This is a genomic window from Domibacillus epiphyticus, from assembly GCF_001975785.1.
GTDB classification, from domain to species: domain Bacteria; phylum Bacillota; class Bacilli; order Bacillales; family Domibacillaceae; genus Domibacillus; species Domibacillus epiphyticus.
Map to the genome: position 1 here is coordinate 57,672 of NZ_MSFI01000020.1, position 85,953 is coordinate 143,624.

An 85,953-nucleotide genomic window follows, 5' to 3' on the forward strand; every position below is an offset into this window, starting at 1 on the left:
TTTCCTGTCTTTAATTAATGAGCAAAGGCATTGAATGACAATGAAGAAATTGAAAGGCAATGATTGATAAAACAGATAAAAAAATTTACTTAAGGAATTGAGTAAATAATAGAATATCATTGGTAATAAAACACCGAACCTTTATCTATCTATGGATTGAAGGTTCTTTTTTTTGAAAGTTAGAAAGGCTGGGTGAACTGTACCATAAATAAATGAGGCTGGATATGAGGTGCGTAATCACTAAAAGAAAAAGTCGCTATGCTGATTTATCAGAAGCATAGCGACTTTTTTTGGATTATTCTTTGTTAATTTCGGATGAGATAATCGAATGCGCCTAAGGCTGCGGTTGCACCAGATCCCATTGAAATAATGATTTGTTTATAGGCACTATCTGTACAGTCACCTGCAGCAAATACACCAGGGATGTTTGTTGCGCCATGTTTATTGACGACGATTTCACCCATGCGGGTACGCTCAATCGATTCACCTAACCAGTCGGTATTCGGTACAAGGCCGATCTGAACGAATACACCTTCCAAGTCAACGTGGTGAACTTCTTCCGTCGCGCGGTCAATGTAAGAAATCCCGTTCACTTTGTCAGTACCGGTAATTTCTTTTGTTTGAACGTTCTTTAGAACCGTTACGTTAGGAAGACTGTAAAGACGCTCTTGGAGTACCGTGTCAGCTTTTAATTCTGGCATAAATTCAAGAACGGTTACATGCTTCACAATACCGGCCAGATCAATGGCTGCCTCAATACCTGAATTACCGCCGCCAATGACAGCTACGTGTTTTCCAGCAAATAATGGGCCATCACAGTGAGGGCAGTATGCTACACCTTTGTTCTTGAATTCTGCTTCGCCTGGTACACCAACATTGCGCCAGCGGGCACCTGTTGATAGGATGACCGTTTTACTCTTTAGAACTGCACCATTTTCGAGTTCAAGTTCGATTAGGTCTTTCTTTTCTAAACGAGTGGCACGCTGTAAATTCATGACATCAATGTCATACTCTTTTACATGCTCTTCAAGACTTGCAGCGAGCTTAGGACCTTCCGTATATTTCACACTGATAAAGTTCTCAATGCCCATCGTGTCCATAATCTGGCCGCCGAAGCGTTCAGCAACAAGACCTGTACGAATGCCTTTACGTGCTGCATAGACAGCTGCACTTGCACCTGATGGTCCCCCTCCGACAACAAGAACATCGAATGGCTCTTTGTCAGAAAACTCGGATGCATCCGGACCGCTGCCCATTTTGGCAAGGATCTCTTCAAGTGTCATACGGCCGCTGCCGAACGATTCCCCATTTAGGAACACGGTTGGCACTGCCATGATTTCTTTGCTTTCCACTTCTTCTTTGAATGCCGCACCGTCAATCATGGTATGTGTAATGCCAGGATTGAGAATGCTCATCAAGTTCAGTGCCTGCACAACATCAGGGCAGTTATGGCAGCTCAGGCTGATGTATGAGTCAAAATGATACTCGCCTTTAATGTTTTTCACTTGATCAATGACCTTCTGATCAACCTTTGGGGCTCTTCCGCTCACTTGCAAGAGAGCCAATACTAATGAAGTAAATTCGTGGCCCAGCGGGATACCGGCAAATGTTACGCCAGTGTCTTCACCGATACGATTTACGCTAAAGCTCGGCGTTCTCTGTAATTCTGTTTTCTCTACCTTAATGTGAGACGACATCGTAGCTAGTTCGTCAACTAATACCAGCATATCACGGGATACGTCATCGGATCCTGTGCTGACTTTAAGCAGCACATCGCCCTCCATCATTTGAAGATATTGGGCTAATTGTGCTTTTATATCTGCATCTAATAACATTGAGTAAGCTCCTTAAATCTTTCCTACAAGGTCAAGGCTTGGCTTAAGTGTTGCTGCACCTTCTTGCCATTTAGCCGGGCAAACTTCACCTGGATTGTTGCGAACATACTGAGCTGCTTTAATCTTGTTCACAATCGTGCTTGCATCACGGCCGATGCCGCCTGCATTGATTTCAACAGTTTGGATGACGCCGTCTGGATCGATGATGAACGTACCGCGGTCAGCTAAACCTTCTTCTTCGTTTAGTACATCAAAGATGCGGGAGATCTTCTGTGAAGGGTCACCGATCATAATATATTCAATTTTGCCGATCGCTTCTGAGTGATCATGCCATGCTTTATGTGTAAAATGTGTGTCAGTTGAAACAGAGTACACTTCAACACCAAGTTCTTTTAGCGTAGCGTATTCGTTTTGCAAATCTTCAAGCTCAGTAGGGCAAACGAATGTAAAGTCTGCAGGATAGAAGCAAACTACACTCCATTGACCTTTAAAGTTTTGATCTGAAACATCGATAAATTCACCGTTGTGAAAAGCTTTTGCTGAGAATTGTTGTACTTCTTTTCCAATTAGAGACATAAGTAAATTCCTCCTATGTAATTGTTGTGTGAATTATAAGCAGTTGCTTAGGTAGTATACCCCCAAATTACCTTAGTATACTCCCTCGAAACTAACTATAATAATTCTAAATGAACACTCATTATTATATAGAAGTTATTTTCTTTGGTCAAGTGAAAACATATAGCTGCAATGCGTTCATTTAATAGTAAGCACGAACAGATTTTGTTACTAGTTGTGACATGAAATGTTTGCTTATGTGAGCAAATCCAGCGAGGGGTGAAGGTGAATATTGATTTTCAATAAAAACTTACATTTCTCATTTGTGAATTTTTTGGAAATGAGAGGCAGGTTACTTCTGTTTTATCAGCTTTTATTAGGATAGACTGTCGTAACTGCACTTTCGTTACGTTCTTTTTTGTTTTAACATTAATACCCTTTTTTGTTCTTTTGTGGTGATAATATAAAAGCCGTGGTGATTTATTTTTAGAAGATCTTGAGATGCAAGCGAATAAAAGGGATGTGGAAGCATTGTCCTAGAAGAAGCAGGCCCATTTTTAAAGTTTGCAGCATGGAAAACGAAGATCTCACTAAACGAAGTACAAAGTTTATTTTAGACCTTGATGTTCCAGGCCAAAGAGCAATCGTTAATGATTTACTATTGCAAACAAGTGAATTAGTACGGAGAAAAGGAAAGAAAGTGAAAAGTCAAAATGAGCCGATTAAGAAAGGATAGTAATCTAATCGGTTCGAATGTAAGAGGAGCTTTGCTGATCGCTGCTGACCTAAGAAAATCCGGCTTGAGAATGAGTGACTTTATTGGTGCAGACTTGAGAGATGCTGATTTAAGCGGAGCTAATTAACTAGAAAGTATTTTTCTTACACAAGCACAAGGGTAATTCAGCGAATGGCGATCTGAATACTAAATTGCCGCCTTCTTTAACGAATCTTCAGCATTGGCGGGTTTAATTTATATACGCTTATAGGCATCCTTCCAGGTTGTCTTTTTCAGTTCTAACTGGGAAATAGCTAAAATTTAAAATTATTTGGTCTCAGCCGTTGTAAAGAAATATATTTCAATAATTAATATAGATTAAGAAAATTACAAATAATTTAAATTTGAAGAAAGTATAGTATAATAATACTCCTATTTTACTAATATTAAAATTCGTTTGTCGAAATATTAGTAAATCAAACAAAGAAAAGGAAGAGGAAGAGGTTTTTATGTCACAGATGTTAGCTTTGGTTATTCTTGTTCTTATTTTATTTATAGGAGATTTAGTAGCCGTACGGACAAAAGCGTGGGTACCGTCCATTTTCGTTTGCGCGGTCTTGTTCCTAATCGGATATTGGACATTTTTCCCTAAAGACATCGTCGCATTGGCTGGTGTACCGTCAACTGTTGCAGTCATGATGATGTATTTGTTAATTACGAATATGGGAACGTTGTTATCGATTCAGGAACTGAAAAATCAGTGGAAGACTATTGTCATTGCCCTCTCTGGTATTTTAGGAATTATCGCAATTTTATTAAGTGTTGGAACACTCATCTACGGCTTTAAGACAGTGGTTGTGGCGATTCCACCTTTAGTGGGTGGAATAGTATCTGCCTTAATCATGTCAGAAGGGGCAAAAGAAGCGGGTCTCGTTTCATTATCCGTGTTTGCTATCGTTATCTATGTCATGCAAGGCTTTGCAGGATATCCGATCACGTCTATCGTGTTGAAAAAAGAAGGGAAAAGACTTCTTGAACAATACCGCAGTGGACAATTAGCGGTAAATGAACAGAAACTGGCTGAAGAGGAAGCAGCTGCTTCATCAGGAACAGCACAAAAAGAACTTAAGTTATTTAAAAATATGCCAGAGAAATACAATACGGATTTCTTTAAATTTTTTAGACTGGCATTTGTCGCTTACCTAGCCTATCTTGTTTCTACTCTATTAGCGCCTGTTGCGAGCGTCAGCCCGTTTGTTCTTTGCTTGCTGTTTGGTGTAATCGCGAAAAGTATTGGGTTTCTCGAAAAGCAGGTTTTACAAAAAGCAAATGGTTTCGGGTTTGCCCTCATGGGTCTTATGCTCTTTATTTTTGACGGATTAAAACAAGCAACACCAAGCATGATGCTTGAGATTATCTTTCCACTTGTCGGAACAATTGTTTTAGCTGTTATTGGTATGTATATCTTCTCATTTATCGCAGGTAAAATTCTAAAGGTAAGCAAAAATATGGCGTTTGCTGTTTCGCTGACTGCATTATATGGATTCCCGGCTGATTACATCATCACAAACGAAGTCATTAAGTCTTTAACAGAAGATGAAAAAGAAAGAGAAATACTGACGAGCCACATGATGCCGCCTATGCTTGTCGGTGGTTTTATCACTGTCACGATTGTATCCGTCATATTAGCGGGTATCTTTGTAGGATTCTTGTAAGAAAGGGTGGAATGACAGGATGAGTAATGTTCAAGAAAGAATCGAAAGCCATATTGACACATTGAGTACATTCACCGCAACACCTGATAAAGGCACAACCCGGCTTTCGTATAGTAATGAGGATTTGCAGGCGCGGAATTATCTGAAAAGTAAAATGATTGAATATGGTTTATATGTCAAGGAAGATGGTTTTGGCAATATTTTTGGCAAACTTGAGGGCACGTTAAAAGAGGGGCCCAGCGTTCTCATCGGCTCCCATTTTGACTCAGTTCCAAACGGAGGGTCATACGATGGTCCTGCAGGCGTAGTGGCCGGGCTTGAAGTGGCTGCCCTCTTTAATGAAAATAATATAACGCCGAAATATCCTTTGGAAATTATTGCACTCGTGGAAGAAGAGGGAGCAAGATTTGGCAGCGGACTGATGGGTTCAAGAGGAATCACGGGGCTGCTAAGTGATGCTGATTTTAAAAAGCTAACAGATAAAGATGGAATCACTACAGAAGAAGCGATGAAAACGATCGGACTGGATTCGTCTTTGCCTAAAACAAGAGATCCCAAAACCATTAAGGCTTTTCTTGAATTGCATATTGAACAAGGACCAATCCTTGAAGAAAAAAATATTCCCATTGGCGTGGTGGAAGCAATCGTCGGCTTAACGCAATTGGAAGTAACAGTAAAAGGGCGGGCAGGTCATGCAGGGACAACCCCGATGGACCGCCGTTCGGATGCGTTAGTCGCGGCTGCAGGAATCATTGCTCAATTGCCTGAGCTGGCAGTTAGTGAAGGAGAAGGAACGGTTATTACAGCCGGCCGTCTCAATGTATTTCCAAACGGAGCTAATGTCATCCCCGACCAAACAGTATTCACTTTGGATATACGATCAGGCAAGGAAGAACATGTACGCAACGTTGTCGAGAAAGTGAAAAAAATAGTAGATTCATATAATGGAAATGGGATTGATACATCCGTTCAGGAGCTCTTATATATGAAGCCAAAAGCAATGAATCCTGAAATTCTTTCCCTTTTGAAGCAAAAGAGCAGTGAACTAGACATCCCGCACTGTCCAATTAACAGCGGGGCAGGTCACGATGCGATGGTCTTTTCCGATTTTACAGACGTAGGAATGCTTTTCATACCAAGTAAAGATGGACTGAGCCATTGTCCGGAAGAATGGTCAGATTCAAGCCATATAGCAAACGCTGTCCATATTCTATATGAAGCAGCTAAAAAGTTAACGGAGGCTGAGTAAAATGATTCATCCAGTAATTAAAGATGCGATTCAGAAAAATAGTGAAGAACTAACCGAATTACGGAGAAAGCTTCATAGCGAGCCTGAACTGCCTTTCGAGGAAGAAAAGACAACAGCTCTTATTTGTGAATATCTCGAAAATTTAGGAATTCCTTTCAGAAGAACCGAACCAACCGGGGTAATTGCGACGATCGAAGGCGGAAAGCCAGGGAAAACAGTAGCGTTAAGAGGTGACATGGACGCTTTACCGGTTGAAGAGCTAAACAAAGACCTGCCATACGTATCAAAAGAAGAAGGAAAAATGCATGCCTGCGGACACGATGCCCATACGGCGATGCTGATGATTGCTGCTAAAGCATTATTGGAAATAAAAGATGAATTGCCGGGAAAAGTCCGATTGATATTTCAGCCTGCTGAAGAAATTGCAGAAGGCGCTAAAGCAATGGTGAAACAAGGTGCAATGGACGGTGTAGATAATGTCTTCGGCATACACATATGGTCGCAGATGCCGACTCATAAAGTTTCCTGCACGCCAGGACCTTCTTTCGCTTCAGCCGATTTATTCAAGGTGACGTTTAAAGGAAAAGGCGGCCACGGTGCCATGCCGCATAATTGTATTGATGCGGCAATCGTTGCCTCTTCCTTCGTCATGAATGTGCAGACGGTCGTCTCTAGAACCATTGATGCAAAAAGCCCTGCTGTTCTCACTGTAGGAAAAATAGTGGCCGGCACAAGGTTCAATGTTATTGCAGAAAATGCGGTAATTGAAGGAACAGTTCGCTGTTTCGATACTGAAACAAGAGACCATGTTGAACAACAGCTCCAGCATTATGCTGAACATGTTGCTGCAGTATATGGCGCTACAGCAAAGGTAGAATATACCCGCGGCACTCAAGCAGTCATCAATGATGAATACAGTGCGAAGCTAGTCCAAAAGGTTGCGTCAGAAGCATTTGGCGATGTGATCTATAATGAAAAGCCGACAATGGGCGGTGAAGATTTCAGCGAATATATGGATCATGCACCTGGCAGCTTTGCACTTGTTGGAAGCGGCAATTCTGAAAAAGATACCGAATGGGCTCATCATCACGGCAAATTCAACATTGACGAAGACGCACTCGCAACCGGAGCTGAACTATACGCTCAATATGCTTGGGCATATTTAAATGAATAAATAAAAAAGGGTGTTCCATACTGCGTATGGGACACTCTTTTTTCGTTTTTCTGATAGGCGGGGTGATCTTTTTGTTGCTTTAAAACAAAATTTATTCAGCTTTGCTATGGGAGTCCCGAGAAGCCTGCCAATCACTCACGCCAGGATACCGCAAAGGTTGGGCACGATAGGTGTACAGTGCGAAACAAAAGGCGACGCAAGCGAAAAGACGCGGGTAAATAAAAATAACTCATGGTGCGGACTGCAAGAGCCGGGATCTATATCGCAGAGATAATAGTGAAGTGAGCAGAACGTCCCGCAAGTCAGGCATATCTAATTGCTCTTAGATTTGCAACTTTAGTTAATGATATCCGATTCCTGGCAGATGAACTGGAAACCCTTGCAGGTCAGTTTAAAACACGGTAATTGAATTATTTTCGGGATCGAAATATCCATAAAATTTAATATCGAACAACTCGTTATAAGGGGCTTTGGTCTTTGATTGTGAGTTATATATCGGAGGTTTTTCATGCAAGATACGCTTGTATTATTTAATGTAAAAAAGGGATCTTTTGGGTTGCCTATAAATCATGTTGTGTCCATTGAAAAGATATCGGAAATCTCAAGAATTCCCAATATGCCTGAGTATATGCTTGGGATTGTTAATATAAGGGGACAAATTATTCCTGTCATCGATATGTCTAACCTATTATTTAATCAAAAAAATGAAATAGTGGAAACACTCGCTATGTTCTTGTAGAAGCCAATAAAACGGTGACGGCATTTATGGTAGAAAGAACAAATGAAATCATAAACGTGGACAAATCCTTGGTGAAACCGGTTGATTCAATCTTGACAAGCACAGTGTCCTTTATTAAAGGGATATCACTACAGGAGGATCGCTTAATATCAATCATTGATATTGAAAAGCTGCTTTTATCCATTAAAGATATAGACTTTATTCGGAATCAAATGGATCAATTATTGAGCGTGTAAAACAAGGTACTCGTCAGATCAAATAAAGAAGAGGCTGTCTCATTTTGTTGAGACAGCCTCTTCTGAAATTTCCACATATATGTCTTTATAAGCGGCTTGCCCGGCGATGCCGCCACATCATGTATTGATAACGAATGAAGCAGCCGATACAAAATCCCATCAACGCAACACCTGCCGCCAGCACGACCATAATACTGAATGCGTACCCGGCTGCAGTCCAGTTAAAATAAAACGATAGAATTGCCAGTCCTAAGCAAATTGTCGCAATCCACTGGTTAAAAATCTGCTGATCTTTGTCTTCTTGAATATATTGATTTGCAGGCTTTGATAAAAATCTTTTGCTAATTAAAATGATTGGATTTTTCTTTGTAATCAGCGTAAATACCCCGATAATAAACGGCAGCAGGAGCCATGCGTAATGAAATGAAATTCCCACTGACACGGACACGACCATAAATAGTTGATTTATTTGAACGAGTGGTTTTGGAATACCCATAGTGGTCCCCCTTTCTTCATATTTCATATTATACATAGTATATTAATCAGGTTAAAGATTTTTGTATAAGATACAGGAGATAGAGCATTTAAATCTATGAGTTTTGATACAGGTAAATTCAACCATTAATATATAGACGTTATTTATAGTTATGTTCTACTATAATCGTCATATTTCGACATAAAATGTGCTATAATGAAAAAAATTATAGTAATAAGTGCCCGGTAAAGGAAGTTGTAATCCAGTTCTTGTCATCCGCTTAATGAGTGAAACATCATGGGTCAATAGTGTTGTCAGCAAAGGAGAAAGAAATGCGTTTAATCAACATAAATCGTTGTCAGTCAGGAATGAAATTAGGCAAGCCCATCTATAATGAAAAGGGGAAAGTTCTCTTAACGCAAGGAGCAGAACTGACTGATAAATTAATAAGTAAATTAAAAAAATATAATATTTCCACCATCTATATAGAGGATGAGGCGTCAGAAGGGATTGAAATTGTTGAATCTATCCCTGAGGAGTTGCGCAACGAAGCGGTGAATGTAATAACCGAAAATTTTCATACCATTGCCGAGCTGCATGCCAACAAGCCAACTCTGCAAGGAATGATGAAGTCGGATCGAGCGGTACGCAGTTTTCAGAAAACATTTAGGGATATTCTTAGTAGTTTAACGGATAATCCACATGCATTAAATTTATTGGCAACGACAAAAATTCAAGAGAATTATTTATATACCCACTCTCTGAACGTATCCATCTATGCATGTCAGCTTGCCATTGAGAATGGACTGCCGTTGAAAAATATCGAGGAAATAGGCTTAGGGGCCATGCTGCATGACTTGGGAAAAATGTTTATTCCGCCCGAAATCACAAATAAGAGCGAAATGTTAACAGCTGAAGAATATGAACAGGTAAATTCACACTGTGAATTAGGGTTCGATACTCTTCGAAAACTTGATGGAATTCCATTAACTGTCGCTCATTGTGCGCTCCAGCACCATGAAAGAATGGATGGCACAGGTTATCCGCGAGGGTTAAAAGAAGATGAAATTCATAAATACGCAAAAGTCATCAGTGTTGCAGATGTATTTGATGATGTTACAAGTTCGCGCAATTACCGTTCTTCTTTGCTGCCGCATAAAGGTCTTGAAATGCTTTATACGGGAAGCGGAACACAATTTGAAAGCAAACAGATCGAGTTGTTTAAAGGGTGTATTGCTATTTATCCTCAAGGATTGACAGTTGAATTAAACGATGGCAGAACCGGCATCGTATCCAAATATAATTTTCATTCAGCTGGACGTCCTGAGATTAGAATTATAAAGGATGAAGAGCAGAAAGAAGTGAAACCATACGAAATTGATTTAGCGGCAAATGAGCATTTAACGGTGGAAATCGTGGAAGCAGACGCTTTATTATAAAGAAAAGAACAAGCCTGGGGAAGGAATCCTCAGGCTCTTTAATGTACTTTGGAATCTTCATATCCCGGCTTTGTAGCCGTTAATCCTGTTTCTCTGGCAATGTAGGTTGATAGAAAATAAGACTCGACGCTGAACTAATTTCTGCTTTGGCAATGAGAACAATGACGGATGCGATTACACCAACAATAAACTTTCCTGCTTTATTCATTTTGTAAGCCCCCTGTTTAGAAATGTTTCTATGGTGTTTACAATCTTGTATGTATAAGGATGGATGCTGCCCATTTGAAATGAAAACCCCAAGATGGAAGCGAGAATGAGTACGCTTGAATAATTAGTCAAGAGCAAAATGTACATAAGAAAAGACCATGCGAGAATCATTAGAAAAGAATATTTTCGCAGCTTTTCCTTTTGTTTATCTGTACTTTTTTTATAAAAATGATTAGACGGTGCATAAATGTAAGCAAAGTAGAAGCCCATGGCAGCCGACCCGCATAACATACTTAACAGTACGTCGGATGGGATGAACTCAGCAGCATAACTTGCTATACAGGATGTGCCTGTCATGATCACGAGACCTGCTATTAAACAACGTCTATATGTAGAATAATGATGTCCCCCGGTTAAAGAGCGGAATAGGGCAAAGGTGAAAAATACCCAAACCATTGGCTGGAAAACTCCAAGTATGCCTGCTGTCAAAAATAATACAATGATTTTAATGAACCCGCCTAATAAAATTTCTATGCCGTAACGAAGAAAGTCAACTTCATCCTTTTTTTCGGAATACTCACTTAACAAAACGGCTGCCTTATAACTTATGATGGTGATCATGTGTTAATCCTTTTGGAAACTGGATGTCAAAGCAAACTAGCTCATTTTCAATCTTGATGTCCAGCTTTGCGTTATACTTTTTTGTGATTTCCTGTATGATGGATAATCCATAGCCTCTTACTTTATTTTTGTCTTTTGGCTTAGTGGAGTACCCAATTTCAAAAAACGCAGAGTCAAACTTTTTAATGGAGCTTGTGTTTTTTACTACAAGATGAATCACCCCTTTCGCTTCCCAAATGTCAAGAATAACTGCACGATTCCCTTTTGGCAGTTCAGCAGCCGCATCATATGCATTATCTAGCAGATTGCTCATTAAACGAATTAAATCAGTAGATGGGAGGATATGGACGATCTCCTCAGATAAAATATTGACCTTAAAGAAAACGCCTTCTTTTTGGTATTTATCCATTTTCGAATATAACATCGAGGCAAGGATGGGATTATATATGCTTAATGCCTGATTATTAATTCGGGTTTCACCGATCATCTCTTTTATATAGTTTTCTGCACTATCATAACTTTTGATTTTTAATAAACCGGATAAAACAGTTAAGTGATTATTGAGATCATGGCGCTCCGAACGAACAGAAGCAACTAAAGCTCGAAATTGTTCTTCATGTGTCGTCTCGGTAAATTTCACCCTTTGTTTTGATTCTCTTTGATACATTTTTCCCGGAACAAGAAGGGAGAGTATGTTTAATAAAACAACAAAAATCAGGTGAACGGGAATACCATAAATATAAAAGCCATCATGGAACACGAGTAATGATACGATAAAAAAGGAAATCATCACAATTTGAAGCAATACAATAAGAACGAGTACAAAAATATTCATATGATTTATTTAGCCAATAAAGGAAATTTTATTTTAATAGGTAGTTTATTTAAGACAACTCCTAATACCGCCATGGGAATAATCGCCGTACAATAACTTGCTAAAATTCGCTTCCATGGATGACTTAAGACGTCATCGTAGTTTAAGGAAAAGAGATGAATATATAGTACTGAAAAAGTAATTTCACAAAAACTAAGAAGTATAAATGAGACTAAACTTAAAATAAGACCGTTAACGAATGAATAACGAAAAATGATTGAGATTAATAATGAATAAATGATCAACAGAATGAAAGGCTTTAACGAGTTACTCATCCCTATATTTAAACTGAAAGCTGCCGCCCCGTATAAAATGGAAAAAGTGACAATGGACTTTACATTTTCTTTAATTGAAATCCCGAAAAGTATAAATGTCAGTCCAATCATTGCTAAAGTTTCCGGAACATTCAATAAAAAATAACTATACCATGCCATACTTTTTACCCCTTCATGTAAACTAATCAATTAGAGCATATCACATTTTAAAACAAAATAGGGATAAATTACACAATATTTGATGCTTTTAGAAGTCATTTCCCCCCAGTGTAAGGAAGCGCAACCAGGCCTTATATATGTTTTTATCTTAATGATTTGGACGATGGAAGGAAGAAACTCGTCATCAGCCAAAATAAGCTGAAAGAAATCATTTCATGAAATAAAGCGTATATAATAAAGAGAGGTAGAAAGGAGGAGAAGGGATGGATTTCTTCCTTAGTGGGGTCGGATTGTGGATCGTAATTGGATCCGTGCTGCTTTTATTGATATTGGGTTTGCGCAAAAAGTCGTGGCAGGCAATAATTTTGAGCGGGGCAGTCCTTTTACTGCCAACATTGTCCTTGGCCGTCGGTGCTTCAGATTGGTGGCATCGGCTGCCGATCATTTTGCCATTGGCCATCTTTGTTCTTGCTTATTTTATGAAAAAAAGAACGGAGCGGATTATATAAATATACTTCGCCAGTGGATGTATGCCAATTTCAGCATCGACACTGGCATCTTGCTTTTTGATGCGAAATTGACCGGCAATTCATATAAGTCAAACGTTACAAAATATGATAAAGTGAAAGCGATACAATAAAGAAAAGGTGGTTTAATAGATGACAAATCAAAATGAACAGGCAGCTTTGCCTCCTAAAACATGTACAATTGAACGCTTAGTCACGAAGGAAGAGGATGTTCAGAAAGTATTGAATGGTGAAAAGACAGCAACGCGCCGTAACGGCCGCTATGCAGACATTGGCGAAATTATGACGCTTGAAGGCCGTGATTTTGTGGTTGAACGCGTGTACTCACAGTCACTGGGTGAATTAACGGATGACCATGCAAAGCAGGAAGGATACGAGACTGTTGAGGAGTATAAAAATTCTATTTTATCGTACCATCCGGGTATGCCATGGCTGCCGCAAATGCGCGTTTGGGTTCATGAATTTCGCGCGGTGTAAAGTGTGAACACAATCTATCAACTTATTTTGTTTTTGCATATTTTTAGTTCAATTTTGTCAATTGGTCCATTTTTTGTTCTTGTGCCAATGACGAAAAAAATGCGAACAGCAGAGAGTATTGTGCTGCTGGAATATTTGTCTCTTTTTACATCGGCTGTTCGTCTTGTGAAACATGCCGGCCATGTGCTTGTCACGACGGGTGTCCTGCTTATATGGCAAAGTGCATGGCCGTGGACGGCATCGTGGGTGGTGATGACGATTGCGGTCATGATCAGTTCGGTGTTTTTTTTAGCGCGGGCGTTTTCACCGGTCATTCGCAAGTTTCATGAACAGAAGCTGAGTCGGGAGGAGTTAGTACAGAAGCTTCATCGTTCTGTATGGATTTACATAGCATTGTTAATGATGATGTTATGGTTTATGGTTGCAAAACCGGATATATGGTAAGACAAGGGAGGTTTTTTGATGGAATATGTACAAATTAAAAGCATTGAAGATCCAATGTTTGCGAAACTGCATAAAACAATGCAGGAGGTCTTTCCACCGGAAGAGGTACTTGAATACTCTTTGTGGGAAGAGCCGTTAAATGACCCGACTATCCGTGTTTTTTTAGCAGTACACGATGATGAAGTGGTTGGCATAACGGAATACCGTTATAACAGAGAGCTTAACGTAGCGATGACCGATTTTACGATTATCACGAAAGAAGGGCTTGGCGCTGGTCCTTTTCTGGCGAAAAAGCGGCATGAAGATTTAATGAATCTATCAAAAGACCATGATCTTAATTTGATCGGCATGTTTGCGGAAATTTACGATCCATACCGCGCGGCAGACCATTCATTTGGCGGCATAAAAGTAATGGATCCATTCGTCCGCCGAGAAGTGCTGTCGCATTTAGGGTATCAGCGTCTCGATTTCCCATATGTTCATCCGGCATGGACAAATGAAGGGGAAGCAGTAAAAGATTTGGATCTATGTTTCTTGCCATATAAGGACTCGATACAGTCACTTTCAGCAAACTTTGTCAGTACGTTTATTCAAACATACTACGATGTATTATCGAATAAGCCAAAGGAATGGCATGACATGATTGAGTATCTTGGAAAACAGACAGATATCCAGCTGAAGCCTTTATAAAAAAATCCCGTTGTTTCACGTGAAACAACGGGATTTTTTGAATAGATTTATTCTTCTTTCGTCATTTTCCATCTCTTCATTTTCTTCACAAGTGTTGAGTGATCAATCCCTAAATAATCCGCGGCCTTGCGAATCGTATTTTTTTTATGCAACGCATCGTGCACGATCCTTTTTTCAAATTGCTCCACCCGTTGTTTTAGGGTAGGAGAAGATTCCTGGCTGTGTTGAATGTTAAAGTGGGGCGGCAAATCAACAGGTTCTATTGTTAATGAAGGGACAGATACAAGCATTCCTTCTACCAGGTTTTTCAATTCCCGCACATTTCCAGGCCAGTGGTAGTTTTGCAAGATCCGTTTCGTTTCATGTGAAACGTGCTTTTCAATGTTATAAAGTTTGCAAAAGTAAGAAAAATAATGATCAATTAAAATTTCGATATCTTCAGGCCGTTCATTTAAAGGCGGAATTGATAACTCTACGACTTGCAGCCGATAGTATAAATCTTCTCTAAATAATCCACTCAAAACCTGTTCTTTTAAGTTTTTATTGGTGGCGGAAATGATTCGAATATCTAACTGCTTTGTTGTCGTACCGCCAATCCGTTGAATTTGCTTTTCCTGCAGTACACGAAGCAATTTTACTTGCAGTGCCAGCGGCAATTCGCCAATTTCATCAAGAAGAACCGTGCCTTTATCAGCTAATTCAAGCAAGCCGATTTTTCCGTCATGATTGGCGCCGGTAAAGGCGCCTTTTTCATAGCCAAAAAGCTCTGATTCCAGCAATTGCTCTGGAATGGCTCCACAGTTTACTTTAATAAAAGGCTGTTCTTTTCGATCACTCAATTGGTGAATTAAATTAGCTATTACTTCCTTGCCGGAACCGGAGGGCCCTGATAGTAAAACGCTAGTAGGAAATGGGGCGATTTGCCTTATTTTATGAATAATTTCTTTCATAAGCATACTTTGAAATATGACTTGTTCGTCGGAACCGTCTGTCGAAAATGTGTAACGGTTTTGGTTAAGATGCAAAAAGCTTTTTGCCTTCGTTAATTCTTTCGTCAATTCCTTTAATTGCGTAATATCTCTTACACTCGTCACAATCATTGATATATTGCCTGATTCGTCAAAAACGGGGTTGCCTGTCGCAATGACATCTTTTTTTTGCTGGCCTATCTGCTGTAAAATCGAAATCCGTTTTTTCGCCTCTAACACGAGTAATGATACGGATTGGTCAAAGTATCCTTTCTGAATTAAATCACCCATATGGTTGCCAATGAGTTCCTCCCGTTTAAACCCGGTAATGTCCTCGTACGCAGCATTCGCAAATAAAGTGAGGCCTTCATGATTCACAACATACAGTCCGTCAGCTGAAAATTCAATAATCTTTTCCATTTGTTTGAAGGTATCGATGCAAACGTTTTCAAATAAAGGCGTATAAACACAAATGTCTGTCATAATTCTCTCCTTTGATAAAAGAATAGAACTGGTGAAAATGATCACCATTGAAGGAAAAATATCACCACATTGTAACGATGATTAAATGGTATATGAAATGTTCTTTTGGTGAATTTTATCACCGTGGAAATTTTTTTACAACTTATAAACGGCGTTAAATCAATTTTTATATGTTGGCACGCATCTTGCAACAGTAAAAGGAAGAAAGGGAGGGCTGAAATGAATACAAAAAATTTGTTTATAAATGGAAAATTGAAAGCGGCGAAAAGAACATACACGCTGCGTTCTCCATACAATGATGAGGTGCTAGCTGACATCAGTATGGCGGATGAAGCCGACGTAAAGGAGGCCATTGAAGGTGCCCAGTCTGCTTATCAAACGATGAAAGAAATGCCATCATACCAACGCTCGGACATTTTAACGAATGTGGCACTCATTTTAAAAGAACGAAAAGAGGAAGCTGCGCGGCTGATTGCGCTCGAAGCAGGCAAGCCTATACGCACAGCGCGGGGAGAAATAGACAGAACCGTTGCCACATACCAATTTGCGGCGGAAGAAGCAAAGCGCATATATGGCGAAACGATTCCTATGGATGCGGCTCCTGGTGGTGAAAACAGGATTGGGTTTACGTGGAGGGAGCCATTAGGTGTAGTTGTGGCGATCAGCCCGTTTAACTTTCCATTTAACCTGGTTGCACACAAACTTGGTCCGGCTTTTGCTGCGGGGAATACGGTCGTTTTAAAACCAGCGGAACAAACACCGCTCAGCGCGTATTTCATCGCTGAAGTATTTCAGCAGGCAGGCCTTCCAGACGGAGCACTCCAGGTCATTACAGGCAGTGGAAAAGAGCTTAGTGATGTGCTTATTACAGATCCGCGTGTACAGAAAGTAACATTTACCGGAAGCGCCGCGGTGGGGAAAATTATTAAAGAAAAAGCCGGTTTGCGTAAAGTTACACTCGAATTAGGTTCGAACTCAGGCTTAATTGTAGAACCGGATATACCGATTGACAAAATCATCCCGAGATGTGTAGAAGGTGCATTCGCATTTGCAGGACAAGTTTGTATTTCATTGCAAAGAATATACGTGCATGAAGCGATATATGACGAATTTAGTAAGCGTTTTATTGAACAGGCGAAAACGTTAAAAACGGGCGACCCGTTAGATGAAACAACGGATATTAGTGCCATGATCAGCAGCCGTGAGATTGAGAGGATTGAGTCCTGGGTAAATGAAGCAGTACAGCAAGGGGCGAAAGTGGGTCTTGGCGGCTCCCGGAACGAATCGATTTTCGAACCGACCGTGTTACTGGATGTAAAAGAAGACATGTCGGTTTCTTGTCAGGAAACATTTGCCCCCGTTGTATCAATTGTTCCATATAAAGAACTTGATGATGCGATTGATATGGTGAACAATTCTGTTTACGGCCTGAATGTGGCGATCTATACGCAAAACATCATGAATGCGATGCATGCAGCTCGTAAGTTCCATTCAGGCGGCGTCATTATTAATGATATTCCGACATTTAGACTGGATCATATGCCGTATGGCGGAGTAAAAGAAAGCGGCTACGGACGTGAAGGAATTAAATATGCAGTAGAAGAAATGACGGAATTGAAATTCGTAACAATCAAAACGACATTTTAAGGGAGGAAAAGAATATGTGCAACATTATTAAACCAAACCCGAAACTGTATGTAATGGACAATGGGCGAATGAGAATGGATAAAAACTGGATGATTGCGATGCACAATCCGGCTACAGTTGATAACCCGAATGCGCAGACAGAATTTGTGGAGTTTCCTGTTTATACGGTACTGATCGATCATCCGGCCGGCAAAATTCTTTTTGACACGGCCTGCAACCCGAATTCGATGGGTCCGGAAGGGAGATGGGGGGCCGCAACCCAGAGTATGTTTCCGATCTCGATGAGTGAAGAATGCTACCTGCATAACCGTTTGGCAGAATTGAATGTAAGACCGGAAGACATAAAATACGTCGTGGCCTCTCACCTTCATCTTGATCACGCTGGCTGCTTAGAATTATTTACAAATGCAACGATTATTGTGCATGAAGATGAATTGAACGGTACATTGCAGACGTACGCTCGCAACCAAAAAGAAGGAGCGTATGTGTGGGGTGATATTGATGCGTGGATTAAAAATAATCTCCAATGGCGTACAGTGAAACGGAATGAGGACAATCTTGAGTTGGCAGAAGGAATTAAAATTTTGAATTTTGGAAGCGGGCATGCTTGGGGAATGATTGGTCTTCACATTGATATGCCGGAGACGGGCGGAATCATTCTGGCATCCGATGCCGTTTATACAGCGGAAAGCTTCGGTCCTCCAATTAAGCCGCCTGGTATTATTTATGATTCACTCGGCTATGCAAACAGCGTTGAAAAAATACGCAGAATTGCAAAGGAAACTAATTCTCAAGTATGGTTCGGCCATGATCCAGATCAATTTAAAACGTTCCGCAAATCGACGGAAGGCTATTACGAGTAAATGAGGGGGAAACATCATGAGTACAGCAAAATTAATTTTCACGCCGTTAAGCTATACAGGCTGGGGTTCTCTTTCGCAGTTAATACCGGAAGTGGAGAAACATTCGCCGAAGAAAATTTTAGTCGTTACAGACCCGATGCTGGAGAAGATCGGATTGACGAAGCGGGTCACAGACCCTCTTGAGAAAAGTGGATATGACGTAACGGTTTACACAGATGTTGTGCCGGAGCCGCCTTTAGCAATAGGTGAAAAACTCGTCTCGTTTACACGTGACGGCGGCTATGACATGGTTGTCGGGGTCGGGGGAGGAAGTGCTCTTGACTTAGCAAAATTGGCAGCGGTTTTATGTGTACACGAAGGCGCTGCTGCTGATTATTTAAACTTATCCGGCACCAAACAGGTTACTCAAAAAGGATTGCCGAAAATACTCATTCCAACTACAGCGGGAACGGGTTCAGAAGTGACCAATATTTCCGTTCTTTCTCTTGAAACAACGAAGGACGTGGTCACGCATGATTACTTGCTTGCAGACGCAGCGATTGTGGATCCAGAGCTAACCGTTTCCGTTCCAGCAAAAGTGACGGCGGCAACCGGAATTGATGCATTGACACATGCGGTGGAAGCGTACATATCAGTTAATGCGAGTCCTGTAACAGATGGATTAGCCCTGCAGGCGATTCGGTTAATTGGCCGTTCAATTCGAAAAGCAGTCGAAGATGGAAGTAATCAGCAAGCACGTATTGATATGAGCAATGGAAGCTACATCGCAGGCCTTGCCTTTTTCAATGCAGGTGTAGCAGGAGTCCATGCACTTGCCTATCCGCTGGGTGGTCAATTTCATATTTCACACGGCGAATCCAATGCAGTACTGCTGCCATATGTCATGGGCTATATTCGAAAAAGCTGCCAGACGAAAATGGCCGATATTTTAAATGCGCTTGGAGGAAACTCAAACTATTTATCAGACGAAGAAGCTTCATATAAATGCGTAGAAGAATTGGAACGAATCGTAAAAGATGTGGGAATCCCATCGACTCTGGCCGGATTTAATATCCCTGAATCAGCACTGGAAAGCTTAACAAAAGATGGTGTTCAGCAAAAACGCATACTGGCAAGAAGTCCGCTTCCATTAGGCGAAGTGGATATACGAAACATTTACCGGTCTGCATTTGAAGGAGTCATTGTGGAACCGTCATAAGAAAAAGAATGCCTTCTCAAAAGACGAGAAGGCATTCTTTTTTGTTCTAAACGGTTTGAAAATAGTCTATTTTTGCTATGAAAAAACAACGGTAGTTACCATGTGTGCAGCAAGAATAAAATGGAAATTAACCCAGCGTTTCACGTGAAACACTGCATAATCATCCTTCTTATTGGACATCATGTTCAAAAAGGGGGTGGGTTTTTATGCAAAAAAAAGTTGTGTATGTGCTGCTCTTTATTCTGCTTAGCGGTTGTCGCCCGGATGAACAACCGGAAAATATGTCAGCGCCGATTAACGAACCGCGTGATGCTGCTCAAAATCCGAGTGCACCATTAAAAGTGATGGAAAGAGAAGAAACCGGTCAGTATTTAGCCGATTCAGCTGGAATGACACTGTATTATTACTTACATGATAAGCGGAATGTATCCACCTGCGCGAATCATTGCCTGGATGAATGGCCGCCTTTTTATATTGGATCAAGCGAAATCCCTGAAGGCTTCAATGAAGCGGACTTTGGAGTAATTACTCGTCCAGATACAGGTGAAAAACAAACGACTTACAAAGGATACCCTCTATATTATTTCTCACGGGATCAAGTGGCAGGACAGGTGAATGGCTACAGTTTGGATGATCAATGGTATACCGTGAATAATTCAATTGAAAGAATAGCGTTATATAAAAAATGACGGACACAATTACTCTGGTCTGTCATTTTTTATGATGCTTTTTTGTGCTTTTTTTGATATTACGGGTATAAGAAACATAAGAAGAAATAGAGGTGAAAATAAATAAAAATCGGAGGGATTAAAATGGGCTGGAAATATTGGAGGGTGGTCTTAAAATATGGTCATGTAGGAAAGCGAAATGAAATTAGTGTTGCCCGTTTTCTCGTCACAGAATCAATTTACACGCCGGTTATGGTAATGGAGCAGGCAGCCAATATGCCAGGGGTTAAACATAACGGTGTATCATCCGTTAAAGAAGTAAGCCTTGATGAATTTATTACAGGGAAACGAACAGAACAGGAAAATTTTTATTTAAGGAAAATGAAAGCGTTTCATAAAGATAAACCGGCCTAGATAGACGAACCAAATAAGGAATCAATTATTGGCATTAAAACCTACTTTTCTTTATGTTGAAAACAATAAGCGGTCTTTTTTCGCTGCGAGTGGAAACAAGATTGTTGTGTATATTTGAGATAACACCGATAACAGTCGGCAAAGTACTTTTAACAGCTTTTTCATGTTTGCATGGTGAGTAACGAACCAGAAGCTGTCAGGTAACTGTAACTCTTTTGACAACCATTTGATAAATAAGTGTTAATGCATAGTTATGATTTTGAAAAGGAAAAGAAAAATGATACGATTTGAGGAGAGAACATGGGGAATGTTATTGTCATCGGCAGTTACGTTGTTGACTTGATGAGCCGGGCACCTCGTTTACCAAAACCGGGCGAAACAGTGCTTGGCGGTCCATTCCAAATAGGACCTGGTGGAAAAGGCGGCAATCAGGCAACAGCAGCTGCCCGCAGCGGATCAAACGTAACGTTTGTAACGAAAATAGGCCGTGATTTATTTGGACAAGATGCAGTAGAACACTTTAAAAAGGAACAATTTAACACGCATTTTGTACAGATAGCGGATGAGGAAGCTACCGGAGCTGCGTTAATTGCAGTCGATATCAATGGAGAAAATCAAATTGTCATTGCACCGGGTGCTTGCGGTACGATGACAAAACAGAACGTTTTAGAAGCGGATGCGGCAATAAAAGAAGGCGATATCGTCGTACTTCAGCTGGAAATCAGTATGGGAGCAGTAGAAGCAGCGGTGGAGAGAGCTGTTTTGCATAATGTTCCGGTATTGTTAAATCCGGCACCGTATCAGGCGTTTCCACGTGAAATTTTAAAGCATGTTACCTATGCGACACCCAATGAAACAGAAGCTAGTAATTTAACAGGTGTTGAAGTGAAAAACGAGGCGTCAGCTCAAAAGGCAGCGGATATTTTGCATCAGCTCGGTGTGAAGACAGTCATGATCACACTTGGTCATAAAGGGGTCTTTTTGTCGGAAAGAGCGTTTTCTGGAAGAGTCCTTCCGGGATTTAACGTGGAAGCAGTTGACACAACAGGTGCAGGAGATGCGTTTAATGGCGGCTTTGCACATGCGATCACCAGCGGACAGTCTCTTGAAGAAGCTGTTCGGTTCGGACAGGCGGCGGCTGCGTTGTCTGTTACGAAAAATGGAACAGCCGATTCAATGCCATATGCAGGTGAAATAATGGCGTTTTTAAGTGAACGGTAAGGAACAGAATGAAAAAGGAGCAGATTTGTCATGTTTAAAAAACTTTTTGGTAAAGAAAAAAAAGAAGAAGTATCGGAAGTAGTGCTCATGTCGCCGATGACCGGTAATGTGGTAGACCTTGGTGATGTACCAGATCCTGTTTTTTCACAAAAAATGATGGGAGATGGCGTAGCGATTTCTCCGTCTGAAGGAAAAGTTGTTGCACCGGCAGATGCGAAAATACTGAATGTATTCCCGACAAAGCATGCGATTGGATTAGAAACAGCAGGCGGTCTGGAAATATTAATTCACGTTGGTCTTGATACTGTCAACATGAAAGGCGAGGGCTTCAATGCTCATGTGGCGGAAGGCGATCGAGTGAAAAAAGGAGATTTACTTTTAACATACAACCTGGAACTTGTTCAGGAAAAAGCTGCGAGCACAATAACGCCGATGATCATTTCCAACGGCGATATTGTAAAGCAACTCGACAAACATGAAAACGTGCAGGCAACCGCAGGTGAAACACCGGTGATGACTGTGAAGTTATAATAAAAAGAAGCTGCCTTCAATGAAACAAGGCAGCTTCTTTTTTTATTTAGAGTGATAAAAGGATATCCATTACTGTCGAATAGTTATTGTTTTTGTTGCAAGACGTGACCCGCAAGAGCGTACAAAATAATCGTTGAAGAAAAATGAGCTGAAAATTGTGCAGGGTCCTGCTGCGGGTATACTTCCACAAAGTCCATGCCAATGACGCCCTGCTTGCAAATTTCATGAACGAGCGTTAACAATTCGAACGAGGTGAGACCGTTGCCGTCAACCGGGCCTCCAGGATTAAACGCGTAATCAAGGACATCACTGCAAATGCTCAAATAAACACAATCAACCTCTTTAGAAGCCATCTCGTGCAATTCACGGCCAAGTGCCTGTAAATCATGATGCTTGCGAATGTCGTTAATGGTTATAGTTACAGCGCCGGCATTACGCGCATTACGCCCACTTTCAGGCTTATTGCGGGGGCCGTGTATGCCAGTATGAATAATGCTTTCATTTCGGACACCATCCTGTTCATATAAACGGATAAAAGGGCTGCATCGAGCATACGGATCGCCTTCATGTGACGGCAAATTATCGTAGTGAGCGTCAAGATGAATAATGCCGACTTTCTTGCCTTGATTTGTCAATGATTTCACAATCGGAAATGTAATGCCATGGTCGCCGCCGAGCCCGATTAAAAACTTGCCGCTTTTCCATAAGGGATCGGTAAACTGCACTATTCGTTCCATCGTTTCCTCCACATCAGCCGGCACCACATCAACATCCCCGACATCACCAAGTTTTACATGTTCAAATACATCGATATGATCGAGCTCCGGCAAGTAGCCGCTGTATCGTCCTGAACTAATTCTCATTACTTTCGGACCTAATTCACACCCTGTGTAGTCGCCCCACGTCACTGCGCCTTCCCAAGGCACCCCATATACAATTGCGTCTACGCCGTTCAAGTTCGTTTCGTTTACCATATTTACTGCCCCTAAAAAACAAGGTGTATTTCCATAAATGGTTTCACTCATCCTAACAATCCCTTCTCCTATAAAAAGTACTATTCTTATTCCCTTACAGAATGCAAGAAAACCGGGAATTTCAAATGGACGGGGGTGTTAAAATTACAACAGTAAATTTGAAAAGCCAGCCGAAGACATCAGCTGGTTTTTTCATGTCTGCCCGCAATGTAATTTGCCAGCCACGCACCGATCGATAGGTTCATAATAATATTGATAATCGGTGGAATACTGCCAATTCCTCCGATGTATTCGTGGGCAAGAATAGCAGCGAGAGCGGTGTTGCAGAGAGAGACTTGAAAGACGGCGGCAAGTAAATCTTCCCTATTGAATTTGCACCACTTTCCGATTGCGCAGGCGGCGGCCATCGGGAATACTACCTGTACAAAAATAACGGCAACGAGGAGCGGCAAGATATCGAGCTGTTCGGCAATATATTTTTTACCACTCCCTGTTAGTGTGTGAATGATTAAGAGCAGCGTCACGGATGATGCCAGTTTGATAATGACGGTTGCGTTGGCAGCAACTGCAGGCATGAATCGCTGGACAAGCAAACCCGCTGCGAGCGGAATAATAACGATTGTTAAAAATGAATATAATAACGACAAAAAAGATAGAGATATTTCCTGACCGGAAAAGCCAATCATGACGAGCGGGGTAATAATGGGGCTGATTGCCGTGTCAAGCAGTGAAGCAGCAACAACCAGAGATGTGTTTCCTCCGGCGAGAAACGAATATAGTGCAGCTGCAGTAGCGCTCGGTACCGCTCCGGACAAAATAAGACCAGCCGTTATTTCGTGATGATCCTTGAAAAAAAGAAGGGCTAGTCCAACGGATAAAAAGACGGTCACTGTCCATTTCATTAATGTGATTACAAGCAGCTCTTTCTTTTTGCGCGACACCCCTTTTATTGCATTTACATTCATCGACAAACCAGTGAAAAAGATAACCAGCCCAAGTAAAAAAGCCGGTACCCAGGAAGCTGACTGCCAATGAACGGGTGAAAAATAAGTCGTGATCCCGACGATAATCATAAAAAGAGCCAGGTATTTAGAGAAGAAATTAGCTATTACATTCACGGTTGAACTCCTTTTAAGTAGTTTGTCTAATTATGGTATCATATCAAGCAAACGTTTTTTAAGAAAACTTCGCTGCCTGCAAACTGGTACGTATCCAACGCTGCCTTTGTTTTGTTGTTGATTGTTCTTTATGTTGTATATAATAAAAGAGACGAATATAGATAATCGGGAGGCACCAGGATGACGGTATACACTGGATTTGTAGGAACATATACGAAAAAAGAAGGAAAAGGGATACATTCTTTTCAGCTTGATACAGAGAAAGAGGAGCTTCTCAATGCAGCCGTTGCAGCAGAAGTAAACAACTCGACATATGTAACAATCAGTGAAAACGAGCAATTCTTATATGCGGTTGCAAAAGGCGGGAAAGGCGGCGGCCTCGCTGCGTTTAAAATCCAGGATGCACAGCTTGAAAAGTTGAACGATGTGCTGGAAAGTGAAGGCGTTCCTTGCTACGTTTCATTGAACACAAACGGTACGCGTGCATTTTCGGCGCAATACCATACGGGTACAGCGGAAATGTACAGCATTAATCAAGAAACGGGTCAATTGATTGATTTACTCGATGTGGCGACGCATGAAGGGACAGGCCCGAATGCGGATCGTCAAGAAAAAGCACACACGCATTTTTTCGGCCTTACAGGTGATGAACGTTTTGTCGTGGCGGTTGACCTTGGCACAGATGAGATCATCACATATGAAATTGCCGGCGAAGATTTACTGAAAAAAGCGGTGTTCAATACCGAACCGGGATCAGGGCCGCGTCATCTTGTGTTCCATCCATCCGGTCAAACAGCGTATGTTATGACAGAACTCAGTAATGAAGTACTTGTATTAGCATTTAATGAAAATGATGGAACGTTTAACTTGCTCGCAGCTCATAAAGCAATACCGGCTGATTTTACCGAAAACAGCCAGGGAAGCGCGATCCGTATAGCACAAAATGGACGTTTTTTGTATGCGGGGAACCGCGGCCACAACAGTATCGCAGTGTTTGAAGTGATCGAAGAGGGCCGGGATGTAAAATTAGTGGAAATTGTATCAACAAAAGGCGACTGGCCTCGTGACTTTGATTTAGATCCGACAGAGCAATTCCTTGTTGTCGCTCATGAGAAAACGAATAATGTTGTGTTATTTAAACGAAATTCAGATACAGGCCGGTTAACGCCCGCAAATTCGGAAGTAACGATCCCAGAAGGGGTATGTGTGACGTTTTTAAGGGGAAAATAAATAACGTAAAAGATGTCCCGCCATTTTATGGCGGGACTTTTTTGTGTTGAATGAATGATCCTTGCTAGCATTTACCTTTTTTTTTATTCATGATAAAGTTGGGTTACCCAGTCATCCTACAAATTAGAAAAAGGAGAATGACGCATGGATGTAAAGAAAGCAAAGCGTTCTTCACTCGTTGAACAAGTCGTACTTCAAATAGAGACATTCATTGAATCGAAAACCTGGCCTGTTGGAATGCGCATCCCACCTGAAATGGAGCTGATGGAGCAGTTCGGCGTAAGCCGCAATACACTCCGTGAAGCAATACAGGCACTTGTTCATGCAGGACTCTTGCAGACGAAACAGGGAAGCGGAACGTATATAAGGTCCACAACAGCACTTGGCGCTTCGTTTCAGCAGAGGCTTGAGACGTCAACACTTTTTGAAACACTGGAAGTCAGGCATGCGTTGGAGCGTGAAGCGGCATGGCTTGCGGCGGAACGGCATACAGAAGAAGAAATGGTCCTTATACAAACGCGTCTGAATGAGTGTAAGGAAGCTATTGACCTGCATGCATTTGCCGAAGCGGATATTGCGCTTCATCATGCAATTGTAAGGGCGTCACATAACCGAATTTTGATTGATCTATATGCGCGGCTTGCGGATTCGCTTCATGCGTCTGTTCATGATTTAACCGACATGAATGGATATCCAAACGTCGATCCTGGCGCACATGAAAAGCTTGTTCAGGCGATATCGGAACGGCAGCCGCAAAAAGCGGCGGCTATTGTCAGTGAGGACATTGCCCGGTTAAAAGAGTTAGCCGGCATAAATGGGAAGGCGGAAGAGATATGAGTATAGAGGCACTTATAGAAAGAGAGCGGTCAAAATCAGGCCGGCTGCTTTTATTGTTCAGCATTATTTTACTGTCATTAAATATGCGGTCGCCAATTACGGCGGTTGGTCCACTTACTGTTATGATTCGAGATAATCTTGGTATTTCAAGCACCGCTGCAGGTGCTCTGACAACCATTCCTTTGCTTGGGTTTGCGGTTCTATCACCGTTTGCTTCGAAATTGGCAAGAATGTATGGAATGGAAGTTGTGATGTTCAGCGCACTTCTTATTTTAACAGTGGGTCTGGCACTTCGACCTATCGGCGGTGCGGGTCTGTTATTTATTGGTACCATTTTAATCGGCATTGCCATAGCCCTTTGTAATGTGCTCATGCCTGCTTTTGTAAAAATGAACTTTGCTCACCAAATGGGTTTAATGACCGGTTTTTATGCGATGTCCATGAATTTTGCAGGTGCCCTTGCTTCCGGTTTCAGCATTCCGATTGCTTCGTCAAGTGATCTTGGCTGGCGGGCTGCGGTCGGCTTCTGGATCATTCCTGCGGTGATTGCCATTGTCGTCTGGCTTTCGCAGATGACACACATCCGCAATCCTGTAAAAACAGAAGGAGGTACATACAAGAAAACCCCGCTTATGTCTTCACCGTTAGCATGGAAAGTAACGGCATTTATGGGAGTTCAGTCGCTGCTGTTTTATTCGCTGGTGGCCTGGCTGCCGGAAATTTTGCAGGAGCAGGGAATGAGTGCGGGAGCTTCGGGGTGGATGCTGTCGATTGTTATGTTTTCTCAGCTGCCGTTTACGTTCATTGTGCCGGTTATTGCAGACAAAATGAACAATCAACGTCCGCTTGTGATGATAGCGGCAGTATTAATGACAGGCGGTCTTACCGGTATTTTATTTGGACGAATTGATTTCGTTCTTTTATGGGTGATTATGATCGGAATTGCCGGTGGTTTTGCGTTCAGCCTGTCGATGATGTTTTTCAGTTTACGGACACGAAATTCATTTGAAGCGGCTGATTTATCAGGGATGGCACAATCCGGCGGCTATTTATTTGCCGCATTAGGACCTGCGTTATTTGGGGCGCTGCACGACGCAATGAATGGATGGACGGTGCCAATTTTACTGTTAATCGGTACGGCCATTTGCTTGTTTCTCGTCGGAATGGGTGCAGCAAAAGAAGGATATGTGACAGAAAAATCTGTTTAAAAATCCAAAAAAGCGGCTCCGTTAAGGAGTCGCTTTAATCATTCATCGGCTCATACATATCCCACGTGTGCTTCAAAGAATCAACAATAAAGTCGGCTACCTCTTCGGCTGACCGGTTACTGATCGTCAATGTTGAATGGTTAATGGAATAGGCGTCCTGACGCTTATAAAATAGTTCTTCAATTTCAGTAATGTCACGAGTTTGCAAAACAGGCCGGCTGTCGATCAACATATCGAGTCGTTCTTTCCATTCTTCCCATGCCATATCAAGATAAAAGACAACACAATTATCAAGACATGCTTGGCGAATCTCAGGCTGTACAAAGGCGCCTCCGCCAATGGACAATACTTTTAACTTTTCTTCAGCAAGCGCACATGTTTTTTTCTTCTCATAATCACGGAAAAAAGGCTCCCCATGTTTCTCGAAAATTTCAGGAATGGTCATCCCGAAATCTTTTTCTATTTCCTTATCGACATCGATAAAGGTTCTATATAATTTTTTTGCGACGAGTTCGCCGATTGTTGTTTTGCCAACGCCCATAAATCCGATCAGGACGATGTTTTTTTGTCTCACAGACATACGCACATTGAACACTCTTTCCTCTTTGTGAATTACCTTTTAGTATAGTACAGCCATGCAGTCCAGTAAATATTTTTTCAATTATTGAAAAAATAAAAGCGCTATTTAGAATGTTGATTGTTTTGTAATGATAAAATGAATGAAAAAGTGCAGGACGAGAGTAAAGCAAAAATGGTTCCTTCTGGGTGTGTAAAAAAAGATGAAAAAGGGAAGGATGGTCAAGGTGAAGCCAAAAGTAGTGGTATACAAACGAATGAACGAACAAGTATTAAATAAGATTCGTGAAATGTGTGATGTAAGTTATTTCCCGGCTTATAAGGAAGACTATCCTGCTTTTTTGGCCGCATTAAAAGAAGCGGAAGGTGTTCTTGGAGCGGGTTTAAAGTTTGACACAGCGCTGCTTGATCAGGCGCCAAAACTAAAGATCATCTGCAATACATCAGTCGGCTATGACAATCTCGATATTCCATTATTAAAAGAACGAGGGATATTGGCAACGAATACGCCGGGTGTTTTAAATGATACAGTCGCGGATGCGATTGTCGCACTTATGCTGTCAGCGGCCCGGAGAGTAACAGAGCTTGATCAATTTGTGAAAACCGGAGGCTGGTCAGAGCAAGGGTTTTTACAACAACAATTCGGCGTCGATGTCCACCATAAAACGCTTGGCATTATTGGTATGGGCGGCATCGGTACCACGCTTGCAAAGAGGGCTTATTTTGGCTTCGATATGCACGTTTTATATCACAACCGTTCGAGAAATGAACAAGCGGAACATACATACAATGCTGTTTACTGCACGATGGATGAGCTTCTTGAACAATCAGACTTTGTTTGTGTGATGACACCGCTGACGGCACAGACAGAAAAATTGATCAGCAAACGGGAATTCGCAAAAATGAAAAAGACTGCCATATTTGTCAATGCAGCGCGCGGGAAGGTCGTTGATGAAGCAGCTTTAATAGAAGCGCTTCAATCAAACGTAATTCTGGCAGCTGGACTTGATGTGTTTGAAAAAGAGCCGACGGGCCAAAACAATCCATTACTCTGTATGCCGAATGTCGTCACACTTCCGCATATCGGTTCTGCAACGGCCGAAACGAGAATGAAAATGGCACAGCTTGGAGCGGATAATTTGGTTGCCGGTGTACATGGCAAGAGACCGTTAACGCCTATCTACTAATTTAAAAGAAGGAAAGTTTGTTATGTTAAGATTTTCAGCATTCTCATGTTGTTCTCTCCTTTCCTTTCTTCAGATTAGAATGATCGCCATAGCTTTTTTAACTATTTGAATAGAGGGGATGGGAATGTTTCCTTTTCGGAGCAGGAAAATAAGCAAGAGAGATGAAAAAAAATTATATTCTATTCAATCGAACGAAAAAGTAGCGGAAGAAGTTGAAGGAATCGTATACAAGATGACAGAAATCTTCCGAAAACATGAATCAAACGATATCATCATTTTGTGCATCGGATCGGATCTTTCTATTGGAGATTCTCTTGGACCTTTAGTCGGAACAATGCTGAAAGACAGCCAGGTTCCCTATCAGGTGTATGGTACATTAAAAGATCCTGTCCATGCTCAGAATTTAGAACTGGTCTTAAAAGAAATTAATAAAAAGTTCAAGGAGCCATTTATTTTTGGAATTGATGCTTCACTAGGAGATAAAAGTAAGATTGGGTGTATCATTTTAGAAGAGGGACCGCTCCTCCCTGGCAGGGCATTAAAGAAAACATTGCCGGAAATAGGAGAATACCATATAAAAGCCATTGTGAATGATCTCAACTATTCCTCGCCAACAAAGTTTTTAGAAAATACAAGATTGTATACAGTGATGAACATGGCAACGATTATTGCCACGATTATCCTTCAGACAGCGGTACTTAGAAATTCGCCTCTAAAGTGAAAATCACAATAAAAAGAACAAGCCCTATTTCAAAATAGGGCTTGTTCTTTTATTAATTTAAGGAAGCTTCTGATTTCCCCGCTTGAGAATGTAGCGATGCGCTTGCTATTTCTGAACTTCTTTGGATATGTATACACATTTTTTTTGTGGCTTTTTCTGGATCTCTGTCCTTGAGTCCTAAATATATTTGTTCATGATCATTAACCAAATCCTCAAAGCTTTCGGGACGATCCTTCAAAATACAGTTACGGATGTAAAGGGTTTTCGCATTTATCACTTCAAATAATTGAATAAGCTGCTTGTTTTGGGATGCTAGCGAAATAATATCATGGAATTGTTGATTATAATAAATGAGCTCTTTTGTATTCCCCGTCTTTAATGCTTCTTTGGAGTTTTCGATAATCAGATTTAATTGGTTTAATTGTTCCTCTGTAATGTTGTTCGCTGCAAGTGTTGCTGCAAGAGACTCAAGGCTTTTTCGGCATTCATATATGTCTAATATATCTTGAGCGCCGGGGTTATAGACAAATAAATTACCATCAATTTGAACAAGCAAATCATCTTTTGTCAGCATGCGAAATGCTTCTCGAACAGTTCCTCTGCTCACTTTCAGTTTTTCTGCCACTTTCGTTTCAATCAAGCGTTCACCAGGATGAAATTCTCCCTCCATTATCATGGATTTGACAATACTGTAAACTTGACTGTGCAGCGGTTCATTTTTCTTTATTTCATTCATTGAAGTCCTCCTGCAATATACAAAAAAATATAATCATACACTTGTTTTCTTTGTATTTGGATAGTTTAAATGTGGTTTTACGTCTATGTATTTCGGGGGCAGAAAGGTTCTTTTATGGATCCAGTATACCACTTTTTTGTCTTCTTCATTCTTGTCCAAAAGGGCTTAAACCTTCATGATCTTCCGTATAAGGTAAGTTTACATGAATTTAAATGCGAGTCCAAGTAATAAAGAAACAAGAAAATGTTTTGTTGTCGACGGTTGACAGTTAACTGATGAAGTTGTATGATATAAAAAATGAAAGCGATTACTTATTTTAAAATTCTAAAACCAATTAACTTAAAATATGATGTTTATCAATTCGAAACAGGAGATGGTTGAAGTGGGGAAAAAAGCCCTTGAAGGATTACGCGTATTAGAAATGGGACAATTGATTGCAGGTCCTTCTGCTTCCAGGCTGCTGGCGGAATTTGGTGCAGAGGTGATAAAAGTGGAGTCTCCAGAAACAGGAGATTCGATCCGTACATGGCGAGTGGTTGAGAATGGAACCAGTCTTTGGTGGTATGTGCAGTCACGAAACAAAAAATCAATCACGATTAACCTAAGGGAGTCGGAAGGACAAGAACTGATCCGTAAGCTTGTAAAAGAAGTGGATATTTTAATTGAAAACTTCCGTCCAGGAACAATGGAAAAGTGGGGGCTTGGATACGAAGACTTAAAGGCAATTAATCCACGTCTTATTATGATCCGCGTATCGGGTTACGGACAAGATGGACCATACCGTGACAAAGCGGGGTTTGGTTCGATTGGAGAGGCAATGGGCGGACTTCGCTATATAACCGGTTATCCAGACCGCCCTCCTACACGAGTAGGGATTAGTATTGGGGATTCTTTGTCTGCCCTTTATGCTGTTATCGGGGCATTAATGGCAGTGTATCATCGCGATACGAAAGGCACGGGTGAAGGACAGGTCATCGATGTGGCACTTTACGAATCTGTCTTTAGCTTGATGGAGAGTACGCTTCCTGAATATGACCGTGCAGGAATGATACGTGAAAGAACGGGAAGCACATTGCCAGGTATTACGCCTTCTAATACATATTTATGTGCGGATGAAAAGTATGTTGTAATCGGGGCAAATGGAGACGCGATCTTTAAACGCCTCATGAATGCGATGGGCCACCCGGAGGCAGCAGAAGATCCTCGTTTTGAAAATAACGCAAAACGGTCCGAGCATGCGGACTACTTAGATGGGCTGATAGAAGAATGGACGAAGAGCATGCCTTTTGCAGAAGTGATGAATTACTTAGATGAAGCAAAAGTACCTGCAGGCCCCATTTATTCAATTGAAGATATCGTAAATGATGCACATTATCAAGCCCGTGAAATGATTCGCGAGGTGGAAGTAGATGGATTGGGAACATTGAAAATGCCTGGAATCGTCCCGAAAATGAGTGAAACACCTGGTGAAATTGAATGGGCGGGACCTGAGCTGGGTCAGCACACATCGGAGATATTAACAGAAAAAATCGGTCTATCAGAACAACAAATTAAAGCATTGAGGGAGCACGGGATTATTTAAATAGGGGGATAAATGAATATGGGCATGACCATGTCAGAGAAGATTCTCGCAAAAGCCGCCAGACAGTCCGAAGTAAAAGCAGGTGAAATCGTATGGGTCAAGGCTGATATTGCCATGATGCATGATTTATTGGGGCCATGGTTAATAGATGGCGGGTTTCGCCGTTTAGGCGGGCGATTATTCGATAAAGAAAAGGTGGTTGTGGTGTCTGATCACTGTACCCCGCCCGCAACGGTGCAGCAAGCCGATATTTTGAAATTTACTCGCGATTGGGCAAGAAATCAAGATCTTCCTTATTACTATGAATTCGAAGGTCCCTGTCACCAGGTGATTGTAGAACATGGGCATGTCCGTCCGGGACGTCTAATTCTCGGAACGGACTCTCACACGTGCATGGCGGGAGGATTAGGGGCTTTTGCGACTGGAATAGGCTCCACAGAAATGATTGGAGTTCTATTAACTGGTGAGACATGGATGAAAGTGCCTGAAACGATCAAAGTGGTTTGGGATGGAGAATTGCCGCACGGTGTGTATGCAAAGGACATCGTGCTGAAAACGATTAAAGATATTGGACATGCCGGAGCGACTTATCAAACTCTCGAGTTTTCCGGAAGTGCTATAAGAGGTTTGTCAATGGATGAACGGTTAGTTTTATCGAATATGGCAGTTGAAGCGGGCGCGAAAACAGGGTTAATTGAACCTGATGAAAAGGTCATTAAGTTTTTACGATCCAAAGGGGTAACGGATGAAATAGATGATTTATTCAGTGACAAGGATGCTGTCTACACGCGTACGCTGCATTACAATGCATCTGACTTAGAGCCGCAGGTGGCTTGTCCGCACGAAATCGATAATGTACATCCTGTCAATGCAGTGGAAGGAAAAACAGTTGACCAGGTATATTTAGGGTCGTGTACAAATGGGCGCCTAAGTGATTTGAGAATTGCGGCTGACATTCTAAAAGGGAAAAAGATTGCCAATCATATTCGTTGTCTCGTTGTGCCGGCTTCACAGCATATTTGGATGGAAGCGAATAAAGAAGGAATTTTAGATATATTGACGGAAGCTGGATGTATCGTCAATATGCCTTCGTGCGGCGCATGCGGCGGGTTTACCAGCGGTGTGATCGGTGCCGGAGAAGTGGTTATGTCGTCATCAAATCGCAATTTCAGAGGACGCATGGGAAGTCCGGACGGGGAAGTCTATTTAGGATCTCCTGCAACAGTAGCTGCAACTGCCATTGAGGGGAAAATTGCCGATCCACGGAAATATCTTCTGCAGGGGGTCAGGTAAATGTCATCAACTATTCGGGGACGTGTATGGAAGTACGGAGACAATATAAACACGGATATCATTTCTCCAGGTCAATATATGAGTCAGCCTGTGGAGAAACAGGCTGAGCATGCAATGGAAGCAATTGATCCAGACTTTTCAAAGAAAGTGAAGCCTGGGGATATACTGGTCGCTGGTCATAATTTTGGTTCGGGTTCGAGCCGTGAAACAGCCCAAATGGTGTTAAAGCACCATCAAATTGGAGCGATTGTGGCCGCTTCCTTTGCCCGTATTTTTTATCGGAATTCCATTAATGTAGGTCTTCCAGTTGTCGAGATGAAAGACCCTTCTGTCATCCGTGAGGGGGATGAAGTGGAAATTGATTTGTTAGAAGGGAAAATAATTAACCACACTCAAGGAACAGAGTATCTAGGTACGAAACTGCCGGAACATTTAATTGAGATGGTGCAGCTCGGCGGCTTGGAACCTTATCTTGCGAAAAAACTGGGAATTAAATAAGTAAGGAAGGAGGATGTGCCTTATGAATTTGCCAAAAAAAGTGGAGATCATCGAAGTTGGACCGAGGGACGGTCTTCAAAATGAAGCGAACTTTATACCAACGGAACAAAAAATCGCACTGATTAATGGATTAAACAAAACAGGGATCAAAAGAATGGAAGCAACGTCCTTTGTTCATCCCGTATATGTCCCTCAAATGAAGGACGCGAAAGAGGTGCTGGAAGGAATTGAGCAAGACCCTTCTATTCAATATATGGCACTGATTCCAAACGAAAAAGGGTATGAACGAGCGATTGAGAATGGTGTGCGCGCTTTATCATTAGTCGTGGGTGCAAGTGACAGTTTCAATCTGAAAAATGTAAAAATGACGAGAGAAGAGTCGATCAAAAATTTCGAAACGGTGATCGCGAAGGCAAAGGATAATGGAGTTTTTATTCGTTATAATATTGCCACTGCTTTCTGGTGCCCGTATGAAGGAAAAGTGGATTCCGGCCTTGTTTTAGAGATGGTCAAGCGAATCGATGCATCGGAAGTAGATGAAATCGTCATATGCGATACGATCGGCCGTGCGAATCCGCAGCAAGTGTTTGAGCTGCTGCAATCAATTGCTGCGTTAAAGCCAAAAGCAATCATTACGACACATTTTCATGATACGTATGGCTTAGCACAGGCGAATGTTACAGCGGCTCTTCAAGCAGGCGTTACTCGGTTTGATACGTCAATTGGCGGACTGGGCGGATGCCCATTTGCTCCAGGAGCAGCAGGAAATGTCGCGACAGAAGATGTGGTCTTCATGCTGCACGAAATGGGGATTGATACAGGGATTGACCTTCAATTGCTCCGCTCATGCGTCGAGATGGTCAAACCGTTAACTAACCGTGAATTAACAGGCCATTTTCACAAAGTGAAATGACAATAAAACAAACATTACAGGAGGAACAACAAATGACTCAAAATTATCGAGTAGGATTAATCGTACCAAGTTCAAATACAACGATGGAGACAGAAATTCCGGCGATGCTTCATTCCAGAATTCAGATCAATCCGGAAGAAACATTCACCTTCCATTCAGCACGTATGCGCATGATGCACGTAAATGCGGAAGAATTGAAAAAAATGGACGTAGATAGTGATCGATGTGCAGTTGAACTTTCAGACGCCCGCTGCGATGTGTTAGCGTATGCATGCCTTGTGGCCATCATGTGCCAAGGACCGGGATATCATGAAATTTCTGAAGAACGTTTAGGAAAGGCAACAGAGGCAAATGGCGGTGCAGCACCAATTGTCAGCAGTGCAGGAGCATTAATTGAAGGCCTTGAAGCAATTGGCGCTAAAAAGGTTTCCATTATCACGCCATATATGAAACCATTGACAAAAACGGTTATAGAATACTTAAATGCGGCCGGTATTGAAGTAATTGACTCTATCAGCCTTGAAGTTGCAGACAACTTGGAAGTCGGCCGTTTAAACCCTCTTAATCTCATTGAGCATGCAGACAAGCTGAATATCGAAGGAGCAGATGCAGTTGTCTTATCAGCATGCGTTCAAATGCCTTCTTTGCCAGCAATTCAAGCGGTGCAAGATCGTCTTGGCATTCCAGTTTTATCCGCTGGCGTTGCAACTGTATATAAAATTCTTAAGCAATTGAACCTTAAAACAGAGGTTCCAAATGCGGGCCATTTGTTATCAGGAAAATTCTAAAAAACAGCAATGCGCACAGATATAAAAATAGAGGATGGCGTAAACATCGCCATCCTTTTTCGTTGGAAAACTAATTCGAAAGCTTATGAGTTGAAGAGATTCCTCTTTCTGTTTGTTAGTTAAATAGAAAAACATTTTCGTCAACTGTTGACAGTAAACACAAAATGATTATATATTAGCAATAGATAGAATATTTTAAAAATCCAGAATAAAGAAGGGGGTATAATGTTGCAGGTTATACGTCTGGAGCCGCTTCATGAACAAGTCTATCAAAGCTTCCTCACTTCACTTTTAGAAGGGCAATATCAGCCAGGGGAACGTTTAATAGAAACAAAAATGGCGGAAACATTTGGAGTAAGCAGGGGAACAATTCGAGAAGCGATTCGAATGTTAATAAAAGACGGACTTTTAATTCAAAATGAAAGCGTTATCCATATTTTTAAACCGACATTGCAAGATGTGATCGACCTTTACCAATGTCGTGAGAGGCTGGAATCACTCGCTGCAAAATTTGCCGCAAAAAATATGAACCAGTCTCTTGAAACACAAATCAAAGAAGTTTTAACGGAGTCAAAGAAAGCGCTTTTAGATAAAAACCCTTCTACGGTAGTAGAGTTAAACACACAATTTCACGAACTCATCATTAACGCGTCCCAAAATAACCAGCTGATCGGCCTTTTAGAGACAATTAGAACGAAAAGTCTGTATATGAGAAATAATATTCTTCGAGATTATTATATTTCTTCCAATCGCAAGAGTTATATTGATGAACACGAAAGAATCTTTAACGCAATTGTAGAAGAAGATCCGTATAAAGCAGAAAAAGAAATGAGCAATCATATTAAAAATGATTTACATGCTTTTTATAAATTATTTGAAAAACAGACAAAAGAAAAATTGAATGTTTAAGCAACATCCATTTAGGAGGGAATTATATGGGTTTGGAACTTATTACGATTATTGTACTTTTAGCCATGTTTATCGTCGGCTCAATCATTTCGGTCAACATGGGTATTTTGGGGATCGTTGCCGCTTTTGTTATCGGTACCTATGTCAGCGGACTAAGTGTAGAGGACATTTATGCTGCTTTTCCAATAGATATGTTTATTCTTCTTGCGGGAGTAACTTACTTGTTTGCCATTGCGTTAAACAATGGAACTCTTGACTTGATTATTTCCGGAGGTCTCCGGCTGGTTCGAGGAAATGTTGGATTGCTTCCGTGGGTAATGTTTGCACTTAGTGCCTTGCTCGCTGCTGTTGGAGCCTCTTCCGTTGCAATTGGTCCAATCCTTTTTCCGATCGCGTTGCGACTGGCATTTCAACACAACATTAACCCGATCTTAATGGGTACTTTGATTTCTACGGGAATGTACGCGGGAGCATTTTCCCCGCTAAATATCTTTGGATTAGTTGTAAACGGTATCATGGAATCCGAAGCCATTTCTCATTCACCAGTTATGCTATTTATCAACACGTTTATATTTTATGTATTAATTTCAGCTGTTGTATTCTTTGCATTCGGCGGACTCCGCTTGCTAAAGAACAGTACAAACGCTCAAATGGCTGCTGCAGCTACAGTTGATGGCAGTGCTGTCAGTGTAAAAGAACCAGAAGAAAACGGAGTGTTATGGTATCAAATTGCGACACTTTTTGGTATTGGATTTCTTATCACAATGGCTCTTGTATTCGAAATGAACATGGGCTTTGGCGCGTTTATGGTTGGGCTGGTGCTCGCATTGATGGCTCCTAAAAAACAAGGCGAGATCATCAAGCAAATGCCTTGGCCAGTTATGATTATGGTGACAGGCATCATGACATATGTGGGTGTTATGGAACAAGTAGGTACGATGGATTACATGACGGAACTCATTGCGAGCGTTGGAAATCCTGTACTCGCGTCGTTAATGGCATCATATGTAGGAGGGGTTATTTCGGCCTTTGCTTCTACAACTGGTTTCCTGGCTGCTGTTATTCCGCTTTCCGCTCCAATCTTACAGGATCCGAGCATGTCATCCATCGGAGTCGTTTCAGCGCTCGCGGTTGCGGCCAGTGTCGTTGATATCAGTCCATTTTCGACAAATGGAGCACTTATCCTTGCGAATGTTCAAGGTGTCAACGAGCGGCTCTTTTTCAGAAAACTCTTGATTATTGCCGGCCTTTTTATCGCTCTTGGACCGGGTCTTGCCTGGCTGCTATTTGTACTAATCGGTACACCTTGGTAAAAAATGATAAGAAAAACTGCTTTGTTTCAAAAAGCAGTTTTTCTTTCTTTAATATCATTTCTTTTTTTAACATTATTCATAGGACGGGAGTGATCTTTAATGAAAGCAGTTGTTGTTCGGGAATTTGGCGGACCTGAAGTATTAACCTATATGGATATTGATAAACCTTCAATAAATTCAAAACAAGTGTTAATTCGTGTTGCAGCTACTGGTGTCAACTTTGCAGATATTAAGTCAAGGTACGGTAACTACCATGGAGCCGGACAGCCTCCCTTTATACCAGGATTGGATGCTGCAGGTATTATTGAGGAAACAGGCTCGGAAGTTCAACATTTAAAAGCAGGGCAGCGAGTCATTGCTTTTCCGAAAAACGGGTCTTATGCGGAATATGTCGCTGCGGATGAAAATCTTACGTTTGTTCTTCCTGACAATATAGACTTTAATATCGCAGCCGCTTGTCCGACTGTTTCGTTCACTTCGTATAAGCTTCTCGCCGATGTAGCAAGACTGGAGCCCGGTGAAACGGTTCTTATTCACTCGGCTGCCGGTGGGATTGGAACAACGGCAATTCAACTTGCCAAAATTTTAGGTGCAGGCCATGTGATTGGAACAGTAGGGAATATAAATAAGGCGGCCATCGCACTTGAAGCAGGAGCCGACCAGGTTATATGCTATGAGCAGGATGACTTTTCAGTAAAAGTAAATGAATTAACGGATGGTCAAGGTGTAGATGTCATTTTAGATTCTATCTCTGGTCAAGTGTCAGAAAAAAGCCTTGCTTGTCTGGCGAAGTATGGAAGATTAGTTAATTTCGGTATTTCAAGTGGAAAGGCAGGACAAATTAAGACGACAGATTTACATTCGAGCTGTCGTTCTGTTCTCGGGTTTAGTTTAGGGACGACTAGATCCCATCGGCCGCACCTATTAAAAGATACAGCCAATAAGGTGCTTCCTTATCTGGCAGACGGCCGTTTAGAGATGAAAATTGGAAAGAGATTTTCTTTGGGTGAATCTGCTAAAGCGCATCAGTGGGTGGAAAGCAGAAAGAGCACAGGAAAAGTGTTATTGGATGTAACAAAATAACATGAAAATCTGTGCAACCTACTGATCTAAATGAATTGAACGATATGAGAATAAGGTTGATGGTAGAACTGAATAAAATTTGTTAGTACTGAAAACCGCCGCCGGCAATGAACTCGGGTGGCGGTTTTTTGATCCATTCAAGTGTGTAATTCATACACCGTCAGGAAATACTACGAGCGTGCAAGTGCACAAATTTTTATTTCTGACGGAGGGATAAAATGGGGATTTTAAGTGGAAATCCGAAAGATGAACCATTGCACTACGGAGAAGCTATGGCCGTATGGACATCTTCACTGACGGCTAAAAGCATGATTGCTGGCTATAGCACGCTGATCAATCATGCGGGAGACCAGGATTTGAAAAAGCTGATTGAAGAAGCAATAAAGATGGGAAAGTCGGAAATGACAGAGCTGGATCAAGTATTGAAAGAAAATGGGATTGCTCTCCCTCCTGCGCCTCCTGAACGTCCTGAGGCAAAGTTAGATGATATTCCGGCCGGCGCACGATTTCAAGATCCGGAAATAGCCGCCAATCTTTCCCGGGATGTCGCTACGGGATTGAGTGCCTGCAGCATGGCAATGGGCCAGTCGATTCGTGAAGATATTGGCGCGATGTTTGCAAAGTTTCATGCCGAGAAAGCAAGACTTGGCGGTGAATGTTTGAGATTAAACAAAGAAAAAGGATGGCTTGTACCACCGCCGCTTCTTCACGATCCGGTCGAAAAGAAGTAACATAAAATGCCCCGAAAACAGAGATGCATTCTCGTTTTTGGGGTCTTTTTTGTCGTTTTCATTCATTATTCCAAAGTATAGTGGGCAGCTAACTGTTTTTAAGGGCGTGCAGGGTTATAAGTAGTATTTGTTTATGCTTTACTTTATAATGAGTGCTGTTGAAATATTTTTAACAATAAAGGAGTTTTTAAAATGGCTGAAAAAACATTTACAATTATTGACGAAACAGGCATCCATGCACGTCCCGCAACAGTTCTTGTGCAGGCGGCTTCTAAATTTAGCTCAGATGTAACAATGGAATACAATGGGAAAACCGTGAATTTAAAATCCATCATGGGCGTTATGTCTCTTGGCATTCCAAAGGGCGCATCTGTAAAAATTGCAGCAAACGGTTCAGACGCTGAAGAAGCAATTGAGTCTCTTACAGAAACAATGAAATCATCAGGTCTTGGCGAATAATTAGCCTTTTAAACCACCGAACTTGTTCGGTGGTTTTTTGTTTATTCAATGATGACAACATTGACTTTGCCAAAACAGTGTTTTCTATTGATTGTTTATAATCTGAAACCGCTTTATTATAAACATACAGACAGAGATAGCAAGACATACTGAAATAACGAGAAAGGGGTTTTACAGATGAACAATCAAACGCAGCCAAAAGCGGATGTGCGTGTAAAAATACAGCGTTTCGGCAGTCATTTAAGCGGTATGATTATGCCGAATATAGGCGCATTCATTGCCTGGGGTCTTATTACTGCTTTATTTATTCCAACAGGATGGTTTCCGAACGAGGATTTAGCAAAACTTGTTGGACCAATGATTACATTCTTGCTGCCAATCTTAATTGGTTTTACAGGTGGACGTATAGTATATGATCTTCGAGGCGGTGTCGTTGGTGCGACAGCAACAATGGGGGTAATTGTCGGTTCAGACATTCCGATGTTCCTCGGCGCTATGATCATGGGTCCTCTCGGTGGTTATGCGATTAAAAAGTTTGACCAGATGATAGACGGAAAAGTGAAATCCGGCTTTGAAATGCTTGTCAACAACTTTTCAGCCGGCATCATCGGTGGTATTTTAACGCTGATTGCGTATAAAGCAATCGGACCGGTTGTTCTCACGCTCAACAAAACATTGGCAGCAGGTGTTCAAGTTATTGTCGATGCGAATTTGCTTCCACTGGCAAGCATTTTTATTGAGCCGGCGAAAGTGCTGTTCTTGAACAACGCGATTAACCACGGAATTTTAAGCCCGATTGGAATTGAAGAGGCAGCAAGTGCGGGAAAATCTATTCTTTTCCTTCTTGAGTCAAACCCGGGACCGGGTCTTGGTATCTTGCTTGCGTACATGTTCTTTGGAAAAGGAATGGCGAAACAGTCCGCACCTGGTGCAGTGATCATTCACTTCCTCGGCGGAATTCACGAAATTTACTTCCCTTACATTTTAATGAAGCCACTGCTTTTAATTGCAGCAATTGCGGGCGGTGCAACAGGCATATTCACATTCTTGTTGTTTAATGCAGGACTTTCAGCGGCGCCATCACCAGGCAGTATCTTTGCCTTGATGATCATGTCTCCGCCAGGAAATCACATTGGCGTCCTTGCGGGTGTACTTGCAGCAGCAATTGTATCATTCTTGATCTCAGCTGTGATTTTGAAAGGTTCAAAAGATACAGATGAGCAGGATCTAGCAAAAGCGGCAGAACAAACATCTGCTCTTAAAGGAAAAGAAAGCCACGCTTCTTCTCTTGTGAAAAAAGAAGATCAGCCAGCAGAAAACACAGCTGCACTTGGAAATGTTCAAAAAATCATTTTTGCCTGTGATGCAGGAATGGGCTCAAGTGCAATGGGCGCATCCATTTTGAAAAACAAAGTGAAAAAAGCGGAGATTGATGTTCATGTATCCAATACATCCATCAGCAATCTGCCTGATGATGCCGATGTGGTCATTACCCATAAAGATCTAACCGATCGTGCGAAAGAAAAACTGCCAAACGCACATCATATTTCGGTTGAAAACTTCTTAAACAGCCCAAGGTATGATGAATTAATGGAGCAGTTAAAGAAATAATAATATGGACGATCCCGCCGTTTCGTAACGGCGGGATCATTTTATTAATATGGTGATCAAATGAAAAGTCATGCCAAAGTGTTTTTCTCACTTTAATTATGGCAACAAGTTATTTGACGAAATGATTTTTTTCTTTAGTTGAAGCGGTAGTTTGACAGGTTTATGATGTAGAAGAAGAGACGTATTGTAAAAAGTTGTCACAGTTTATTCCTGGAAAAGGGGGTTCTGGGCATGTATGTTTCTGCACGTGAAAGGCTGATTCTCGATCTCTTGCTTGATCGAAATGAAGAAATGACGGTGAAGGAGCTTGCAGATGACATTGATGTCAGCGTTCGAACGGTTCACCGCGATTTAAAAGGAATTGAAAAGACGCTTGAAACGAATGGTTTGCAATTGGTTAAGAAATCAGGTGTCGGCATCCAAATTGTGGGGAAGAAAGAAAAAATGGATGAGCTGAAGCTCGCCATTTCACATCTTTCCTACAGTGAATACACGCCGGACGAGCGCCAAACAATGATTCTATGCGCATTGCTTGAGTCAGTTGAGCCTGTAAAACTGATAGGACTTGCTAATGATTTACATGTAACAATTGCCACAGTCAGCAGCGACTTAACGAAACTCGAAAGCCGAATTGAGCCATTTCAGCTGAAGTTAGTTCGGAAACGTGGATATGGCGTTGAACTGAAAGGCACTGAAACCGCAAAACGAAGGGCTATGAGCAGCATTATTGCCGAACATGTCAATGAAGTGGATTTTTTAGCAATTGTGAAAGAAAGCATTCAAAAAAAATCTATTCATGCGACAGAGTCCATTTCAGAGCGGCTGCTTGGTCTCGTTGAAAAGAAAAAATTACTTGTTGTTGAGCAAGTGGTGAAGGATATTAATGCCGGTTTGCCATACGCGATCGCGGATAGCGCTCATATTGGACTAGTTGTCCATTTAGCCCTTGCGATCGAGCGAATTGAACGGGGCGGAAATATTCAAATGGAACATGCCTACTTGCAGCACCTGCAGGCAGCTCCTGAATATGAAATTGCTTCTGAAATGACCGAGAAGCTGAAGGCTTTTTTTCAAATGGACATTCCAGAAGCGGAAATTGGTTATATTACGATGCATTTACAAGGGGCAAAACTGCGTCACGATAAAGAATACGTACTCGAAGAATCAAGTTTTCAAGTGGCGGTAAAAGCAAAAAGCCTCATCCAGTTTATTGAAAAAAAGCTGTCGGCCGATTTGATAAATAATCAGTCACTTTTTGAAGGACTTGTAGTTCATTTGAAACCAGCGATGTACCGTATTCATCAGAAAATGGGAATCTCAAATCCCCTTATTGGACGCATTAAAGAAGATTACAGTTATTTGTTTAATGTCGTGAAAGAAGGTGTGCAGCACGTCTTTCCAAACGTAACAGTCCCGGATGAGGAAATTGGCTATCTCGTCATGCATTTCGGGTCGGCTTTGCCCGGTGCGCAGGTATCTGGACCTTTAAAAGCGTATATTATCTGTTCAACCGGAATTGGTACATCAAAAATGCTTGCTTCAAGGCTGAAGCAGGAAATTCCGGAATTGACCGGGTTGAAAAATATTTCGTTATTTGAATTAAACAATACAGAGATTGATGAAGATGACTTAGTGATTTCAACGATTCACCTTCCGGATTTTCCTTATGAGCATATCGTGGTCAGTCCGATGCTGACGAAAGATGAACTGACAAAAGTCCGTTCCTTCATAAAAAGACGTGCTGCGATTTTATCAAAAAAGAAGCCGGAAAAGATAATCACCAAGACCCGATCCGCTTCGCAAATTGAGCAATCCGTCAAAAGTATTCATCATTATACAGGCGGGATCATGGATCTGCTCTCTCAGTTTTCAGTAACAGCAGCTGGAAAACATCAGGCAGAACAAGTTCTCAAAAAGGCTTGCGGACAACTCACTACACTTCGGTCAGTTGACGCGGTTGTGGATGCACTGCTTGAACGGGAAAAACTTGGGGGCATTGGGATTCCTGGAACAAAAATCGCATTTTTTCATACGCGCCATTCCGATGTTTTGAAGCCATCTGTGACGATTCATAGGATGGATGAACCGGTTGTCTTGAGTGGTATGGATGAGGCCGACATGAAAGTGGACGTTATATTGATGTTGCTGTCGCCTGATCCTTATCATACAGAAGGGCTTGAGGTGTTAAGTTACGTAAGTGCGATGACGATTGAAAGTGACGACAGCATAGCCTTGTTTCAATCAGGACAGGAAAAGGAAATAAAAGAATGGATGGCATCAAAATTTGAACTGTTTTTGAATGAAAAAATAAATGAATTGAGGAGTGTTGAATAATGTCAATTTTATCAGCTGAAAATATCGTGTTAAATAAAGTGGCGGCAACGAAAGAAGAAGCGATCCGAGCAACGGGCCAGGTGCTTGTAGATAGAGGATACGTGGAGCCATCGTACATTGAAAAAATGCTTGAGCGTGAAGAACTAACAACTACTTATATGGGGAATTATGTGGCTATTCCGCATGGGACAGAAGACGGGAAATCAGCGGTGAAAGAGTCGGGTCTATCGATTATTCAAGTGCCGGATGGTGTTGATTTTGATGGAAACGTTGTAAAACTATTGATCGGGATTGCGGGTAAAGGTGATGAACACCTTGAGATTTTGTCACAAATTGCGATTGTTTGCTCTGAGGAAGAGAATGTGATGAAAATTGTGAATGCGTCTTCGAAAGAGGAAATTTTAGCGATGTTTGACGAGGTGAACTAATATGTTGGCTGTTCATTTTGGAGCCGGAAATATTGGCCGCGGATTTATCGGAAGTCTTCTGTATCAGTCCGGTTTTGAAACGTGCTTTGTGGATGTGAACAATGAGCTTGTTGATTTGATCAATGAAAAAGGTGAGTACCGGGTCGTGCTGGCGGATCAATCGCATGAAGAACTTCTCGTGAAAAATGTGCGGGCAATTAACAGCGCGGCTGATGCTGACAAAGTGATTGACGCAATTGCGAAGGCTGATCTTGTAACGGCAGCAGTTGGACCAAATATCTTGCCGCTTATTTCAGGGCTTATTGCAGAAGGGTTAAAAAAACGCACATCGCCAGTGAATGTGATTGCCTGTGAAAACATGGTCGGCGGCAGCACACTTTTGAAAGAAAAGGTTTATGAAAAAGTGACGGAAGAAGAACAGAAGGCATTTGACGAACGCGTTGGTTTTCCCGACGCGGCAGTCGATCGGATCGTACCGAATCAATCAAATGAAGATAAATTGATGGTCACTGTAGAACCATTTTATGAGTGGGCAGTTGACGAAACAAAAATTGCCGGTGAAAAGCCGCCTGTTGAAGGAATTACATGGGTGAGCGACTTAACGCCGTATATTGAACGGAAACTATTTACAGTAAATACGGGTCATGCGGTCGCAGCGTACTTTGGCAAGCAGTCGGGTGCTGAAACAATCAATGAAGCTCTTGAATCAGACAAAATTCAACACCTGTTATCTGAAACGCTGAAAGAAACAGGCCAGTTTTTAGTGAAGAAATATGGTTTTGATTCAGCAGCTCATGACGCGTATATTAAGAAAATTATCGGCCGGTTTGCCAATCCTTTTATATCAGATGAAGTAACACGTGTCGGTCGTTCTCCAATCCGAAAACTTGGAGCAAAAGACCGTCTCGTCAGCCCTGCCGTTCAATACGCAGAACTGCTTGGCAAGACACCAGTTTATTTAGCAAAAAGCATCGCAGCAGCACTTCTGTACGATTACCCACAGGATCCGGAATCAGTGGAAGTACAGGAGACAATCCATCAAAAGGGTCTTTCGGCTGCAATCACGATATTTACACAGCTTCAAGAAGACCAGCCATTGTTTAAAGAAATCGTCAAACAGTACGAAGACATCGAGAAAAACGGAATATAATGACGAAACTGCTCAGGTATCTGCCGGGCAGTTTTTTTATCCTCAAAATTTCCGTCTTTTAATAGCGAGTGCTAAAAAGATGACTTGCTTTATAGATAAGGAAATAACTACCTTGATAATTTGTATCAAATTATGGTGAAAATAAGCTGTAAAACATGTTGATAAATGTGGGGGATACTATGCTGAAAGAAGCGATCTATCACCGGGCCAAACATAATTTTGCTTATGCTTATGATGAAGAAACTGTTCACATTTTAATGAAATCGAAAAAAAATGATCTTGAACAAGTTGATTTATTATATGGGGATCCCTACATAGTAAAAGACGGTTCCTGGCAGTTTGAACGGAAAGAAATGAAACGTTCCGGCTCCGATGAACTGTTTGATTATTGGTTTGCGGCTGTAAAACCTTTCTTTCGCCGCCTCCGATACGGTTTTAAATGTACGGATGGAAAGGAATCTGTTTTCTATACAGAAAGAGGGTTTTATCGGGAAGCTCCAGAATACAGCGGTGTTTATTTCGCCTTTCCATTTTTACATGCGGTTGATGTATTTAAAGCACCAGACTGGGTGAAAGACACCGTCTGGTATCAAATTTTTCCGGAACGGTTTGAAGACGGGGAAACAAGTTTAAATCCAAAAGGGTCAAAACCTTGGGGGGATCCTCCAGAAAGAAACAGCTACTTTGGCGGTGACTTTGAAGGAGTTTTAAAACGGTTGGATTATCTTCAGGAATTAGGCGTGAATGGGATTTATTTCACACCAATTTTTCAGGCGGAAAGCAATCATAAATACGATACAACCAATTATTTGGCCATTGACCCACAGTTTGGAGACAAACCATTACTAAAAAAGCTCATTCGCGAATGTCACAGAAGAGGGATAAAAGTGATGCTGGATGCGGTCTTTAACCATTGCGGCCGCTGTTTTGCACCTTTTCAGGATGTGTTGAAAAACAAGGAAAAATCGCCGTATAAAGACTGGTTTCATATTCATCGGTTTCCCCTGCAAGAAGGATCTGTTATACATTACGATGCATTTGGATTTGAAGAAACGATGCCCAAGCTTAATACGGAAAATCCGGAAGTGAGAAAGTACCTGCTTCAAACCGCTGTGTATTGGATAAAAGAATTCGATATTGATGCATGGCGTCTTGACGTTGCGAACGAAGTAAGCCATGATTTCTGGCGTGAGTTCCGGCGCACGGTAAAATCAGTAAAGCCTGATGTGTTTATCCTGGGTGAAATATGGCACGACTCAATGGCGTGGCTTCAGGGGGACCAATTTGATTCGGTCATGAATTACCGGTTGGCTGATAGTGTGGTAGATTTTTTCGCCAAGGGAACATTAACCGTGGGTCAATTTATGAATGACGTTGTACACCATCTGCACTCGTACCATTTATCGGTCAACGAGGCTGCTTTTAACTTGCTGGGCAGCCATGATACGCCGAGAATTTTGACCGTTGCAAATGAGGATAAGGACCGCTTGAAGTTGCTATTTGTGTTCCATCTCTCTTTCATAGGAACGCCATGCATCTATTATGGCGATGAAATCGGCATGACAGGAGGAGCAGATCCGGACTGCCGGAAGTGTATGGTATGGAACGAGGACGAGCAGGACAGAGAGTTGTTTCACTTTGTAAAAAAGTTAATTGCCATGCGGAAGAAAATTCGTGCTTTTCGCAATGAAGGGGATTTCGCTTTTCTTCCTCTTCATCCTGAAGTCTTGAGCTACACAAGGAAAAATAAAACGGAAAAGCTGCTTATTATTCTCAATCCAGCAGAACAAGCAGTTGAAGTGGAATTGCCGCCAAATTTCAGGAGCATGAAAGATCTTTGGACGGGTCATGTATTGGAATCTTCTGCAGCTCTTATTCAAAGAAAAGGGTTTTTGATTCTTTATCAACAACAAAAAAGATAGAAAAATACAGAATGAAAGGGATGCCTCAAAATTATTTTGAGGCATCCTTTTTTAAAACATTATCCTTTTCTTTCTGCTTTTCGTGCCCAGTACGTGGCGAGCAGCGGACCTGAGATGTTGTGCCAGAAGCTGAAAATAGCACTTGGCACCGCGGCGAGCGGGCTGAAGTGAGCAGCAGCAAGAGCCGCACCGAGTCCAGAGTTTTGCATGCCGACTTCAATCGCCAGCGCTTTCTTATCTTCATACGGCATTTTGAACAATTTCCCTGCTAAATAGCCAAACAAATACCCGAGACCATTATGTAAAATAACAACGCCGAAAATAAGAAGACCTGATTCAACAATTTTGTCTTTGCTGCCGGATACAACAGCCGCCACGATCGCTACAATTGCAATAACAGAAATAAGCGGCATGACTTCTGTGCTCTTTTTCACCTGTTCTCTAAAGAACATTTGAACAATGAGACCAAGAATAATTGGCAAAAGAACGATTTTGACGACAGACATGAACATCGCTGAAGCAGAAACTTCAAGCCACTCGCTAGCCAGTAAATAAATAAGTGCTGGTGTTAAAACGGGTGCAAGCAATGTGGAAACCGACGTAATTGCGACAGACAATGCGGTATTTCCTTTTGCTAAAAACGTCATGACGTTAGAAGCTGTTCCACCGGGACAGCAGCCGACTAATATAACACCGATTGCAATTTCGGGCTCTAAACGCAATCCTTTTGCGAGAGCAAAAGCAAGAGACGGCATAACAATAAACTGCGCAAGTACACCAATTAACACTTTTTTCGGATGCCGGCCAACCTCTTTGAAATCTTCAACCGACAGCGTCATCCCCATTCCGAACATAATAATGCCAAGTAATATTGAAATGTATGGCGCAATCCAAGTAAATTGTGCGGGGAAGAAAAACGCGAAAGCGGCGAAAACAAGAACCCATATGGCAAATGTTTTGCCGGCAAACCGACTTATGCTAATAAGTAAATTCAATTAGTTTCACCTCCATTCCGATATGATAACACAAATTTATAGTGAATTTTGAATTTTTGCACACTATACTCTGAAATTTTTGAACGAAACAGGTATAATCGTTGTACGAAGATTTTTGAAAGGGGTTACCTCGTATGATTGAACGGCTAAATCATAAAGAAGAAGTGGTGGCAGCGGAAATTTTGGCGCTGCAAATCCCGGGTTATCAAGTGGAAGCGTCATGGATTGGATTTGATGGCATCCCTCATTTACATGATACAGTCCAAACGATTATGGAAAGCGGTGAAACGTTCTTCGGTTTTTTATCAGACGGCGAACTAGCCGGTTTTTTATCGTATAAAGAAGAAGATGGCGCGGCGTTTATACACCGGCTTGTCGTGCATCCCGGCCAATTTCACGAAGGCATTGCCTCTGAAATGATCGCATATTTTTTGGAAGAGGAAGCACAGGGGAGGATCGTAAAAGTAACGACAGGTGCCCAAAATCAAGCAGCGCGTAAACTGTACACGAAATTCGGCTTTCATGAAGTGGAAGAATATTCAACGGAGGCCGGCTTAGAAATAGTTTTAATGGAGAAAGATCAAAAAGCAGAACAATAAAAAGCATGTTCCTCGTATTTTTCCGGTCAAATCATGTAAAATAGGCATGAACAAATTAATGATAAGCAGAAAGGCTGGAAGATAGATGTCATTAACAAACCATGGAACAATTCCGGTGGCCGTTTCAGCGCGCCATGTACATTTGTCACAGGAACATCTTGAAACTTTATTCGGAAAAGGCCACCAATTGACGAAGCGGGCCGACTTGTCACAGCCAGGGCAGTTTGCGGCTGAAGAAACCGTTACGATTGCCGGAAAGAAAAGCGAGATTGCACGCGTGCGCGTACTTGGCCCGTGCCGTCCTGCAACACAAGTAGAAGTTAGCTGGACAGACGCAATGAAAATCGGTGCAAAACCGCCGCTCCGTGAATCAGGTGATATTAAAGGTTCGGAAGCTGTAACAATTACAGGCCCAGCCGGTTCCGTTGAATTGTCAGAAGGGCTGATCATTGCAAAAGCTCATGTCCACATGACGACAGAAGACGCGAAAAAATACAATGTTGAAAACGGTCAAATCGTTACGGTTGAAATGGGCGGCGAACGTCCAGTGTCATTCCGCAATGTCGTCATCCGCGTATCTGATAGCTATGCACTCGAAATGCACATCGACACAGATGAAGCAAATGCAGGGTTTATTTCACAAGGTGCAACAGGTGATATTTGGGCATAATAACTAGAAAGGCTGCCGTGGGCTTACGGCAGCCTTTTCTTTTATGGGAAAAAATTCTGCCTGAACGTCAGTATATTCTTATATAAATTTGGTTAATAAAAGATAAATGAGGTGAAGACAATGATTGTTATGAAGCGAATTCTCAGCCGCTTTTTCGGTGAGCGCTTTTATGATCAGGCTGCCCAGACTGCATATTATATGCTTTTATCCGCGATCCCTTTTATCATATTTATGCTGTCATTCATAAGCTTTTTCCCGATTGATCAGAAAGCTGTACTTTCATTCATGAAACCGTATGCGCCTGGCGAATCGTTCACAATCATTGAAGAGAATGTAACCACAGTACTGTCTACAGGGAAAGGACAGTTGCTGTCACTTAGCTTCATCTTGACTTTCTGGCTGTCATCTATGGCAGTGCAGTCGCTCGGACGATCACTTAATGATGCTAGTGGAATCAAACGGAACTTGTCTTTCTGGAAAGGGCTGCTCCGTGACTTTGGAGTGACGATTATTTTTATGATTTTGGTACCTTTATCAATTGTCATTCCTCTCGCTGAACGTGTTTTACATAGGCTTGCCGCACATTCTAATAAGATGGAAGGATGGTCCGGCTGGTTGTCCATCTGGCCTATTGCCAAATGGGGGATCGGCACATTATTTTTAATCGTATTTTTCATAGCTTTTTACAAGATCGTCCCGAACGAGCGGCACACATTTCGCTATGTTATGCCCGGAGCCATTTTCGTCGCATTCGGCTGGCAAATTGCCTCGCTTTTGTTCGGCAACTATGCAGCCACCTTTAGTTATACGAAATTATATGGTCAGCTGTCAGGCATTATCGTGCTCGTTCTCTGGTTTTACTTAACGGCTGTTGTCATTTTACTGGGAGGGCTTTTAAACGCAGAACAGCAGTCTAGGAAGTAAGCGCTAATTACTGAGATGTGCCAGGCATGTTAAATAGGAGTGCTTTAAGAACAGTTCCCTTGTCGGATGAGGGCTGTTCTCATAATCATCCGCGAGTATATTGAAAAAGTCGTCCGTCGCTTCAAAATAATGCTGAAGAACTGCTTGAGTTTTATCAGGAAAAGGCAGCGCGATGCCGATAAAGTGATCCGTTGCAGCATTCAAAAGGGTCCATCTACGGTCATCGGACCAATTTTTATATGTGCCGTCAACCTGTTTTTTGCCGGCAAAAATAATTGGCTGTTTCCATGCTTCAAGTGTGTTAATGACAGTTGGGCGTGTTGATTTCACCTGTGTTTCTTCCATGTAAAGGGACCATATATTCGAGTGTTCGATAAGCGCGTACCAATCATCAATCGCCGTTTCAATTGAGTCGTGCGTCACATATGTGCTGAGAAGCGGAATCCACTTGTGATACAGGCGATCAAGTTCCGTTTCATCCGAATGCTCTTCGAAATAATCGGAAAACTGATGGCGAATGGAATCCAGCTCCCGAGTGTGGATCGAGGTTATATTGTTCATGTAAAACTCCTTTTTGATTGATTATATCAGAGGAAAGATGGACTGGAATGTGTTATTGAACAAAGTAAGACGGAATTTGTCCATTCATTACAGGTACGAGCTGTTCTAGGAGGAAGCATGTCTTTCAGAAACTGATCCGGGCAGATGAGTTGCACTTCATGTATTTGTGCCCTACTCTAAGGAAAAGGAGTGGACAAAAATGAAAGTGGAAATTTGGTCGGATTTTGCATGTCCGTTTTGCTATATTGGAAAGCGTCGGTTTGAAAAGGCCGTTCGTTTGTTTGACGGGAAGGTGGATATCGAGTTTCGTAGTTTTGAACTTGATGCAAATGCGCCGAAAAAAGCGGATCAAGACATTCATGACTTGCTGGCTGAGAAGTATGGAATGACGCGAGAACAGGCGAAAGCGATGAACAATAAAATGACGGCTCAAGCGAAAGAAACCGGACTTGATTATCAAATGGATACACTAATCCCGGCGAATACGCATGATGCGCATCGCCTGTCTCATTTTGCGAAAGAGCAGGGGAAGATGGCGGAGTTCACGGAACGTGTGTTGAAAGCATACTTCACAGAGTCAAAACATATAGCGGACGTTGAAACATTAGCTCAATTAGCTGAAGAAGCTGGACTTCAGAAAGAAGAGGCGCTGAACGTTCTAAAAAGCGGCCGCTATCGTGATCGAGTGCGAGAGGATCAGGCGGAAGCAGCAGCGGTTGGTGTGCAGGGTGTACCGTTTTTCGTGTTTAATGAGAAGTATGCAGTATCGGGGGCTCAGTCTGAAGAGTCATTCCTGCAGGTGCTCCAGAAAGTGGAAGCGGAGGAGCAGGTGACAGCTGAGAAAACGGAATGGTGTGTTGACGATGATTGTACAGGTCATGAAAGCGGCGATTAAGTATGGTGAAAAACTCATAATCCGGCGACATTCTGTTCTCCGTGTAAAATTACGTCAAAAAACCGCCCAGAATATAGGCGGTTTTTTGACGACCATAAAAGAAAATACATTACAATTACGAATGCGCCCATCGATAAAAAAATTATTTTAATCCATATTCAGTTTTACTGCTGACGGTGCCATTAGAGAAGATAAGACTGGCATACGAGTGTGGGGCAACCCCATCGTAAATAATACTCAAATAATGATTTTCATGGCTATTAAAGCCACTTTCACTGCCCACGCTGCCAGTTCCGCCAACAAGTCTTTGTACTTCCTTATATGTCATGCCGACTTGAATTTTTTCAAATTTTGCAGCTGTTATCGTCACGGAAGAAGAACCGTTACGTGCGTAGTAAATGGATTTGTTATCAAGGGAGCCGTTTATAAATGTTAATGAGAGACGTGTGCTAGAATCGGCCGTTTCCTGAAATGAGTATGCTTCGTATGTATAGCCGTTCGAAGGACTATTCGTTTCTGTGTCGAGTATTCCTTCTGTGCCGATAATCGTTTTTGCTTCGTTGTAGCTTATTCCTTTTTTAATCCGGTTAAAAAGGGCGCCTGTTAGTGTACCTTCTGGAAGATTGGGTGCATTCCCAGCTGTTTCCTTTGTCTTTTGTTCCGCCGCAGTTTCTGGAACGGGCAGATCCGGAAGCGGCGTATGCCGCGTTTCGTTGGGAAACGATAGGAACAGCAAAATGACCGTAACACCGATCATGACAGCAGTTAATACGAGAATGCCCGTTATTCCGAACACTCCAACTTTCTGCCATTTGAGCATGTTTTCACGTTCCTTTTTATGTTATTTTTTCATTATAATCGATATTGAATAAATTTTGTGAATTAAATCAATTTTAAGGAAAAGGGCCTATTAATGGAAAGGGGAACAAATAATATTTTATGCATTTGATTTCCTGTTAAGTGGGTATTTGGGTGAATGTACTGTGGGAAAGAAAGCTGCAACGATATTAAAAACGGTAGTGAGAACCGCTGTTTAAAGAGTGTAGTCACAGCTCGTTTCCGTCACTACTGGCAATATGCCATATTGAAGCTATGTATTTTATAAAAATTATGCTAAAACGCAGAAGCGTCTATATCCTAGTGGGGTCCCCGTTGCTACACGCCTAGAAAAAAGAGAACAAGAGGAAGAGTAATAATACTCAGCAAGGTTGTAAGGAGCGTCGTAAACGAAACAAGGTCCGGTTCCGTGCCGAATTGGATTGCGAACATGGTCGTGTTCGCAGCCGCCGGCATTGCCGCCAGCAAAATCATGACCTCTTTCAGCAAGTCATTAATCGGCATAAATGACACAATGACGACTGCAAGAAGCGGGGATACGACCATCCGGATAACGGTGACCGAATTAACAAATCGGTATGCCACACGCTTCGTTGCAATGACAGCAAGCTGCATGCCTAGCACTAGCATGACGGTCGGTATAGAGGCATCAGCAACAAGGCTGATTGCATCCATGATTGTTGAAGGAATATGTACATTGATAAGCTGCAAGGCTACTCCAAGAATAGCTCCATGAATAACGGGCATCCGCACAACGCGGTGAAGGGACTGCTTCAATGTCGTTTCTTCTTCTCCTCCAAACGAAGCAGCAAATAAACCAATTGTGTTCATTAAAAATGCCTGAAAGACCATAATAATAACCGCATAATCAAACCCGACGGCACCGAACGCGAATAATACAACCGGTGCTCCGTAGTTTCCGCTATTCATAAACACACCGCCCAGAATCATAGCAGCCATTTTTTGCCGAGTCGCTCTCATTAGAAAACCTGTAAGTAGCACGACAATAATTAATAAAAGAGATAAAATAAGGCAAAAAACAATGATATAAACATATTCCATCGTTAAAGCATTTACATAAAAGGTACGAAATGCAAGGAAGGGCGACATTAAATAGAGTGCGGCCATTGAAATAGATTTAATGTCAAATCCGATGCACTTTTGTCCCACGTAGCCGGTCAGAAAAATTAAAAAAGCCGGCAATACAATCATTAATAAGTCCAAAACAGATTCATCTCCGTCCAGTTGATGCTTTTCTTTATCATAACAGAATATTCCTGATCTCAACAATGACCGCAAGAACAAGTTTGTGCACTTTGTTCCTATGGAAAAATGGTGCAGTTTAGGTTACAATATGAAAGGGTATTATGTGGAGAAAATGTGAAACTATTTGAAGACAACATGTATATTGAACCTTTATTTCAAAAGAACCGACTAGTCGGTAAAAATAAGGGATGCATACAAAAGGGGATGTATGCGGTTTCAAATATAGATGTGAATTTCACAACTACTCGCATGATACAAAACGAACAGCAAGGGATGGGAGACAAAATGAACGGGACGAGAGAGGTTAAAATTGTAACGGCTGATCCTTCAGCCATCGGATTATTTGGACTGGCGATTGTTACACTGGTAGCATCCTCGCAAAAACTCGGGTGGACTGAAGGGCTGTCATTTGTTATACCGTGGGCCATTTTTCTTGGCGGTATAGCGCAGATTTATGCATCCATTCTAGATACGAAACTGAATAACACGTTCGGTGCAACAGCGTTTGGCGCGTATGGTCTATTCTGGCTTGCCGTCAGTACATCCTGGTTAATGCAAATGGGTGTATTCGGTGAAATTCTACGTGACAGCGTCGATACAAAACAGTTAGGAATGGTCTTTTTAGGATATTTGATTTTCACTCTTTTTATGACCATTGGGTCTATGGAAACAAATAAGGTGCTATTCATTGACTTCGTTTTAATTGATCTTCTATTTATCGGGTTAACATTAAGCTCGTTTGGCATTATGGAGGATGCGATGCATACGCTAGCAGCCTACTCAGAATTATTAATCGCATTTGTATCTTTGTACGGTGCCGGTGCATCCGTGTTAAACAAGCACTTTGGCCGTGAGTTTTTGCCGGTTGGAAAACCATTTTACTTCTTTAAAAGTAAACAATATAGAAACGCCGCATGATAGAGGGCAGCCGCAAAAGATGTACAATGCGGCTGCTCTTTTTTTTACGCTTATTCCAAGGGATGTGCATGACGGTGCCGGCGGGATAAGCTATAATGAGGGCAATTGACAAAGATTGGAGTGATTTAATGGATGCCAATCTCGAGGAAAAGTATGACATAATGGATGTCAGTTTGCTGGCGGGGAAAATCATGCTGGAGAATGGAGCGGAGACATATCGTGTAGAAGATACAATGGTGCGGATCGCGCTATCCTATGGCATTTTGGAGTCGCATAGCTTTGTAACGCCGACAGGCATTATGTTTTCAATTGAAACGGAGGAGCCGACGAAAACCAAACTGATACGAATTTCGCGCCGGACGACAGATTTATATAAAGTTAGTGCAGTTAACGCGATTTCCCGGCGGATCAGTGCAGGCGAGTTGACAACTGTACAGGCCTATCGTGAATTAAAGGCGATTCAAAAAGCACCCATGTTTTTTTCTTTTTTAATGCAAATCGCAGCGGCAGCGTCGACGAGCGGCTCCTTTGTCATTCTGTTAAAGGGGAGCTGGGATAACGTGATTCCGGCTATGCTGGCAGGCGGACTTGCCTATTTTATCGCATTAAAAGTGTCGGACGTTGTGCCGACAATGTTTTTCTCGGAATTTCTTGCAGCACTGGCAGGTGGAACGCTGTCGTACCTTTGCTATCGAATCGGATTAGGCGGAGATCTTGACCGGATTATTGTCGGATCGCTTATTCCTCTTGTGCCAGGGCTTCTTATTACAAACGCGGTGCGTGATTTAATGGCAGGTCATTTTATTTCGGGTCTTGCTAAAGGGGCGGAGGCATTGTTGACGGCACTGGCAATTGGAAGCGGAATTGCTGTCGTCATGACGTTTATATAAAGGAGGCAAGGCGGTGACGATTTTATATAATATGCTGTTCAGCTTTGTTGCAGCGGCCAGCTTCGGCATCATGTTTAATGTTCCAAAAAATTTGCTCGTGAAATGCGGAACCGTCGGAATGGCAGGGTGGATGGTGTACTTTTTCTTATCTGAAAATGCCGTGGATTCATTGCCTTCTACAGTAGCTGCAGCCTTTACAGTGGCAGTAATTGGTCATCTATATGCCCGAATGTATAAAACGCCGGTCATCATCTTCACCGTTGCCGGAATCATTCCGCTTGTTCCCGGAGGCACTGCTTACCGGGCAATGCGTGCATTTGTGCAAAATGACTACGGCAGCGCCGTCAGTCTGGCCGCCAAAGCATTTATGATCTCCGGTTCTATTGCACTTGGTCTTGTTTTATCCGATGTATTTTATCAGGTGATTTTACGAAAAAAAGTGCCGGCCGGAAAGTGAAATGAAGCTGTGCGAGGGCTTTACTGTTTACAAAAGAAAGAAGGGACACTTTGCAAAATTTTCGACCGTATATCATACTTGTCTTCACTATGATGATTTGGGGATTTAATGTTCCCCTTATCAAAATTCTTGTTAGTACTTTTGAACCGGTGACGATTACGTCGCTTCGGATTTTTACCGCCTCGCTTGTTATTTTTTTGATTCTGGGCTTCATGGGCAAAGTTCATCTTCCTAAAAAAACGCACTGGAAATATATACTCGGCGGGGGCCTGTTTAACGTCTTCTTTCATCATTTATTTCTCGGTCTTGGCGCCGCGGGAACAAGCGCGGTTCACACCGGAATCATTCTCGGCCTCGGTCCGATTTTAACGGCTATTATGTCGATTCTATTCCTTAAAAGCGGAATTTCTTTCTTGCGCATTTTTGGATTTTTCATTGGAACGGCTGGTGTTCTTGTCACGGTACTCGGTGGCGGGAGTGGACTCAGCGGAATGGCACTTGGTGATTTATATATTTTTATTTCTATTGCCACGCAAGCGTTCAGCTTTATTATCGTCAGCCGTGCTGCACGCGAAATGGACCCGCTGCTCTTAACAGGGTATATGCAGCTGTTCGGCTCTCTTGGTATTTTCCTGGCAAGTTTAATGATGGAGCCGGACGGACTCGCTTCTCTGCAAAATGGCAGCCTCACCGCACTTGGCGTATTTTTGCTTTCTGCATGCGGTGCAACGGCAATCGGACACTTAGTCTACAATAACACGATTACGAAAATTGGCCCATCTGAATCAGCCATCTTTCTGAATTTAAACACGTTCTTCTCGATTGTCGGTTCCGCTGTATTATTAAATGAACCGATTTATTACTACCACTGGCTCGGCCTTTTTCTCATCGTACCGGGTGTTCTAATGGGATCGGGCGCGCTCGAAGACATCATCCGGAAGCGTGCCCGTGCGAGAAAAGTGTAATCAGTGCTGTATAAAAAACAGGGCTAGTTCCTCAGCATTTCCCGGGAAATAACTACACTTATATCTTCATACGAAAGACTGGCTGCGTGAATCAGCCAGTCTTTAACTTTATTTATTTTCTAGAAGGTTTAAGACTTTGTTCAAGAGCATAGCCAAATTGGTATAGTTCAGATTCATTTCCATGCTTTGAAATTAACTGTACACCGATGGGAAGATTGCTTTTCGACCAGCCGCAAGGAATTGACAATGAAGGGTTTCCGGTATAATTTGTCGGAGATGTTAATCTTAACAGCGCATGCCGGACACCTTCTTTTTCATTGTTTATTAGGACTTCTCTCTGACCAATATCGGTTGGAAGCATCGGCAGTGTCGGAGCCAGTAAAATATCCACATCGTGAAACGATTGATTATATTCATCAATTAACCGACTTCGCTTCATTTGTGATTCAACATATTCATACCCTTTTACTTCGCGGCTGGCAGCTAACCTTTCGTATACTTCTGTGTCAATATCATCCTTATATTTTTGCATGGTCTTTACATGTACGGCAGCAGCCTCAGACTGAATGGTTATCGCTTGAGCCCAAGCAATCTCGTCCATACAGTTTAGATCAATTTTCTTAATCTCTACTTGCAGCCTTTCGAATAAGGCAATACATTTTGAAATAGCCGCCTGTATTTCTTCATCAACCTGCTGGAAGTAAAACGATGGAATACCAATGACTTTTCCTTTTATGTCCTGTCCAATCAAAGCACTATAATCTTTTCTTTCCGAACGTATAGAATAAGGGTCTTCTGGATCGAAACCGGCAAGAATGTTTAATAGTAATGCATTATCTTTTATGTTCGTTGTGATTGGACCGATATGATCCAGCGTATACGCTAAATCAAATACGCCTTTTTTGCTGACTAACCCAAAAGTTGGCTTCATCCCGACGACACCACAGGCGGATGAAGGAACTCGAATGGAACCGCCAGTATCCGTTCCTAATGTTCCGCTCACCATTCCTGCGGCGACTGCTGCGGCAGAACCGCTGCTTGAACCACCTGAAATCTTATCCGGGTTATGTGGATTGCGGCATGCGCCAAAATAGGAGCGGTCACCTATTGGGCCGTATGCAAATTCGTGGGTGTTCGCTTTCCCAATGATGATAGCTCCAGCATCTTCCAGTTTTTTAACGACAGTTGCGTCAATGTCAGGAAGATAGTTCTCATACACTTTTGAACCCATCGTTGTTCTCATTTTTTTCGTAAAGATTAAGTCTTTTACGGCGATTGGAATTCCGTGAAGAGCACCCCTGTTGTTTCCTGACATTAATTCGCTTTCCAGTTCTTTTGCAGACTGTATTGCTTTATCTGATACGGTAATAAGTGCATTAATTTTAGGGTTTTCCTCAGCGATCACATCCAGCGATTTTTTAACTAAATCAACAGGGGACAGCTCCCTTTTTTTTATTAATGTTGAAGCGGTTAATATATCCATCAGCTATTCATCTCCTGTTCAGACAGCAATTTTTTTCTGTTTTCTCTGACCTGGTTTAACAAACAGCATGGCTGTCATCCCGATAACCGAAGCAACTGCGGCTGCGACAAACATGGAAGGATAACCATAACTTACGACCAGGAAGCCCGTTAGTGTAGGAGCAATAATGGTTGCCGTATTTGTAATGAAGTGAGTAATACCGCCATACGTACCTGCACGGCTCGGTTCTGTATCAATAATGACGGACCAATAAACGGAGTTTGGCAATGAGTTAAAAGCGTTTCCAATACACATTAAGACCATGACGCCCACAATTGTGTCCGCCGTCGGTATCATAATAAAGCAGATTGCGGTACATAGTAAGGAAACAACCGCAAGACCAGATCTTGCGATGCGTAAACTGCCAGTCTTCATCCGCAGATAATCTGAAATCTTTCCGCCCAATAATACCGTAAAGCAGGCGCCAATCCATGGAATCATTCCTAAATACCAGAGAGCCGATAATTGAAATCCAAATTCGTCCTGCAAATATTTCGGAGTCCATGTCAGCAATAAAAAGTTAATATACTGGAAAGCAAAATAGCCTAAAGCATTAAATACGAGCGTCGGATTACGGAAGAAATGAAACCATTTAATATTGTCATCATGTTCTCCAACCAATTTCTCATCAGGCAGTAAATCTTTCGTTGAACGAATTTTTTCAAGCTCTTCTTTTGACACTTTAGGGTGTTCTTCAGGTAAGTTTGTAAACATTTTTGACCAGGCAATGACCCAAATAATCCCCAGACTTCCGAGCAGAATAAACATCACTTTCCAGCTTGTAATAGATAAGAGACCTACTGCTACCGGCGCTGTCAATAATGCTCCGAGCGGCGTTCCTAAAAGACCTAACGAAACAGCAAAGCCACGTTCTTTTGGTGTTGCCCAGTTTGCATTTGTTTTGTTGATCGTTGAAAACGTAGGACCTTCCGCAAATCCAAATAATATGCGAATAAAGGCGAAACCTGTTAAAGCAGATCCTCCGAATAAAGCCATTCCAATTTCCCCGGCAAAGGCTGTGGCTATAACGAAGACGGACCATCCAATACCGATAATAATCCAAACGAATTTTGGCCCCTTTTTGTCAGCGAGTATGCCGCCAAATAGTGCGCCAAATAAATAACCGTAGCCGAAATAACCGAGTACTGCACCCCACGCAATCGCATCGAATCCAAACTCTTCGATAATGTCTTTTTGAGCGTATGAAATGGCCCCGCGGTCGATATAGTTGATAATAACCATAAGAACCATCATGAGCATAATTTTGTAACGATAGTTATGCTGCATCATCTTCAACTCCTCCTTGTTTTGTTTTCGTAACACTCATAAAACATATTGCAAAAAGTGTGCCAAGTTTAAAGATGATGGTGATAAAAGGGTAAAACATATGATTTATGAAAAAATTTGAACTTTTTACTCTTTTTATAGTAGACTACTTATGCAGCATTGCATAGAGTTTATGCAAAAACGCAAACAAGAAAAGAGGAGATCACTTGGCTAAAGATTTAAATGTATCATTGGAATTTGCCCTCCATTCGCTGTCATCAGGGTTTTTAATGATTGATCTTCAGGGCATGATTCAATTCGTGAATAAAAAGGGAGCCGCTCTTCTTAATTTGGAAGCGGACCAGCAGCATATATCGATTTTTAAGTTAGTGCCCGGAATGGAATCGCTCTTGTTTTTTGAAGAAAAAGAATCGATCAGTGAGGTGCATATTGGTGATCGAAAGGTAATCTTCAATCATTCTCCCCTCTACTCAAAAGGTGAACTTTGCGGCATTTCCGCTTTATTTGAAGAAGAGAAATATTATGAAGGCCTTTTAAAGGAACTCGATTCTTATAAAAATTTAAACCTTGATTTAAAAGCGATTTTCGATACATCTTATGACGTCATTTATGTTTCCGACCATCAAGGTGTGACGCTGCGTGTCAGTTCAGCGTGTAAAGAACTGTGGGGGAAGGAAGAAAAGGAATTAGTCGGCAAGAGCGTATATGAACTTGAAGAAGCCGGTATTTACAAACCGTCTGTCACGAGGCTTGTATTAGAGAAAAAAGAAACCGTTTCCTTGATTCAAACAACGAAAACAGGCAGAAGGTTAAAGGTTGTTGGGACGCCGATTAAAGACGAAAATGGCGAGATTATTAGAGTCGTTAATGCATCGCGTGATATTACGGAAGTGAGCCGGCTCCAATCGGAATTAAATGAGATGAAGCAATTAATAGAAGGGTATAAAAAAGAACTGAATGACCTGCGGAGCCGCACGGAAACGGAAACACAGCTCGTCTACCGGAGCAAAGAAATGAATCAAGTGATTTCCCTTGCTCAGCGGGTAGCGGATGTTGATTCAACCGTTTTAATTTTAGGAGAAACCGGTGTTGGTAAGGAAGTCATTGCGAATTACATTCATAAATCCAGCCCTCGATCTGAAAAACCGTTTATTACCATCAATTGTGGCGCGATTCCGGAGAACCTGCTTGAATCTGAACTGTTTGGTTATGAAAAAGGAGCGTTTACTGGAGCGGTAAAACAAAAGCTTGGATTATTTGAACTGGCAAGTGAAGGAACGTTATTTCTGGATGAAATCGGCGAAATGCCTCTCCCGCTCCAAACAAAACTGCTTCGTGTCATTCAAGAACAGCAGCTTGTCCGTGTAGGCGGAACAAAGCCCATTGCCATCAATATTCGGCTCATCACGGCGACAAATCGCAACTTGCTGGAGGAGGTAAAGAAAGGAGCATTTCGTGAAGATCTTTATTATCGGCTAAATGTGATTCCGATCAAAATTCCTGCACTTCGATATCGAAAAGACGATGTTTTGCCACTCATCTTGCATTTCGTCGAGGTGTTTAATCAAAAGTATATGCGTACAGCCAAAATATCAAATTCAGCCCTGGATGTTCTTCAAGAATACGAATGGCCAGGGAATGTTCGGGAACTTCAAAATATTATCGAGCGGCTCGTCGTCTTAACTGAAAAAGAGATGATCAGTCAATCTGAATTGGAAGGCTTATTTTATCCTTCGGGACGCCGGGAATCTAAAAGTGTTGTTGTAAACAACATTATCCCGCTGAAAGAATGTGTGGAAGAAGCCGAAAACCAGCTGTTGCAATTAGCGAAACGAAAGTACGCATCCACTTCGGAAATCGCATCCGTACTTGGAGTAAACCAGTCGACCATCAGCAGGAAGATGCAGCGCTTAAAAAAATAAATATCAACTAGGCCGTTTTGCTTCTGTTGAAAGGTTTATAAAGGCATTTGATTACAACGTGGAGAATAAGCTAGGACGATCGATACGGAAACAAATGTCTTGCATGAATGTTGTATGGAAATATGGGGAAAACAATAATTATCAACTATCAGGTGGCAATCCATGATAGTCAACGCAAAAGGTAAACACGTTAAGGGGGGAAAGAGAATGTACCAAAAGATTTTACTCGCTGCAGATGGATCTGAAAACTCAGTGAGGGCCGCGAAAGAAGCAGTAAAAATCGCTTCCTTATCTGAAAACAGTGAGGTAAACATTGTATTCGTCGCTGATTTTTCGAAAGCAAAAAGAGAAATCCTCCATTCACAAGGAATAGAGGAATTGCAGTTAGCGCGGCGTAAAAAGCTTATGCCGGTGGAAGAAGAACTGAAATCGAACGGCCTCACGTATAACGTAAATATTTTACACGGCGAACCGGGACCGGCCATTGTTGAATACGCAAACGAGCACAAATTTGATCTCGTCATTGTCGGCAGCCGCGGCCTGAATGCCTTGCAGGAAATGGTGCTTGGCAGCGTCAGTCATAAAGTGGTGAAGCGGGTGAATGGCCCCGTCATGATTGTGAAATAACAACGCTGTTTAAAAAATTAACCGTACCCAGGGCGGGTACGGTTATACATTCTCAATTGATTTTCACTTCGCCTAGAAGATCCTCGCATGCTTTTTCCTTTACCATTGGACAATAGGGGCACTTGTCACACCCAGGGACCTCTTTGTATAAACAGCAAGTCATCCGGGTGTAACTTTGCATGGCTTCCGCCGGTCCTTTCTTCTGCAAAAAACGTTCATACTCCCTAAGAAGCCGCAAATCACCTGCATCCTCCAGTACATTCACGTACATCCAAAGCGCGTAACCAAAGATATTTTCCCGGGAAATAACCGGTGGCAGCTTCGCATTTTTCGCGAGCAATTCAATGACAGGGTTCACCAGGCGATCGAGAATCAGCCTCGCCCCATCATCATCACATTGATCCCATTTTTCATGATTCAACTGAAAGAACAGCGGCCACGATTCACCGGATCTTATCACAATTCCAACTTGAGCAGGAGTCCCGTTCCAAACACGTCTGTATTTACTGAACATATAGAGATGTCCAGTAATAAAAAGTCCGTAGCGGCGCATCCACATCGAAGCTGCTGCCGGAATAGAAGCAAGCTTCAGGTGGGCTTCCGCTGAAGCTGTTAACGTATCTATATGATGAACCCAGTCATGCACAGTTCCTGACACCGGTTCATTTTCCGTAAAGTGAAAAGGCAAAAGCTCCTCCAGCATGTCCTCACCTCGTTTTTATCTATTTTAATTGATAATGATTTTCAAAATCAAGTTATGTGGAGAAATTTGAGTAATAATTAATATATGAGAGTAAGGATCATTATAAGAACAATGCCTAGGATAAAAAAGTTGATTGATATGAGACCCGAGTACATTTCGCTAATTCTTTTAAAAATATGCTACAGTTAAGAAAAAGGAGTTGATCCCTATGAAAAAATCAGTACGTGTGGTAGGCGCAGTAATCGAAAATGAGGAGCGACATATCCTTTGCGCCCTTCGCTCACCTAATATGACACTTCCTAATCTATGGGAATTCCCTGGGGGGAAAATCGAACAAAATGAAACACCGGAACAAAGCTTGAAAAGAGAAATCGCAGAGGAACTATCCTGCATAGTAGAGGTGGGAGAAAAGATTAAAGAGGTTGTTCATGAATATGAAGCGATCATTGTGAATTTGCTGACATACAAATGCTGTATTACAGAAGGTACACCAACTGCCGAAGAACATGCCGAACTACGTTGGGTGCCTTTAGCTGAACTGAACAAGCTTGAATGGGCACCCGCGGATATTCCGACGATTGATAAGCTATTATTAGCGGATGAAGTCCATAAATAAATCTTCTGGAAGAGGATTGTGGAGAGACCAAACAATGCTCATTGGTTTGTCACCATTACTGGAGACAAAATTAGCTTCGCCTAAATACATAAATGGTAAAGTTACACCGTGTAGTTGATCAAATTTTCGAATGAATAAATGAATATGAATATCCTGTTCTTGATGAAGTTGAAAATCCTGTCCGCGTTTTGATTCATGTGATGTTTGGTTTTGACTTTGCCAATGGAAGGTTGACGGGTCAATAAAATAATCTTTATAAAGTAAATGATCTTCAACGGATTCTGCTTTGTTTAGGTTAACGAATAACAAGTAATGATTGTTGACCCGTTGTACACCTTCACGCCATGATCCTTCTGGTTGGGTGGCTTCAAACAACACTATTAAGTCATTTCTTGTATAGTTTTCATATAAAACAAGCTTATTTTCATTATCAAAAAACGAGGAGGATTGGAAAGTGCGACGGAATTCAATTAATCCGTAATCGATTCTTTCCAGGGCATAATTATATTTTTCTTCGTCAGTAAATAGAGAGCGAATCTCATCATTTAAAATAAATGTATCACCTTCAACAATTCCGCATTTTATTCTTTCCATCGAGCGTAATACTAAGCTTTTATGCGCAGACGAAATAGATTTGGAAAAACTTTTTTCAGCTAAAGAAAATACATTTTGAACAGAGGCTGTCCCTTGTTCAAAAGCAACTTTTAGTATTAAAAATTCATAAGGCCATTTGAGAGGTAGCTTTTGTTCTAGGTCTTTCATTAATTGCATTAATGGAAGATCTTCCAGCCAGGTTGCTTCTAACACAGACAGGTCATTCATTTTCTTTTTCGTTTCCAGCCAAGTCTTATATTTATTCAAAAAGAATTTCAAACTTGGTGCGTTTTCTGAATATAAAAAGTCCATTAATTCTGGGGAGCGGCCAAGTTCATTTTTGAATTGTTGATAAAGTGCTTTTAACATTGCCAATGTGTCCATTCGAATTGACTCAATTTTATCAAGTAGCTCTTTTTGAGAAACAGGATCAAGATCAATGTACGATCCGCCCGGGAAATCGCTGAATTCGTGCCGTACTTCTAAACGTAATGCATCCCGATCGAATGCTTGGTGATTCGTTTGACCAGCGAGGGCAAGTGGAATCATAAAAGATTTTTGATAGTTACCAATAAAGTCTAATATGGTGACAAATTCTTTTCCTTTATATTTACGTAAACCACGACCAATCTGCTGAATAAAAACAGTTGATGATTCGGTCGGGCGTAAAAATAACATCATATTTACTTTTGGGATATCGATCCCTTCGTTAAAAATATTTACTGTAAAAATGATTTGTAATTCATCGGCTGGGTTTTCGAGTCGAGCAATCATTTTCTGTCTTTCCTCAACTGAATCTTTTCCCGTTAAATAAACAGTGTGTAATCCTTTTCTATTAAATGATTCACTCATAAACTTTGCGTGTTTTACATTCGCGCAGAAACCGAGACAAACTAATTGGGTACCATGATAGCCGTACATATCCATCATGTTGATAATAAAGTCGACGCGTTCCTCATTATTTAGTGCCTCTGCAAGCGAATCTTCTACAAAAAATCCGTTACTTGTTTTAATTGTCGAATAATCGATGGTTTCATCAGCTATGCCAAAATAATGAAATGGAACGAGTAGCTGCTGTTCTAGTGCTTGACGCAGCCGAACTTCATAGACAATATTATGGTCACATAGTGAGAGAACATTACGACCATCCATTCTTTCTGGCGTTGCCGTTAATCCTAGTAAAAACTTAGGCTCAAAATAGTCGAGTACTTTTTTATACGTGGTTGCTTCTGCGTGATGAAATTCATCGATAATGATGTAATCAAAATCAGCCGGAGAGAACTGTTGTAATGTTGAATCTTTTGATAGTGTTTGAATCGTACTGAAAACGAATTGTGAATTCCATTCTTTTTTTGTTCCGGTCAACTTGCCGCACAAGTCAGTTGAATTAAAGACAAATTCAAAGGTTTGAATCGCATTATCAAGCAACTCTTCACGGTGTGCAATGAATAAAAGTCTTTTTGGTTGAACTTGATGAACATCAAATGCAGCTAAATATGTTTTACCGGTTCCTGTTGCAGCAATGATCACTCCTTTATTATTTCCTAGATTCCGTGTGTTTTTTAGGTTCTTTAAAGCTTCTTGTTGCATAGCATTGGGTTGAAATTCTGTTTTTTCTTCTGTTGCTATAGTAGGTTCAGCAACCATACCCTTTTGTTTTTGATCCTTGAACCATGAACTGTATGTATCGATAAAATCTTCTGTCAGTTGGATTGCTTCATCACTTTCCCAAATAGATTGGAATAATGCCGTGGTTTTCTCATAAGCTGGTATGTGATTTGTATCCGGTAATCGAATGTTTAGTTCGCGACCATTAATAAGGGCTGAATGTGATAAATTTGATGATCCGATTAGAACAGAATTTAAACCTGAATCCCGACCAAATAAGTAAGCTTTTGTATGGAATGATTCTTTTTGTGTATGAATTATCTTAACTTCAACGTTAGAAAATTGAAGCAAATGCTGCAGGGCTTTCGGTTCTGTGATTCCTAAATAAGTCGATGTAATAATACGAACAGGAACACCACGTTTTTGCAATTCTTGAAGTGGTTTTGTGAGTAGCTGAACGCCAGACATTCTTGTAAAGCTCACCATAAATTCGACACGATCCGCCGTGCGCATCTCAAACTTGAGTGTTTTAAAAAAGTTTTTAACGGACTTTTTCTCATTTGTTAACACGTCTGCACGACTTAAAAACAGTTCCTGTTCCAGGAGAGGTACCGTATCTTCACTGTTGTACGTAATATAAGAAAGTGGTAATTTAAAAGTGGAAAATTCCTTTGAGATAACAGATTCTACCTCTTTGTTTAATAAAATCATTTCATCATATTTTTCGGATTCTGCAAGTTCTTTAAATCTTCCTTCTAAGGAACGAATTGTTTTTAAGATGAGTGCTTCACTATATTCTTTCGGTGTCAAACGCTGTATAAGCTGATTTTTTGGATATAATTTATCTTGTTGGTAAAGTTCCTCTTTCCATCCTTTCTCCAAAATAACCCCCCCTTTATTTTTTCTAATATTAATAAAAATTTTACCATGATTTTTTGAATTAACATACATATACAGGACTTATCTGCTATGTGTTTGTTGTACTTTGGGTAAAGTGAAATAATCATTAACAGAGCAGTTTTTTAGTTTGAAATATTAGAGTAAGATGAAATAGAGAGGGGGGGATCCAATTGTATCCAATCAAACAGGCTTCCAATCAGGATGCAGAAGAGATTCTAGCATTGACAAAACTCGCTTACATGTCGGAAGCGGAGATATACAATGACTACACGATCCATCCGTTAACGCAGACGCTTGAAAAAAAGGAGTCTTTTGAAAGCATCTTGTGCTGAGTGGAAGAGGGAAGATCATCGGGTCGGTCAGAGCATATGAGAAAGAGGGAATCTGCTATATCGGAAAGTTGATGGTGCAGCCCGCTTATCAAAACAAAGGATTGGGAGACGATTAATGCAAGAAATCGAGAGCCGCTTTCCGGGTGTATCCTATAGCTTTTTACGGGAAGTAAAAGTGAGAAAAACATTTCATTGTATGAAAAGTTAGGGTATAAGGGATATAAGCAAGAGAAGCTGCCTGTTGAATACACGGCATTTTTATATATGAGAAAAGGATAGCATTTTTGTGGAAATACTATTTAATTAAAGAATACAGGAAAATGATGCCCAATGTTTTAACCAATTTGTATTAAACATGGCGTGAGGAGAAAAACAATGAATGACTACGAGTATGATCAATTAATGTCGATTCAAACAACGGGCGATCAGTACGGTTTCCCTTCTCTATCTCATTATCACCGCTATGAGCCAACACCGTATAAGGGGCTGGAGCAGTTATTTTCCCGCTGTGAATTGGCGGCGGAAGATGGATTTGTCGATGTCGGATGCGGGAAGGGCCGGGTTGCTTTTTATGTGCACTGCCGTTTTCAGGCGTCTGTTGTGGGAATTGAAATGAATCCTGCTTTTTATGAAGACTCGCTCCAAAACAAAGCGGGTTATTTAAGAAAAATGAAACGGAAAAGAGGAACGGTCGATTTTCAGCGTGTGCTGGCGCAGGACTACGAGGTGCAGCCGCATGACAATGTTTTTTACTTTTTCAATCCTTTTTCAGTGCAGATCTTCATGAGTGTTATTCAGCGGATTCTTTTATCTGTTGAGCAATCATCACGGCAAGTAACGCTTATTTTATATTATCCGTCAGAGGAGTATATGTATTTTTTGCAGAATCAGACTGTGTTTGAATTAGTGGACGAAATCCGGATCGAAGGGCTGTATGAACGGAATGAAAATGAACGATTCCTGATTTTTCAGCTATAATAAACGAATAAACTAAAAGAAAAGGGGAAGATGTACATGAGTGAATGCAAACTCGATCATTCAAATGAAGATGTTGTGAAAAAGCTTGAAAGCCAGCAGGCGTTTCTGCCGGCAGATTTATACGAAAAACTCCAGCAATATCTGCAGCAGGACCATACGCAGGATATGTTAAACGAGCTGTTTCATTTACTGAAAAAATATGATCTTTCTTCAGCAGAAGAGCAGGAAGCACGAAAGAAGCGGCTAATGCTTATCTTGAACAACTGATAAAAGTCTGGAACAGGGCAGCACCCGTTACAAAAAATGATAAGCAGCGGCCTTCTCTTGACATTGGATCGGGGAAAGGCCGTTACGTTTCTCTTGAAAGTGATCATAGCACTGATAAAGGGAGAGATCATGATGAGGACGGAAAAAGAAAAAATGGTGAATGGTGAACTCTATCATGCAGCAGATCCTGAGTTGATGAATGACCGTGTAAATGCACGAAAACTCACCAGGCTATATAATCAAACGTTAGAAACAGAAAACACGAAACGGACTGTTCTTTTAAAAGAACTTTTCGGCTCAACTGGCGAAAATATATATATTGAACCGACTTTCCGCTGTGATTATGGTTACAATATTCATGCTGGAGAAAATTTTTATGCGAACTTTGACTGTATTATTCTAGATGTATGTGAAGTGCGAATCGGGGACAACTGCTTCATGGCACCGGGTGTACATATATATACTGCCGCACACTCTCTCGATCCATATGAACGAATTTCGGGGGCGGAATACGGAAAACCAGTCACGATCGGTAACAATGTATGGATCGGTGGAGGGGCTATTATTAACCCGGGTATTCAAATTGGTGATAATGTCGTCATAGCATCTGGTGCTGTTGTCACAAAAGATGTACCTGATCATGTCGTTGTTGGAGGTAATCCAGCTAAAATAATAAAACAGCTGGAATTATAATTAATTTTTTTCTTCCGTCGCCAAAAAACAAAAAAACGGCCCACTAACTGAGTGGCCGTTCTTTTTTTGTTTAGTCGAGCAGTCCGACCATTTTTAGACCGTTTAAGATACCGTCTTCATCTACGTTGGTCGTAATGTGTTTTGCGGCATTTTTTGCGTCCTCATGGCCGTCTCCCATTGCGACACTGTTGACGACTGTTTTCAGCATTTCAACGTCATTCAAGCCGTCGCCAAATGCGTAAATATCTTCAGGAGCAATCCCGAGCTGGCCGATGATTTTTTGGATGCCTTTGGCTTTGGTGCCTCCAGCTGGAACGATATCACAGGAAACCGGATGCCAGCGGACGAAATCAAATTCGGGGAATTGCTCTTCGTACAATTTATCTTCAGGATCTTTACAGAATAACAGCGATTGATACAGTTCCCGTCCTTCATGATAATTCGGATCGTGAGCAGGGAAATGATTAATTTTTAAAGAATCGATACCGGCCGTCACGTCTTCGTGATCTGGCGTGTTCACTTTCATGTCTTCATGATCCATGTACACAATTGGGTGATTGCGTCCCACTGCAACCTCGGTCAACTTCAATAAGGCTTCCTTGTTGAGCGGGTTTTTGTAAAGAGGTTTTCCTTTAAAAACAACGTATTGTCCGTTGTAGCTGACAAATGTCTCAATATCAAGTTCTTTGCGCAAGTCTGCAAACATGAACGGCGCGCGGCCTGTTGCAATTGCAACTTCATGGCCAATTTCCTGAAGGTCGCGGATGGCTTGTTTTGTAGAAGCCGGCAGTTTTTTATCGTGATCATAAAGGGTACCGTCTATATCGAAAAAAATGATTTTCTGTGCCATGTAAATCTCCTTTTCATCTATTGTGAAATGCTGCTTTTCTCTATGTTATCAAACAACGGGCAGATTAAACAAATAGGCGGTTCTTTATCGCCGGGAAATACAAAACGGCTCGCTGACTAGCGGCCGTTCGGTTCAATATGAATATGGGTGGCGCGTATGTTGTGTTCCTGCAATAGAGCTTCTTCAACATATTCTGTAATATCATGACTTTCGACGACGTTGAGATCCGGATCGACTAAAATAACGACATCGACGAATGTGACATTGCCGTGCGATCGCGCTTTAATACTGGGCACGCCGCGAACACCGGGTACTTTTTCAACAGAGTACTGTATATCTCGGATTTTATTCAAGTCAAACGCATCTGTCAGTGAGAGTGACGCTTCCGAGAAAATCCCCCAGGCTGTTTTGAAAATGATCAGTCCGACAGCAAAAGCGGTTAAGGTGTCAAGCCACTCAACGCCCAGTCTTGAACCGATAATACCGATAAATGCCCCGATACTTACGAGCGCATCCGCACGGTTGTCCTGCGCTGCCGCCATGATGGACTGGCTGTTGATTTTTTTTGCCAGCCTTGAATTGTACATATACACACCGTACATAATCGCTGCAGAGAAAATGGCCGTCCACGCGGTGATCATATCCGGCGTTTCATGATTGGCTTGAAAAAATGACGTTCCGGCTGAAATGAGGACCTGGATGGCAACGGATGCCATGATGAAAGCGGCAATGAGCGACGCGACGGTTTCAGCACGAAAATGACCGTAACGGTGATTTTCGTCCGGCGGCTTACGGGCAATTTTTAAACCGATTAATATTGCGATGGAAGCGATAATGTCGGTTGAATTGTTTAGCCCGTCTGCTTTTAATGCTGCCGAAGCCCCGATCCAGCCGACGGTTAGTTTAATTGTAGAGAGAAACAGGTAGGCGATGATGCTGATCCAGGCGCCCCGTTCTCCTTTTTTAATATCATCATAAGCATTTTCCACGTGATGGTTTCCTCCAGTAAAAAATATTATAACCATCATAACAGCAGCTATTCGGGTGGGTCTACGGCAACAAGATTGCAGCAGGCATAACAAGTTGCCCATGCGCTACAAATCGACTTCAATCGGGTGTAATATCACCTAGTTTGATGGGGGTGTTTTTGCATTTGATATGAAACAAAAAATCCCGCCATTAACCGGCGGGATTTCGAATTATTTATAGTAGCTCCATGCATGTTCATAGTCAAGTGTTAGATTTTGCAGAGCAGGACGCTGCTTCACTTCGGTCCGTGCAAAGTACACTGTAACTGTTTTTTGCTGGTTTGGATTGATGACAACACCTTGCATTAACCGTGGAGAAGGCATGTCAGCAACAACGGTGTTGCCCGCATATAGCGTATACTCGCCTTTAATGTTAAACACTTTATTTTGTGAATTATTGTAGACGGTCAGCGTCATTTTAATACGGCCGTCTGACTCGTATGAGGCACCTTTAATGTCTACTTGAACGCCGGTCCGGAATTTTGCTTCGAGTGCACGTGCAACAAAGACGGAAAACTCAGTACGGTTTATTACGCTGTTTGGCTTAAAGTAGCCGTTGCTGCCGCCTGCAATGCCTGCGCTGCCAAGAGTAGATACATAGTCATAAAACCAGTCAGTCCGTTTCACATCTTTAAATGTAACGATGTACGTAGGCTCAAGTCCAAAACTTTCTGCTATAATTTTTGCCATTTGCGAGCGCTTCAATTTAGCGGATGGATTAAAGTACTTTGCTTTACTGAAAACACCGTATTTTGTTAAAACGGCTATGGACTTATAAGCAGGATGAGACGTCGGAATGTCGCGGAATCCTGGATTCGGTGCCGATTCATTTTGAATGTCGAGCGCTTTTGCTAAAATAATTGCGGCATGTTCGCGCTTTACAGCGTCTTTAACGCCAAAATGTCCATTTTTATATCCACTGATAATACCACTTTGCACCAAGTAATCAATTTCTTCTTTTGCCCAGAAGTTCGATGGTACATCACGAAACTTTTTGGCGGCGGCACTTATTGTTGCATCAGTGGCTTGAACCGCTGTTCCTGAAGATGTGCCCTGAAGCTCTGATGCTGAAGCCTGGTCAGCAATGGGGATCAAGAGGATAGCGGATAAAAGTATTGCAAATAAGCCTTTCCATTTCTTCTCCATTCTTGCACCTCTTTTTTTTAAAATTTATTCCTACTGATACATATATTAACAATATAGAAATAAATTGCATATAGTCAAGATTAAAATAAGAAAAAAACACTAGATTCATATGTGAATATTATACTGCTTCTTCTGCTGCTTCGCTCTGCTTATCTGCAAGACGCCAGTAGAGATGACGGTATTTTTCTTCAAGCGTGACAGTGATTCGGAACTCGTTTTTGTCGAGCCTGACTTTGTGGTCCCGCGCCCATTGCAAAATGGTCCGAAAAGCGAACGGTATTTCCTGTTCGCTGCCGAAAAACTCAAGAAGTACATATGATCCGGCTGGAACAGTCAAACTTGTCATGCCTGTGGGAATGATATCAATTTGAGTGACTTCCATTCCGATACAATGTGTGTAAAGCTGGCCGGCCCGTTTTAAACAAATATCAAGCAGATGACTATCTGTCTGACCAGGAATCTGGCTTGCTTTCTCCAAAAAACGCGCCGTCCATTCCGGCCGCATCTCGGCTATTTCTTCCTGAGTCCCGCTCAATTCAAAACCAACGACCGTTACATTGCGCACATTAATAATTTTCGGCATCACGTTCAATCAGCTCCTTTTACTTATTTCTTTTCCCGGTTGTTTGTGTTTTCACACCGGTCTGTTCGGGAATATGGTTATAAAAATCGTGATCAACATACATAGAAATACGTAAGAGGATGAATGGTCTGAGGAGGAAAATAAGTGATTGCTGAATACCGGAAAATGTGGGAAGCCCGAAACTGGATGAAACGAAACGAACCCTTTTTGCCAACTTGGCATGCGTATGTCGGCTATCGGCTTGATTTATTTGAAAAACTGTCCAGGGGCATGAGTATAGATCAGGTCATCTCTGAATATGGATATGAAGACAATTTACTGCGGTCATGGGCGGATACTGGTGTTGTTTTAGATCATTTGAAAAAAAATGGTGAACAACTCATCCCATCAAAGCAAATGATGCGTTTTTTTACGCAAAAAAGTGAGGATGCGATCGGTGAATTATTGAAAGAAATGTTTGAGATGCACATGCCCGTTCTTATGAATTATCCAGACATGATCAAAACAAAAAGGAAAAGCAGCTTTAATGGTGATCATTTTGGGAAAACGGTGGCGGCCACATCCGCGCTTATTGAAAAAAGGGCGTTTCCTCATGTTGTAAAAGAATTGCAGCTGCGAAAACCGGAATGGGTACTTGATATTGGATGCGGCACAGGCGGTTATTTGATGAAATTGGCCCGAAAGATGAATCGCGGAACATATGCAGGAGTCGATATTAGCAAAGATGTTATTGATATTGCACGAGAAAAGGCAAAAAAGTATGGGCTTGATCAGAAAGTGAGATTTTATTACGCGGATATTAACAAATGGGATGTTCCAGACGGTTTATTTGATATCGTTATGATGAATAACCTTCTACATTATTACTCGCCGGATACCCGTGCTGATTTATTTGCACGTGTGGCTCAGCTGCTCAGTCCAAAAGGCACGGCTGTTGTGATTACACCGCTTTACTTGGAAAAAGGCGGCCGCCGTTTTTCTGCGGCATTTAATTCCTTTATGGAAGCACACGATAATTTATATCCTCTTCCGAAACGTAAGGAGCTCGTTCAAGATGCCAAAGCAGCAGGATTGAAACTGAAGGCGGTAAAGACGGTTGTACGTGAAGGAAGCTGGTACTGTATGAGTTTTTCGAAAAAGAAAGTATAATGGAAAAAACAAATGAAAAGAGGCTTCTGAGCATGGCAATTGCATATTTGAATGGGAAAATTATCAGTTCAAACGATCCGGTGCTGCCAATTGATGAACGCGGCCACCAGTTTGGCGACGGTGTTTACGAGGTGATCCGCGTTTATAATGGGCGGGTGTTTATGATGCCTGAACATATGGAACGATTTTTTAAAAGTGCTGAAGCAATAAAGCTGAATGTCGGAAAAAGCAGCGAAGAAATTATGGCGATTGTCGATGATTTAATTGAGCGGAGCGGATTGCAGGACTGTGACGTTTATATGCAGGCAACACGCGGTATCGCGCCGCGCAATCATTTATTTCCGAATGTACCGGCATCTATTTCAATGACCGTAAAACCTTCTAAGCATGTAAATGAAGAAGTACGCGAGAGCGGGGCGAAAATAAAATTGCTGCCGGATGAACGCTGGCAAAACTGCTGGATTAAGTCGCTGAATTTGCTGCCGAATATTTTAGCGAAACAGGAAGCGTTTGAATCGGGCGCTCTTGAAGCAGTCCTGATCCGCGATGGGTATATTACGGAAGGCTCAAGTTCGAACTTTTTCATTGTAAAAAATGGAGAAATTTTAACCGCTCCGGCAACTAATCACATTTTGCACGGGATCACTCGCATTGCAGTGAAAGAAATGGCGCTAGAGCTGGATATCCCTTTTCGTGAGCAGGCTTTTACTTCGGATGAATTGCTAGCGGCCGATGAGGCTTTTCTAACAAGCACGACACAGGAGATTTTGCCGGTTGTCGAAGTGGACGGACAAAAAATAGGAAATGGCAAGCCGGGTGAGGTTGTAAAGAAACTATATGAATTGTTTTTAGAAAAAATGTAAGGGTGGAAGTCCGGATTCTGTCCTTTTTTGGCCGAATTATTTCAATCAGGGCCGGAATATACAACCTTTAGGCCGAATTCACGGGAATCCGGCCTAAAGGGTAAGAAATCCGGCTTAAAATCAGAAAATCCGGCCATCAAAATAAAGAGAGGGGTGTCTAAAAGACAGCCCCTTTTTATTTTGCCCATAAGTAATTTTATAGATAAAGATAACCCAGCTTAGAAGACAGCTCTTCTGCCGTTTTCAAAAGTTGTGTTGTGGCGATTGAATTTTTTGAGCTATCTAAAACGCCGGATAATCCAATAATACTAAGAGCTGCAACAAGGTCTTTCTTTTGATCAAAAACGGGAGCAGAAATGGCGGTGATGCCTGGCAAGTGAGATTCCGTGTAAGCATATTGATCCTTTTTAACTGTAGAAAGCAGCGAATCCAATGCTGATCGCTCCATATGATTATTCCGGAGTTCACGATCAATTAACTCTTTTGTTTTTTCAGGAGGATAAAAAGCGGCAAACACATTTCCTGTTGCACTCGTTGCCAAAGGGACAACAGAGCCGATGCGGACGTTTATGTTGATCGGTTTTCGGCTCTCTTCCCAGGTGATAAAAATTGGTCCCTCTTTTTCAATCCAGATCGCAAGTGCAACAGTTTCGTCTAATAATTCATTCAGCTTTTTTATATAGGGAAGAGCTTTTACTCGAATATCTACTTTTTTCATTGCATGCAATCCAATAGAAGTTAATTCATTGCCTAACGAATAACGCAAATCTGGCCCCTTTTCAAGAAACCCGATCCGGCACAAGCTGATTAAATAGCGATATATTTGACTTTTTGGCATATCGCATAATTTAGATAGTTCAGTAATCGTTAAAGGTTCATCCGCTAACGAAACAGCCTTTACAATCGAAAAACCGGATTCGATTGATTGAATTCCTTTTTTTTCTTCATCTTTTACACCCATACACGAACCCTCATTTCATCCTGTAATGCTTGGTTACCATTTTAACACAAGGGAATTGACAGAAAACTCAAAAAAGCAGTTGACATTTATTTTACCCGTCAATTATACTCTGATTAACAACTTATGGTTAACAAGGTTAATCATAGTTTAACAAAAGGGGGAAGTAAAGATGAAATTTGGCTATTTTACATTGACGGACAATCCAAGCATTTATGGGGATGAGCGGAAAGATTCTAATCAAATGATTAAAGACCTTGTTGAGCAGTGTGTGTATGCGGAAGAATTAGGCTTTAATTCTGTATGGGTACCAGAACATCATTTCAGCGCACTTGGAGTATTACCATCTCCTTCTGTTTTTTTGGCCCATGTTGCAGCGAGAACGAGTAAAGTCCAGCTGGCTCCAGCGACCGTGTTACTTCCAGCCAGTCATCCAATCCGCATGGCAGAGGAATACGCATTGCTTGATTTATTAAGTGACGGAAGAGCCATTTTCTCAGCGGGAAGAGGGTACGACAAACGGGAGTACGATGTGTTCCAGGTAGATTTCAACAATAGCAGAGAAATCTTTTTTGAACAGTTAGACATTATTAAGAAAGCATGGACACAGCCTTCAATTTCTTATGATGGACAATTCTATAAATTCCCTGAAATCGAGTTGACACCGACCCCTGTCCAGAACCCTCACCCGCCAATTTATGTAGCCGCTTTCAGTGAGCCATCTGTTTTAAAAGCTGCGGAAATGGGTGAACATGTTATTTTTGCACCTTTTGCTGCATCGATGGTTTTTGGAAGCGTTACCAATGCCGTTGCTAAATTTAAAGAAGAATCGGAAAAGCACGGTTTTAAAGAGAAACAAGCAAAATGTTCATTTTTCTTGAATGTAACGGATTCGGAAGAAGAGGTTCAAAGAACGAAAGAGCGGATGCTTAAATATTTTAGAGGCCTTGTTCCTGCATTTCCTGGAGATCCCAAAACAGCTCCACCGCATATTCGTTATTTTGTTGATATCGTTGAAAAGCTTAAAAAGATGCAAATAGAGGATTTGAGCGAAAACAGCATTATTGTTGGAGATGCTGACTATGTTACGGCAAAATTGAAAGAAATTGAAGAAACAGGGATTGAAGAAGTCATCATTTATTTTGATTTTGGCGGACTGTCTCATTCAGAAACAATGGCAGCGATGGAACGTTTTTCTAAACAAGTTTTGCCTCGCTTTGAAGAAAAAAATATCAAAGTTGAAACACGAGTTTAACATGTAATCCGCAGGGAGTATGACGGCCATTCGCAGTCATCTCCCTGCAATGCTCTCCGGTACTAAAAGTAAGAGGTGACGATAATGAACATTGAACATGTGATTCTTGACTATTTAAGAAAACATCCAGGTGCCAGTGCTAAAAAGATTTTAACGTTTTTTGATTTATTTGATTCTCAGTTTATAGAAAAAAATACGCTGCAAGCGGCGGTTTGTAAAAAACTTCGAACGTTAAAGAAGGAACGAAAAGTGCATAACAACGGAAATTCGTGGTACGTAATGGTGCGTAAAGGATGATTCATAGCGGCATGTGCGGGAAAGGAGACCATAAAATGTCTTCAAATAAAATAGGATTCTCCCATAAAACGATTGGGTTTTCCGGTACCGTTGTTTCTGGAAGAAAAATTGGCAAAACATTAGGTTTTCCCACGGCAAATATTTTGACCGATCAAAAAGTCTCTCTTTTAAATGGTGTGTATGGTGTCAGGATACATGTCAAGGGACAGATACACTATGGCGTAATGAATATCGGCCGCCGTCCATCATTTCAGCTTGATAATCATGAAGTATCCTGCGAAGTTCATATCTTTCACTTTAGTCAATCGATTTACAAAGAAGATGTTGAAGTGACGGTGTGCTTTTTTGTTAGGGAAGAAAAGACGTTTCCCTCCATTGAAGATTTAATACTACAAATAAAAAACGATATTAAAGACGTAAAAGAACAGTTTGTACAATCGGGCTATTCAAAAAATAGACTTTTGAAAATTGGTTCATGAAGCTTCATTTGGTTTAGAACAGGGTTGGATGGGACAAATATGGCGATTATTGAAAACGCTATCAATATTCGATTTTCTTTTTAGTATCCATTTCAAGGGGGTATTGTATGCGATCCATTAATATGATCAAAACGATCGATGATTCAAAGTTTAATTCCTTTCAGGCCTCTATATTATTTTGGTGCGGCTTTATCATAGCTTTTGACGGTTATGATCTTGTTATATATGGTTCTGTCGTTCCGGCTTTAATTGAGGAATGGTCGTTAACGCCTACACAAGCGGGAACATTAGGAAGCTATGCTTTAGTTGGGATGATGATGGGGGCCTTAATTTTTGGGCCGTTAGCAGACAAAATAGGAAGAAAAAAAGTGATTTTATTTTGTGTAGCGATGTTTAGTATTTTCACTGGAATCGCTGGCTTTGCTTCAGGACCTGCGGAATTTGGTATTTACCGGTTTATTGCTGGATTGGGGTTGGGCGGGGTGATGCCGAATACTGTGGCTTTAATGACGGAATACTCACCCAAATCGCTTAAAAATACACTAGTAACGATTATGTTTAGTGGATATTCTGTCGGGGGAATGTTATCCGCCGGACTTGCTATTTATTTAATTCCTGACTTTGGCTGGCAATCGATCTTTTTTGTAGGTGCTATCCCGTTATTATTTTTGCCTATTATGTACAAAACACTGCCGGAGTCACCAAATTTTCTATTAATGAAAAAAGATGAGAAACAAGTAAGAAAAGTATTATCAAAAATTGATCCGATGTATCAATACAAACAAGGCGATCACTTTGAGGGAGCCAACCAAAAACAAGAGGGTATTCCGATCGTTTCTCTATTTAAAGAGAGGCGTGCGTTAAGCACAGTGATGATTTGGATCGCTTTTTTTATGTGCTTACTGATGATTTACGGTTTAAACACCTGGCTGCCAAAATTGATGGTTGAAGCAGGCTATCCGATCAGCTCAAGCTTAATATTTTTATTATTGCTAAATTTTGGCGCAATATTTGGCGCTGTTTTCGGCGGGTGGATGGCCGACCGCTGGGGTGCGAAACGCATTCTTATTTTGTTTTTTATCACTGGCGCACTTTCGCTCAGTATGCTGGGGTTTAAAGCGCCAATTCTTATTTTGTATACGTTAGTTGCTATAGCGGGGGCTTCAACCATCGGAACGCAAATTATTGCCAATGCTTACGTATCTCAATATTATCCAACTGAAATGCGTTCTAGCGGGGTTGGCTGGGCCCTTGGGGTTGGACGTACTGGGGCAATCATTGGTCCCATAATGGGGGGAGTATTGTTAACGATGAGCCTTCCAACATTCCAAAACTTTTTGGTGTTTGCAATACCGGGAGTCATCGGAGCCATTTGTATTATGGTTGTTCAAGAAAAGTATTCATCATCCGCTAAATCTGCTCGGGCAGCGGAAAATGCAGAAATTCCAGCTCTTCAAAGAGAAACGAAGATTTAAAAAACATGATTAGTATAAAAGGAGAGAAGAACCATGTTAAAAGAAGAAGCACAAACATTATTTAAAGAAGTAATGGGAAATTATCCTACGGGCGTGACAATTGTGACCGCAGCAGATCATAATGGGGAACCCGTAGGCTTGACTGTTAATTCATTTGCCTCGGTTTCTCTTGATCCCCTTATGATACTCTGGTCAATTGATCATAAAGTATCGACAATTAACGCGTTTACAGAAGGAAAGAAATTTGCTGTTCATATTTTAGCCGGGGATCAGCAGGAGCTGTGTAAAACATTTGCCAGTAAAAACGTAGATCGATTTAGTACATGTGATTGGAGATTCTCTGAAAACAGCCTTCCTATTATTGAAGGTGCTTTTGCGGTATTGCAATGTAAGACATTTAAACAAGTAGAAGCGGGAGATCATACCGTTTTAATTGGAGAAGTGATCGACATTCAAATCGAAAAGCGGGATCCAATGCTTTATCACAGAAGAAATTTTGGTTCTATCCCTGCAGAGTTTTATACGTTAACATAAAAACGAAATGAGGGGATTTTATGATTTTGTTTGAATTATTCATTCAAATAGAAACCATTAAATATACTAAAATTAAAAAAATGGATAATGAGTATCGCGATAATGTCCTTTAACATGAAATCTCAAATAAATCCTGATACAAAACACCTGTCTTCAGCGGCAGGTGTTTCTTTTATGAAAAGGGAAATTTCTCAGGAAATATTACAGGGGTAAGACGGCTGTTTAATTGACACAATAACTAGAACAATGTTGGAGGAGTGGACAGGATGTTGAAACGAATCGTTTTTTTATTTTTACTTATAACCCTTTTTTGTATGCCAAATGTGCAGGCATCAGGACTGAATTATGTGGCAATCGGGGATTCGGTCGCGGCTGGACAAACACCCAGCCGGGAAATTGGAGCAGGATATACCGACATGATTGCCATGAGCCTCTATCGTGCTGGAGTCATCGATTCCTACTCAAAACAGTTGTCCATTCCGGGATATACGGTAAAACAGGTGACAAAAAAGGTGGGAAGTGCCGCTGGACAACGTGTCATTCAAAATTCGGACATTATGACGATTTCAGCAGGCGCAAATGACCTATTGCCGCTTTTCCAATATAATTCGGGGAGCGGTACAGTCATGTTTAATGCGATTACAACGGCGCTTGCACTGGATGGAGTGCGTGAAAATTATAAGGAGCTGCTGAATAAAATTTATGAAGTAAATCCTAACATAGACGTGTATGCAATGGGCTATTATTTTCCTTATCCTCATGTTAATGCCCATTATAAAGGCGCCGTAGGAGAGCAGCTTGCGTTGCTGAATGAGATTATTAAACAGGAAGCCGAACGTGCAGGAGCAGCATTCGTACCGGTGGCGCATTATTTTGGAACAGATGCAGTTGATTACTTGCCAAATCCGTACGACACTCATCCGGCACCTGCAGGCTATTTAGCCATGGCTAATGCCTTTTTAGACGTATATAATCCTGAGCTTCCAGACATTCCCGACTCAGTGCTGGGTCAACTGCCTGAACCAGTGCCGTTTGCTGAATAAGAGGAAATAGAGAAGGGCTGGTCTGTTGAAGGAACGTGCGTCAATCCAGAAAGAAGTATTAAAGGTGACATAACGGCGTCTTGCAAAAAGGCGTCGTTTTTGTATGAAATTGATATAAAAAAAACACTCCGGACAAATCCGGAGTGTTGGAAAATCTGTATTAAACGACGCCTTGAGCGATCATCGCGTCAGCAACTTTGATGAAGCCAGCAATGTTGGCACCGACAACAAGGTTGTCTTCATGGCCAAACTCAGCAGCTGCTTCTTTGCTGTTTTTGAAAATGTTTTTCATGATATTGTGAAGTTTTGCATCCACTTCTTCAAATGTCCATGGTTGACGAGCGCTGTTTTGAGCCATTTCAAGGGCAGAAACCGCTACGCCTCCTGCGTTGGCAGCTTTTGCAGGGCCGAATAGAACGCCGTTGTTTAAGAATACTTCGATTGCTTCAAGAGTTGAAGGCATGTTCGCACCTTCACCGATTGCTTTTACCCCGTTGTTAACAAGAAGCTGTGCTGAAGCTGCATCGATTTCGTTTTGTGTTGCACATGGAAGAGCGATGTCGCAAGGGATGCTCCAGATGCCAGAGCAGCCTTCTACATATTTCGCTTCCGGATGGTAAAGAACGTATTCGCTGATGCGTTTGCGTTCTACTTCTTTCAATTGTTTTACAGTCGCAAGGTTGATGCCGTTTTCGTCGTAAATATAGCCGTTTGAATCCGAGCATGCAACAACTTTCGCGCCAAGTTGTGTAGCTTTGTCAATTGCATAGATTGAAACGTTGCCTGAACCAGATACAACTACTTTTTGCCCTTTAAATGACTGTCCTTTATCTTGCAGCATTTCGTCTACGAAATACACTGTACCAAAGCCTGTGGCTTCAGTACGTGTCAAGCTGCCGCCGTATTGAAGACCTTTGCCAGTTAATACGCCAGCTTCGTAACCGCCGCGAAGACGTTTGTACTGTCCAAACATAAAGCCGATTTCGCGTCCGCCAACACCGATGTCGCCAGCTGGCACGTCAATGTCCGGGCCAATATGACGGTACAATTCAGTCATAAAGCTTTGTGTAAAACGCATTACTTCGTTGTCTGATTTACCTTTTGGATCGAAGTCTGAACCACCTTTACCGCCGCCGATTGGCTGGCCAGTAAGCGAGTTTTTGAAAATTTGTTCGAAACCAAGGAATTTAATAATGCTTGCATTAACAGACGGATGGAAACGAAGACCGCCTTTGTAAGGTCCGATTGCGCTGCTGAACTGGACACGGAAACCGCGGTTTACTTGTACGTTGCCGTTGTCATCAACCCAAGGTACACGGAAAGAAATCACGCGTTCAGGTTCTACCATGCGCTCAAGGATGTTTTGCTTCATATATTTAGGATATTTTGCGAAAACAGGTGTCAATGATTCGAAAATCTCTTTAACCGCCTGGTGGAATTCGCTTTCTCCTGGATTGCGTTTGATTACGATCTCATATACATCATCAACATATTTTTTTGCTGCTTGATATTCGCCTTGTGTCACTTCATTCGTGATTGCCATATATGTTCAGCCCCTAACTTCAATAATGAATTCTGATAAAAACATCATAATGTTGTTTATTCATCTCTTCAATGCTTTGTTGGAATGATATTGATGACATTTTGAGATGGTTTTATTGTGGGAAGAGAAAAAATTTCTTTGTATCGCTTGAAATGCCTGATTTATATCATTTTGGTCTGAAAATCAATTTAATAACCATTCATATATCTCAATAAGAGAATGATTAAAAAAATGTTTGCGAAATGTTCACTATTTTGAAACATCTATGATTGGTTAAATTGGCTGATCGTATACACAAATACGCCGGCAATCGTAATTGGGACGAGCCATCTCATTAACAAAAACCAGCTTGAAAACGTCTTGCCAAGACCAGAGTCGCTCAATTGATACTGTTCTTTTACAAGCAACCGATCCATCCGCCATGCAATAAACAAGGCAATCAGCAAGTTGCCGAGAGGAAGAAGAATGTTGCTGACGAGAAAATCAGTCACGTCGAATACGGTTTTGCCGAAAAGGGTCACGTCAGAAAGAGTGCTGAATGACAACGCCGCCGGAATCCCAGCGAAAAACACAACAATGCCCGAGATCCATGAGATCTTCTTTCGGGATTTGTTTTCATCTTTTGCAAACGCAGCTGTAATTATTTCAAGCAGGCTAAATGAAGAGGTAAGTGTCGCAAACAAAAATAAAAGGAGAAACATAAACAAAAACAGTTCGCCAAACGGGAGCTGTGAAAAGACGGACGGAAGGACAACAAAAAGCAGTCCAGGTCCTTCTGCAGGTTCGAATCCAAAGGCAAAGACGACCGGGAAAATGGCGAGACCGGCAAGTACAGAAACGAATATGTTCATCAGCGCAATAGACCCGGCTGATGCCGGGATACTAACGTTTTTGTTTAAATATGAGCTGTACGTTACCATGCATGAAAACCCAACCGCAAGTGAGAAAAAAGAATGCCCAAGCGCGTATAATACAGCTTCCCCGGTAATCTTTGAAAAATCCGGCTGCAGGAAGAATTTCACGCCTTCCATTGCTCCATCAAGTGTTAAAGACCGTACGACGAGTGCGATAAAGAAAATGAATAAAAGGGGCATCATATATTTACTGCTCCGCTCAATGCCGTTTTGCACACCTGCAGCAATGACAAGAATATTCAGCAGCATAAAGACTGCATGACCACCAATTGTCAGCCATGGATTTCCTGTGACCGCTCCGAATAATGCACCTGCATCGCCGCCCCCAATCACGCTGCCAAACAGTGCCATGATCGTGTAAGTAAGCACCCATCCCCCAATGACGCTGTAGAAAGATAAAAGCAAAAAGCTGCCGGTGACGCCCAATTTGCCAATGACCGTCCAGAATGAATCTGGAGCCAGTTTTTTGTAGGCGCTGACCGCTTCACGTCCGGAACCGCGTCCAATAATGAATTCTGCGATGAGCATCGGCAGGCCGATCAAAAGCGTAAAAATTATAAATAACAGCAGAAATGCGCCGCCGCCGCTCTGTCCAGTTACATAAGGGAACTTCCAAATCGCTCCAAGACCAATTGCAGCGCCAGCTGATGATAAAATAAATCCAATTTTCGACGACCATTGTTCCTTTTTTTCCATTTTTTGCTCCTCCATTTCGAGTCTTTTTATTATTTCACTGTTGTGCAAAAAGATGAGTCAGGCTGAATATTATTTTCAAAGTTATATTTATCCGCTATAATAAGATATTAAAACAACAACTGGAGTGTACTGAAATGACTGTAAATATAAATGCGCTTGAAAAAAAGTCGAATAGTAGCGACGGTTTCCTAAATCGCGGCCGGCTGCTTGTGAAATGTCCGGATGGACCTGGAATTGTGTCAGCACTGTCGAAGTTTTTGTTTGATCACGGTGCCAACATTATTGAATCAAGTCAGTATTCAAGTGATCCTGAAGGCGGAACATTTTTCATCCGAATTGAATTTGACTCCGAGTCGCTTGCAGAAAAGCGTGCAGAGATGGAGAAAGATTTTGAATCGTTAGCGGGAAAATTTGCGATGGATTACCGATTTGCCTATGGAAGTGAGCGGAAAAAAACGGCGATCTTTGTTTCAAAAGAACCGCATTGTCTCCTTGAGCTGTTATGGGAATGGCAGAGCGACGACTTGCAGACCGATATTGCGTTTGTGGCGGGAAATCACGAGGATGCACGTGGAATGGTCGAGTCACTTGGGATACCATTTCATTATATTCCAGCGAATAAAGACATTCGCAAACAGGTAGAAGAGGAGCAGGTTCGGCTTATAGAGGAGTACAATATCGACGTGATTGTGCTTGCCCGCTACATGCAAATTTTGACACCGGAGTTTGTGGAGCGTTACCCGAATAAGATTATTAACATTCATCATTCGTTTTTACCGGCATTTATTGGCGCGCGTCCATATGAGAGAGCGTATAACCGCGGCGTGAAACTGATCGGAGCAACGTCTCATTATGTAACGAATGACCTTGATGAAGGACCGATTATCGAGCAGGATATTGAACGTGTTGATCACCGCGACCATGTGGCAGATTTGAAAAAAATCGGGCGCTCCATCGAACGGCGTGTGCTCGCGCGTGCAGTAAAATGGCATTTGGAAGACCGCATTATCGTACACGGAAATAAAACGATTGTTTTTCAATAAGAAGAGGTGAAAACCCGAAGTTAATGAATGGAGTGACCCCTAAAAGTTAGACACGGTTATTTCATTAGGCA

92 protein-coding genes (1 of these 92 cut by a window edge) are annotated in these 85,953 nt (G+C 41.7%); 65 read left to right on the plus strand and 27 right to left on the minus strand.

From position 1 onward, the window contains the following. Positions 1 to 18, plus strand: partial view of a malate:quinone oxidoreductase gene (locus BTO28_RS12055; RefSeq protein ID WP_076766591.1) — the 3' portion only. Its footprint begins 1,488 nt before the window's first position; only the last 18 of its 1,506 coding nucleotides appear in the window; the start codon falls outside the window, past its left edge; it ends in the stop codon at positions 16 to 18. 287 nt (positions 19 to 305) lie between these two features. On the opposite strand, the gene ahpF is transcribed toward BTO28_RS12055, so the two are convergent. Then, entirely contained in the window at positions 306 to 1,835 is a 1,530-nt protein-coding gene (ahpF, locus tag BTO28_RS12060) for an alkyl hydroperoxide reductase subunit F (RefSeq protein ID WP_076766593.1), read from the minus strand. Between the two features lie 12 nt (positions 1,836 to 1,847). Then, on the minus strand, positions 1,848 to 2,411 hold the full coding sequence (gene ahpC / locus BTO28_RS12065) for an alkyl hydroperoxide reductase subunit C (protein WP_076766595.1): 564 nt from the start codon (positions 2,409 to 2,411) through the stop codon (positions 1,848 to 1,850). Positions 2,412 to 2,961: 550 nt separating this feature from the next. Between ahpC and BTO28_RS17905 the strand changes: the two genes are divergently transcribed. The 7 genes from BTO28_RS17905 to BTO28_RS17700 all read left to right on the plus strand — a co-directional run bounded on the left by BTO28_RS17905 (position 2,962) and on the right by BTO28_RS17700 (position 8,218). Beyond that, a complete protein-coding gene (locus BTO28_RS17905; protein ID WP_408606671.1) occupies positions 2,962 to 3,126 on the plus strand; it encodes a hypothetical protein in 165 nt (54 codons plus the stop codon). Then, complete coding sequence (locus BTO28_RS17910) at positions 3,104 to 3,253, plus strand: pentapeptide repeat-containing protein (RefSeq protein WP_408606668.1); 150 nt, start codon at positions 3,104 to 3,106, stop codon at positions 3,251 to 3,253. Before BTO28_RS17905 ends, BTO28_RS17910 begins: the two co-directional genes overlap by 23 nt. A 361-nt stretch (positions 3,254 to 3,614) precedes the next feature. Continuing rightward, entirely contained in the window at positions 3,615 to 4,820 is a 1,206-nt protein-coding gene (locus BTO28_RS12075) for a hypothetical protein (protein ID WP_076766597.1), read from the plus strand. 19 nt (positions 4,821 to 4,839) lie between these two features. Next, positions 4,840 to 6,069, plus strand: coding sequence for a Zn-dependent hydrolase (locus BTO28_RS12080; protein WP_076766599.1), 1,230 nt, complete (start codon positions 4,840 to 4,842; stop codon positions 6,067 to 6,069). 1 nt (position 6,070) lies between these two features. Further along, positions 6,071 to 7,243 (plus strand): M20 family metallopeptidase, encoded by a 1,173-nt coding sequence (locus BTO28_RS12085; RefSeq protein WP_076766601.1) that lies wholly within the window; start codon positions 6,071 to 6,073, stop codon positions 7,241 to 7,243. A 508-nt stretch (positions 7,244 to 7,751) separates the two neighbouring features. Continuing rightward, positions 7,752 to 7,982, plus strand: coding sequence for a chemotaxis protein CheW (locus BTO28_RS17695; RefSeq protein WP_076766602.1), 231 nt, complete (start codon positions 7,752 to 7,754; stop codon positions 7,980 to 7,982). A gap of 26 nt (positions 7,983 to 8,008) precedes the next feature. Further along, entirely contained in the window at positions 8,009 to 8,218 is a 210-nt protein-coding gene (locus tag BTO28_RS17700) for a hypothetical protein (RefSeq protein ID WP_269843871.1), read from the plus strand. An 85-nt stretch (positions 8,219 to 8,303) separates the two neighbouring features. Here BTO28_RS17700 and BTO28_RS12100 read toward each other — a convergent pair whose 3' ends face one another. Beyond that, positions 8,304 to 8,714, minus strand: a complete 411-nt coding sequence (locus BTO28_RS12100; protein ID WP_076766606.1) for a DUF4395 domain-containing protein — start codon at positions 8,712 to 8,714, stop codon at positions 8,304 to 8,306. Between the two features lie 311 nt (positions 8,715 to 9,025). Between BTO28_RS12100 and BTO28_RS12105 the strand changes: the two genes are divergently transcribed. After that, positions 9,026 to 10,132 (plus strand): HD-GYP domain-containing protein, encoded by a 1,107-nt coding sequence (locus BTO28_RS12105; RefSeq protein ID WP_076766608.1) that lies wholly within the window; start codon positions 9,026 to 9,028, stop codon positions 10,130 to 10,132. Positions 10,133 to 10,211: 79 nt separating this feature from the next. On the opposite strand, the gene BTO28_RS12110 is transcribed toward BTO28_RS12105, so the two are convergent. Genes BTO28_RS12110 through BTO28_RS12125 form a run of 4 tightly spaced genes read right to left on the minus strand, consistent with a single transcriptional unit; the run spans position 10,212 to position 12,268 of the window. Next, on the minus strand, positions 10,212 to 10,340 hold the full coding sequence (locus BTO28_RS12110) for a cyclic lactone autoinducer peptide (protein ID WP_083711547.1): 129 nt from the start codon (positions 10,338 to 10,340) through the stop codon (positions 10,212 to 10,214). Continuing rightward, positions 10,337 to 10,960 carry an accessory gene regulator B family protein gene (locus BTO28_RS12115; protein WP_076766610.1) on the minus strand — a complete coding sequence of 208 codons (624 nt, stop codon included), beginning with the start codon at positions 10,958 to 10,960 and terminating at the stop codon, positions 10,337 to 10,339. Before BTO28_RS12115 ends, BTO28_RS12110 begins: the two co-directional genes overlap by 4 nt. Beyond that, positions 10,938 to 11,795 (minus strand): sensor histidine kinase, encoded by an 858-nt coding sequence (locus BTO28_RS12120; protein WP_076766612.1) that lies wholly within the window; start codon positions 11,793 to 11,795, stop codon positions 10,938 to 10,940. Before BTO28_RS12120 ends, BTO28_RS12115 begins: the two co-directional genes overlap by 23 nt. A 5-nt stretch (positions 11,796 to 11,800) precedes the next feature. Beyond that, a complete protein-coding gene (locus BTO28_RS12125) occupies positions 11,801 to 12,268 on the minus strand; it encodes a hypothetical protein (protein WP_076766614.1) in 468 nt (155 codons plus the stop codon). A 292-nt stretch (positions 12,269 to 12,560) separates the two neighbouring features. On the opposite strand from BTO28_RS12125, the gene BTO28_RS17170 reads away from it, so the two are divergent. The 4 genes from BTO28_RS17170 to BTO28_RS12145 are packed head-to-tail and all read left to right on the plus strand — an operon-like array spanning position 12,561 to position 14,406. Then, positions 12,561 to 12,908, plus strand: a complete 348-nt coding sequence (locus tag BTO28_RS17170; RefSeq protein WP_158068822.1) for a hypothetical protein — start codon at positions 12,561 to 12,563, stop codon at positions 12,906 to 12,908. A 19-nt stretch (positions 12,909 to 12,927) separates the two neighbouring features. Further along, positions 12,928 to 13,272 carry an ASCH domain-containing protein gene (locus tag BTO28_RS12135; protein WP_076766619.1) on the plus strand — a complete coding sequence of 115 codons (345 nt, stop codon included), beginning with the start codon at positions 12,928 to 12,930 and terminating at the stop codon, positions 13,270 to 13,272. 12 nt (positions 13,273 to 13,284) lie between these two features. Further along, entirely contained in the window at positions 13,285 to 13,716 is a 432-nt protein-coding gene (locus BTO28_RS12140; protein WP_198936770.1) for a hypothetical protein, read from the plus strand. An 18-nt stretch (positions 13,717 to 13,734) separates the two neighbouring features. Further along, a complete protein-coding gene (locus BTO28_RS12145; RefSeq protein ID WP_076766623.1) occupies positions 13,735 to 14,406 on the plus strand; it encodes a GNAT family acetyltransferase in 672 nt (223 codons plus the stop codon). Positions 14,407 to 14,453: 47 nt separating this feature from the next. Here BTO28_RS12145 and BTO28_RS12150 read toward each other — a convergent pair whose 3' ends face one another. Beyond that, the gene (locus tag BTO28_RS12150) at positions 14,454 to 15,857 is read right to left on the minus strand and encodes a sigma-54 interaction domain-containing protein (RefSeq protein WP_233129875.1); all 1,404 of its coding nucleotides are present in this window, start codon (positions 15,855 to 15,857) and stop codon (positions 14,454 to 14,456) included. Positions 15,858 to 16,076: 219 nt separating this feature from the next. Here BTO28_RS12150 and BTO28_RS12155 point away from each other — a divergent pair, with 219 nt between their 5' ends. The 7 genes from BTO28_RS12155 to BTO28_RS12185 all read left to right on the plus strand — a co-directional run bounded on the left by BTO28_RS12155 (position 16,077) and on the right by BTO28_RS12185 (position 22,399). Beyond that, a complete protein-coding gene (locus BTO28_RS12155; protein WP_076766625.1) occupies positions 16,077 to 17,504 on the plus strand; it encodes an aldehyde dehydrogenase family protein in 1,428 nt (475 codons plus the stop codon). Between the two features lie 14 nt (positions 17,505 to 17,518). Continuing rightward, a complete protein-coding gene (gene ahlS / locus BTO28_RS12160; protein ID WP_076766627.1) occupies positions 17,519 to 18,367 on the plus strand; it encodes an AhlS family quorum-quenching N-acyl homoserine lactonase in 849 nt (282 codons plus the stop codon). A 16-nt stretch (positions 18,368 to 18,383) separates the two neighbouring features. Continuing rightward, positions 18,384 to 19,565, plus strand: a complete 1,182-nt coding sequence (locus BTO28_RS12165) for an iron-containing alcohol dehydrogenase (RefSeq protein WP_076766630.1) — start codon at positions 18,384 to 18,386, stop codon at positions 19,563 to 19,565. A gap of 206 nt (positions 19,566 to 19,771) precedes the next feature. Beyond that, the gene (locus BTO28_RS12170) at positions 19,772 to 20,254 is read left to right on the plus strand and encodes a COG4315 family predicted lipoprotein (protein ID WP_076766632.1); all 483 of its coding nucleotides are present in this window, start codon (positions 19,772 to 19,774) and stop codon (positions 20,252 to 20,254) included. Between the two features lie 123 nt (positions 20,255 to 20,377). Next, positions 20,378 to 20,647, plus strand: a complete 270-nt coding sequence (locus BTO28_RS12175) for a hypothetical protein (protein WP_076766634.1) — start codon at positions 20,378 to 20,380, stop codon at positions 20,645 to 20,647. A 300-nt stretch (positions 20,648 to 20,947) separates the two neighbouring features. Then, entirely contained in the window at positions 20,948 to 21,868 is a 921-nt protein-coding gene (gene rbsK / locus BTO28_RS12180) for a ribokinase (protein WP_076766636.1), read from the plus strand. 30 nt (positions 21,869 to 21,898) lie between these two features. Continuing rightward, the gene (locus tag BTO28_RS12185) at positions 21,899 to 22,399 is read left to right on the plus strand and encodes a PTS sugar transporter subunit IIA (RefSeq protein WP_076766638.1); all 501 of its coding nucleotides are present in this window, start codon (positions 21,899 to 21,901) and stop codon (positions 22,397 to 22,399) included. Between the two features lie 83 nt (positions 22,400 to 22,482). On the opposite strand, the gene BTO28_RS12190 is transcribed toward BTO28_RS12185, so the two are convergent. Together BTO28_RS12190 and BTO28_RS12195 are read right to left on the minus strand one after the other, a co-directional pair. Further along, positions 22,483 to 23,424 (minus strand): agmatinase family protein, encoded by a 942-nt coding sequence (locus tag BTO28_RS12190; RefSeq protein WP_076766640.1) that lies wholly within the window; start codon positions 23,422 to 23,424, stop codon positions 22,483 to 22,485. Positions 23,425 to 23,552: 128 nt separating this feature from the next. Beyond that, on the minus strand, positions 23,553 to 24,491 hold the full coding sequence (locus BTO28_RS12195) for a bile acid:sodium symporter family protein (protein ID WP_076766642.1): 939 nt from the start codon (positions 24,489 to 24,491) through the stop codon (positions 23,553 to 23,555). A gap of 180 nt (positions 24,492 to 24,671) precedes the next feature. Here BTO28_RS12195 and BTO28_RS12200 point away from each other — a divergent pair, with 180 nt between their 5' ends. From BTO28_RS12200 to BTO28_RS12210, 3 genes are all read left to right on the plus strand, one after another. Further along, positions 24,672 to 25,721 carry a lactonase family protein gene (locus tag BTO28_RS12200; protein WP_076766644.1) on the plus strand — a complete coding sequence of 350 codons (1,050 nt, stop codon included), beginning with the start codon at positions 24,672 to 24,674 and terminating at the stop codon, positions 25,719 to 25,721. A gap of 144 nt (positions 25,722 to 25,865) precedes the next feature. After that, positions 25,866 to 26,558 carry a FadR/GntR family transcriptional regulator gene (locus BTO28_RS12205; RefSeq protein ID WP_076766646.1) on the plus strand — a complete coding sequence of 231 codons (693 nt, stop codon included), beginning with the start codon at positions 25,866 to 25,868 and terminating at the stop codon, positions 26,556 to 26,558. Further along, positions 26,555 to 27,766, plus strand: a complete 1,212-nt coding sequence (locus tag BTO28_RS12210) for a CynX/NimT family MFS transporter (RefSeq protein ID WP_076766648.1) — start codon at positions 26,555 to 26,557, stop codon at positions 27,764 to 27,766. Before BTO28_RS12205 ends, BTO28_RS12210 begins: the two co-directional genes overlap by 4 nt. Before the next feature lie 34 nt (positions 27,767 to 27,800). On the opposite strand, the gene BTO28_RS12215 is transcribed toward BTO28_RS12210, so the two are convergent. Further along, positions 27,801 to 28,346 carry a shikimate kinase gene (locus BTO28_RS12215; RefSeq protein WP_076766761.1) on the minus strand — a complete coding sequence of 182 codons (546 nt, stop codon included), beginning with the start codon at positions 28,344 to 28,346 and terminating at the stop codon, positions 27,801 to 27,803. 223 nt (positions 28,347 to 28,569) lie between these two features. On the opposite strand from BTO28_RS12215, the gene BTO28_RS12220 reads away from it, so the two are divergent. Next, a complete protein-coding gene (locus BTO28_RS12220; RefSeq protein WP_095532683.1) occupies positions 28,570 to 29,529 on the plus strand; it encodes a 2-hydroxyacid dehydrogenase in 960 nt (319 codons plus the stop codon). Positions 29,530 to 29,653: 124 nt separating this feature from the next. Further along, positions 29,654 to 30,250, plus strand: a complete 597-nt coding sequence (gene yyaC / locus BTO28_RS12225; RefSeq protein WP_076766650.1) for a spore protease YyaC — start codon at positions 29,654 to 29,656, stop codon at positions 30,248 to 30,250. A 52-nt stretch (positions 30,251 to 30,302) separates the two neighbouring features. Here yyaC and BTO28_RS12230 read toward each other — a convergent pair whose 3' ends face one another. Beyond that, entirely contained in the window at positions 30,303 to 30,986 is a 684-nt protein-coding gene (locus tag BTO28_RS12230; RefSeq protein WP_076766653.1) for a GntR family transcriptional regulator, read from the minus strand. Positions 30,987 to 31,368: 382 nt separating this feature from the next. Here BTO28_RS12230 and BTO28_RS12235 point away from each other — a divergent pair, with 382 nt between their 5' ends. From BTO28_RS12235 to BTO28_RS12305, 15 genes are all read left to right on the plus strand, one after another. Next, the gene (locus tag BTO28_RS12235) at positions 31,369 to 32,568 is read left to right on the plus strand and encodes a CaiB/BaiF CoA transferase family protein (protein ID WP_408606669.1); all 1,200 of its coding nucleotides are present in this window, start codon (positions 31,369 to 31,371) and stop codon (positions 32,566 to 32,568) included. An 18-nt stretch (positions 32,569 to 32,586) separates the two neighbouring features. Next, positions 32,587 to 33,861 carry a 3-isopropylmalate dehydratase large subunit gene (locus BTO28_RS12240; RefSeq protein WP_076766657.1) on the plus strand — a complete coding sequence of 425 codons (1,275 nt, stop codon included), beginning with the start codon at positions 32,587 to 32,589 and terminating at the stop codon, positions 33,859 to 33,861. After that, positions 33,862 to 34,359, plus strand: coding sequence for a LeuD/DmdB family oxidoreductase small subunit (locus tag BTO28_RS12245; RefSeq protein WP_076766659.1), 498 nt, complete (start codon positions 33,862 to 33,864; stop codon positions 34,357 to 34,359). Positions 34,360 to 34,381: 22 nt separating this feature from the next. Continuing rightward, positions 34,382 to 35,272, plus strand: coding sequence for a hydroxymethylglutaryl-CoA lyase (locus BTO28_RS12250; protein ID WP_076766661.1), 891 nt, complete (start codon positions 34,382 to 34,384; stop codon positions 35,270 to 35,272). Positions 35,273 to 35,304: 32 nt separating this feature from the next. Beyond that, positions 35,305 to 36,060: a maleate cis-trans isomerase family protein gene (locus BTO28_RS12255; RefSeq protein WP_076766663.1), complete on the plus strand. Its 756-nt coding sequence runs from the start codon at positions 35,305 to 35,307 to the stop codon at positions 36,058 to 36,060. 225 nt (positions 36,061 to 36,285) lie between these two features. After that, on the plus strand, positions 36,286 to 36,969 hold the full coding sequence (locus BTO28_RS12260; RefSeq protein WP_083711551.1) for a GntR family transcriptional regulator: 684 nt from the start codon (positions 36,286 to 36,288) through the stop codon (positions 36,967 to 36,969). A gap of 26 nt (positions 36,970 to 36,995) precedes the next feature. Further along, positions 36,996 to 38,282: an SLC13 family permease gene (locus BTO28_RS12265; protein WP_076766667.1), complete on the plus strand. Its 1,287-nt coding sequence runs from the start codon at positions 36,996 to 36,998 to the stop codon at positions 38,280 to 38,282. A 99-nt stretch (positions 38,283 to 38,381) separates the two neighbouring features. Then, positions 38,382 to 39,365: a quinone oxidoreductase family protein gene (locus BTO28_RS12270; RefSeq protein WP_076766669.1), complete on the plus strand. Its 984-nt coding sequence runs from the start codon at positions 38,382 to 38,384 to the stop codon at positions 39,363 to 39,365. 218 nt (positions 39,366 to 39,583) lie between these two features. Beyond that, positions 39,584 to 40,096: a DUF3231 family protein gene (locus BTO28_RS12275; RefSeq protein ID WP_076766671.1), complete on the plus strand. Its 513-nt coding sequence runs from the start codon at positions 39,584 to 39,586 to the stop codon at positions 40,094 to 40,096. Positions 40,097 to 40,288: 192 nt separating this feature from the next. Beyond that, positions 40,289 to 40,555 (plus strand): phosphocarrier protein HPr, encoded by a 267-nt coding sequence (locus BTO28_RS12280; protein WP_076766673.1) that lies wholly within the window; start codon positions 40,289 to 40,291, stop codon positions 40,553 to 40,555. 177 nt (positions 40,556 to 40,732) lie between these two features. Then, the gene (locus tag BTO28_RS12285) at positions 40,733 to 42,166 is read left to right on the plus strand and encodes a PTS mannitol transporter subunit IICB (RefSeq protein WP_076766675.1); all 1,434 of its coding nucleotides are present in this window, start codon (positions 40,733 to 40,735) and stop codon (positions 42,164 to 42,166) included. Positions 42,167 to 42,397: 231 nt separating this feature from the next. Beyond that, entirely contained in the window at positions 42,398 to 44,500 is a 2,103-nt protein-coding gene (locus tag BTO28_RS12290) for a BglG family transcription antiterminator (RefSeq protein WP_076766677.1), read from the plus strand. Further along, entirely contained in the window at positions 44,500 to 44,928 is a 429-nt protein-coding gene (locus BTO28_RS12295; protein WP_076766678.1) for a PTS sugar transporter subunit IIA, read from the plus strand. Before BTO28_RS12290 ends, BTO28_RS12295 begins: the two co-directional genes overlap by 1 nt. A 1-nt stretch (position 44,929) precedes the next feature. Continuing rightward, complete coding sequence (locus tag BTO28_RS12300) at positions 44,930 to 46,078, plus strand: mannitol-1-phosphate 5-dehydrogenase (protein WP_076766680.1); 1,149 nt, start codon at positions 44,930 to 44,932, stop codon at positions 46,076 to 46,078. Between the two features lie 179 nt (positions 46,079 to 46,257). After that, on the plus strand, positions 46,258 to 48,000 hold the full coding sequence (locus BTO28_RS12305; RefSeq protein WP_076766683.1) for an alpha-glycosidase: 1,743 nt from the start codon (positions 46,258 to 46,260) through the stop codon (positions 47,998 to 48,000). A 59-nt stretch (positions 48,001 to 48,059) separates the two neighbouring features. On the opposite strand, the gene BTO28_RS12310 is transcribed toward BTO28_RS12305, so the two are convergent. Then, complete coding sequence (locus BTO28_RS12310; protein ID WP_076766684.1) at positions 48,060 to 48,995, minus strand: bile acid:sodium symporter family protein; 936 nt, start codon at positions 48,993 to 48,995, stop codon at positions 48,060 to 48,062. 134 nt (positions 48,996 to 49,129) lie between these two features. Between BTO28_RS12310 and BTO28_RS12315 the strand changes: the two genes are divergently transcribed. From BTO28_RS12315 to BTO28_RS12325, 3 genes are all read left to right on the plus strand, one after another. Further along, entirely contained in the window at positions 49,130 to 49,594 is a 465-nt protein-coding gene (locus BTO28_RS12315; protein WP_076766686.1) for a GNAT family N-acetyltransferase, read from the plus strand. A gap of 85 nt (positions 49,595 to 49,679) precedes the next feature. Then, positions 49,680 to 50,264 carry a phosphate propanoyltransferase gene (gene pduL / locus BTO28_RS12320; protein WP_076766689.1) on the plus strand — a complete coding sequence of 195 codons (585 nt, stop codon included), beginning with the start codon at positions 49,680 to 49,682 and terminating at the stop codon, positions 50,262 to 50,264. 120 nt (positions 50,265 to 50,384) lie between these two features. Next, positions 50,385 to 51,188: a YihY/virulence factor BrkB family protein gene (locus BTO28_RS12325; RefSeq protein ID WP_076766691.1), complete on the plus strand. Its 804-nt coding sequence runs from the start codon at positions 50,385 to 50,387 to the stop codon at positions 51,186 to 51,188. Positions 51,189 to 51,191: 3 nt separating this feature from the next. On the opposite strand, the gene BTO28_RS12330 is transcribed toward BTO28_RS12325, so the two are convergent. Further along, a complete protein-coding gene (locus tag BTO28_RS12330) occupies positions 51,192 to 51,749 on the minus strand; it encodes a hypothetical protein (RefSeq protein WP_076766693.1) in 558 nt (185 codons plus the stop codon). A gap of 199 nt (positions 51,750 to 51,948) precedes the next feature. On the opposite strand from BTO28_RS12330, the gene BTO28_RS12335 reads away from it, so the two are divergent. Continuing rightward, positions 51,949 to 52,644, plus strand: a complete 696-nt coding sequence (locus BTO28_RS12335) for a DsbA family oxidoreductase (RefSeq protein ID WP_076766695.1) — start codon at positions 51,949 to 51,951, stop codon at positions 52,642 to 52,644. A gap of 142 nt (positions 52,645 to 52,786) precedes the next feature. Here the strand turns inward: BTO28_RS12335 and BTO28_RS16825 are convergent, their stop codons facing one another. Together BTO28_RS16825 and BTO28_RS12350 are read right to left on the minus strand one after the other, a co-directional pair. After that, positions 52,787 to 53,464, minus strand: a complete 678-nt coding sequence (locus tag BTO28_RS16825; RefSeq protein ID WP_083711553.1) for a hypothetical protein — start codon at positions 53,462 to 53,464, stop codon at positions 52,787 to 52,789. Between the two features lie 335 nt (positions 53,465 to 53,799). Further along, positions 53,800 to 54,705 carry an AEC family transporter gene (locus BTO28_RS12350; RefSeq protein ID WP_076766699.1) on the minus strand — a complete coding sequence of 302 codons (906 nt, stop codon included), beginning with the start codon at positions 54,703 to 54,705 and terminating at the stop codon, positions 53,800 to 53,802. A 327-nt stretch (positions 54,706 to 55,032) separates the two neighbouring features. Between BTO28_RS12350 and BTO28_RS12355 the strand changes: the two genes are divergently transcribed. The 4 genes from BTO28_RS12355 to BTO28_RS12370 all read left to right on the plus strand — a co-directional run bounded on the left by BTO28_RS12355 (position 55,033) and on the right by BTO28_RS12370 (position 57,977). After that, the gene (locus BTO28_RS12355; RefSeq protein WP_076766767.1) at positions 55,033 to 55,665 is read left to right on the plus strand and encodes an acetate uptake transporter; all 633 of its coding nucleotides are present in this window, start codon (positions 55,033 to 55,035) and stop codon (positions 55,663 to 55,665) included. A 128-nt stretch (positions 55,666 to 55,793) separates the two neighbouring features. Next, positions 55,794 to 56,555 (plus strand): threonine/serine exporter family protein, encoded by a 762-nt coding sequence (locus tag BTO28_RS12360; protein ID WP_076766701.1) that lies wholly within the window; start codon positions 55,794 to 55,796, stop codon positions 56,553 to 56,555. 13 nt (positions 56,556 to 56,568) lie between these two features. Further along, the gene (locus BTO28_RS12365; RefSeq protein WP_076766703.1) at positions 56,569 to 57,012 is read left to right on the plus strand and encodes a threonine/serine exporter family protein; all 444 of its coding nucleotides are present in this window, start codon (positions 56,569 to 56,571) and stop codon (positions 57,010 to 57,012) included. A 50-nt stretch (positions 57,013 to 57,062) separates the two neighbouring features. Continuing rightward, positions 57,063 to 57,977, plus strand: coding sequence for a DMT family transporter (locus BTO28_RS12370; protein WP_076766705.1), 915 nt, complete (start codon positions 57,063 to 57,065; stop codon positions 57,975 to 57,977). Positions 57,978 to 58,089: 112 nt separating this feature from the next. Here BTO28_RS12370 and BTO28_RS12375 read toward each other — a convergent pair whose 3' ends face one another. Both BTO28_RS12375 and BTO28_RS12380 read right to left on the minus strand, forming a co-directional pair. Further along, positions 58,090 to 59,460: an Asp-tRNA(Asn)/Glu-tRNA(Gln) amidotransferase GatCAB subunit A gene (locus BTO28_RS12375; RefSeq protein ID WP_076766707.1), complete on the minus strand. Its 1,371-nt coding sequence runs from the start codon at positions 59,458 to 59,460 to the stop codon at positions 58,090 to 58,092. An 18-nt stretch (positions 59,461 to 59,478) separates the two neighbouring features. Further along, positions 59,479 to 60,786 (minus strand): MFS transporter, encoded by a 1,308-nt coding sequence (locus BTO28_RS12380; protein WP_076766768.1) that lies wholly within the window; start codon positions 60,784 to 60,786, stop codon positions 59,479 to 59,481. 206 nt (positions 60,787 to 60,992) lie between these two features. Between BTO28_RS12380 and BTO28_RS12385 the strand changes: the two genes are divergently transcribed. Together BTO28_RS12385 and BTO28_RS12390 are read left to right on the plus strand one after the other, a co-directional pair. Beyond that, positions 60,993 to 62,708: a sigma 54-interacting transcriptional regulator gene (locus BTO28_RS12385; protein WP_233129876.1), complete on the plus strand. Its 1,716-nt coding sequence runs from the start codon at positions 60,993 to 60,995 to the stop codon at positions 62,706 to 62,708. A 207-nt stretch (positions 62,709 to 62,915) separates the two neighbouring features. Beyond that, positions 62,916 to 63,335, plus strand: coding sequence for a universal stress protein (locus BTO28_RS12390; protein ID WP_076766709.1), 420 nt, complete (start codon positions 62,916 to 62,918; stop codon positions 63,333 to 63,335). Between the two features lie 52 nt (positions 63,336 to 63,387). Here the strand turns inward: BTO28_RS12390 and BTO28_RS12395 are convergent, their stop codons facing one another. After that, entirely contained in the window at positions 63,388 to 64,038 is a 651-nt protein-coding gene (locus tag BTO28_RS12395; RefSeq protein ID WP_076766711.1) for a hypothetical protein, read from the minus strand. A gap of 208 nt (positions 64,039 to 64,246) precedes the next feature. Between BTO28_RS12395 and BTO28_RS12400 the strand changes: the two genes are divergently transcribed. Then, a complete protein-coding gene (locus tag BTO28_RS12400) occupies positions 64,247 to 64,654 on the plus strand; it encodes a (deoxy)nucleoside triphosphate pyrophosphohydrolase (protein WP_076766713.1) in 408 nt (135 codons plus the stop codon). Here the strand turns inward: BTO28_RS12400 and BTO28_RS12405 are convergent. Next, complete coding sequence (locus tag BTO28_RS12405; protein ID WP_076766772.1) at positions 64,631 to 67,738, minus strand: DUF3427 domain-containing protein; 3,108 nt, start codon at positions 67,736 to 67,738, stop codon at positions 64,631 to 64,633. The two genes, BTO28_RS12400 and BTO28_RS12405, sit on opposite strands and share 24 nt — an antisense overlap. Positions 67,739 to 67,926: 188 nt before the next feature. Between BTO28_RS12405 and BTO28_RS17300 the strand changes: the two genes are divergently transcribed. From BTO28_RS17300 to BTO28_RS12425, 5 genes are all read left to right on the plus strand, one after another. Then, positions 67,927 to 68,088 (plus strand): hypothetical protein, encoded by a 162-nt coding sequence (locus tag BTO28_RS17300; RefSeq protein ID WP_198936768.1) that lies wholly within the window; start codon positions 67,927 to 67,929, stop codon positions 68,086 to 68,088. Beyond that, entirely contained in the window at positions 68,082 to 68,204 is a 123-nt protein-coding gene (locus BTO28_RS17915; protein ID WP_198936769.1) for a GNAT family N-acetyltransferase, read from the plus strand. Before BTO28_RS17300 ends, BTO28_RS17915 begins: the two co-directional genes overlap by 7 nt. Before the next feature lie 259 nt (positions 68,205 to 68,463). Further along, positions 68,464 to 69,066: a class I SAM-dependent methyltransferase gene (locus tag BTO28_RS12415; protein WP_076766715.1), complete on the plus strand. Its 603-nt coding sequence runs from the start codon at positions 68,464 to 68,466 to the stop codon at positions 69,064 to 69,066. A 36-nt stretch (positions 69,067 to 69,102) separates the two neighbouring features. Then, a complete protein-coding gene (locus tag BTO28_RS12420; protein WP_076766717.1) occupies positions 69,103 to 69,333 on the plus strand; it encodes a group-specific protein in 231 nt (76 codons plus the stop codon). A 132-nt stretch (positions 69,334 to 69,465) separates the two neighbouring features. Next, positions 69,466 to 70,026, plus strand: a complete 561-nt coding sequence (locus BTO28_RS12425; protein WP_076766719.1) for a maltose acetyltransferase domain-containing protein — start codon at positions 69,466 to 69,468, stop codon at positions 70,024 to 70,026. Positions 70,027 to 70,096: 70 nt separating this feature from the next. Here BTO28_RS12425 and BTO28_RS12430 read toward each other — a convergent pair whose 3' ends face one another. The 4 genes from BTO28_RS12430 to BTO28_RS12445 form a co-directional block, all read right to left on the minus strand. Further along, positions 70,097 to 70,876: a Cof-type HAD-IIB family hydrolase gene (locus tag BTO28_RS12430; protein ID WP_076766721.1), complete on the minus strand. Its 780-nt coding sequence runs from the start codon at positions 70,874 to 70,876 to the stop codon at positions 70,097 to 70,099. A gap of 116 nt (positions 70,877 to 70,992) precedes the next feature. After that, positions 70,993 to 71,865: a cation diffusion facilitator family transporter gene (locus BTO28_RS12435; RefSeq protein ID WP_233129877.1), complete on the minus strand. Its 873-nt coding sequence runs from the start codon at positions 71,863 to 71,865 to the stop codon at positions 70,993 to 70,995. 210 nt (positions 71,866 to 72,075) lie between these two features. Beyond that, a complete protein-coding gene (locus tag BTO28_RS12440; protein ID WP_076766725.1) occupies positions 72,076 to 73,050 on the minus strand; it encodes an S-layer homology domain-containing protein in 975 nt (324 codons plus the stop codon). A gap of 118 nt (positions 73,051 to 73,168) precedes the next feature. Next, a complete protein-coding gene (locus tag BTO28_RS12445) occupies positions 73,169 to 73,633 on the minus strand; it encodes a GyrI-like domain-containing protein (RefSeq protein ID WP_233129878.1) in 465 nt (154 codons plus the stop codon). A 144-nt stretch (positions 73,634 to 73,777) separates the two neighbouring features. Here BTO28_RS12445 and BTO28_RS12450 point away from each other — a divergent pair, with 144 nt between their 5' ends. Next, positions 73,778 to 74,782 carry a class I SAM-dependent methyltransferase gene (locus BTO28_RS12450; RefSeq protein WP_083711557.1) on the plus strand — a complete coding sequence of 335 codons (1,005 nt, stop codon included), beginning with the start codon at positions 73,778 to 73,780 and terminating at the stop codon, positions 74,780 to 74,782. Between the two features lie 32 nt (positions 74,783 to 74,814). Further along, entirely contained in the window at positions 74,815 to 75,645 is an 831-nt protein-coding gene (gene dat / locus BTO28_RS12455) for a D-amino-acid transaminase (protein WP_076766776.1), read from the plus strand. A 196-nt stretch (positions 75,646 to 75,841) separates the two neighbouring features. On the opposite strand, the gene BTO28_RS12460 is transcribed toward dat, so the two are convergent. Next, positions 75,842 to 76,606: an IclR family transcriptional regulator gene (locus BTO28_RS12460; RefSeq protein ID WP_076766729.1), complete on the minus strand. Its 765-nt coding sequence runs from the start codon at positions 76,604 to 76,606 to the stop codon at positions 75,842 to 75,844. A 169-nt stretch (positions 76,607 to 76,775) separates the two neighbouring features. Here BTO28_RS12460 and BTO28_RS12465 point away from each other — a divergent pair, with 169 nt between their 5' ends. From BTO28_RS12465 to BTO28_RS12490, 6 genes are all read left to right on the plus strand, one after another. After that, on the plus strand, positions 76,776 to 77,858 hold the full coding sequence (locus tag BTO28_RS12465) for an LLM class flavin-dependent oxidoreductase (protein ID WP_076766731.1): 1,083 nt from the start codon (positions 76,776 to 76,778) through the stop codon (positions 77,856 to 77,858). 84 nt (positions 77,859 to 77,942) lie between these two features. Beyond that, positions 77,943 to 78,155: a hypothetical protein gene (locus BTO28_RS12470; RefSeq protein WP_076766733.1), complete on the plus strand. Its 213-nt coding sequence runs from the start codon at positions 77,943 to 77,945 to the stop codon at positions 78,153 to 78,155. A 35-nt stretch (positions 78,156 to 78,190) separates the two neighbouring features. Further along, on the plus strand, positions 78,191 to 78,634 hold the full coding sequence (locus tag BTO28_RS12475; protein ID WP_076766735.1) for a riboflavin kinase: 444 nt from the start codon (positions 78,191 to 78,193) through the stop codon (positions 78,632 to 78,634). A 107-nt stretch (positions 78,635 to 78,741) separates the two neighbouring features. Continuing rightward, positions 78,742 to 80,109, plus strand: coding sequence for an MFS transporter (locus BTO28_RS12480; RefSeq protein WP_076766736.1), 1,368 nt, complete (start codon positions 78,742 to 78,744; stop codon positions 80,107 to 80,109). A 33-nt stretch (positions 80,110 to 80,142) separates the two neighbouring features. Continuing rightward, complete coding sequence (locus BTO28_RS12485; protein ID WP_076766737.1) at positions 80,143 to 80,643, plus strand: flavin reductase family protein; 501 nt, start codon at positions 80,143 to 80,145, stop codon at positions 80,641 to 80,643. A gap of 266 nt (positions 80,644 to 80,909) precedes the next feature. After that, positions 80,910 to 81,686 (plus strand): SGNH/GDSL hydrolase family protein, encoded by a 777-nt coding sequence (locus BTO28_RS12490; RefSeq protein WP_076766739.1) that lies wholly within the window; start codon positions 80,910 to 80,912, stop codon positions 81,684 to 81,686. Positions 81,687 to 81,846: 160 nt separating this feature from the next. Here BTO28_RS12490 and gdhA read toward each other — a convergent pair whose 3' ends face one another. Together gdhA and BTO28_RS12500 are read right to left on the minus strand one after the other, a co-directional pair. Further along, positions 81,847 to 83,229, minus strand: coding sequence for an NADP-specific glutamate dehydrogenase (gdhA, locus tag BTO28_RS12495; RefSeq protein ID WP_076766741.1), 1,383 nt, complete (start codon positions 83,227 to 83,229; stop codon positions 81,847 to 81,849). A gap of 263 nt (positions 83,230 to 83,492) precedes the next feature. Beyond that, positions 83,493 to 84,839 (minus strand): sodium-dependent transporter, encoded by a 1,347-nt coding sequence (locus BTO28_RS12500; RefSeq protein WP_076766743.1) that lies wholly within the window; start codon positions 84,837 to 84,839, stop codon positions 83,493 to 83,495. Positions 84,840 to 84,973: 134 nt separating this feature from the next. Here BTO28_RS12500 and purU point away from each other — a divergent pair, with 134 nt between their 5' ends. Then, a complete protein-coding gene (purU, locus tag BTO28_RS12505; protein WP_076766745.1) occupies positions 84,974 to 85,882 on the plus strand; it encodes a formyltetrahydrofolate deformylase in 909 nt (302 codons plus the stop codon). Positions 85,883 to 85,953 lie beyond the last annotated feature (71 nt).

Bases quoted from the DNA above. Each gene is read 5' to 3' on its own strand.
- ahpF (WP_076766593.1), bottom strand. From the start codon at position 1,835: ATGTTATTAGATGCAGATATAAAAGCACAATTAGCCCAATATCTTCAA.
- ahpC (WP_076766595.1), bottom strand. From the start codon at position 2,411: ATGTCTCTAATTGGAAAAGAAGTACAACAATTCTCAGCAAAAGCTTTT.
- BTO28_RS17905 (WP_408606671.1), top strand. From the start codon at position 2,962: ATGGAAAACGAAGATCTCACTAAACGAAGTACAAAGTTTATTTTAGAC.
- BTO28_RS17910 (WP_408606668.1), top strand. From the start codon at position 3,104: ATGAGCCGATTAAGAAAGGATAGTAATCTAATCGGTTCGAATGTAAGA.
- BTO28_RS12075 (WP_076766597.1), top strand. From the start codon at position 3,615: ATGTCACAGATGTTAGCTTTGGTTATTCTTGTTCTTATTTTATTTATA.
- BTO28_RS12080 (WP_076766599.1), top strand. From the start codon at position 4,840: ATGAGTAATGTTCAAGAAAGAATCGAAAGCCATATTGACACATTGAGT.
- BTO28_RS12085 (WP_076766601.1), top strand. From the start codon at position 6,071: ATGATTCATCCAGTAATTAAAGATGCGATTCAGAAAAATAGTGAAGAA.
- BTO28_RS17695 (WP_076766602.1), top strand. From the start codon at position 7,752: ATGCAAGATACGCTTGTATTATTTAATGTAAAAAAGGGATCTTTTGGG.
- BTO28_RS17700 (WP_269843871.1), top strand. From the start codon at position 8,009: ATGGTAGAAAGAACAAATGAAATCATAAACGTGGACAAATCCTTGGTG.
- BTO28_RS12100 (WP_076766606.1), bottom strand. From the start codon at position 8,714: ATGGGTATTCCAAAACCACTCGTTCAAATAAATCAACTATTTATGGTC.
- BTO28_RS12105 (WP_076766608.1), top strand. From the start codon at position 9,026: ATGCGTTTAATCAACATAAATCGTTGTCAGTCAGGAATGAAATTAGGC.
- BTO28_RS12110 (WP_083711547.1), bottom strand. From the start codon at position 10,340: ATGAATAAAGCAGGAAAGTTTATTGTTGGTGTAATCGCATCCGTCATT.
- BTO28_RS12115 (WP_076766610.1), bottom strand. From the start codon at position 10,960: ATGATCACCATCATAAGTTATAAGGCAGCCGTTTTGTTAAGTGAGTAT.
- BTO28_RS12120 (WP_076766612.1), bottom strand. From the start codon at position 11,795: ATGAATATTTTTGTACTCGTTCTTATTGTATTGCTTCAAATTGTGATG.
- BTO28_RS12125 (WP_076766614.1), bottom strand. From the start codon at position 12,268: ATGGCATGGTATAGTTATTTTTTATTGAATGTTCCGGAAACTTTAGCA.
- BTO28_RS12135 (WP_076766619.1), top strand. From the start codon at position 12,928: ATGACAAATCAAAATGAACAGGCAGCTTTGCCTCCTAAAACATGTACA.
- BTO28_RS12145 (WP_076766623.1), top strand. From the start codon at position 13,735: ATGGAATATGTACAAATTAAAAGCATTGAAGATCCAATGTTTGCGAAA.
- BTO28_RS12150 (WP_233129875.1), bottom strand. From the start codon at position 15,857: ATGACAGACATTTGTGTTTATACGCCTTTATTTGAAAACGTTTGCATC.
- BTO28_RS12155 (WP_076766625.1), top strand. From the start codon at position 16,077: ATGAATACAAAAAATTTGTTTATAAATGGAAAATTGAAAGCGGCGAAA.
- ahlS (WP_076766627.1), top strand. From the start codon at position 17,519: ATGTGCAACATTATTAAACCAAACCCGAAACTGTATGTAATGGACAAT.
- BTO28_RS12165 (WP_076766630.1), top strand. From the start codon at position 18,384: ATGAGTACAGCAAAATTAATTTTCACGCCGTTAAGCTATACAGGCTGG.
- BTO28_RS12170 (WP_076766632.1), top strand. From the start codon at position 19,772: ATGCAAAAAAAAGTTGTGTATGTGCTGCTCTTTATTCTGCTTAGCGGT.
- BTO28_RS12175 (WP_076766634.1), top strand. From the start codon at position 20,378: ATGGGCTGGAAATATTGGAGGGTGGTCTTAAAATATGGTCATGTAGGA.
- rbsK (WP_076766636.1), top strand. From the start codon at position 20,948: ATGGGGAATGTTATTGTCATCGGCAGTTACGTTGTTGACTTGATGAGC.
- BTO28_RS12185 (WP_076766638.1), top strand. From the start codon at position 21,899: ATGTTTAAAAAACTTTTTGGTAAAGAAAAAAAAGAAGAAGTATCGGAA.
- BTO28_RS12190 (WP_076766640.1), bottom strand. From the start codon at position 23,424: ATGAGTGAAACCATTTATGGAAATACACCTTGTTTTTTAGGGGCAGTA.
- BTO28_RS12200 (WP_076766644.1), top strand. From the start codon at position 24,672: ATGACGGTATACACTGGATTTGTAGGAACATATACGAAAAAAGAAGGA.
- BTO28_RS12205 (WP_076766646.1), top strand. From the start codon at position 25,866: ATGGATGTAAAGAAAGCAAAGCGTTCTTCACTCGTTGAACAAGTCGTA.
- BTO28_RS12210 (WP_076766648.1), top strand. From the start codon at position 26,555: ATGAGTATAGAGGCACTTATAGAAAGAGAGCGGTCAAAATCAGGCCGG.
- BTO28_RS12215 (WP_076766761.1), bottom strand. From the start codon at position 28,346: ATGTCTGTGAGACAAAAAAACATCGTCCTGATCGGATTTATGGGCGTT.
- yyaC (WP_076766650.1), top strand. From the start codon at position 29,654: ATGTTTCCTTTTCGGAGCAGGAAAATAAGCAAGAGAGATGAAAAAAAA.
- BTO28_RS12230 (WP_076766653.1), bottom strand. From the start codon at position 30,986: ATGAATGAAATAAAGAAAAATGAACCGCTGCACAGTCAAGTTTACAGT.
- BTO28_RS12240 (WP_076766657.1), top strand. From the start codon at position 32,587: ATGGGCATGACCATGTCAGAGAAGATTCTCGCAAAAGCCGCCAGACAG.
- BTO28_RS12245 (WP_076766659.1), top strand. From the start codon at position 33,862: ATGTCATCAACTATTCGGGGACGTGTATGGAAGTACGGAGACAATATA.
- BTO28_RS12250 (WP_076766661.1), top strand. From the start codon at position 34,382: ATGAATTTGCCAAAAAAAGTGGAGATCATCGAAGTTGGACCGAGGGAC.
- BTO28_RS12255 (WP_076766663.1), top strand. From the start codon at position 35,305: ATGACTCAAAATTATCGAGTAGGATTAATCGTACCAAGTTCAAATACA.
- BTO28_RS12260 (WP_083711551.1), top strand. From the start codon at position 36,286: ATGTTGCAGGTTATACGTCTGGAGCCGCTTCATGAACAAGTCTATCAA.
- BTO28_RS12265 (WP_076766667.1), top strand. From the start codon at position 36,996: ATGGGTTTGGAACTTATTACGATTATTGTACTTTTAGCCATGTTTATC.
- BTO28_RS12270 (WP_076766669.1), top strand. From the start codon at position 38,382: ATGAAAGCAGTTGTTGTTCGGGAATTTGGCGGACCTGAAGTATTAACC.
- BTO28_RS12275 (WP_076766671.1), top strand. From the start codon at position 39,584: ATGGGGATTTTAAGTGGAAATCCGAAAGATGAACCATTGCACTACGGA.
- BTO28_RS12280 (WP_076766673.1), top strand. From the start codon at position 40,289: ATGGCTGAAAAAACATTTACAATTATTGACGAAACAGGCATCCATGCA.
- BTO28_RS12285 (WP_076766675.1), top strand. From the start codon at position 40,733: ATGAACAATCAAACGCAGCCAAAAGCGGATGTGCGTGTAAAAATACAG.
- BTO28_RS12290 (WP_076766677.1), top strand. From the start codon at position 42,398: ATGTATGTTTCTGCACGTGAAAGGCTGATTCTCGATCTCTTGCTTGAT.
- BTO28_RS12295 (WP_076766678.1), top strand. From the start codon at position 44,500: ATGTCAATTTTATCAGCTGAAAATATCGTGTTAAATAAAGTGGCGGCA.
- BTO28_RS12300 (WP_076766680.1), top strand. From the start codon at position 44,930: ATGTTGGCTGTTCATTTTGGAGCCGGAAATATTGGCCGCGGATTTATC.
- BTO28_RS12305 (WP_076766683.1), top strand. From the start codon at position 46,258: ATGCTGAAAGAAGCGATCTATCACCGGGCCAAACATAATTTTGCTTAT.
- BTO28_RS12315 (WP_076766686.1), top strand. From the start codon at position 49,130: ATGATTGAACGGCTAAATCATAAAGAAGAAGTGGTGGCAGCGGAAATT.
- pduL (WP_076766689.1), top strand. From the start codon at position 49,680: ATGTCATTAACAAACCATGGAACAATTCCGGTGGCCGTTTCAGCGCGC.
- BTO28_RS12325 (WP_076766691.1), top strand. From the start codon at position 50,385: ATGATTGTTATGAAGCGAATTCTCAGCCGCTTTTTCGGTGAGCGCTTT.
- BTO28_RS12330 (WP_076766693.1), bottom strand. From the start codon at position 51,749: ATGAACAATATAACCTCGATCCACACTCGGGAGCTGGATTCCATTCGC.
- BTO28_RS12335 (WP_076766695.1), top strand. From the start codon at position 51,949: ATGAAAGTGGAAATTTGGTCGGATTTTGCATGTCCGTTTTGCTATATT.
- BTO28_RS16825 (WP_083711553.1), bottom strand. From the start codon at position 53,464: ATGCTCAAATGGCAGAAAGTTGGAGTGTTCGGAATAACGGGCATTCTC.
- BTO28_RS12355 (WP_076766767.1), top strand. From the start codon at position 55,033: ATGAACGGGACGAGAGAGGTTAAAATTGTAACGGCTGATCCTTCAGCC.
- BTO28_RS12360 (WP_076766701.1), top strand. From the start codon at position 55,794: ATGGATGCCAATCTCGAGGAAAAGTATGACATAATGGATGTCAGTTTG.
- BTO28_RS12375 (WP_076766707.1), bottom strand. From the start codon at position 59,460: ATGGATATATTAACCGCTTCAACATTAATAAAAAAAAGGGAGCTGTCC.
- BTO28_RS12380 (WP_076766768.1), bottom strand. From the start codon at position 60,786: ATGCAGCATAACTATCGTTACAAAATTATGCTCATGATGGTTCTTATG.
- BTO28_RS12390 (WP_076766709.1), top strand. From the start codon at position 62,916: ATGTACCAAAAGATTTTACTCGCTGCAGATGGATCTGAAAACTCAGTG.
- BTO28_RS12395 (WP_076766711.1), bottom strand. From the start codon at position 64,038: ATGCTGGAGGAGCTTTTGCCTTTTCACTTTACGGAAAATGAACCGGTG.
- BTO28_RS12400 (WP_076766713.1), top strand. From the start codon at position 64,247: ATGAAAAAATCAGTACGTGTGGTAGGCGCAGTAATCGAAAATGAGGAG.
- BTO28_RS12415 (WP_076766715.1), top strand. From the start codon at position 68,464: ATGAATGACTACGAGTATGATCAATTAATGTCGATTCAAACAACGGGC.
- BTO28_RS12420 (WP_076766717.1), top strand. From the start codon at position 69,103: ATGAGTGAATGCAAACTCGATCATTCAAATGAAGATGTTGTGAAAAAG.
- BTO28_RS12425 (WP_076766719.1), top strand. From the start codon at position 69,466: ATGAGGACGGAAAAAGAAAAAATGGTGAATGGTGAACTCTATCATGCA.
- BTO28_RS12430 (WP_076766721.1), bottom strand. From the start codon at position 70,876: ATGGCACAGAAAATCATTTTTTTCGATATAGACGGTACCCTTTATGAT.
- BTO28_RS12440 (WP_076766725.1), bottom strand. From the start codon at position 73,050: ATGGAGAAGAAATGGAAAGGCTTATTTGCAATACTTTTATCCGCTATC.
- BTO28_RS12445 (WP_233129878.1), bottom strand. From the start codon at position 73,633: ATGCCGAAAATTATTAATGTGCGCAATGTAACGGTCGTTGGTTTTGAA.
- dat (WP_076766776.1), top strand. From the start codon at position 74,815: ATGGCAATTGCATATTTGAATGGGAAAATTATCAGTTCAAACGATCCG.
- BTO28_RS12460 (WP_076766729.1), bottom strand. From the start codon at position 76,606: ATGGGTGTAAAAGATGAAGAAAAAAAAGGAATTCAATCAATCGAATCC.
- BTO28_RS12465 (WP_076766731.1), top strand. From the start codon at position 76,776: ATGAAATTTGGCTATTTTACATTGACGGACAATCCAAGCATTTATGGG.
- BTO28_RS12470 (WP_076766733.1), top strand. From the start codon at position 77,943: ATGAACATTGAACATGTGATTCTTGACTATTTAAGAAAACATCCAGGT.
- BTO28_RS12475 (WP_076766735.1), top strand. From the start codon at position 78,191: ATGTCTTCAAATAAAATAGGATTCTCCCATAAAACGATTGGGTTTTCC.
- BTO28_RS12480 (WP_076766736.1), top strand. From the start codon at position 78,742: ATGCGATCCATTAATATGATCAAAACGATCGATGATTCAAAGTTTAAT.
- BTO28_RS12485 (WP_076766737.1), top strand. From the start codon at position 80,143: ATGTTAAAAGAAGAAGCACAAACATTATTTAAAGAAGTAATGGGAAAT.
- BTO28_RS12490 (WP_076766739.1), top strand. From the start codon at position 80,910: ATGTTGAAACGAATCGTTTTTTTATTTTTACTTATAACCCTTTTTTGT.
- gdhA (WP_076766741.1), bottom strand. From the start codon at position 83,229: ATGGCAATCACGAATGAAGTGACACAAGGCGAATATCAAGCAGCAAAA.
- BTO28_RS12500 (WP_076766743.1), bottom strand. From the start codon at position 84,839: ATGGAAAAAAAGGAACAATGGTCGTCGAAAATTGGATTTATTTTATCA.
- purU (WP_076766745.1), top strand. From the start codon at position 84,974: ATGACTGTAAATATAAATGCGCTTGAAAAAAAGTCGAATAGTAGCGAC.